This is a genomic window from Rhodococcus shunpengi (assembly GCF_048381395.1).
In the GTDB taxonomy this organism is placed as follows: Bacteria; Actinomycetota; Actinomycetes; order Mycobacteriales; family Mycobacteriaceae; genus Rhodococcus.
The window spans coordinates 453,917-569,259 of record NZ_JBLWIU010000008.1 but is presented as its reverse complement, the minus strand read 5'-3'; the positions used below and the strand labels follow the sequence as shown (position 1 = coordinate 569,259).

Sequence of the window (115,343 nt, the reverse complement as noted above, 5' to 3'; positions counted from 1 at the left end):
ACCTGACGTCCAACCCCCTAATCTCATATCCGTATTCGTTGTGCCGGTGTCGGGCAGTGCACGCGAAGCAGGGGGAAGCTGGACGTGTTTGGAGGAACTGCCCGATGTCGTTTCAAATCGTGGAGCGCCACGAAACCCTCGTTGCCGGCATTCCGGTTCGTAGTCCCCGCCGAGCTCTCGGCCGACTCCGAGATCCGCACCTCGAAGAGGCATGGGCTGCTCTGCTGAAAGGGGAGACGTACGGTCCGTTCGCTGCCGCCTACACCGATCACGCGGAAGACATAGATTCGTACTACACGCAGACCGTGGGGTTCTGCTGCTCGTCGGTCGACGACGTCCCCGAGGGGTATGTCGTATCCCGTGTTCCGGCCGGCACCTACGCGAAGTTCTCCGCGGTGGGAAGCCGATTCACGGACGTCTTCGACGACCTGTGGCGCCAGATCTGGGACGCCGAAGCGGAGGGTGAGATCACCCGCGCCTTCACCGGTGATTTCGAGACCTACCCGCACGCCTTCGGAATCGAACTCTATGTCGCGATTGTCGACCCGAGGCAGGAGGCGGACCGATGACGTTCACGGTCGTGAAGGCGGAGTCCTGCCTCGTCGGCGGACTCGTGGTCCCGGGAGCGGAGCCGGGAGTTTTCGGAGAATCGGGCGATTTGACCGATTTCACATTGGAGCGGTTGCGGCTGAGGAAGATTCGCGATCTCGTGGCCGTGTTCACCTGCCATCCGCGAGTGGGATGGTCCGCGGTCTTCGGATACCGGCTGGACGATCCGGACGATCTGGAGACGGGCGACTCGATGATCCGGGTCGGCGAGCGGTACGCGGCGCGGTTCGTGCCCGACGGGCCGTCCCCCGACCTCTACAAGGATCTGTGGCGGCAGGTCGAGATGGCAGAGAAGGAAGGTGTGATCAACCGCGCCTACACCCAGGAGGTGGCGGTCATACCGGAGCGGGGCGAACCCGTGTTGTACATATCCGTGGTCTGAGCATGTCCCGGTTCGTCGAGCGCACAACCTCGTCGGGGGGCGCTCGGCGGGCCGCGGGAGGAAGGTCGTCCGTGGATCCCCAGCCGCTCTTTACGCGCCGCACGCTCGACTTCTGGGACGAGGACTCGGGATATCACTTCGTCGCCGCCACACCCCAGGGCGAACCGGAACTGTGGGCGCAGTTCCTGGACGGCGCCCGCGCCGCCTACCGACGTTTCGGTGCCGAGGGCGCCCTCGAATACGACTCGATCCGTGACGGAAGGTCCACCGCGTTGTTCTTCGCCGCCGTGACAACGGAGGGTGTCGTCCAGGGAGGTTCCCGTGCGCTGGGGCCGTACGGGAGCGGACGTCAGTCCCACGCCGTCCTGGAATGGACCGACCCCGACATCAGGGCGAGGATCGCGGGGATCCTCGACGCCTACGTCCCCCACGGTCTCATCGAGGTGAAGAGCACGTGGGTGGGCTCGGGCGCGGTGCGCCGATCCGCGCTCAGTGCGGGAGTGGCGCGCACGCTGACCTATTCGATGGAGCTGCTCGGCACGCGGTATCTCGTCGCCACCTCGGCGAGCACGGCGGTGGCCCGCTGGCAGGAGGCGGGAGCGGAGATCGTCGACGAGATCCCGCCCTGCCCCTATCCGGACGACCGCTACCGGACGTACCTGATCGTGTGGGACGTCGAACGGTGCAGGTCGGAACGACGGAGCCGGGAGCTCGAGAAACTCCTCGCATCCGATCGGGCGCCCGGTTTCCCGTATATGTCCTCCCTGCTTCCCCTACGCTCGCTGGAAAGCGGTGACCTGGAGGAATCGAATGGGGAGATGTGATGGCCTCGGAGGACATACCGTGCGCGGCGTTGCTGCTCGCCGAGGACCTCGAAGCGGACATGGCCGTTCTGGAGCAGCTGCGTCGCGACGGCGTGGACCTACGGGATCGACTGGACGACCAACGAGCAGGCCTCGCCGCTCTCGGTGACGACCTCCCTGACGAGGCCCCGCGCTGGGCCTACTATCCCTGGAACCGCATCGCGGTCAGGATCCTGGGCCCTGCCGGATTCGACCGACTCCGGCTCGACCGTAATCGCAACAAGATCACCGCCGACGAGCAGGCGCGCCTGCGTTCCGCGAAGGTGGGCGTCGTCGGACTGAGCGTCGGCCACGCCGTCGCCTACACCCTCGCCCTCGAGGGTGCCTGCGGCGCACTGCGTCTCGCCGATTTCGACACGCTCGAGTTGTCCAACATGAACCGATTGCCCGTATCGATCACGGACCTCGGGGTGAACAAGGCCGTGATCGCGGCGCGGCGTATCGCCGAACTCGACCCCTACCTGCCGGTCGAGGTATGGACCGAGGGCGTCACCCCCGAGACGGTGGGGGCGTTCTGCCGGGACCTCGACGTCGTGGTCGACGAGTGCGATTCGCTCGACGTGAAGCTGCTGATCCGGACGGAAGCGGCGCGGCAACGACTCCCCGTGGTGATGCACACCAGCGATCGAGGACTGCTCGACGTCGAACGATTCGACCTCGACGGCGACCTGCTGCCCTTCCACGGCCTGCTCGGCGACATCGACCCCGAGACACTGCAGACGCTGTCCACCCGCGACAAGGTCCCGTACGTGCTGCGTCTGCTCGACCCGGAGGAGATCTCCGCGCGCATGGCGGCCTCCATGCTCGAGGTCGGTGAATCCCTGGAGACCTGGCCGCAACTCGGAGCCGACGTCGGGCTCGGCGGCGTGACCGTGTCCGCCGCGGTGCGCGGGATCGTCCTCGATCGCCCCGTCGCATCAGGGCGGTGCCGGGTCGACCTCGACCCGCACCTCGACGCCCTCGACGTGCCCTCCGGGGCTTCCGATGTGCCGGACGAGGCCGACGAGCCGGCAGACACCGAACCGGAGGCGACGGTGCCGGAGACCCCGCCGGACGGAGTGCGGCAGGATCCAATGGAAGCCGTGATCGACGCCGCGATCCGGGCACCCTCCGGTGGCAACGCCCAGCCGTGGTCGATCGTCGTCGAACCGGACCGTCTGACGTTCGCGCTGGCACCCGAACCGGAACCCGTCCTGATGGACCTGCACCGGCGCGGGAGTCTCGTCGCGCTCGGCGCAGCCCTGCACAACGCGCGGGTGGCCGCGGCGAATCACAAGATCCTGGGGCCGGACACGGTGCTCGATCGTCCCGGCGAACCGGAGCCGGGTGTCCCGCTGGCCCACCTGGAGCTGGGAAGCGACACCGATCCGGATCTCGCGGCGTACCACGCAGGCATGCTCGCGCGCGCGACCAACCGGTCACCCGGTGATCCCCACACCGTCACGGACGACGAACTCGAGGCGATGCACGCGGCCGCCCGTCTCGTCGGCGGACGTATCGGGGTCGTCACCGAGAGCGCCGACATCGCCCGCCTCGCGGAGATCCTCGCGGAATCGGATCGCGTGCGGTATCTCGACAATCGGCTCCGCAGCGAGATGGTCGCCGAGCTGCGGTGGCCGGGCGACCCCGATCCCGACAGCGGAATCGAGGTGGACTCCCTCGGACTCGACACCGCGGAGGCGGCGATGCTCGACGTCGTCCTGCGCGACGACGCCCTCGACCGGCTCGCGGAGTGGGGACTCGGGAGGGGCCTCGGCAAGATGACCCGCGACCGCGTGCTCGGTAGTGCCGGACTCGTCGCGGTGTTCACCGAAGGCCGTTCGCCTGCCGACTACATCCGGGGCGGTGCGGCGGTCGAGAGCGTCTGGATCGCGGCGCAGGAGATCGGTCTGGCCGTCCAGCCCGTGTCGCCGGTCTTCCTGTACGCCGATACGCGAAGCGATCTCGAGCGTCTGAGCCCGAGGCATGTCGACGATCTCGACGCGCTCCGGCAGGATCTGCACGCCGTCCTGAACGTTCCCGAGAGTGAAGGCCTCGCCCTGCTGTTGCGCTTCGGTCGTGCCTCGGCTGCCACGATGCGCAGCCGGCGCCGGAACGACCGCGTGCGACATGTCGGCGATGTCGACGGACTCATCCCTGCTCCTGGCTGACGACGGAGGTGTCATGCCCGGTACGAGAAGAACACTCGAAAGCCTGGTGACGAGGATCGCCGCACGGCTGATGCCCGCGGACGCGGCCTCGCACGTGGAGGTAGTGCGTCTCGTACTCCGGGATCTCGTCGAGCAACTCGGCGTCGACACCTGCTTCCTGAGGTACAACGACCACGAGATCGGGGCGACGATCCTGGTCGCCGAGTGGCCGCCGCGGGAGAACGTGCCCGACCCCGATCCCATCGGTGTGGTCTATTTCCGCGATGCGGACCCCGTCTTCGCGGCCGTGGAGCATCTGAAGGAACCGCTGCTGGCGGGTGCCGGCGGGACGTCGTATCCGGCTGTCGAGTCCCCCGACTACACCGAACGGGTGTTCGCCGCATCGGGATGGTCGGAGGTCTCCATGGTGGCCGTGCCGCTCGTGTCCGGGCAGGTCACGACCGGCGTGCTGGGCTTCGTGAACGAAGGGGGGCGGCCGTGGACCGAGGACGAGGTCAACGCGTTGACGTTGATCGCGGTCCTGCTCGCACAGGTGCAGGCACGCGTCCGGGCGGAGGAAGATCTGCGTAGGGCTGCCTACGAGGACGCCCTCACCGGACTCGCGAGCCGACGCGCTCTGTTCGAATATCTCGACAAGCGGCTCGAACCGGGCGCGGAGGGCCCGGTCGGGTTGCTGTTCCTCGACCTCGATCGTCTCAAGGCGTTGAACGACTTCCTCGGGCACGACGCGGCCGACTCGTATCTCTGCCGGATCGCGGACCGTCTTGCGAAGGGCAGCAGGCGCGACGACCTCGTCGCGCGGCTCGGCGGCGACGAATTCGTCGTGGTGCTGGACGGTCCGTCCACGATGGAGGAGGCGATGGAACGGGCGGAGGTGTATCAGGACGCGGTGGGAGCGTCCGTTGCACTCGGCAACCGGACCGTCGGACGGGGCGTCAGCGTGGGTGTCGCGCTCGGAACGCCGGGGGAGCTGAGTTCGGCGAACCTGCTCAGTCGTGCCGATCAGGCGATGATGGTGGCCAAGCGGCATGGTGGCAACGGCGTGGGTGTGTTCACCGAGGACATGAACGAGAAGGGCAAGCGCCGCACCATCATCGAGATGAACCTCCGCTCCTCGATCGACGACGAGCACCTGACGCTGGAGTACCAGCCCGAGATCGACCTGCGGACCGGGACGATCCTCGGCGTCGAAGCGCTCGTGCGATGGAACCGTTCACCGCTGGGCGTGCTCCAGCCGGGAGAATTCGTCGAGGTCGCCGAGGCCACCAATCTCGCCGGTGAACTGGGGGAGTGGGTCGTCACGCGGGCCTGTGCGCAACTCGCGGAGTGGAAACGAGAGATTCCCGACCTGCGGATCATCATGAGTGTCAATGTTTCTCCCGTCCAGCTGGTGTCGATGGATTTCGACTCCACAGTGAGATCGGTGCTGCACCACCACGGCCTCGTGGGGTCGGAACTGTGCCTCGAGATCACCGAGAACGTGGTCGTGGGCGATCTTCAGCGCACGAAGGACACCCTCCGCCGGCTCGAGCGGCTGGGGGTGTGGGTCGCGATCGACGATTTCGGGACCGGGTACAGCTCGCTCGGGCATCTCAAGGCTCTTCCCGTCGACACGCTCAAGATCGACAAGGGTTTCGTGCAGAACCTCGAGCACAGCGAGGAAGATCGGGTCATCGTCGATTCCATCGTGGGTCTGGCCTCGTCGTTCGGCCTGCAGGTGGTCGCGGAGGGTGTCGAGACCGTCGGCGCCGTGAAGCAGTTACTGGATCTGGGTTGCGTACGAGCGCAGGGTTTTCTGCTGAGCAGGCCCACCACGCCCGACCGGCTCCGATGGATGCTCCAGGCCGGGAGTGTGCGGTTGCCGTGGAACACGGACACGTGGGCGGCGACGAAGAGTGTGAAGGGTCGGCTGCCTCACTGAAGATGCTAGAAGTCTGTTATTGCGTGAAAAACAATCTCAAGGTACGGTTTGGGAGTCGGGGTAACCGTGACTCCGGACTGGGGTGACCTTGAATGTACAAGCGTGAGAACGACTTCGCGACGGTTCTCGACACGGATTCCGACCGTGAAGCACCGACGACGAAGGCCGGGTCAGGACCGAACGGGGCACGGAAGATCGGCTCGACCATCGTGCTCCCCGTCGGCTCGCAGGTCGCGTCCGCTCCTCCACCGGTGCGCCGGCCGAGAACCGAACGGCGCTACAGAGCGGCGGTCATCGGCTTCGACCTGTTCGCGCTCGTGGTCGCCCACGTGGTCGTCACGGTCGGATACCACTCCTTCGACCAGATCGACTCCTGGCGCACCCCTGTCCTCATCGGGGCCGCGCTGACGGCGGCGATCGTCTCCCTCGGAATCCAGAAAGCCTGGGACGAAAGAATTCTCGGCACCGGTCCCGAGGAATACCGGAGGGTCGTCCGCGGATATGTCTTCGCCGTCGCCGCACTCGCCGTCGCCGGATACGGATGGGGTACCTCGGCAGGTCAGTCCTGGACATTCGGCTCGCTGCTGATCGCTCTCGTGCTCACCCTGCTGGGACGGACGGTGCTCCGCCGCCACCTCTCGAAGGCCCGCGCCGAGGGCCGATGTCTGCGCTCGGTGCTCGTGGCCGGAGACGTGGAGGAGGTGCACGAACTGGTCTCCCGGGCCGACTGCCTCCGGCGCGCCGGATGGCAGGTCGACGGCATCTGTCTCGCCGTCGACCGCGGCGCCGACTCCCTACCGGTGGCCATCGACGACATCCCCGTGCTCGGCACCGACGAGACCGTTCTGTCCGTCGCCGAGCAGCACAACTTCGAGGCCGTCGCGCTCCTGCCCTCCGGTCGATGGCCGCACGCACGGACGCGCAAACTCAGCTGGGACCTCGAGAAGATCGGTGCCGAACTCCTCATCGCCCCCGTGCTCATGGACGTCGTCGGCCCACGCCTGCACATCTCCCCGCTCGAGGGGCTACCCCTGTTGCAGATGAGTGCCCCCAGTTACAGCGGCCCGGCCTGGATCGTGAAGAACGTCTTCGACAGGGTCCTCGCGGTGCTGATCCTGATGGTGATCGCGCCGGCACTGCTCGCCGTCGCGATCGCGATCAAGGCCGGCAGCAGAGGGCCGATCCTCTTCCGTCAACAACGGGTGGGACGCGGCGGAACCCCGTTCACGATGTACAAGTTCCGCAGCATGGTCGTCGGCGCCGACGAGCACAAGGACGACATCGCCGATCACGACATCGGTGCCGGGGTGCTGTTCAAGGTCCGCGAGGACCCGCGGGTCACCAGGGTCGGCCGCTTCATCCGGCGGTACTCGCTCGACGAGCTGCCGCAACTGTTCAACGTGGTCAAGGGCGACATGTCGCTCGTCGGCCCGCGCCCACCGCTCGAATGCGAGGTCGCCCGGTACGGAGAGGACGGCGCGGCGCGGCGGCTGTTCGTCAAACCAGGTGTGACGGGACTGTGGCAGGTCAGCGGACGCAGCAATCTGTCCTGGGACGAGTCGGTACGGGCCGATCTGCGGTACGTCGAGAACTGGACCTTCATGCTCGACCTGTCGATCCTGCGCCGCACCATCCGGGCGGTTCTCAGCGGGGACGGCGCGTATTGAGGGACATCGCTGTCGAGACAACGGTGGAGTCCGACCCCTCGCGGATTCCACCCTCCGAGGCCGGCGCCGACGATCAGGCGGGATCGTCGGCGCCGGTGCGTCTACATGGGGTTTTCGTCCCGTATGGAATATGGAGGGGTGCCGTCCGATCGAGAACCCCGACGCTGGCTGTGGCCGGTGGTCCTGCTCAGTGCGCTCGTCGCCGTCGTCTTCGTGGCGGTCGAGTCCGCTCTGCACTCACCCCGGCGACCGTCCGTCGAGATCCCCGACGGCGTCCCGCCGGCACCCGGTCTGCCCGTTCCGCCCATCGACGTGAACGGTCCCGGCCGCACAGCAGCACAGCTCGCCGACTGGGCCGAATCACAGTCCCGCGAACTGGGCATCCCCACCACGGCCCTCGAGGCATACGGGCACGCGGCGGCCGTCCTGGCCGTCGGCACCCCCGACTGCGGCCTGTCGTGGACGACCCTCGCCGGCATCGGCAACGTGGAGAGCAGCCACGGACGGTTCGGCGGCGCGTCCGTCGGATCCGACGGCAGAGTCTCGCCGCCCATCCGGGGTGTCCCGCTCGACGGCACCCAGGGCAACGCCGAGATCCGCGACACCGACGGTGGCCGCCTCGACGGCGACCCGGTGCTCGACCGCGCGGTCGGGCCGATGCAGTTCATCCCCGAGACCTGGGACCGGTGGGGTGTCGACGCGAACGGCGACGGCATCGCCGACCCCGACAACATCGACGACGCGGCCCTGACCGCGGGTCGTTATCTGTGCGCCCGCGGGGGCGACCTGACCACCGCGGAGGGCTGGACGAACGCCCTGATGGCCTACAACCGGTCCACCGAATACCTGATGCTCGTCCGCGACCGCGCCGCCGCCTACGGCGTGGGAGTGCGCCCGTAGACGGCACCGCGCCGGGCCTCGAGCGCGCCTGTGCCTCACACGCAGGTCGCGACCGTTAGGCTGTCTCCAGCGTGCAGACACCGCAGCGTGACAGTCCATCGAAGGAGAATCAGCCAGTGGCCATCATTGAGCAGGTAGGAGCCCGCGAAATCCTCGACTCCCGTGGCAACCCCACGGTCGAGGTCGAGGTGCTGCTCGAGGACGGAAGTTTCGCCCGCGCTGCAGTGCCGTCGGGCGCCTCCACCGGCGAGCACGAGGCCGTCGAGCTGCGTGACGGCGGCGAGCGTTACCTCGGCAAGGGTGTCGAGAAGGCCGTCGAGGCCGTCCTCGCCGAGATCGGCCCGGCCATCATCGGCCTCGACGCCACCGAGCAGCGCACCGTCGACCAGGCCCTCCTCGACGCCGACGGCACCCCCGACAAGGGCCGCCTCGGCGCGAACGCCCTGCTCGGCGCGTCGCTCGCCGTCGCGAAGGCCGGTGCGGAGTCGTCCGGACTCGAGCTGTTCCGCTACGTCGGCGGCCCGAACGCCCACATCCTTCCCGTTCCGATGATGAACATCCTCAACGGTGGCGCCCACGCCGACACGGGCGTCGACGTCCAGGAGTTCATGGTCGCCCCGATCGGCGCCCCGACCTTCAAGGAATCCCTCCGCTGGGGTGCCGAGGTCTACCACTCCCTCAAGTCCGTGCTCAAGAGCAAGGGCCTGGCCACCGGCCTCGGCGACGAGGGCGGCTTCGCCCCCGACGTCGCAGGCACCAAGGCCGCGCTCGACCTGATCAGCGAGGCCATCGGTAAGACCGGCCTGAAGCTGGGCAGTGATGTCGCGCTCGCGCTGGACGTCGCGGCCACCGAGTTCTACACCGAGGGCACCGGCTACAAGTTCGAAGGCCAGAACCGCACGGCCGCCGAGATGGGCGCCTTCTACGCCGAGCTGCTCGGCCAGTACCCGCTGGTCTCCATCGAGGATCCGCTCAGCGAGGACGACTGGGAGGGCTGGGTCTCGCTCACCGAGGAGATCGGCGACAGGATCCAGCTCGTCGGCGACGACCTGTTCGTCACCAACCCCGAGCGCCTCGAGGACGGCATCGTCAAGGGCGCCGCGAACGCGCTGCTCGTGAAGGTCAACCAGATCGGCACCCTCACCGAGACCCTCGACGCCGTCGACCTCGCGCACCGCAACGGCTACAAGACGATGATGAGCCACCGCTCCGGCGAGACCGAGGACACCACCATCGCCGATCTCGCCGTCGCCGTCGGCAGCGGACAGATCAAGACCGGCGCGCCCGCCCGCTCCGAGCGTGTCGCGAAGTACAACCAGCTGCTGCGCATCGAGGAGTCCCTCGGTGACGTCGCTCGCTACGCCGGCGAGCTCGCCTTCCCGCGGTTCTCCGTCGAGGGCTGATCGCCGGCATGAATCAGCGCGGTAGATCCCGTCCCGGAGCGAGGCGCACCCGCACCGAGGGTGTGTCGGGCGTCCGGCGTCCGGGCCGGGCCCGGCCCACGGGATCTACCGCCCCGGCCGAACACTCGGCCGAGAACGCGGGTGCGCGGCCGGCCGGCCGCGAGGACCCCGTTCATTCGTCGCCCGGTCGCGGCCGGCCCGGTGGTTCGGGACGAGCCCGCCCCACCCGGGTCGGCGCGCCCCGCGACTCCGGCCGCCCCCGCACCGAACGCACCGTCCTGGGCCTGTCCACCGGCCGCGCAGTGGTGCTCGCCCTCGTCGTGTGCGGTCTCGCCCTCACCCTCGCGGTGCCGCTGCGCACCTACGTGAGCCAGCGTTCCGAAGCCGAGCAGCTCGCCGCCGAACGCGTGCAGCTCGAACAGGAGATCGCGGCCCTCGAAGAGCAGAAGGCCCGCATGGAGGACCCGGCCTGGGTCCGCGCCCAGGCCCGCGAGCGACTGCGGTTCGTCGTCCCCGGCGATATTCCCTACCAGGTGCAACTCCCTGGCGACGCCCCGCCCGAACGCGAGGAGCGCGAACCCGAGCGGCCGACGACCGGCGCCTGGTACAGCGACCTGTGGTTGTCGGTCTCAGAACCGGCACCCGAACCCGAGCCCGAACCCGTGCCGCAGCAGATGCCTGTGGCACCCCCAGAACCAGGAGATGTACCCGGGTGACCGATCACGTCACGCAAGAAGACCTCGACGCCGTCGCCGCCCAGCTCGGGCGCGAACCCCGCGGCGTCCTGGCCATCGCCTACCGTTGCCCCGACGGTGCGCCCGGAGTGGTGAAGACCGCGCCCAAGCTGCCCGACGGCACGCCCTTCCCGACGCTGTACTACCTCACCGACCCGCGCCTCACAGCCGAAGCGAGCCGGCAGGAATCGGCCGGGGTCATGAAGGAGATGACCGAGCGTCTCGGCACCGACGAGGAACTGGCTGCGGGCTACCGGCGCGCCCACGAGTCGTACCTGGCCGAACGCGACGCGATCGAGTCGCTCGGTACCGACTTCACCGGCGGCGGCATGCCCGAGCGCGTCAAGTGCCTGCACGTGCTGATTGCCCATTCGCTCGCGAAGGGACCGGGCGTCAACCCGCTCGGCGACGAATCCGTCGCACTCGCCGCCGACGCCGGTCTGCGTGGCACGGCGATCCCCGCCGACTGGCCCACCTACGCCGAGCTGCGTGGAGAAGAACAGTGAGGGTCGCGGGAATCGACTGCGGTACCAACTCCATCCGTCTTCTGATCGCCGACATCGCGGAGGACGGCACGCTCACCGACGTCACCCGCCTCATGAAGGTCGTGCGGCTCGGGCAGGGCGTCGACGCCACCGGTCGTCTCGCACCCGAGGCGATCGAACGCACGCGGGTCGCGCTGGTGGAGTATGCCGACCTGATCCGCGAGACCGGCGCCACCGCGGTCCGCATGGTCGCCACCTCGGCCACGCGCGACGCGAGCAACCGTGAGGACTTCTTCGCGATGACCCGTGAGGTGCTCGGTGCCGTGATTCCCGGCGCCGAGGCGGAGGTCATCACCGGCGACGAGGAGGCGCGTCTGTCCTTCGCCGGCGCTGTCGGCGAACTCGACTCCGCGCGTGGTCCTTTCGTCGTCGTCGATCTCGGTGGCGGATCCACCGAGGTAGTTCTCGGCGACGCCGACGGTGTGCACGCCGCCTACTCCACCGACATCGGCTGCGTCCGGCTGACCGAGCGGTGCCTGCACGACGACCCACCGACCGCCGAGCAGGTCGCTGCGGCACGGGAGGTCGCGGCGGGCAAGATCCGCGAAGCGCTCGAGCGGGTGCCGGTCGAGCAAGCCCACACCTGGGTGGGTGTCGCGGGCACCATGACCACCCTTGCGGCGCTCGCTCTCGAACTGGACGAGTACGACTCGGAGAAGATCCACCTGTCGTCGGTGCCGTTCGACCGTCTGCGCGAGGTGTGCGACGGTCTCGTCGCCGCGACCCGCGAGAAGCGCGCGGCGCTCGGCCCCATGCATCCCGGCCGCGTCGACGTCATCGGCGGTGGCTCGATCATCACCACCGTCCTCGCCGAGGAGCTGGGGAGTCGGGCGGGCATCACCGAGCTGGTCGTGAGCGAGCACGACATCCTCGACGGTATCGCTCTCTCCGTCGCCCGCTAGTTCTCCGATCCGTGTGGGTTCGACCCCGGTTTCCGGGGCTCGGTCCACACGAATCGGCGAATGTGTGGTTGACTGTGTCTCGGTCGAAGTTTTTGTTCGCGTCTTGTCCACGCTCGCAAATCCTTGTTGCGGGCGGTTGGTTCTCCTTTCGGAAGTCACCGCATGTGATGGCGGCCTCGCTCCACCGAACTCTCGGCGGAGCTCGAGTAACACGACAGAAGGAGACAGACATGGCAGAGGGAATCGTGAAGTGGTTCAACGCCGACAAGGGATTCGGCTTCATCGCCCCCGAGGACGGCAGCGCTGACGTGTTCGCGCACTACTCGGAGATCCAGTCGGGCGGCTACCGCAGCCTCGACGAGAACCAGCGCGTGAGCTTCGAGATCGGCCAGGGAGCCAAGGGCCCCCAGGCCACCGGTATCACCGTGATCTGATTCGATCTCCCGTCCCCGCAGGGGATATGAGACGACATCGGGCCCGCCTCGTCATTCGAGGCGGGCCCGATGCATATCCACAGATCGGTCAGAGTGCTCCGCAATCCGACGACGGCGCAACGCCTGCGAAGCGGCCGTCGAGGAAGTCCAGCGCACCCGGCAGGCCGATCACGGCGGCGGTGATGTGATCCGGGCTCGGCACGAGTTCGGTCCGCACCGGCACCCCGGTGTCGCAGTACCTGCGAAGGGTCGTGGAGATCGCATCGAGGGGGATCAGCACGTCGGTCGGTGAATGCCACTCGTACACCGGGGCATTCGGCACCGTCGGGACCTGCTCGACGCTGTTCTCCATCAGCACCTCCTGCACGGTGGGGCTGTCGAGCAGAGCGAGACCCACCGCGGCGTCGGCGACGTCGGCCATGCTGCGACCCGCACCGGCGAGCAGGATCTCGTTGGTGCACGCGTTGGCGATGCGGTCGCGCAGTTCCCGGCCTGCGCCGTTGAGCTGCTTGCTGACCGGCATTCGGTCCGGGTACTCACGTTCGAGGCCGAGGGCGGCAGCCATCGCCAGACCGAAGGCCGGATGGGCGGATTCGCCGAGCTCCCGGGCCATCTCGCCGATGTCCATCGGGACGCCACCGTAGGCGGAGCCGACGATCGGGATCTCGGGTGCGTAGGTCGGGGCGAGTGCTGCCGCCATCGCCGTCGCCATCCCGCCGCCGGAGTAGCCGGCGATGCCGACCGGGCTGTCGGCGAGTTCGAGCGGGGCGTAGCGTTGCGCGGCCCGGATGCCGTCGAGGGTGATCTGCCCGCCGACCTTCGCGGCACCGTAGGCGCTGTTCGGTCCCAGATGGTCGGGAACGGCCAGCGACCAGCCGCGCTGGATCGCGATGAGCAGGCCGGGGGACTCCCGGATTCCTCGCAGCGGGTTCGGCGCGTACAGGGCGGTGGACGGGGCGCACTCGAGCCCGAGCGCGTTGATGATCGCCTGGTACGAGACGAGCGGACGACCTGGCGCTCCACCCTGAGGGGACAGCACGGTCGTCACGGCGGAGATCGGTTCGCCGGCGGAGTTCGTCGACCGGAACTTCAGCTGGACGGCGTCGGTGCCGGGGAATCCGAGCGGCGGCGGAACGACGCGTGCGTCGAGGACGTCACCGGGCTGCCGTTCGGCGATGTCGTCGGGGGTGCTGTAGAAGGAGTCGTTCACGGACGCGGGGTAGACGATGCCCTCGGCCTGTGCGGAGGGTGCGGCCACCAGACTCGGCGTCGCTGCCAGGGCTACGACGGCCACCGCGGTGGCGAGTCGCCCGATCAGTGGTCGTGCGGTCGTGAAGCGCATCCATGATCCTTCTCTTCGAGCCCAGGTCCACCACCCGGCTGTCCGCTGTGTACTTGTCTCCCCGCAGGATGTCGGCCCGAAATCGAGGTGCGTTACAGCCCGGGCGAGGAGCACACTCGAAGTCGGATCCGAGGAGGTCGAGGAGCAATGAGGATCGAACCTTACACCGCCGAACGGCGAAGCGACATCCTCGATCTCTCGATCCGGGCGTGGCGTCCCGTCTTCGAGCTGTACCGACCCGCCGTCCCGGCCTTCGTCTTCGACTCCTTCTATCCGAACGGCTGGGAGGCGAGGCAGATCGACGACCTCGGCAGGGTCCTCGACGACGAACCCGAGTCGGTCCATCTGGCCGTCGACGGCGACGAGCTGCTCGGCTGGGTGTCGGTGCGCGTGCACCCGGAGGACAGCATGGGGGAGATCCACGTGCTCGCCGTCGACCCACGTCATCAGCGCAAAGGCGTCGCGTCGGCGTTGATGAACCACGCCGACGACCTCGTCCGCGCCGCCGGGATGACGATGATGATGGTCGAGACGGGCGGTGACCCCGGCCATGCCGGCGCGCGAGCCGTCTACGAGGGTGCCGGATACGAACGCTGGCCCGTCGCACGGTACTTCAAGAATCTCGCGCCCCGGCGCGGCGGTGGACAGGCGTGAACGCTAATGTGATCCCCACGCCCCTATAGCCCAATTGGCAGAGGCAGCGGACTTAAAATCCGCCAAGTGTGGGTTCGAGTCCCACTGGGGGCACAGGTCCGGGATCGCCCCGATGCATTCGCTACATCGCTTGCCATCCGCTACAGCAATTTGCCATAGCAGATGGCGATTCGTGTAGCGGATGGATGACCACAGCTCGGAGGTGCGCTACGCCTCCACAGGCATGGCGGTCTCGCCGACCTTGAACATCGCCTCGCGTTCGAGCGCATCGGCTTCCGAGTCCCCGCCGGCCCGCTCGAAGATCCTGCTGACCACCGGGCCGGGCAGAACCGCGGCGACGGTGATGTCGTATCCCGCCGCCTCGACCTCCGGCTTCAGGCACTCGGTCAGGCCGAACTGCTCGACGCCCGAACCACCGCCGGTGACAGCCAGGCTCCGCCTTGGCGGACACATCCGCTACCGTTCTCGCTATCCGCTACGGCAAATTGCTGTAGCGGACGACGAATTTGGTAGCGGATGCACCGCCGGTGAGCAGAGCGAGCGGCGACTATCTCGAGGTCATCCTCCGCTGATCCCCGTGACGTGACCGGTGCAGGAGGTCCACCAGGTTCTGCTCGAGCGCCACGAACTCGCTCGACGCGCACATCTCCAGGGTTCGAGGTCGGGGCAGGTGCACACGCACCTCGTGCTCCACCCGCGTCGGTCGCGGACCGAGGACGACGACCCGATCGGACAGCAACACAGCCTCGCGGACGTCGTGCGTCACCATCAGCACCGTCCACCGATGCTGCTGCCACACCTGCTGCAACCACAATTGCATCTCGGTGCGGGTCAGCGAATCGAGTGCGCCGAACGGCTCGTCGAGCAGGAGCACGTCGCGCCCCTGCAGCACCGTGCGTGCTAGCGACGCGCGTTGACGCATACCGCCCGACAGTTGGTGCGGGGCAGCGTCCTCGAAGCCGGCCAGGCCGAAGGTCGGCAGCAGGTCGCGGGCGCGGGCACGAGCGTCCGATCGCTGTACACCCTGCACCTCGAGCCCGAGTGTGCAGTTGTCGAGCACCGTCCGCCACGGGAACAGCAGGTCCTTCTGCGGCATCAGCGCGACCCGCCCGGGAGCTGCGGGGGAGTCGCCGACGAGAACCTCTCCGGTGTCGGGTTGTTCGAGCCCCGCGACGATCGAGAACAGCGTCGACTTGCCGCACCCGCTCGGCCCGATGAGGGACACGAACTCACCGGGTTCGACGGAACAGTCGACGCCGTCGATCACCGCCCGGTCGCCGTACGCCTTGTGGACCGAGGTCACCCTCACCGCACTCATTTCGCACCCTTCGTGAGTGCCCACGGCGCGACCACCCGTTCGACGACGTAGGTCAGCGCGTACAACGTGAGCGACAGAACGGCCGTCACCACCACGGCTGCGAGCACGAGATCGGTGCGGAACGAATTCTTCTGGGTACTCATGTAGATGCCCAGACCGGATGTCGCGCCGACGTATTCGGCGAACACCGCCCCCACTACGGCGTAGGTGATCCCGATCCGCAGGGCGGTGAAGAAGCGGGGAAGCGCGGACGGCAGGCGCACGTAACGGAACTGCTGCCACCGCGACGCGCCCATGCTGCGCAGCAACGCGCCCGCCTCGCGGTCGGCCGCCGCGAACCCTTCGAGCAGTCCGATCGCGACGGGGAAGAACGTCACGAGCGCGATGACGAGAATCTTCGGCAGTAGTCCGAATCCGAACCAGATGATCATCAAGGGTGCGAGCGCGATGATCGGCAGGGTCTGCGACACCACGAACAGCGGCACGAAGGCCCGTCGCAGCCACGGCGAGAAGTCCACGGCGATCGCGAGGGTCCACGCGAGGGCCAGCGACACGGCGAACCCGACGAGCGTGACCTGCAGAGTGGACCACGCGTGCCCGGCGATGTCGACGCGATGCGCCCATCCCTGCGTGAGAACGCGTGCGGGGGAGGGCAACACCTGCGGGCGGATACCGCTCACCACGACGTACGTCTGCCAGATCGCGACCAGCGCCCCGGCGACGAGCAGGGCAGGAAGGAGTCGACGTGCGCGGCCGGTGCTATCGGTCTTCGAGGTAGTCATCGGTAACATAGGTCGACCAGTCGGGCTCGGTCGTCAACGGGCTGCCGTCGGGTCCGGACAACAGGCCGTTCTCGTAGAGGAATCGGGCATAGCCCGACCATTTCCCGGCGTCGAGGACCCCGACGGCGCCGGAGGCGTCGCGCATGTACTCGGCGGCGAGCATGCGCTGGCTCTCGTAGACGAGTTCCTCATCGGGGAAGGCCCCGGGGTTCGCCTCGATCAGGGCCCGGGCCCCGCGATCGGGATCGTCGGCGGCGATCCGGTAACCCTGGTGCAGCGCCTGCACGAAAGCGCGGGCCTGCTCCGGGTTCTCCGTCATCCAGTCCTCGTTGCCGTCGACGACGATCGCGTACGCGTCGGGGAAGCCGTAGTCGGTGAAACCGAAGTACCGCATGGGCAGGCCGCGGTGCTCGGCCTCGAGGCCCTCCCATGCCAGGTACGACACGGTGAAGTCGGCAGTCGACGAGTAGACGGCCTCGTACGACGACGTCCCGAGCGTCACGTTCTCGAACTCACCGCGACCACCGTCGTTGCGGATCACTTCGGCGAGCATCTCGTCCTCACCGGGGTTCGCGAAGCCCGCGAAGGTCTTGCCGTCGAGATCCGCCGGCCGCGTGATCTCGGCGTTGTCGGCCCGCACGGCGATCCCCGTCGCCCAGTGCTGCAGCGGTGCGAGGACCGCGACGGTCCGGGAACCCGCAGCTCTGGCGATGGTCGATGTGGCGTGTGTGGAGATCCCGAACTCGGCGCTACCGGCGTCGACGAGGGTGTCGGGGGTCGCGTTGTTGTACGGCAGGATCTCGACGTCGAGACCCGCATCGGCGAACAGACCCTCCTGCTGCGCCACGTACAGGCCGGTGTGATTGGTGTTGGGCGTCCAGTCCAACGCGAATCGGATGGTGTCGCTCCCGGAATCGGACGAGCACCCGACGACCGCGGAGAGTGCGGCGACGAGGGTGAGCAGTCCGGCGAGAGTCCGCCGCGCCTTCACTGCGCGGGCAGGGGACGGATCGATGTGGGTACAGACATGGTCATGTCGGGACATCCCTTCGTCAGCATTACCTGATCAGGTTCGACGGGTGTGATCTCAGCCCCGCTCGTGCGGAGCACCCCGTGTCACGGGCGACCTTAGCACCATGCCCTCCAGGGACCACCGGGACGGGAGCAGAACGGAAGATGTGACCCGAAGTTACGCAAAAGCCCAGGTCAGGGTGTCACCCTCACATTTCACCCGTAACGGAAGGGTCGAAGGTCCCGACTCTTCGAGTGATGGTCCCTGTCACCTCCCCCAAACGGCAGGCCATCGGTCTGCGCACGCCTCCCCCTTGCGTGGACGATGAAGGGCCCGTCGGTGAACTCCGACGGGCCCTTTCTTCTGTCGTTTCCGTAGACCCGACTCCCGCAACGGTGTTCAATACGCACGAACCGATCGGGGGATGGGATGCGCGCAAGGATGGGCGCCGCACTGGCTGCGGCGGTGATGGGAAGTGTGCTCACGGCATCGGTGGTGTCGGCAGAGCCGATCGGACACATCGCGTCGGAGCCGATCGGACGCACCGCGTCGGAGCCGACCGGACGCACCGCGTCGGAGCCGACCGGACGCACCGAAATGCCGTACACCTCGTCGGCGCCACTGGCCGGCGAGGTGCTCGGGTCCGTAGTGTCGATACCCGCGCCGCTGCCGGCGGAAGCGGGACCGCGACCCGCCGCGTGCGACCGGTTGTCGTATCTGCGGTGGCGGTCGGCCGACGGACCGGAGAGTTCGGCCGACGCCGACCGGATCCTCGTCGCCCAGCCCGGGATCTTCGAGGGAGCGGGCGCGTTCGAGAGCGTCGCGCGCAACACCGTCATCGCGGCCGCGGCTCGTGGTGCCCATGTCGAGTTCTGGGCACTCGACCGGCGATCGAACTGCCTCGAGGACCACACCGGTACCCGGGCGGCACTGCGGACGGGTTCGCTCGACACCGCGACCGACTACTACTTCCGCGGTGCCGAAGTGGACGGGCGACGATTCGCCGGCCACGCGAGCGGCGCCGACGTCGCGTGGCTTTCGCAGGTCGGACTCGAGCAGACGCTGCGCGACCAGTACGACCTGTTGCGTCACGAACTTCCCGACCCGGAACTGCGGAAACGGAAAGTGTTGTGCGGCGGACATTCTCTCGGTGGTTTCATCACCGGCTACTTCGCGGAATGGGACTTCGACGGAGATCCCGCCACCATCGACGACGCCGGTTACAACCAGTGCGGCGGGTACTTCGCGCTCGATACGGTGATCAGAGCCAGAGCGCCCTTCCCGGGCCGGGGCGCGCTCCCGGATCTGCCCGACACGGTGTCCGCTCCGCTCGATGCGCTGTCCGGATCGATCTCCACTGCGTCGCCGGTGCTGGCACTTCCCGCGGTCATCAACCCGGAGACGACGAATCTGCTCGCACTCACCGGGCTCGCGGCACGGCTCGACCCGGACGGCATCGACGGCATCGTCCCGCGCATGCCCGACAACCCGAACATCGACTGGACGTTGCGCACTCTGCTGGCGGGGGATTACGCGATGTTCGCGACGGGCGACCCGGACGTGCGGACGTTGAACGCGACCAACGAGGCGGTGCTCGGCGCGATCCTCGACGACAATTCGCAACCGCTGGGGTTCCTGCAGGCGAGCGTCGGATTCATCACCGGGGCACCCGTGCGCGACAAGCTGTTTCCTGTTCCCGCCACGCCGGAGGTGCTCGGGTCGGGATTCTTCGGCGATGCGTTCAAGGCGTCGCCGGCGGTCTTCGCGGATCCGGGAGTCGTCTACCGGTGGCTCGACTACGACGAGGTGAGCACTGAAGCGTCGTCACCCGACGAGGCGCGGTACACCGATCGGGGGAGCGAGGTGACGTCGATCGCGGAGCTGGCGCGGAATCTGTCGGAGCCACCACTGGATTTCACCGAGTGGTACTTCCCGTCGAGGCTTCCGTTCGACCTCGCATCGGCGACCCGCTTCGAAGGTCATCTCCACCGCGACGGTGTCACGCGCAATCCTGTGGTGACGCTGGTGGCGAACGGAGGTATCTCGTTGCCCGAGACGGATCATCCGAACGAACGCCGGTGGATTCTGCCCGGATACAACCACCTCGATGTGCTCACGGCGGCCGCCGATCAGAACGACGGGCGGCCCGAGCAGGTGTCGCAGGCGCTGGCCGACTTTGCAGCCGACCGAGGCGGAAGCTTCACAGTCGGATGAGGCGGGATCAGGCGCCGCGCGCGGAGAAGATCGAGGTGTAGTCGTGGGGGCCGCTCACTTCGGCGACAGCGGTGACGGGTTCGGTCTCGGCGTCGGCCTCCGGAGTGGTGGGCGCGAGGAAGAGAGGATTGTCGAATTCTTTGTTCTGGCTCATGGCCGTCCTTTCGGGTGCGGCCGGGTAGACCCCGGCCGTCGGGCAGTGCGAAGAAGAGGGGCCGCGGTACACGCGGCGGGGAACTCTCACGTCCGGTTCGGAACCTTCGGGCACTGTGGTGCGAGGTTGCTCATCATGTGCGAGCCGAACGATGACTCCACCCTACACCAGAAGGTTCGCGCGACGTTTGACCGGCGAGTCGCGTGGGAAGACACTCGGCATGGCTACCTACAGAGTGATCGACCCGACCGGGAACGTCGTGGATACCAAGGAAATCGAGAGCGCGGACGACGCGCACGCCTGGTTCGTCGACCAGCGCGCCGACAACAGCGAACTCGGCTGGCGCATGGAGGCTCAGAACGAGCAGGACGGCACCTGGCACTTCTTCGACGACACCGAAGGCACTTCCTCGAAGTAGTCCCGGCAGCACCCCGTGAGAGCGGGGTGCTACACGCACCGGCACAGCTCGGTGCGGTACCCGAACGAACGACGCGGTGTCGAGCACCTCAACAGCGCGGTGCCGGTAGTCGCAACTACCGGCACCGCGCAGTTCAGGGGCTACTTCTTGAAAGCGTCCTTGACGTTCTCGACGGCATCCGAGACCTTGTCGCCTGCCTGCTTCAGACCGCTGGAGGTCTGATCGCCGCGACCCTCGGCTTCGAGATCACGATCGCCGGTCGCCTGACCGGTGTTCTCCTTGATCTTGCCGCCCGCTTCTTCTGCCTTGTGCTTTGCCTTGTCGACGAAGTCGGCCATGGGGTCCTCCTGTGTCATCGAACGTTGCTCTGACGGAGTACCCGGCCCGAACAGCCTGAAACCGAACACGACCGACTCGTCCGTGTCAGACTTCGACACAGACAGCCAGGAGGAGACCGATGTCGCATCCCACCAACTCCGGTCCCGAGAACAACGACCCGATCGGGGACGCGCCCGACGCCGATCCCGAACTCGTCCGCGACGGGCCGGTGCAGCGCCGGCGTTCGGCGGGTGCGGTGATCGCTGCCGTCGCGGTGGTCGTCGTGATCGTCGTGCTGCTCGTGGTCTTCCTCTGAACAGAGCCGTTCACCGAGCAACGCGGGTTCACAACCAGTCGCGGCGCTTGAACAGCACGTACAGCACGATCGCCGACACGACCATGATCCCGACCCCACTCATCAGTCCCCACGCCTCGCCTACTCCGGGATAGGGCACATTCATGCCGTACCAGCCGGTGACGGCCGTGGGGACGGCGATGATCGCGGCCCATCCCGTCAGTTTCTTCATGACGATGTTCAGGCGCGCGTCCTGCAGCGACAGGTTCGTCTCGAAGACGGTGTTCACCATCTCGCGCAGCGAGTCGGTCCACTCCGCAGCACGCATCACGTGGTCGTAGAGGTCGTTGTAGGAGCTGTCGAGCTCGGGGTGGTGGTTGCTCTCGGCGCGGGTGCGCAGGACGGCGTTGACGACCTCGCGCATCGGCAGCACGACCCGCCGGAGCTGCACGAGTTCCTTGCGGAGCCGGTAGACGCGGCGCTGGATCTGCCGGGTGGAGGCACCGTCCTCGAACAGGCAGTCCTCGAGATCCTCGGCGGCGTCGTCGAGTTCCTGGATGGTCTCGAACTGCCCGTCGACGACCGTGTCGAGAAGGCCGTGGATCAGCGCACCCGGCCCGTACTGCAGCAGGTCGGTGTTCTCGTCCCACCGGCGCACCACTTCGTCGATGTCGAAGGGAGTGCCGCGACGAACGGTGACGACGCCGCGGGGCAGGACGAAGGCGGAGATCCGCGTGGTGCGGAGCCGGGACTCGTGCGCCTGATCCTCGTCCTCGGAATCCGGAAACAGGTGCGTCGCGTAGATCGTGAGAAAGGTATGGGTGGCGTAGCGGGTGGCCTTCGTGCGCTCGCCGTGTGCGAGCGAATCCTCGACGGCGTGCGGGTCGAGGTTCCATTCCTCGGCGAGTTCGAGCAGAGCGGCGTGCTCGGGATTCCACAGGTCCACCCAGACGAGGGCCTCGGGATCGGCGAGATGCTCCGAGACAGTGGAGAGCGGGAAACCTTCGTCGACGAGTTTCCCGTGGGCCCACCGCCGGGTCCGGATGGAGTTGTCGTATCGGTCCGTCACCTCGGCAGGATCCCCGCAATACGAGAGGTTCACACCACGTCCCCCGTAGGAGGTTCACACGACAGGACGATGCTCGGTGTCTACCAATCGCAGCACCTCGTCGACGAACCCGAGGTCGATCCGTGGCCGATCGTCAGGCCACAGGCCCTGCTCGATCCGCCCTTGCATCGAGGTGAGCGTGGCGATCACGTGTGGCCCGCCGTCGGTCAGATAGCGCACCATCCCGCGCGCCGCGCACGCGTCGACCACGACGGCCAGGGTCTCCTCGGCCTCCTCGATGCGCCCGGCCGCGTGCAGGCAGGAGGCGAGCAGACGGTGGGCCTGCAGGTGGGCGCGGGGACGCGAGGCGGTGCGCTGCACCCACATCCGCGCCCAATCGACGGCCTGCTCCGCTGCCTCGGGCTCCCCGCTCTCGCTGAGCAGCCGGATCGCGGTGGAGTCCTCGATCTGGAGGGTGATCTCGACGGTTCCGTCCGGGTGGGGTGTGGTGTTCTCCGGCATCGTGCGCGTCGAAGGGCCGGGGGTGGTGATCCCGAGCCGGACCCGTTCGTTCTCGATGCGTGCCCGCAGGCGTGGCAGGTCGTGCAGCGCCGCCACCCGCAGTCCTTCGGCGAGCAGGGCGACGGCTGCCTCCCGGTTGCCCTGCAACATCTTCAGGCGCGCAGCGGTACCGAAGCGAGCGATGAGGAAATCCGTTCCACCGCCTTCTATTCCGAGCAGGTTGCTCTCGTCGAGCAGTGCTTCGGCCTCGGCGATCCGTCCCTGTTCGTAGAGCAGCTCTCCGAGCATGGCAGCGGCGAGACGCCCTCCGTGGGTGTGGATCCCGCCGTTGCGTCGCGCTCGGCGCAGCGCTGTGCGGAAGTACTTCTCGGCCGCGGCGACGTCGAGTCGTTCGTTCGCCGCGATGCCGCACAGGCACTGACCGTAGATCGACGCGAACGGTCCGCGGGTCTCGCGGTGGTAGGGCTCCGCCCATTCCTGCCGCCCGATCGCGGAGGCGAAGTCGAAGCGGAAGATGTCGGCGTACGAGGCGAAGTCGGCTGCGGCCGCCACCACCCACGGGTGCACGGAGGTCGGATTCTCCAGGCACGGCGCGATGAGCTCGTAGATGCCGTCGATGCGGTCGGAGTTCATCAGGATCGACGCCTCGACGGCATCCGCCTCGATGCGCAGTGCTTCGACGTCGTAGCTGTCCGTCACCCCCCGGTCGAGCAGTTCCCGTACCGCCGCGAGGGTTCTGCGACACCGGTCCAACCGCAGCAGCGCACTGTTCGCCCAGGCCTGCGTGAGCAGCAGGCGCGGATCGTTCGCGACGGCCCGCGGCGGCAGTTTGTCGATCAGGGCGAGCAGCGTGGCGATGTGACCGTGCTCCATCAGGTACATGCCGTCGTCGGCGAGCAGGTCGACGGCGAAGTCGGTGTCGTTGGCGGCGAGGGCGTGGTCGACGGCCTCCTGCAGCATGCGGTTGCGGGCGAACCAGTCGGCGGCGGTGCGATGCAGATCCGCGACCTTGTCGGGATGGTCGCGTTCGAGACGTCGCCGCAGGAAGTCGAGGAACAGGTGGTGATAGCGGAACCACACGCGTTCGTCGTCGACGTGCCGCAGGAACAGGTCGCGTTCCTCCGCCTCCTCGAGCATCGCCTGGCTGCGCGGATCGCCCGTGAGTGCCGCGGCGAGGCCGCCGCTGATCGATTCGGTGATGCTGGTCGCGAGGAGGAATTCGTACATCCGGGGTTCGAGACCGGCCAGCACGTTGTCGGCGAGGAACTCACCGATCGCGTGGTGCCGGCCGGTGATGTTCTCGATGAGCCATGACGGATCGTCGCTGTCGCGCAACGACAACGACGCGAGCTGCAGGGCTGCGGCCCACCCCTCCGTGGTGCGGGTGAGATCCTCCACGTCCTCGGGGTCGAGGTCTATCCCGCCGATGTCGCGCAGGAAGGCGTTCGATTCGTCCACCCCGAACCGCAGTGCCGTCGAATCGATCTCGACCAGCTCGTCGCGAACGCGCATGCGGCTGAGCGGAAGTCCGGATCGGTTGCGGCTCGTCACCACGAGCTGCAGGTGATGGCATCCGCGGTCGAGCAGGAACTCGAGAGCGGCGACGGTCTCCGTCGACGTGACGCGGTGCCAGTCGTCGATCACCAGCGTCGCCGCGGTGTCGGTGCGGTGCAGCTCGTCGATGAGCGTGCACAGCACGTACCGTTCGGCCTCGTCGCCGTGCGCGTCGAGGATCTGGCCGAGCTCGCGCGCAAGCACGGGCCGGATCTGTTTCATGGCCTCGACGAGGTGCGCGAGGAACCACAGCACGTTGTTGTCGTCACTGTCCACCGTCAACCACGCGACCGGCACTCCCTCGGCGGCGAGAACGGTGCGCCACTGCGCCGCGAGGGTGGACTTGCCGAAGCCGGTGGGGGCGTGGATGGCGATGAGACGGCGCCGTCCGCCGGCCCGCAGGAACGAGATCAGACGACTGCGTTCGATCAGGGGACGGGACGTCGAGGGCGGCCGGAACCTGGTCGACGGTGCGGTGGACGGACCGGTGCGTCCCGAGACCGTGGACGACCGGCCGGAGACCGTCGAGGCCGGCCCGGTGAGCGGTGGCGCCGAGCGCGGCGGGAACGGGCCGGACGGCGGTGACCCGGGCAGCGCCATCTCGTCGATCGGCAGGTTGTGGGCGCGCTGGACGTCGCGGAGCAGATCGCCGAACTCGGCGGCCGTCTGCGGCCGGTCCTCGGCATCGGTCGCCATGCCGCGCTCGAGGGCCTCGCACACGTCGTCGGGGATGCCCTCGCCGCGCAGGTCGGGGACGGGCTCGGAAGTGATGCGCACGAACTGCGCGACGATCTTCTCGCCCTCCTTCCGCTCGAAGGCGGCGTGACCGGTGATCGCCGCGAACAGGGTCGCGGAGAGGCCGTAGACGTCGGCGGCCGGAGTCGGGGCATGACCGCGCAGCACCTCCGGTGCCGTGAACGCGGGGGAACCGGTGATCTCACCGGCAGTGGTGCGGAAGCCGCCGCCGACGCGGGCGATACCGAAATCCGTCAGCTGCGGTTCGCCGTACTCGGTGAGCAGGATGTTGCCGGGCTTGATGTCGCGGTGCAGGACGTCGGAACGATGCGCCGTCTCGAGTGCACCGGCGACCTTCACCCCGATCCGGACCGCCTCCGGCCAGGTGATCGGCCCGTGCCGCCGGATGCGAGTGTCGAGAGAGTCGTGCGGGTGATAGTGCATCACCAGATAGGGCAGGCCCGTGCCCGTCGCCCCGGCCTGCAGCACGGTGACGATGTTGGGGTGGCCGGAGAGCCGCCCCATCGCGCGTTGCTCGCGCAGGAAGCGTTCGAGATCGGCGGGTTCGGGGGAGCGGCGCAGCACCTTCACCGCGACGTCACGGTCGAGTTCGGCCTGCCGGCAGCGGTAGACCACACCGAAGCCGCCGCGGCCGATCTCCACGGCGTCGGTGAAACCGGCATCGTGCAGCGCGCGCACGATGTCGGTCTCTGCGACGTCGACAATCGGCGCGCGCTGAGTGGCGGCCGGATCGTTCTCGGTCATCGGCGCAATCACCTCGGGAAGCCGTTTCCCCAGGATAGTCTCGAAATGTGCACGCCCGCTGCAGATCGTGCGTCGCCCCTGGTCTAACGTGGTCCGGCCGGACCACGGTGCCTCACCGGGAACGGACGAAACGACACTGCGACCAGAAGTGGGACATAGATGAAGAAGACTCTCGCGGCGCTGTTCGGTGCAGGTGTGGTCCTGCTTGCGGCGGCGTGTGGATCCTCGGACGGATCCGACTCGGCCGAGGAGACCACCACCACGACGAGCACCTCGGCTTCGGCGGAGGCCGGCACCTCGGGCACCAGCGTCGAACTCGGCAAGAGCTACGAGGAGAACTGCGAGGCTCTGCTGCCCTACCTCGACGAGCTCGAGGGGTGGGGCCAGGACCGCGCGGCAGCGGCCCAGGCCGTCGCCGACGCCCAGCAGCAGCTCCCGGCCTGGCAGGATCTCAGCGAAGAGGAGCAGGCCGACACCCTGCGTGCCATCGAGAACGCCGGAAAGGGCGAGTGCTGACGGTCGAGTGTTGATCGACGAGTTGTACGACAGGTTGAGGCGCTTCCCGGATGTGGAAGCGCCCAACCTGTTCGCCGTCGACGGGGCCGATCGCCTGCTCCTCGACGAAGCCGCCCCCGCCCTGGAATCCGCAACGCCGGGCACGATCGTGGTCGTCGACGACCAGTACGGTGCCCTGACCCTGGGTGCGGCCGTCCGGTTCGGCGCGGAGCGGATCCGGGTGCATCAGGACTCGGTGGTGGCCGAACGCGCGCTGGCTGCGAACGCCGAACGTGAGGATCTCACCGACCGCTATCGTTCCTGCGGACTCGACGCGGACCTGCTCGCCGGTGCCCGAGTGGTACTGCTGCGTCTTCCCCGTTCGCTCTCGGCGCTCACCGAGATCGCCGAGACCGTGGCCCGCCACGCCGACCCCGAGGTCGTCGTGTTCGCCGGTGGCCGCGACAAGCACATCAGCCTTGCGATGAACGACGTCCTCGGTGCGTCCTTCGCCGAGGTCCGCGCGTCGCGGGGACGGCAGAAGTCGCGGGTGCTCACCGCGCGCGGAGCAACACCCGGACCGGCCTCCTATCCCGTCCGTGAGCGGCTCGCCGAACTCGACCTCGCCGTCGTCGCGCACGGGGCCGCCTTCGCCGGCCCGCGTCTCGACATCGGCACCCGTTTCCTCCTCGACCACTTCCCGAACCTCGACCTGCCTCGTAGCGACACGGACGAGCAGCTCGCGGTGGACCTCGGCTGCGGCACCGGCATCCTCGCCGCGATGCTCGCCCGGCAACTGCCCGACGTTCGCGTGATCGCGACCGATCACTCCGCCGCCGCCGTCGCCTCCGCTGCGGAGACTGCCGCCGCGAACGGACTCGCCGACCGGATCGACACGCTCCGCGACGATGCCGCGAGCTCGATCGCCGCCGGGTCGGTCGACCTGGTGGTGTGCAATCCGCCCTTCCACATCGGCGCCACCGTGCACACCGGCGCGGCCCACAAGATGTTCGACGCCGCAGCCCGGATCCTCCGCCCGGGAGGACAGATGTGGACGGTCTACAACCGCCACCTCGACTACCGCCCCGCGCTGTCGGGCATCGTCGGGCCGACCCGCGTCGAGGGCCGCAACCGCAAGTTCACGGTGACCAGGTCGGTACGGAGCCGGTAGAGTCCGATTAGTCCGAGCTTTCTCGACGAAACGGGAACTCGTGAGGTCACTGCCTCGTTGAACGGACAGAAGCGACCACGAGAAGGGAAGTGCACGGTGCGCACCACCAGTAACCCGGTGTTCCGCAACCTGCCCAAGCAAGAGGGCGGCGGATACGCCACGTTCGGCTCTGCGACGGCAGGCGCCGCGCAGGCCACCCAGCAATTCGGTCAGCCGCAGACGGATCCGTGGGCACGCCCCACCGACCAGCGGACGATGACCATCGACGACGTCGTCACCAAGACCGGCATCACGCTCGGTGTGCTCGCCGTCTCGGCACTCATCTCCTACGTGCTGGTCAACTCCAACGTCGGCCTGGCAGCTCCGTTCGTCATCGGCGGCGGTCTGATCGGTCTCGTCCTCGTGCTGGTCGCGACGTTCGGCCGCAAGATGGACAACCCGGCGATCGTCCTCGCCTACGCGGTCGCGGAAGGCTTCTTCCTCGGCGCGCTGTCGTTCATGTTCACCGACATCACGTTCGGTGGCGCCGGCGGCGCGACCCTGATCGCGCAGGCCGTCCTCGGCACCTTCGGCGTGTTCTTCGGCATGCTCGTCGTGTACCGCACCGGCGCCATCCGCGTCACGCCGCGCCTGACCCGCATGATCGTCGGCGCCCTCGTCGGTGTCCTGGTCCTGGCGCTGGGCAACCTCATCGCCGGCTTCTTCATCGACGGTGGCCTGGGCCTGCGCGACGGCGGCCCGATCGCCATCATCTTCAGCCTCGTGTGCATCGGCATCGCGGCGTTCAGCTTCCTGCTGGACTTCGACTCCGCCGACCAGCTGATCCGCGCACAGGCCCCCGAGAAGGCCGCTTGGGGCGTCGCCCTCGGCCTGACCGTCACCCTGGTGTGGCTGTACGTCGAGATCCTGCGACTGCTCAGCTACTTCCAGAACGACTAGCAGTACGCCACGAAGACCCCGGACCACGGTCCGGGGTCTTCGTCGTTTCGCAGGGGTCGTTTCGCAGGGGTGTTTTCCCGGGGGGTGTACACCGTCCCCCTGCCGGAAAGCCACGACGTGGGAACATGGAGTCATGCGCATTGCGGATTCCGTCATCGACCTCATCGGAAACACCCCCCTCGTCAAGCTCAACACGGTGGTGAAACCCGGATCGGGGCTCGTAGCGGCGAAGATCGAATACCTCAATCCCGGCGGCAGCTCCAAGGACCGCATCGCGGTGAAGATGATCGATGCGGCCGAAGCGTCGGGCGAACTGAAGCCGGGCGGGACGATCGTCGAGCCCACCTCCGGCAACACCGGCATCGGCCTGGCCCTGGTCGCGCAGCAGCGCGGCTACAAGTGCGTGTTCGTGTGTCCCGACAAGGTCGGCGAGGACAAGCGCAACGTGCTGCGGGCCTACGGTGCCGAGGTGGTCGTGTGCCCGACCGCGGTCCCGCCGGAGCACCCCGACAGCTACTACAGCGTCTCCGACCGTCTCGCCCGTGAGCTCCCCGGTGGCTGGAAGCCGAACCAGTACTCCAACCCGGGTGGCCCGGCGAGCCACTACGAGACCACCGGCCCGGAGATCTGGAACGACACCGACGGCAAGATCACGCACTTCGTCGCGGGCGTCGGCACCGGCGGCACCATCTCGGGCACCGGCCGGTACCTCAAGGAAGTCTCCAACGGTGCAGTGAAGGTCGTCGGCGTCGACCCCGAGGGCTCGGTGTACTCGGGCGGCACCGGCCGGCCGTACCTCGTCGAGGGTGTCGGTGAGGACTTCTGGCCCTCCGCCTACGACCCGTCGATCCCCGACGAGATCATCGCCGTCTCCGACGCCGACTCGTTCGAGATGACCCGTCGCCTCGCCCGCGAGGAAGGCCTGCTCGTCGGTGGCTCGTGCGGCATGGCTGTCGTCGCCGCACTGCAGGTCGCCGAGCGTGAGGGCCCCGACGCGGTCGTCGTCGTGCTGCTGCCCGACGGTGGCCGCGGCTACATGTCGAAGATCTTCAACGACAAGTGGATGGCCAGCTACGGCTTCCTGCGCGCGCCGCTCGACGGCAAGCCCGACGACTCCACCGTCGGCGACGTGTTGCGCGGCAAGAGCGGCGACCTGCCCGACCTCGTGCACACCCACCCGTCCGAGACGGTGCGCGACGCCATCGAGATCCTCCGTGAGTACGGCGTCTCGCAGATGCCGGTCGTGGGTGCCGAACCGCCCGTCACCGCAGGTGAGGTGGCCGGTTCGGTCAGCGAGCGCGAACTGCTCAGCGCCGTCTTCGAGGGTCGCGCGAATCTCGCCGATCCGGTCGAGAAGCACATGAGCCCGCCGCTGCCGAACATCGGCGTGGGCGAGTCGATCGACTCCGCCACGAAGGCGTTCGGCGACACCGACGCGCTCATGGTGATCGACGACGGCAAGCCCGTCGGCGTCATCACCCGCCACGACCTGCTCGGATTCATCTCTCAAGGCCGATAGGACACAGATCTTCATGACAGACCAGAACCAGCACGGTTTCGCGACCCGCGCCATCCACGCCGGGTACGAGCCCGATCCCCAGACCGGTGCCGTCAACGTGCCGATCTACGCGTCGTCGACCTTCGCCCAGGACGGCGTGGGCGAGATGCGCAACGGCTTCGAGTACGCCCGTACCGGCAACCCCACCCGTCGTCCCCTCGAGGCGAACCTCGCCGCGCTCGAGAACGGCACCTACGGCCGGGCGTTCGGCTCGGGCATGGCCGCCACCGACTGCCTGCTCCGTTCGGTGCTGCGTCCGGGCGACCACCTCGTCATCCCCAACGACGCCTACGGCGGCACCTTCCGTCTCATCGACAAGGTGTTCACGCAGTGGGGGATCGAGTACACCCCGGCCGCGATCAACGACGCGGACGAGGTGCGCGCGGCCGTGCGCCCGAACACCAAGCTCGTGTGGGTGGAGACGCCCACCAACCCGCTGCTCAACATCGGCGACATCTCGGCGCTCGCCGACATCGCGCACGAGGGTGGTGCCAAGATCGTCGTCGACAACACCTTCGCGTCGCCCTACCTGCAGCAGCCGCTCACCTTCGGCGCCGACGTCGTGCTGCATTCGACCACCAAGTACATCGGTGGTCACTCCGACGTCGTCGGTGGCGCGCTGGTGACGAACGACGAGGAGCTCGACGCCGCCTTCGCGTTCCTGCAGAACGGTGCGGGCGCCGTGCCGGGCCCGTTCGACGCCTTCCTCACGCTGCGCGGCATCAAGACGCTCGCGGTGCGGATGGAGAAGCACTCCGACAACGCCGAGAAGCTCGTCGACTTCCTGTCGGGACACTCCGCCGTGACCAAGGTGCTGTACCCGGGTCTCGAATCGCATCCGGGCCACGAGTACGCGGCCAAGCAGATGCGTCGCTTCGGTGGCATGATCTCCGTGCGCCTCGCCGGTGGCCGCCAGGCCGCGCTGGACTTCTGCAAGCGCACCGAGATCTTCACCCTCGCCGAGTCGCTCGGTGGCGTGGAGTCGCTCATCGAGCACCCGGGTGCGATGACCCACGCCTCCACCGCCGGGTCGCTGCTCGAGGTCCCCGAGGATCTCGTCCGGTTGTCGGTGGGCATCGAGGATGCCGCCGACCTGCTCGCCGACGTCGAACAGGCGCTCGGCTGACACCCCGGTCGTAGAAGACACGAGAAGAAGGCGTCCCGAAGGGCGCCTTCTTCTCGTCAGGGACGGATTCGTGCCGCCAGAGAACCTCCGCGATGGCACACCACCACACCGATCACACCGGCCGTCCGGGCCCGCGCCCGGCTGAAGGCCGCCTGCGATGCGTGACGCGTGACGGCGACGTGCGGAAGGAACCGCATAGCCCCCGGAAGCACGGCCGGGCGCCGTACGATCGCGTGGTGACGGACAGCGAACATCCCGAATCCGCCCTGTGGGACACCGTGCTCGACACGGTACGGCGCCACGGACCCATGACGATCGACGAGGTGGCCGATGATCTCGAGGAGCACGGATTCGGCTCCGCCGAGCAGGTGATGATCGATCTCGAACAGTCGGAACCGCATCCGCTGCTGATGTGGTTGTCCGCCGACCGTGTTGCAGCGACGGATGTGCTGTTCGAGGGCAGGACGCTCACACACCGCCTCACCGCGGACGAACTCGACCGGCACGCGATCCCCGTCGACGACATCGAACCACTCCTGCTGCTCGTCTCCGAGGACGACGAGTTCGATCTCGTGCAACCCGGTGGCTCCGAAGATCCTGCCGCGCAGAACGATCCGGATTCGGGTGGATTCCTCCGCAAGGAGACGATCGTCTTTCCCGAAGAGGACCTGTCGGGTTGCGAGCCGGGAGATCTGCTCGCGCTCACCGCGCGGGACGGTCGTCTGTCGTTCGCTCCGGTCGACGTCGAAGTCCGGAGCAGTGAGAGTGAATTCGTGCACGCGCTCGAACAGACCATCGCCCGCGAGCAGGTGGCGAGCCTCGAGGGCACCTTCCTCGATGTGCTCGCCGAAACGCCGGACGCGTTCTCCGCGCCGTCCCTACCCCTCGGGGAACTGCTCGCCGAGGCCGGACTGGTCCGCAGCGGAGACCTGGTGGCACCGAACGGTTTCGACTTCGACGGATACTCCGACCGGGCGATGTTCGAGATCTACGCCGAACAGCTCGGGATCCCCGTCGACGCCGTGCCCGGCGTGGCCCTGTTCGCGTCGCTGGTCGAAGCCCTCGAACGCGGCGACGACGCCGAACTCGACGAGCGTTTCGCCGCGGGGAAATCCGGTCTGTACTCGGTGCTGTCCGATCCCGAGATCGCCGAGACCGTCTACGACGAACTGGTGGGGGAGAAGCTCGCGCCCGAGGCGATCGAACAGGCCGCGCTGTGGCTGCTCGACCATGCGCCGCGACGTGCGGCGGGGGCAGCGCACTGGATCGCCGGTCGCGCGGCCGAATCGACCGGACGCATCACCGAAGCCGAACGGCACTACGAACGTTCGGCCGACCTCGACTCCGCCTTCGACCTACCGTTGTTCGACCTCGCGCGCTTCGCCTCCGATCGCGGGGACGCGATCCGGGGGCTGTCCCTGCTCGCCCGGGTGCCGGGTGGCGACGAACATCCCCTCCACGAACTGCTCGAACGGTACCGGCCGAAGGAGGTCCCGGGGCTCGGCCGCAACGACCGCTGCTGGTGCGGGTCGGGCCGCAAGTACAAGGCGTGCCATCTCGGGCGCGCCGAACACTCGCTCGAGGAGCGGTCCGACTGGCTGTACATGAAGGCGGCCATGCATGCCCTGGAACCCGGATGGGCGGAACAGCGGGTCGCGCTGGCGGAGGCCCGCTCGGGCTACGGGGACGACGATGCTGTGGCCGAGGCCGTCGCCGATCCGCTCGTCGAGGACGTCCTGCTCTTCGATGCCGGCGCGTTCGCGGATTTCGTCGAGCGTCGCGGGGAGTTGCTGCCCGAGGACGAGGTGGAGCTCGCCCGCTCGTGGCTGGCGGTCGAGCGTTCGGTCTTCGAGGTCGAGGCGAGTGCGCCGGAGGAGTCGCTCACGCTGCGTGACGTGCGCAGCGATCGGGTGGTGGAGGTGTTCGCGCCCTGGCTGGCAGGTGAGGTGCCCGCCGGCACGTTGCTGTGCGCTCGCGTGATGCCGGTGGGTGAGGACCGATGGGTGATGCCCGGCGGCTGCGAACCGGTGACGGAGGACCAGCGGGACACGCTCGTGGCGCTGCTCGCCGAGGGCACGGTCGATCCGGTGGACATCATGGACGTCCTGACCCATCCCGATGCTGCGGACTTTTATCCGGAACCGTAACTCTGGTCACTCGGGAAACACGGATCCCACTGGTCCCAATACTAGAACGTGTTCCTGAATATATGTGATAAGAACATCCGGAAGCCGTACTGGTGATCGACCTCACAGCTACGGTGAGAGCGGTTGATGGATGGATGTGGGGGTAGCGGATGTCGGTGGACCCGTCTGCGGTCATCGTGGCAGTGGCTACGGCAGCAAGTGCGCTCGTTCAGGGCGTGGACTTACCAGCAGAGATCAAGGATCAGATCAACGGGGCGATCGAGTCGTTCGAGGCAACTGCGGAGAACGCCGACACGGACGTGGCGAATTTCGTCGCGTCGTTGCCGGAGCCGATGCAGCAGGGAGCCCAACAGGCGGTCGCGGATGCGACGACGGCGGTCGCGGGGGCGATCGAGCCGCATCTGCCCGAGGAGGCGGCTGCAGCGCTGCACCCCGCCGATCCGGAAGCGGCTCCGCCTGCGCTGGCGCCCGAACCGCCGGCCGCCCGGCCCGGGCCCTTCGGGATACCGGCCCGACCGCCGGCGACCGGCGCGGTCGGGAACCCGCAACCGGGTCCCACGATCCCCGGCACCGGGATCGCACTGCCGTCGATCCCGGCGATCCTTCCCGGAACGCGACTCGCACCCATCGGTGCGATCGCCGTGTTCGCGCCGTGGCTGAAGAAGGCAGGGGAACTGTGCGACGGGATCTCCGCGCCGGTCCTCGCGGCCCTCTACTCCGCCGAGAACGGTTTCCGGTACGGCCCGACCGCGCCGGTCTCGCCGGTCGGCGCCCGCGGCCCGGGACAGTTCATGCCCGGCACCTGGGACCAGTACGGCAAGGACGCCGACGGTGACGGTAAGGCCGACGTCCTCGGTATCGCCGACCCGGTCATGGCGTCGGGCAACCTCCTGTGCGACAACTACAAGCTCATCGACGACTGGAAGAAGCGCGGACTGGTCGAGGGCGACACCCTCGATCTGACCCTCGCGGCCTACAACGCCGGCGTCGGCGCGGTGAAACGTTCGGGTGGCATGCCGTCCGGTCATCCCGACTACGAGAACCAGACGAAGCCCTACGTCGCGAAGATCCGAGCGACCGAGCACGTCTTCGCTCGCATGCTCTCGCCGTTCCTGGGTCTGGGCATCGGAGGCGGGGCCGGTGACATCGGCAATCGCATCGTCGACCTGGCCTTCAAGTACCTCGGCCTGCCGTACGTCTGGGGTGGCGGCAATATCAACGGGCCGTCCGGCGGCGGTTTCGACTGCTCCGGCCTGACGTCGTACGCGGTGTTCGCCGCGACAGGCATCACGCTGCCGCGCACGTCCGAGACGCAGTGGCACATCGGCACCGAGGTGCCGCTGTACGCGGCGCGCCCCGGCGACCTGCTGTTCGGCAACTGGCAGGCCGGGGGACCGGGTCACGTCGCCATCTACATCGGCGGCGGGCAGATGGTGCACGCACCCACCACCGGCGACGTCGTGCGGGTGGGGCCGGTCTTCCCCGACATGAAGGCGCGGCGCATCTTCTGATACCTGCCGTGAACACGCGAAAGGCCCGACCGGATTCTCCGGTCGGGCCTTTCGGCTGCAGAGGCGATCAGCCGCGGTAGGGTTCCGCGCTCACCAGGGTCACCTTCATGGTGTTGCCGTTGGGCAGCGTGTACTCGCGGGTCTCGCCGACCTTCGCGTCGATCAGGGCGCCACCGAGGGGCGAGCTGGGGGAGTAGGTCTCGAGCTCGCTGTTGCGGGCGCCTTCCTCGCGGGTCGCGATCAAGAACGTCTCCGTGTCGGTCTCGTCGCCGGCGTAGTAGACGGTGACGACGGAACCGGGGAGGGCGACACCCGACTCGGTCGGAGCGACGCCGACCTTGGCGGTGCCCAGCAGCTCCTGGAGCTGACGGATACGGGCTTCCTGCTGGCCCTGTTCCTCACGGGCTGCGTGGTAGCCACCGTTCTCCTTGAGGTCGCCTTCCTCGCGACGCTCGTTGATCTCGGCGGCGATGACAGGACGATTCGCGATGAGCTGGTCCAGCTCGGCCTTGAGCCGGTCGTACGACTCCTGCGTCAGCCAGGTCACCTGGGTCTCGGTCATCCTCGATCACTTCCTTCGGGTTGGAGCCCCGGCTCCGTGGACAAGTCGTGCACATGCAACGACCGCGACAGCACGACCCCCGTCGTCCCCCCTTGTTGTCAGGCTGAACGGAAGTCGTACTGTCTGTTGATGCTCTTATGCAGCAATACACGGCCCCAAAGGGTGGAACCGTGTATCCGGCTATTTTAGCATCACTCCCGTCGCTGCTCCGGGAAAGCGCAGGAAGACGCTGGTCGCGGCAGGTTCCTAGGGTGCGCGGAGGTACTCGGGGGCCTCGGTGGCGCAGCCGTAGGTGTCGCCCATTCCGGGGCGTTGTGACGTCTTGACCGTGGAGGTCAGCACGACCGTCTGCGAATCGGATGCCGGGATGAGCACCTCGCGCCGTCCGGTCTCGCTGCCGTCCTTCGACCGGGCCCGGATGATGCAGACGGCGTCCTCGGACGGATCGTCGCGCGTGACCTTGAGCTGGATGTCGATGGTGCTGTCGTCGATGATCTCGAAGGCGACGACCTCCGACTCGATCGGAGCGGAGTTGTTCTGGAACAGAACGAACGCCACGACGAGCCCCGCGAGCAGACCGGCGAGGGTGAAACCCCAGCGCTTGCCGCGTGTCGACACGCGGGGTCCGGGGTACCGGGAGGAGGGGTACCGGTCGGTGGGCACGGTGTTGCTCATCACTTTGCTTTCGCAGCGGAACGATGGATCGGGCGTCGCCGCAGGGTCACGGCTGACGTCGGAATTATCAGGTGGAACTATAGAGGACGGATCCGAAGCGACCGCGACGCGGGCGCAGGGTCGGTTCCGGCGAAGCAGACGACGTGAGGTGGAGGAATACACGTGAGCGGACTACGGCTCATGGCCGTGCACGCCCATCCCGACGACGAGTCGAGCAAGGGCGCGGCCACGATGGCCCGGTACTCGGCCGAGGGGCACGAGGTCCTGGTGGTCACGCTCACGGGCGGAGAGCGCGGCGACATCCTGAATCCCGCCATGGACGTGCCCGGCATCCGTGAGCGCATGAGCGAGGTGCGCCAGGAGGAGATGGCCGAGGCGGCCCGCATCCTCGGGGTGCGGCAGCAATGGCTCGGCTTCGTCGACTCCGGACTGCCCGAGGGCGACCCCAAGCCCCCGCTGCCGGAGGGCTGCTTCGCAGCGATCCCGCTCGACGAACCGGTCCGCCGGCTCGTGCAGTCGGTGCGCGAGTTCCGCCCCCATGTCATGACCACCTACGACGAGAACGGCGGCTACCCGCACCCCGACCACATCCGGTGCCACGAGGTGTCGGTCGCGGCCTACGACGCGGCCGCGGATCCGGATTTCCATCCCGAGCTGGGCGAGCCCTGGGCGGTGAGAAAGCTCTACTACTCGCACGGTTTCATCCGTAAGCGGCTCGAACTGTTCCGCGAGGAGTACGAGCGTCGCGGGGAGCCCTTCCCGATGGAGCAGTGGCTCAGCAAGTGGCGCACCGAGCAGGGCGACATCATGGGGCGCGTGACCACCCAGATCACCTGTGGCGACTACTTCCCGAAGCGCGACGACGCGCTGCGGGCCCACGCCACCCAGATCGACCCCAACGGATCGTTCTTCGCGGTGCCGTTGGACATTCAGCAGAAGGTGTGGCCGACCGAGGAGTTCGAGTTGGCCAAGACCCGCGTGAGCACGGAGCTTCCCGAGACGGATCTGTTCGCGGGCATCGAGGACGGACAGGGCAAATGACGATAGGCACGCTCGCGGTCGATGTTCTGGCCGTCGAGATTCTGGCTCAGGAGCCGACCGGCCCCGAGTTCGGCAAGGCGTCCCCGCTCGGACTGGCCATCGTGGTGGTCCTGCTGGTCGCAACGGCTCTGCTGATCTGGAACATGAACAAGCGGCTGAAGAAGCTGCCCGAGAACTTCCAGCCGGAGCACCCCGAGCCCGACCAGGCCGTGGACGACGGCACGCTGCCGGGTGCGATCCCCGGCGGTGCCGAGGAGGAGAAGGCCGGCGGCACGAAGGCCACCGGTCCGGAACGTCCGGAACCCACCAAGGGAAGCTGACGACCGGCCGTCACCGACGATGCTCCTTCCGTAGCGTGGGGGCATGGCGAACCGACTGGCCGACGCCCTGAGCCCTTATCTGAGGCAGCACGCCGACAATCCGGTCCACTGGCAGGAATGGGGCGACGTCGCGCTCGCGGAGGCGCGCGAGCGCGACGTGCCGATCCTGCTGTCGATCGGGTACGCGGCCTGCCACTGGTGTCATGTCATGGCACACGAGTCGTTCGAGGACGAGGCCACCGCCGCCGTCATGAACGAGAACTTCGTGTGCATCAAGGTCGACCGCGAGGAACGGCCGGACATCGACGCGGTCTACATGAACGCGACCGTCGCCATGGCCGGTCAGGGCGGGTGGCCGATGACCTGCTTCCTCACCCCGGACGGTTCCCCTTTCTACTGCGGCACGTACTACCCGAACACGCCGCGCGGCGGCATGCCGTCCTTCGTCCAACTGCTCGAGGCCATCACCGAGACCTGGCGCAACCGTCGCGACGAGGTCACGCAGGCCGCAGACGCCGTGGCCACCGAGCTCCGTCGCAGCAGCGGGGGACTGCCCGTCGGGGAGGCCGCCGTCGAGGTGCGCCTGCTCGACGCGGCAGCCGCTGCGATCGCCACCGACGAGGACCGCGAACACGGCGGCTTCGGGGGTGCACCCAAGTTCCCGCCGTCCAACCTGCTCGAGGGTCTGCTGCGCGGATACGAGCGCACGCGCTCCGCCGACACGCTCGGTCTCGTCGAGCGCACGACCGACGCGATGGCGCGAGGTGGGATCTACGACCAGCTCGGTGGCGGTTTCGCCCGCTACAGCGTCGACGTCGCCTGGACGGTGCCGCACTTCGAGAAGATGCTCTACGACAACGCGCTGCTCCTGCGGCTGTACGCGCACCTCGCGCGGGTGACCGGCGCGGAACTGCCGACGCGGGTCACCCGGGAGACCGCCGAGTTCCTGCTACGCGACCTGCTCACCACGGACGGCGGATTCGCCTCGGCGCTCGACGCCGACACCGACGGGGTCGAGGGCCTGACCTACGTGTGGACTCCCGACCAGCTCGTCGAGGTGCTCGGCGCGGAGGACGGCCGGTGGGCCGCGGAGGCCTTCACCGTCACTCCCGGCGGCACCTTCGAACACGGCACCTCGGTGTTGCAGCTGCTCGACCAGCCCGACGATCCGGCCCGTCTCGCCGACGTGCGGGCCCGCCTGTTCGCGGCCCGGCAGGATCGCGCGCAACCCGGGCGCGACGACAAGGTCGTCACCGCCTGGAACGGCTTCGCCATCACCGCACTGGCCGAGGCCGGCGTCGCACTGGGCGAACCCGCCTGGATCGACGCCGCGGCGAGGTGCGCGCGGTTTCTGCTCGACCGGCACCTCGTCGACGGACGACTGCGCCGCGCGTCGCTCGGAGGTGTCGTCGGATCTCCCGCGGGCGTGCTCGAGGACTACGGAGCGCTCGTCACCGCACTGCTCGCCGTCCATCAGGGGACCGGGGACAGGAGCTGGGTCGAGCGCGCGCGAGAACTCGCCGACGTCGCGCTCACGCAGTTCGCGGATCCGGAACGTCCAGGGAGCTGGTTCGACACCGCGCACGACGCCGAATCGCTGGTCGCCCGGCCGCGCGATCCGGTCGACGGGGCGACGCCGTCGGGGGCCTCGCTGATCGCCGAGGCGCTGCTCGGTCTGTCCGCGCTCGTGCACGACGACCCCCGCTACGCCGACGCAGCCGCGCTGTCGCTGTCGGCGGCGTCGATCCTGCTCGAGAAGGCGCCGCGTGCCGGAGGGCACTGGCTGACGGTGGCCGAGGCGTCGGTGCGCGGTCCGCTGCAGGTCGCCGTCGCGGGTGGCGGTGAACTCCTCGACCTCGCGCGCCGGATCGCGCCCGGGGGAGCCATCGTGGTGGGCGGCGAACCCGACTCGTCGCCGCTGCTCGACGGTCGGCCGCTCGTCGACGGAGCGTCCGCGGCCTATGTGTGCCGGGGCTTCGTGTGCGATCGGCCGGTGACGACGGCGACGGAACTGCGCGAGGTCCTCACCGCGGTCTGACCTGTCACGGCCACGCGGAGACGGTGCGCGAGCCGAGGAAATCGCCCGTGCTCGTCACCGGTGCTTCGAGCATTCCGGCGATCGCGTCGACGAGGAACAGGGCGAAACCCGTCCAGTCGGGTTCCACCCGTTCCCGTTCCAGGCGTGCTTCGTAGTCGGCGCATGCGTCCACGACGAGTTTCCCCAGCAGCCACGACCGGCCGGTGATCACCACGTCGGGGATGTCGGCGACGCACGCCCTGGCCCGTTCGATCAGAGCGTCGAGATAGGGATCCTCGACGACGTTCCGGGCCGCGATGTCGACCATCGAGGGGACCGTCCGCAGCTGTCGGAGGAACCGGGCGCGCCAACCGGGGACGGGCATCGACGCGAGCTGATCGGTGAACGGGACGACGAGGCAGCTCAGGTAGTCGCGCAGTCCCGGTTCGGGGCCGAGCAGCCCGACGAGTTCGGCTCGTCGTCGGCGGGTGTCCTCGGCGTAGCGGGTGACCATGGCACGGACGAGTTCTTCCCTGCTCCCGAAGTGATAGTTGACGGCCGAGTGGTTCGCGTTGCCCGCGTGCTCGGCGATGCGCCGGTTCGAGACACCGTCGACGCCGTGGGTCGCGAACAGCTCCTCTGCGGAGTCGAGTAGTGCTCGCCGTGCCTGGTCGCCGTAGGTGCTCACGCTGGAACCCGCTGCTCTCTCGTTCTGCCGTACGGCTCATCGGTAGGTGGGACGAACGTCACCAGTGTCTCAGGTTGTCCACTTTAAGACACGCGGCGTAGATTTTTAAGTCAGTCAGCGTATTTCCGAGTTGCCGGTACCGGCCGGGAAGCGTTCAGTCCGTGACCGGATATCGAGGAGTTCGTCAGTGACCGACACCGCCACGACCGAGAAGAACGATCCACCGGGAGGTGACGGCGCGACCGAGGCCGAGCTCGCCCGCGTCCGTAAGGAACAGATCGGGCGCTACGTCGCGATCTTCGTGATGCCGCTGTTGATGGTCGGCATGATGATCACCGGCTACCTGTACGCGATGCATGCGCCTGCTCCGCACGACATGCCGATCGCCGTCGCCGGATCGTCGCAGCAGGCCTACGACTTCGCCCGCGCGCTCGAGGGCGCCGATCCGGAGGCGGTCGACGTCCGCGTCGTCGGAACCGACGAGCAGGCACGCGACCTCGTGCTCTCGCGAGAGGTGGCGGGCGCGGTCTCGTTGTCCGACGCGGGCACCGCCACCGTGTACACCGCCGGCGCCGCCGGGGCCTCGCAGTCGAACATGGTCACCGGTCTGGTGGCCCCGCCGATCATCGGATCGGGCCTCGACCTCACCGTCGAGGACCTGGCTCCGCTGCCGGACCACGACATGGCCGGTCTGGGCGTGATGTTCATGGCGCAGGCATTGATGCTCGCGGGCTACATGCCGCTGAGCATCATGCTGTCCAACTCGCCCGAGCTGCTGCGCTTCCGTCGCATCGTGCCCCTGCTCGCAGGCTGGTCGGTGCTGATCGGCACCCTCGTGTGGGTCGTCGCAGGCCCGATCCTCGGCGCGGTCGAGGGCCCCACCGCGACGCTGCTGGGAATCAGTTGGCTGTCCATCTTCGCCGTGGGCTCGGTGCAGTTGTTCCTCACCCGGATCCTCGGACCGATGGCGGTCCTGGTGGGCATGCTCTTCGTGATGGTCCTCGGCGTCCCCGCGTCGAACCTCGGCATGTCGATCTACGCGTTGCCGTCGATCTACGTCCCGCTCCACGGTTTCCTGCCCACCGCGGCCGCAGGAGAAGCCCTGAGGTCGGTCGTCTACTTCGGTGGTGACGGACTCGGCGGCCACATCACGGTCCTGGTGATCGGCGCGCTGCTCGCCCTCGCCGCGACGCTCGGTGTCGATGCCCTCAAGCGTCGCCGCAACCCCGACGCGGGCGATCCCGAGATCACGATGCCCTCGCTCACCTCCGGCCCGCGTCCGAAGAGCGACCGCGTCCGGTACCTGACGCTGGCGTTCTTCCCGTTCGCCATGGTCGTGCTGATGCTCTCGATCATGCTCGGCGCGATGTACCAGCCGACGCCGCGCGAGATGCCCGTCACCGTCGTCGCCGCGAGCACCGAACAGGCCGAGCAGACGGTCGCCGGGCTCGAGCAGAACATGTCGGGCCTGTTCGACCTGCGTACGTCCGACTCCATCGACGACGCCCGCGCCGCCGTTCAGGACCGTGAGATCGTCGCCGCCTTCGTCCTGCCGTCCGCCACCTCGCCCACCGCGACCATCATCACCAACGAGGCCGCAGGGATGAGCCAGCAGCAGGTCGTGCGGCAGACCTTCGAGCAGGTCGCCGCGGGTATGCAGCTGCCGCTCGTCGTCGAGAACATCGCGCCGCTGCCGGGCTCCGACACGATGGGCACCGTGACGCTCTACGTCGCCATGGGCTGGATCATGTCCGGTTTCATGGTGATCGTCGTAGCCGGCGGTGCGCAGCCCGCCGCGATGGTCCTGCGACAGATCGTGCCCATCTCCGCCGGGTGGGCGCTGTTCATGCCGGCCCTGCTCTGGGTGATCGCCGACCCGATCACCGGAGCCGTCGACGGGCATTTCCTCCCGCTGTGGGGTGTCGGCATCGTCGCGACGTTCACGACATCGATGTTCACTTTGGCGCTGCACCGCCTGTTCGGTCTGCTCTCCGTCATCCCCGCCGTCGGCATCTTGATGTTCATCGGCGTACCCGCCTCGAACGGTGCGATGTCGGTCTACATGACGCCGGAGATCTTCAAGTTCCTGCACGGCGTGCTGCCGATGCCGGCGGCTGTGGAATCGGTGCGGTCGATCCTCTACTTCGGGGGCGATGCCGTCGGAACGCACCTGATCACGTTCGTGATCTGGGGTGCGGTCTCGTTGCTGTTCGTGGTTGCCTTCGACCGGTTCCGCGGAGACCCGCAGACCGCCGAGGAACCGGCGCAGGAGCGCGCGACCGAGAAGGTCTAACCGGTCGCAGGGGCTGCGACCGCGAGATTCGGCGACTCGATGCCGTGCTGATCGAACGCCTCGAGCACCGCGCGGGTGAGGCTGCGGCGGATCGCCCACTGCTTGCCGGCCCGCACGCGCACGGTCAGCCGCAGCGTCACCGCACCCGCCGTCACGGAGTTGACCCCGAGCAATTCGGGCTTCTCCAGGACGTCGGGTGCGATGTCGTCGCGTTCGACGCCGTCGAGCACGGCCCGCAGCGCGATCTGGCAGGCGCGGTCGACATTGGAGGTCGGCGCGATCGGCACGTCGATCACGGAGACGGCGTGGCCCTGGCTCATGTTGCCGACGCGCAGGATCTCGCCGTTACGGCAGAACCACAGGGTGCCGTCGATGTCGCGGACGGTCGTCACGCGCAGGCCGACCGACTCGACGGTGCCCACCGCGTCGCCGAGGTCCACCACGTCGCCCACGCCGTACTGGTCCTCGAGCAACATGAACATGCCCGAGATGAAATCCCGCACGAGGTTCTGCGCACCGAAACCGAGCGCGACACCGGCGATACCGGCCGAGGCGATGAACGGCGCGACATTGAAGCCGAGGGTGTCGAGCGTCTGCAGCACCACCCAGACGAGCACGACGACCGACACGCCGGACTTGAACACCGAGCCGATCGTCTGGGCACGCTGGATCCGACGTTCGCGCGCGTAGGGATCACCGATGGCGCGTTCGGCGCGTTCCTGAAGCGGCGCGAGGAACGATCGGCGCGGCTTGCCGGATCTCTCGCGCGGCTTCGTCATGCGGTCGATCAACCGGTGGAGGACGAAGCGAAGCGCGATCGCGACGGCGATGTAACTCACGATCGCCAGCGGCCGGTGGATCAGCCAGTCCCGGTTGGTCTCGGTCAGTTCGAAGGCGAGCAACGGAATAGACATCCCTCGCGAGTCTACAAACGGGTGCCGGTTGCTTCAGGTGGTGTGAGAAGTTGCACGAAGCAGCTCGTGAGGTTTCAACCGAGAATCACGAGCCACACCGCTACCGCATGACACAGGGCTGCGATCACCGTGGCGGCGTGGAAGAACTCGTGGTGTCCGAAGGTCGCGGGCCACGGATCGGGCCAGCGGGTCGCGTAGAGGATCGCTCCGCCGCTGTAGAACAACCCGCCGACCAGCAGGAGCAGCATGGGGGCCAGACCGACCTCGGCGACCAGCTGTCCGGCGACGGGCACGATCGCCCATCCGAGCAACAGATACAGCGGCACACCGACCCAGCGCGGCGCCGTCGGCCACAGCATCTTCAGGGCCACGCCCGCCAGCGCGCCCGCCCATACGACGATCAACAGCGGCCGCCCGGACTCCGGAGGCAGGGCGAGCGTCGCGAACGGCGTGTAGCTGCCGGCGATGAACACGAAGATCATCGAGTGGTCGGCGCGCTTCATCCACACGCGGGCCCGGGGACCCCAGTTCAGGCGGTGGTAGAGGGCGCTGACTCCGAACACTCCGCACACGGTGAGGCTGTAGATCGTCGCGGGGAGTACGGCGTCCGGACGGTCGGCGAGGAAAGCCGCGGCCGCGACGAGCGCGGCACCGGCGACGACGGCCACGCCGAACGCCCACGCGTGGATCCATCCGCGCATCCGCGGTTTGACGGGCAGTTCCTCGAGGCCGAAGGCCGTCATGCGTGCGCTCCTTCCGGTACCGAGGGGTAACCTACGCACCCGTAGGTTTGTTCCGTCGCCACGTTACCGCCTGCGAGGGCGCTCCGGGAGACTCTGTGACCACCGCCGCGACCGTCCGTACGCCTGGGCGTAATGTGACTCGCGTGGTGATGACGGGGTGAGCGTCCGCGGACTGCTGTACCGGCTCTACGAGCGCCGGCTGCTGAAGGAACTCGACGGAGCACGGCATCCGCGACACGTCGCGGTCATGTGCGACGGTAATCGGCGTTGGGCGCGCGAGAACGGTTTCACCGACGTCAGTCACGGCCACCGCGAAGGTGCCAAGAAGATCGCCGAGCTGCTGAGCTGGTGCGATGCGGCCGGCATCGAGACGGCGACGATCTACCTGCTGTCCACCGAGAACCTCCGGCGCGATCCGGAGGAGCTCGATGCGCTGCTCGAGATCATCTCCGACGTGGTGGAGGAGATCTCCGCGCCCGGCCAGAACTGGGGCGTGAAGATCGTCGGCACCACCGACCTGCTCCCGGCCGACCACGCCAAGCGACTGCACGAGGCCGCCGCCGGCACTGCGGGCCGGACGGGCACGCACGTCAACGTGGCCGTCGGGTACGGCGGTCGCCAGGAGATCGTCGATGCGGTGCAGTCGCTTCTGCGGGTGCGCTACGCGCAGGGGCTGCGTGGCGAGGAGCTCGTCGAGTCGGTGACGGTCGACGGCGTCGACAGTCACCTCTACACCTCCGGTCAGCCCGATCCGGACCTCGTGATCCGTACCTCCGGTGAGCAGCGACTGTCCGGATTCCTGCTCTGGCAGTCCGCCTACTCGGAGATCTGGTTCACCGAGGCGTACTGGCCCGAGTTCCGCCGGGTCGACTTCCTGCGCGCGCTGCGCGACTACGCCGCACGGCACCGCCGGTTCGGCGCCTGACGGCACCGCCGGTTCGGCGCCTGACGGCACCGCCGGTTCGGCGCCTGAGGCAGGGCCGGGCGGCGGGCCGCGTCAGAGCTTGCGCAACCGGAGCCGGTTGATGGCGTGATCCGAGTCCTTGCGCAGGACCAGGGTCGCGCGCGGTCGTGTGGGCAGGATGTTCTCCACCAGGTTCGGCAGATTGATCGAGTGCCAGATCTCCTTCGCGGCACTCATCGCGTCCCGGTCCGACAGGTTCGCGTAGTGGTGGAAGTGCGCCTCGGGATCGGCGAAGGACGTCTTGCGCAGCGCGAGAAAGCGCTCCACGTACCACTTCTCGATGTCCTCGATGCGTGCGTCGACGTAGATGGAGAAGTCGAACAGGTCGGAGACCATCAGACGCGGACCGGTCTGCAGCACGTTGAGGCCCTCGATGATGAGGATGTCCGGCTGCCGCACGATGTGGTACTGACCCGGGATGATGTCGTACGAGATGTGGGAGTAGATCGGCGCCGCAACCTCTTTCGCTCCCGACTTGACCTCGGTGACGAACCGCAGCAGTTTGCGCCGGTCGTAGCTCTCGGGAAAACCCTTGCGGTGCATGATGTTGCGCCGCACCAGCTCCTTGGTGGGGTGGAGGAACCCGTCGGTGGTCACGAGATCCACCCGCGGGTGGTGGTCCCAGCGTGCCAGCAACGCCTGCAGCACACGGGCCGTGGTGGACTTGCCGACCGCCACCGAACCGGCCACACCGATCACGAACGGCACCTGCTGGTCGGGATGCTTCTCCCCGAGGAAGGTCGCGGTCGCGGCGAACAGTCGCTGCTTCGCTGCGACCTGCAGGTGGATCAACCGGGCGAGGGGGAGGTACACCTCCGCGACCTCCGCGAGGTCGATCTGCTCGCCCAGGCCCCGAAGCCCGATCAGTTCGTCCTCGGTGAGGACGAGGGGAGTCGACTTCCGCAGCGTCCGCCACTGCTTGCGGTCGAACTCGACATACGGGCTCGGTTCGTTCAGACGAGCCATCGGCACGGCTTCCCGGTGGCGCGGCGGATGCGGCGTTGCATGTCCATGTAACGGATTGTGCTCGCTGACACAGGCGGATGCCTCCTCGGGGTCCCCACTCCGGCGGGTTCTCCCGTGTCGGGTCGCCGACGAGCGACTAGGCTCGGCCGGTATGGGAGCCGACGACTTCGTGAACGAATATCTGCTGCTGGGCCTGGCTTTCGACCGGCTCGAGGAAGGGTTCGTCGACGCCTACACCGGCGATCCCGCCCTGCGGCGGAAGGTCGAGAACGCCCCGACTCCCGATCCCCGTGATCTATCACACACCGCGCGACGGCTGCGGGACGAACTGCCCGGTGTGGCACTGTCCGACGAGCGCACCCGTTTCCTCGAGGTGCATCTGCGTGCCCTCGACTGCTCGGCCCGCAAGTTCGCGGGGGAGGAGATCGGGTTCGTCGACGAGGTCGAGGCGTACTTCGACGTCCGCATCGCGCCCGGCGACGAGGACGCCTATCGCGACGCGCACCGTCGCCTCGACGCGTTGCTGCCCGGCACCGGATCGCTCACCGAACGGATGCAGGCCCATCGCAAGTCCGAGGTGATCCCCGCCGATCGTCTCGCCGAATGCGTCGAAGCGTTCTCGAGCGCGCTGCGGGAGAAGGTGCGGGCGGTCTACCCGCTGCCCGACACCGAGCGCGTCGAGTACGAGGTTGTCGGCGACAAGCCGTGGTCGGGCTTCAACTACTACCTCGGCGACTACCGTTCGCGGGTCGCGATCAACTCCGATCTCGAACAGACGATGGCGCACCTGCCGCGGCTGATCGCGCACGAGGCGTATCCCGGTCACCACACCGAGCACTGCCGCAAGGAGGCCGGTCTCGTCGCCGGCGGACAGGCCGAGCAGACGCTGTTCCTCGTCAACACCCCGCAGTGCCTCATGGCCGAAGGACTCGCCGATCTCGCGCTCGAAGCGATCGTCGGCCCGGGCTGGGGAACGTGGGCACAGGGGATCTACGCCGATCTCGGGCTGCGGTTCGACGGCGAACTCGCCGAACAACTGTCCGAGGCGTCCGAGCAGTTGCTGTCGGTGCGGCAGGACGCCGCGCTGCTGCTCCACGACCGCGGGCGCAGCCACGACGAGGTCGTCGAATTCCTGCAGCGCTGGTCGCTGTCGAGCCCCGAACGTGCCCGGCAGTCGCTGCGGTTCCTGTCGTCGCCGTTGTGGCGCGCCTACATCAGCACCTATGTCGAGGGCTACCGGCTCCTCGGCGGCTGGCTCGAGCAGGTTCCGGCCGGAGCCGAGCGCGCCGACCGTTTCCGGCGCCTGCTCGACGAACCCCTGGTGCCCAGCAGCCTGCGGTGAACCGCAGGTCGCTCGGGGACCGGCTTCCGCAGCGGTGGACGGCCTTCGTAGACTGGAGGCCGTATCCCTGACGCCCTCTGCTTGGAGAAACCTCGATGACCGCTGCGCCCGGCGCCGACGTGAACACTGCCGCACTGAACGACCTCGACCCCGAGGTCGCCGAGGCCATGGCCGGCGAGCTGTCGCGTCAGCGCGACACGCTCGAGATGATCGCGTCGGAGAACTTCGTGCCGCGCGCCGTCCTCCAGGCCCAGGGCAGCGTCCTGACCAACAAGTACGCCGAGGGTTACCCCGGCCGTCGCTACTACGGCGGCTGCGAGAACGTCGACGTCGTCGAGGACCTCGCCCGTAACCGCGCCAAGGAGCTTTTCGGCGCCGATTTCGCGAACGTCCAGCCGCACTCGGGTGCGCAGGCGAACGCGGCGGTGCTCATGGCGCTGATGACTCCCGGCGAGAAGCTGCTCGGTCTCGACCTCGCGCACGGCGGCCACCTCACGCACGGCATGAAGCTCAACTTCTCCGGCAAGCTGTACGACGTCGCGTCCTACGGGGTCAGCAAGGACGACCACCGCATCGACATGGACGAGGTCCGCGACATCGCGCTGCGCGAGAAGCCGAAGGTCATCGTCGCCGGCTGGTCCGCTTACCCGCGCCACGAGGACTTCGCCGCCTTCCGCTCCATCGCCGACGAGGTCGGTGCCTACCTGTGGGTCGACATGGCGCACTTCGCCGGTCTGGTCGCCGCGGGCCTGCACCCGTCGCCCGTGCCCTACGCCGACATCGTCTCCACCACCGTGCACAAGACCCTCGGTGGACCGCGTTCCGGTCTGATCCTCGCCAAGCAGGAATGGGCGAAGAAGATCAACTCGGCCGTCTTCCCCGGCCAGCAGGGTGGCCCGCTCATGCACGCGATCGCCGCGAAGGCCGTCGCGCTGAAGATCGCCGCGAGCGACGAGTTCAAGGACCGTCAGCAGCGCACCCTCTCCGGTGCCCGGATCATCGCCGACCGCCTGTCGCAGTCCGACGTCACCGACAAGGGCATCTCGGTGCTCACCGGCGGCACCGACGTGCACCTGGTGCTCGTCGACCTGCGCAATTCGCAGCTCGACGGCCAGCAGGGTGAGGACGCCCTCCACGAGGTCGGCATCACCGTCAACCGCAACGCCGTGCCGTTCGACCCGCGTCCCCCGATGGTCACCTCGGGTCTGCGCATCGGCACCCCGGCGCTCGCGACGCGCGGTTTCGGCGACGAGCAGTTCACCGAGGTCGCCGAGATCATCGCGCAGACGCTCATCGGTGGCGCCGACGCCGAGTCGCTGCGCACCCGCGTGAGCGCTCTGGCGCAGTCCGTGCCGCTGTACGAGGGCCTCGAGGACTGGCGTCTGATCTGACGGTTTTCCGCTGACGGTTTCCGCTGTCGCCGACCGGCCCGCACCGATCTCCGGTGCGGGCCGGTCGCGTATCGGGGGGCGAGACCTCCCACCGCAGGGTTGGTTAGGGTAGCCTACGCATGCCGACACGGTCGGTGACCGCACGCGTACCCCGAACAGTAGAAGGAAGTCGCATGGCCATCCCGAGCATCGATCCGTACGAGTTGCCCACCGGCGACGAGATTCCCGCTGCTCGGGTGGACTGGACGCTCGATGCGTCCCGCTGCGCACTGCTGATCCACGACATGCAGAAGTACTTCATCGACGCGTACCAGCGCGACGCCGAACCCCTCGCGACCGTGGTCCCCAACATCGTCCGCCTCCGCGAGGCGTGCCTGGCCGCCGGTATCCCCGTCGTCTACACGATGCAGCCCGGCGACCAGCATCCGTCGCGTCGCGGCATCCTCGCCGACTTCTGGGGCGTCGGACTGAGCACCGGCAGCGACACCGAGGTCATCGACGAGCTGACCCCCGGCCCGGACGACATCCAGGTCACCAAGTGGCGGTACTCGGCGTTCCAGCGCACCGACTTCCGTCAGCTGCTCGCGCACAACGGCCGCGACCAGCTCATCGTCACCGGCGTCTACGCACACATGGGCTGCATGCTCAGCGCCGCCGACGCCTTCATGAGCGACGTCGCGCCGTTCATGGCCCTCGATGCCACCGCCGACTTCTCCCGCGACGAGCACCTCATGGCACTGCAGTACGTCGCCAAGCGGGTCGGCCGGGTCGAGACCACGGACGCACTGATCGAGTCGATCACCGCGTCAGCGCGTCGCCGCGACCGCGAGACCGAAGAACTCACCGCGTCGCTGCGCTGATCGACACGGTCCGAGAATCGGGACCTTCAGCACATGCAGCGAATTCTTGTGTCCGGCAAGATCCATTGCGCGATCGTCACCCACGCCGATCTGCACTACGTCGGATCGGTGACGATCGACCGCGACCAACTCTCACCGCGCTGACGCGAGAAGCGATTTCGGTGTTCTCGACGTCGCCGGGCGCTGTCGAGAACACCGAAATCGTCCGGATCGTCTAGGTGGTGCCGCGACGACGCGCCTCGAGCGTCTCGACGGCCTGCTCGCGCAGCAGCCGCAGGCGGGCCAGCGGACGATCGGACTCGGGGCTGCGCCAGTAGCCCGAGGCGTCGAGCATCGGCTTGGCGATGCCGAGTCGCTTCGACACGGCGCGCAGTTCCTTCACGATCGACGCCTCACCGGCGATCCACATCCACCCCTCGCCGCCGCGCGGCGCACCCGACTCGACGGCCTCGGCGAGCACGGTGGCGTCGGAGACGCCGGGGCGGCGGTGCACCCACGTCACGCCCGCGAGATCGGACTGTTCCTCCTGCGGACCGTCGACCAGCGCGAAGACGTGCATCGGCACCGTGCCGCCGTAGGTCTCGACGAAGCGACCCAGCGCGGGAAGCGCGGTCTCGTCGCCGGCGAGCAGCCACCAGTCGGCGCCCTGCGGCGGGATGATCGCGACCTTGGGTCCCGCGAGATGGAGCACACTGCCGGGTTCGGCGGTGCGGGCCCAATTGCCGGCCGGGCCGTGGCCGTGCAGGACGAAGTCCAGATCGAGTTCCCCGGCCACGGGATCGAAGCGACGCACCGTGTAGGCGCGGGCCACGGGTGCGGGTTTGCGAGGCCAGTGCAGGTGCCCGTCGTGCTGTTCGGGCAGGGCCGGGGTGTCGCTGCCGGGTTCGGGCAGGAAGATCTTGACGTAGTCGTCGGCACCCTCGGTGGTGAACGCCGGGGCGTCGTAGTCGCCGCTGCGGAAGGCACCGAGCTGCTCGCCGCCCAGGGTGATCCGACGCATCCGCGGTGTCACGTCCACCGCGCGGAGCACGGTCAGGCGCCGCAGGACGATGGGCAGAGAGACGCGGGTCGGGGGCGTCGTCACCGGCATGGTGAGCTCCTTCCGGACGGGACCGGCCGGACAGTTCGGGCGGGCGCGTCGCTGCTGGTATGGTTAGGCGGCCCTAACTATATCCGGACGGAGGGGCGGATCCGAGGGGGCGGGTCCAGGAATGTCGAGGAGTACCCGTGGAATCGATCGTGCCTCTGCCCTTGACTGCTGCCCAGTCGGGAATGTGGTTCGCGCAGACGATCGACCCATCCAACGCGACACTCGTCACCGGGCATTTCCTCGAGATCGACGGCGACATCGATCCGGCGGTTCTCGCCCGCGCCGTCCACACGGTCTTCGCCGAGTCCGCCGAACTGCGCGCTCGGATCGCCGTCGTCGACGAGGCGCCCGTCCAGTTCCCCGGTGCCCATCCGGCACCGGACGTCGAGGTCACCGACCTCACGGCGGATGCCGATCCGCGGCGGACGGCCGTCGACACGATGCGTGCGATCCTGCGCGTGCCGATGGATCCCACTACCGAAGCCGGCATCGGCGCCCGGGTCTTCGTCCTCGGATCGGACCGTGTGCTGCTGTTCCTGCGCGCCCATCACTCGTTGCTCGATGTCTACGGCTACAGCCTGATCGAACGTCGCATCGTCGCCGTGTACACCGCACTGGTGCGCGGCGAGGAGATCTCGCCCGCGACCTTCGGTTCCGTCGAGCAGGTCGTCGCCGAGGACAGCGAGTATCGCAGCGGCGATCGCATCACCGCCGACCGCGACTTCTGGACCGAGACGCTGCGCGGCGCCCCCGATGCACTCGGACTCGCAGAGACCGCGGTACCCGCCGCGTCCTCGCTCGCCCGCGCGGTGGTCACCGAATCGGTGCAGGTCCCCGGGGACGTCGCCGAGGCGCTCGACGCAGCGGCACGCCGCGCCGGGGTGGGTTGGCCCGACTTCGTCGCCGCTGCGACGGCCGCCTATCTCACCCGGGTCACCGGGGTCCGCGACGTGGTACTGGGCTTCCCGGCCATGAACCGGATGGGCAGCGTCGCCGCGAAGGTGCTCACCACCGCCGTCAATGTCGTGCCCCTCCGCCTCGAGGTTGCCCCGGCGGCAAGTCTCGCGGCGCTCGCCGCCGACGTGCGCGCCACTGTCGCTGCGCAGGGACGCCACACGCGCTACCGGGGCGAGGACATCCACCGCGACCTGTGTCTGCCCGCGACCAGCCCCGGTCCGGTGGGACCCACCGTCAACATCAAGCCGTTCGGCGACACCGTGCGGTTCGGCGACGCGACCGCCACCGTCCACTCGCTCGCGCGCGGTCCCGTCCACGACCTCGCGGTGGTCGCCCGTCGCGTCGACAGCACCCGCGCACTCGAACTGACCCTCGACGCCGACGCCGACCGGTACACCGCTGAGGAGGTCGCCGGTCACGCCGCGGCCATCACGCGACTGCTCACCTTCGCCGCTCGGGAGGACGCGGACGAACGCCCGCTCGCCCACGCGGACCTGCTGGATTCGAATTTCCGAGACCAACTCGAAACCCGTTGGCACGGAACCATATCCGAGTCCGTCGCGCCCGACCCGATGGATCTGTTCGACAAGCAGGTGGCCGCCGCCGGTGCCGCGCCCGCGCTCGTCGCCGGCGCCGAACGTCTCACCTACGCCGAACTCGACGCGCGCATCGATGCCGTCGCAGACGAACTCGCGCGCGCCGGGGCGGGACGTGAGGTGACGGTCGCGCTCGCCCTGCCGCGCACCGCCGATATGGTGGTCGCGCTCCTCGCCGTGCTGCGGACGGGCGCGGCGTACCTGCCGCTCGATCCCGCCTTCCCCGCCGAGCGACTCGAGTACATGCTCGACGACGCGCGACCGGCGATCCTGCTCACCACCGACGACTTCGCCGACCGTCTCCGCGCGTCGACCCCGGCCGCCACTGCGAGCTTCCGCGACGACCGCCTGCACTGGCGCGGCGACGCCCCCGTCGGCGACGCTCCTTCGGAGCGGGTGGTGCCCGACCAGTCCGCTTACGTCATCTACACCTCGGGATCGACCGGCCGGCCGAAGGGTGTCGTCCTCTCGCGCGGCGCACTTGCCCGGTTCGTCGACGCCGCGACCGGTCTCGCCGGAATCGATACGCACACCCGGCTTCTCGCCCTGACCACCCTGTCGTTCGACATCTCGGTGCTCGAACTGATCGTGCCGCTGTGCCGCGGCGGAACCGTCGTGCTCGCGGGCGACGACGAGGCGCGCGATCCGGCGGCCCTCGCCACACTCGCCGCGACCGAGTCGGTGAACTGCATCCAGGCCACTCCGTCGCTGTGGGGCGCGATCGTCGAGCACGACGCTCTGGATCTCGCCGGTGCGGACGTGCTCGTCGGCGGCGAGTCCCTGCCCGCTTCCCTGGCCGGAACCCTCGCTGCGCGAGCACGTTCGGCCGTCAACATGTACGGACCCACCGAGGCGACGGTGTGGTGCACCTCCGCGCCGGTCGCGCCGGGTCTGCCGTGGACCGGATCGGTGGGGCGCCCCTATCCGGGAACCGGTGTGCGCGTGCTCGACCGGCAGTTGCAGCCCGTGCCGGTCGGCGCGGCCGGCGAACTGTACGTCGTGGGGCAGCAGCTCGCGCGCGGCTACCGCGGCCGCCCCGACTTCACCGCCACCCGCTTCGTCGCCGATCCCTTCGGCGCCGGCCGGATGTACCGCACGGGCGATCTCGTGCGCTGGACTGCCGACGGTACCCTGCAGTATCTCGGACGCGGAGACGACCAGGTCAAGGTCCGCGGACACCGCATCGAGCTCGGTGAGATCGAAACCGCCGCAGCGCACTTCCCCGGCGTGACGCAGGCCGTCGTGGTCGCCCGGCCCGACGCCACCGGTGCGGCCCGTCTCGTGGGTTACGTGACCGGCACCGACGTCGACACCGCGGCGCTGCACGACTTCCTCCGCACGCGTCTGCCCGAGTACATGGTGCCGTCCGTGACGGTCGCGCTCGACGAGTTCCCGCTCACCGCGAACCTCAAGGTCGACCGCAAGGCACTGCCCACCCCGGAGATCGGTGCCCCCGACACCGGGCGCGATCCCGAGACCGCCACCGAACACACCCTCGCCGGTGTCTTTGCCGACCTGCTCGGACTCCCGGCCGTCGGTGTCGACGCCGACTTCTTCACCCTCGGCGGAACGTCGCTGTCCGCCACCCGTCTCGTCGCGCGGATCCGCTCGGCGCTGGACGTCGAGGTGTCGTTGCGCGACGTCTTCGACGCTCCCACCGTGGCCGAGTTGGCGGTGGTGGTCGACGGCGCGAGTCCGGCACGTCCCCGCTTCGTCGCAGGACCGCGACCGGCGCGGATCCCGCTGTCGTCGGCCCAGCAACGCCTGTGGTTCCTCGACCGCGCCCAAGGGGCGTCGCCGACCTACAACATCCCCTTCGCCCTCGAACTGCGCGGCCGGCTCGACGCCGACCTGCTCGACCGTGCCCTGGTGCACGTCGCTGCCCGGCACGAGGTGCTGCGCACCGTCGTCGACGTCGTCGAGGGTGAGCCCGTGCAGGTCGTCACCGACACGCCGTCGACGATCCTGCAGGTCGCCCAGGCGCGCGACGGGAACGCCGGGACGCTTCTCGACGCGGCCGCGCGGGCACCCTTCGATCTCGGACAGGATCGTCCGTTCCGTGCACATCTCGTGCGGCGCGCACCGGACGATGCCGTGCTGCTGCTCGTCGTGCACCACATCGCGGGCGACGAGTGGTCGGCCGAGACGGTCTTCGCCGACCTCGCCGCCGCCTGTGCGGATCTCTCGGCGGGTCGTGTGCCCGACGACGCTCCGCGTCCCCAGTACGCGGACTTCGCGGTGTGGCAGCGCGGACTCGCCGACGACCCGGCCGCCGCCGCACTCCGCGACCGCGACCTCGCGTTCTGGCGCTCCACCCTCGCCGGGGCACCCGAGGAACTCGTCCTGCCGCACGACCGTCCGCGACCCGCGGTGCCGAGTCACCGCGGTGGCGAGGTGCACGTGCAGGTGGGTTCGGAACTGACTGCGGCCCTGCGGGATACGTGCACCCGTTCCGGGACGAGCATGTTCATGCTCACCCACGCCGCGGTGGCCGCTCTGTTCACCGCCCTCGGGGCGGGCGACGACATCGTGCTCGGCGCGCCCGTCGCGGGTCGCGCCGACAGTGGGCTCGAGGACATCGTCGGCTTCTTCGTCGACACCGTCGCCCTGCGCACCGATCTGTCCGGCGATCCCGACACCGCCGAGATCCTGACGCGCGTACGGCGCGCCGACCTCGCCGCCCTCGCCCATCAGGAGGTGCCCTTCGACGAGGTGGTCGACGCCGTCGGTGTCACCCCGTCGCTCGCGCGGCACCCGCTCTTCCAGACGATGGTGCAGTACCGCACCGAACCGGTCGTCCCGCAGATCGGCGACACCACCGCGACCGTGTCGTATCTGTCCACCGGCACGTCGAAGTTCGATCTCACCGTCGACTTCGTCGACGCGACCGACGGTCTGTCGATCCGCTTCGAGTACGCCGAGGACCTCTACGACCGTACGAGCGTACGGACCCTCGGGCAGCGTCTGCTGTCGGTGCTCGCGGCCTTCGCCGAACCCGAACCGCGACACCTCTCGACGATCGACGTGCGCACCGACGAGGAGCGCGCCGCCGACACCGCCGAGGCGGTGCCCGCCACCACGCAGCTGCTGCCGGATCTGCTCGCGGCGGCCTTCACCGCCCACCCGGATCACCCGGCGCTCGTGTTCGGTCCAGAGACCCTGAGCTATCGGGAATTCGGGACGCGCGTGCATCGTTCGGTTCGCGCGCTCGCCGAGCGGGGCATCGGACCCGGCAGTGTCGTCGCGGTCGCGGCGGCACGTTCCGACGCCGCCGTGGTGGCCCTGGCCGCCGTCGTGCTCTCCGGTGCCGCCTACCTGCCCGTCGACCTGTCGTACCCGCCCGCGCGCATCGAGTTCATGCTCACCGACGCCGAACCCGATCTCGTGCTCGTCGATACGGAAGGCGCCGTGCCCGGAGACGCGCCGCAGCTGACCCTTGCCGCACTGGCCGAGGCGGCACAGGGCCACTCCGACGCGCCGGTGACCGACCTCGACCGCACCCGGCCGCTGCATCCGGCGGACGGGTCGTACGTCGTCTACACCTCCGGCTCGACGGGTGTGCCCAAGGGCGTCGTGGGAACCGCTGCGGCGCTGGCGAACCGGCTGGCCTGGCAGGCGGCACGCGTCCGCCCGGCCGGCAACGACGTGCGGCTGGCCAAGAGCTCGCTGAGCTTCATCGACGGAACCACCGAACTGTTCGCCGGCCTGCTCTCCGGCGCGACCATGGTTCTCGCGGACGATACGGCCTCCCGCGACGCCGGGGCCCTCGCCGATCTCGTCGCCCGGCACCGCGTCCGGATGCTCACCGCCGTGCCGAGCCTCGCCGAGGCCCTCGTGGCCCTGAGCCCCGAGGCCGCGGAACTCGTCGACACGTGGTTCCTCAGCGGAGAACCGCTCGGCACGAGCGTGATCGCGGCGTTGCCGGGTGCGCGGGTGATCAACTCGTACGGTTCGTCGGAGGTCGCCGGCGACGTCACGATCTGGACGGCGCCGGATCCCGGCGTCGACCGCGTCCGCATCGGTGCCCCCCTCGACGGCGTGACCGCGCGCATCCTCGACCGGCATCTGCGTCCCGTCCCGGACGGGGTGACCGGCGAACTCTATGTCGGGGGAGTGCAGTCAGCCCGCGGCTATCTCGGCCGCCCGGACCTGACCGCGGCGCGGTTCGTTGCCGACCCCACCGGAAGCGGCGCCCGGTTGTTCCGCACCGGAGACCTGGTGCGGCGCAGTTCCTCCGGAGAGCTCGACTTCGTCTCGCGCGCCGACCACCAGTTGAGCCTGCGCGGCTTCCGCATCGAACCGGGCGAGGTCGAGGCCGCGCTGCTGCGCCACCGGGCGGTGACCGCGGCCCTCGTCACCGTGCGCCCGTCGGCGTCCGGAACCGATCTGCTCGTCGGTTACGTCGTCGCCGATCCGGCCGCGCCGCGCCCGGCGGCCACCGACCTGCAGGACCATCTGCGGACCGTGGTGCCGGACTACATGATTCCCGCGGTCTTCCTCGTGCTCGACGCCATGCCGACCCTGCCCAACGGCAAGGTCGACCGCGCGTCCCTGCCCGATCCCGCCCAGAGTCACAGCACACGCGAGGCCACCGACGACGAACGCGCCGTGTGCGAGGTGCTCGCCGAACTCCTCGGTGTCCCGCAGGTCAGCCCCGACGACGACTTCTTCGCCCTCGGCGGCAATTCGCTCCTCGCGACACGTCTGTCGGCGGCGCTGCGCGTGCGCACCGGCCGGAACCCGTCGATCCGCGACATCTTCGACCTGCGCACCCCCGCGCGACTCGCGGCAACGGTCCCGGCCACCGTCACCGGCCCGGAACTCGTGCGCCGCGACCACGCCGAACTCGTCCCCATGTCGGCCGCGCAGCGCCGGCTGTGGTTCCTCTTCCGCCTCGAGGGCGCGTCGGCGACCTACAACATCCCGTACACGATGCGGCTGCGCGGCGCTCTCGACGTCGATGCCCTGCGCGGAGCCCTGCAGCACCTGATCGCTGAGCACGACACGCTGCGCACGGTGTTCACCGAGCCGGACGAGGACGACGTCGAGCAGATCGGCTACCAGCGGGTGCTGCCCGCCGAGGACTGCACCGTCGACCTGCGGATCGTCGACGCGGCCCGGGCGGATCTCGACGCGCTGCTCGCCGAGGAAGCGGGACGCCCGTTCGATCTCACCCACGACCTGCCGATCCGCGCGACCCTCGTGCGCACCGCGCCCGACGACGCGCACCTGATGGTGCTCGTGCACCACATCGCCGCCGACGAGTGGTCCGCCACACCGCTCGTCGCCGATCTGTCGGCCTGGTACGCGTACCTGACCACCGGGGCGCCCGCTCCGGCGCCGCTGCCGGTGCAGTACCGGGACTTCACCCTCTGGCAGGACGAACGTCTCGGTACCGGAGACGAGTCGCTGCGTGAGATCCAGACCGAGTACTGGGCACGCGTCCTCGACGGAGCACCCGAGGAGCTCGCCGTCCCGCACGACCGGCCGCGCGGCGCTGTCAGCAGCTACCGCGGCGGCGCGGTCCCGTTCACCGTCGACCCGCGGACCCGCGAAGCACTCGCCGACATCGCCGCCGAATCCGGCGCGACGATGTTCATGCTCACCCACGCCGTCGTCGCGACATTGCTGCGCGCGCACGGCGCCGGGGACGACATCGTCCTCGGCACTCCCGTCGCGGGGCGTCCCGACGCTGCCCTCGACCGGATCGTCGGCTTCTTCGTCAACACGCTCGTGCTGCGCACCGACCTGTCCGGCGACCCCACCGTCCGCGACCTGCTCACACGGGTCCGGGAGGTGGACCTCGACGCCTACGCGCACCAGGACCTGCCGTTCGAGGTGCTCGTCGAACGACTCGCCCCGGCACGGTCGCTCGCGCGCCAACCGTTGTTCCAGATCATGGTGCAGTACCGCGACCGTCTCGACGAGATCCGCATGCCCGGGCTCGACTCCGAACCGGTCTTCGTCGAGACCGGCACGTCGAAGTTCGACCTGACCTTCGACCTCGCCGAGACCGACGACGGCGGGATCCGCGGCCGCATCGAGTACGCGACCGATCTGTTCGACCACGACACCGTCGACGGATTCGCGCAGCGACTCACGGTCCTGCTCGCGGAGATCGCGGCGGATCCCGACACCTCGCTGTCGCAGCTGAGCGTGCTCACCGCCGACGACCGAAAGGCATTGGCTGCAGCGGAGATCGGCACGGTCCGCGACAACGGTCCCGATCACACGGTCCCCGAGCTGTTCTCGCAGCAGGTCGCTGCGACACCGGACGCCCTCGCGCTCGTCGACGACGCCACCGGACGGCGGTGGAGCTACGCCGAACTCGACCGTGCCGTCGCCGCTCTGGCCGGACACCTGCGTTCCGTTCCCGGAGTAGGAATGGATGCCGTCGTGGCCGTGGCGATCCCACGCAGCACCACACTCGTGGTTGCCCTCCTCGCGATCCACCGCGTCGGTGCGGCCTATCTGCCGCTCGATGAGAACTATCCCGCCGAGCGGCTCGCGTACATGCTCTCCGACGCGCAGCCCGTCGCGGTCGTGGCGGCCGCCGGTGTGGCGATGTCCTTCGACTCCGTCGTGCCGGTGCTCGAGGTCGACGAATCCGGCTGCGTCGGTACCGATCCCGCAGAGCCGGTCGCAGCACCGACCGCGATGCCCCTCGACCGCGCGGCGTACGTGCTCTACACCTCCGGATCCACCGGAACCCCGAAGGGCGTCCTCGTCGGCCATCGCGCCGTGGCCAACCGGTTGCGGTGGATGCAGGACGAATACGGTCTCACGGCCGACGATCGGGTGTTGCAGAAGACCCCGTCCGGATTCGACGTGTCGGTGTGGGAGTTCTTCTGGCCGCTGATCGCCGGTGCCACGCTCGTCGTCGCGACCGCCGACGGCCACCGCGACCCGCACTATCTGCGCGACGTGATCGCCCGGCAGTCGATCACCACGGCGCACTTCGTCCCGTCGATGCTCGCGGCGCTGCTCGACGTGCTCGCCGCCGAGCAGGACCGGGCACTGCGCCTGACCCGGGTGATCTGCAGTGGTGAGGCGCTGACCGCCGACCACCGCGATCGCTTCCACACCCTCGTCGACGCCGAACTGCACAATCTCTACGGCCCGACCGAGGCGGCCGTCGACGTCACCGCGGCATCGATTCCGGCGCAGGACATCCCGTGGGTCCCGATCGGACGACCGATCGACAACACCCGCACCCTCGTCCTCGACGAACGGCTCCGGCCCGTGGCACCGGGCGTCGTCGGCGAGTTGTATCTCGGTGGTGTCCAGCTCGCCCGCGGCTACCACCGGCGCGCAGGTCTGACGGCGGGTCGGTTCGTCGCCGACCCCTACAGCGACGCGGGGGAGCGGCTCTACCGCACCGGCGACCTCGTGCGGTGGCGCGACCGGGGCGCGGGCCTCGAACTCGACTACATCGGCCGCGCCGACGGCCAGGTCAAGCTCCGCGGCCTGCGCATCGAACTCGGGGAGATCGAGGCGACGCTGGTCGCGCATCCGGACGTCGCGCAGAGTGCCGTCGTCGTGCGCGACGGCATGCTCGCCGGTTATGTGGTGCCCCTGTCCGCGCGCACCGTCGAACCTGCGGATCTGCTCGCGCACGCCGCGACGACCCTGCCCGACCACATGGTCCCGGTGACCGTGACCGTGCTCGAGGCGCTGCCGCTCGGACCGAACGGCAAACTCGACCGCAGGGCACTTCCCGACCCGCAACCGGCCGCGACGACGCGCCGCGACCCGGAGACCGCCGCCGAGGCCGCACTGTGCGAATTGTTCGCGGAGGCACTGCGTCTCGACGTCGTCGGGCCGGACGACGACTTCTTCGCGCTCGGTGGTGACAGCATCGTCTCGATGCAGGTCGTCACGGCCGCGCGTCGCAAGGGCATCGAATTCGGCCCGCGCGAGATCTTCCGGTGGCGCACACCGGCCGGTCTCGCCGCCGTCGCACAGTTCGCCGAGACGGCCGAACAGCCGGCCGGTCCCGTGGACGATCGGGAGCCGGGCCCGGTGCCCGTCCCGCCGGCCGTGCACGCGCTGCGGGAGACCGGCACCGAACCGGCCGGTGCGGCGATCGTGTTCGCCGTCGACACCCCGGCGGACGAGGAACAGGTCACAGCCGCCGTGCGCGCGGTGGTCGCCGCGCACGACGCGCTGCGCATGCGGCTGACCCGCGTGGCGTCGGTGCTGTGGTCGCTCGACACCCATCCCGCCGACGAGGTGCCGGTGCGGGTCGTCGAGACCACCGATCTCGCAGCCGCCGAGCAGCAGGCCCACATCGAGGCCGCCGCGACTGTCGACCCCGAAGCCGGACCGGTGCTCTCGACCGTCCTGCTGACCACCGGACAGGCGGGTCGCCTCGTGGTGGCTCTCCACCCGATCGTCGCCGACGGTGTCTCCGTCGGCGTGCTCGCCGCCGACCTGACGGCGGCGGTGACCGGGGGAGCGGTCGCCGTTCCCGCCGCTACCGCGCGGGGACTCGCGACCCGGATCAACGAGCGGGCGCAGGACCCGGCGCTGTTCGGTGAACTGGCGCACTGGGCGCAGGTCCTCGCCCCGGGCGCCGCGCTGAGCACCGCGGTGCTCCCCGTCGGCGATCCGGTCGAGATCGCCGCAGTCGAGGTCACCGCCGGTCCGTCCGGTGAACAGGACCCCGCTGTCGCGGCGGTGACCGCGCTGGCAGTCGCCGTCGCACGCGTCCGCGAGGCCGCGCCGGCACAGTTGCTGGTCGAGATCGAACGCGACGCACGTGGATTCTCCGACGGCGAGCCGGACTGCACCCGGACCCTCGGGCCGTTCGCCGTCGGTGTGCCCGTGCGGGTTCCCGTCGCCGACGATCCGGACGCGGTGTCGGCCGGCGTGTCCGCCGCGTTGGGCGCCGTGCCCGGTGACGGTTCGGGATATGCGCTGCTGCGGCACCTCAACGCCCAGGCCGCACCGGCCTTCATGGCGCTGGCCCGGCCCGACGTCCTCGTCCGGGTCGACATGGTGCCGACCGACCGGCGGACCCCGTCCGGGCACGCCCTCGAGCTGTCGGTGCGATTCGAGGACAAGGCGGACGGTCGTATATTCACGGCCACGATGCGGTCGGACGGACGAATTCCTTCGGAAGAAATCCGAGCGCTTTCCGAGGCCTGGACGACGGCGATGAACGCGCCGGTGGGAGCAGGTTTCAGCACCCCCTCGGGCGCCTAGTATGGTTAGCCTAACCATCAGCTAGTCGGTATGCGCCCGCGGCTCGTCGCGGCATCCGTGGGAGAGAGAAATTCGATGCAGTCGGTGTATCCCGTCACGCGCGCGCAGCGGACCATCTATTTCGGTCATCAGCTCGACGCCACCGGGCACCTCTACAACACTGGCATGTACACCGAGACCATCGGCGACGACATCGACATCGACCGGATGATCACGGCGATCCACTCGGTGCTCGACGTCGCGGAGACCCTGCACGTCAACTTCCACATCGACGCCGACGGCAACGTCGTCCAGGTCCCGCGCGCGACCCGCGAATGGGACCTGCCCGTCATCGACTTCCGCGGCGAGGACGACCCGGCGGCGGCGTCCGACCGCTGGATGCGCGAGACGATGAGCGAACCGCAGGATCTCGCCCGCGACCTGCTGTTCCGATTCGCCATCCACCGCCTGGCCGACGACACGGTGCGGCTGTACCAGCAGTACCACCACATCGTGAACGACGGCTACGGCATCGGCCTGGCGACCACCGCGATGACCAAGGCGTACGTCGAGGGAAAGGGACCCGACCGCGCCACGGAGTGGACCCTCGAACGATACGTGCACGTCGACGAGGAGTACGTCGCGAGCGAACAGCGCGAACTCGACCGCCGCTACTGGCTCGACGAACTCGCCGACCTCCCGCAGGTGACGCGCCTGCTCGGCTCGGGTCGCCTGTCGAGTCCCGGCGAACTCGTCGCCTGGTCGCACATCGACGCCGACGGACGCGGCCGGCTCGAGCGGTACGCCAAGGCCCACGGCACCCGGCCCGCCACTGTGCTCATCGCCCTCCTCGGTGCCTATCTGGCCCGGGCCACCCGCCGTCGCGACGTGGTGATCAGCCTGCCCACGACCGCGCGTGGCACCCGCGAACTGCGCACCGTACCCGCGATGGTCGCCAGCGTCCTGCCTCTGCGTTTCGACGTCCCCGACGACGCGCGTCTGGCCGACGTCGCCGAGGTGATCGACGGCAAACTGCTCGGCCTGCTCAAGCACGGCCGGTACCGCGGTGAGGATCTCGGTCGCGAACTCGCCGAGATCGACCCGGACTGGCGGCCCCCGACCGTCGGCGTGAACATCATGCCCGCAGCTGCCTCGCGGTACTCGGTCGGCCGGGAATCGCAGGCGCACATGCTGTCCTCCGGGCCGGTCGGCGAACTCGAATTCATCCTCGTGCTCGAGAAGGCCGGGCACCCGATCGAGATCGGACTGCGCGGTCACGCCGACGACGCACCGCTCGCACAGCGCTGCGCCGCCGATCTCGACGACTTCCTCGCCGCGATCCTCGACGACCTCGACGCGCCGCTCGGCACCTTCGACGTCGCCCCGGCACCGTCGCTCGCCGAGAGCTCCGAGGCCGATCGGATCGACGTTGCCGCCGGGCACGAAGACACCATTGCGGGGCCGCTCGCGCTCATGCCGGCCACCGCGCGACGCCGCGACGCCGGAGTCTCAGTGGATGCCGACCTGCGCGAATACCGCATCCCGGCAGCGGAGGATCTCACCGAGAACGCCGTGGTCGCCGCCGTCGCCGCCGTGGTCGCGCACCACCCGGCGCTGCGGACGACCCTCACCGCACCGGCCCCGGTGCTGTGGCTGCTGTCGGTGAACGACACCGCCGCCGTCGACGCCCGGACCCTCGTCGCGGACACCGCGCTGCCCGCGGGGACCGCGACCGCCGACCTGCCCCTGCGCCCCGACGCCACCGCCGGCCGGATCCTGACCGCGGTGCGGCTCACCGGTGCGGACGAGACTGCCGGGGAACTGGTGTTCCTCGCCCCTGCCGGACTCGTCGACGAGACGTCCTGGGCGATCGTCACCGCCGACCTGCACCGTGCCCTGCGCGCCGCCCGGCGTGGCACGCAGATCGCACTGCCGCCCGTGCCCACCTCACCGGCCACCCACGCCCGCGTCTTCACCGAGCAGGCGGCCTCGCCGCAGCGACTCGCAGAACTATCCGACTGGATGACCACCGTCGCACCCGGCGCCGAGTTCGCCGCAGCGGCGGCCACCGGCCGCACACGGACCCCCGTGACCGTCACGCTGACCGACGACGAATACGCTGCGGCGACAACCGCGATGGCCGGACTCGTCTCGGGTGACGCAACGGATGTGTGGACCGCGGTGACCGCAGCCGCGGTCGCGAGCACCCGCGAGAGCGCCGAGGGTGAACTGCTCGTCGACATCGTCCGCGACGGCCGCGTCGCCCTGACCCCCGACGCCGATCTCACCCGCACCGTCGGCGCGCTGGACTGGACGACGCCGGTACGACTGGCGCTCGCCCCCGATCCGCTCGACGCCCTGCGCACCGCGAAGGAACGCCTGCGCGCCGCCCCCGACCGGGGCATCGGCTGGCCGATGCTGCGCTACGCCAACGTCCAGGCCGGGCCGGCCCTCGCGCCGCTCGGGCAGCCGCAGGTGCTCGTGCGGAGCGGCGGAGACCGCATCGGCGACTACCTGCTCGACATCCACGTCGAACGGGGAATCGACGGCGCCGCGGTGCATCTCACCGCCGACGAGGCGCTCGACCCCGATCTCGTGGTCCGGCTTGCCGAGGCATGGCGCGCGGCGTTCGACGACCTGCTCGGCCGCGCCGACGCAGCCGCGGGAAGAACCTCTCTCACCCCGTCCGATCTCGGACACGTCACGCTCACGCAGAACGAGATCGACCGCGTCGCACGGATCGCGCCGGCGCGGATCGAGGACATCTGGCCCCTGTCGCCGCTGCAGCGCGGCCTGTATTTCCAGTCGGTCTTCGACTCGTCGAAGGACATCTACACCGCCCAGTTCTCGCTCGACTTCGGCCACCGCCTCGACGTCGCGCGCCTGCGCCGCGCCGCCGCACGCCTGCTCGCCGAGAATCCCACCGTGCGTGCCGGTTTCACCGACGACGGCCTGATCGATCCGGTGCAGTTCATTGCCGCCGCGGATCTCGAGGTGCCGTTCACCGAGGTCGACCTCACCGACCTCGCCCCCGCTGAACAGCAGGCCCGCGCCGAGAAACTGATCGAGGAGGATCGGCTGCAGCCGTTCGACCTCGCGTCCCCGCCGCTGTGGCGCATGCTGCTGCTGCATCTCGACGGCATCGACCGTCTCGTCGTCAACCGCGAATTCATCCTCTGGGACGGCTGGTCCGGCGCGCTGTTCGTCGACGAACTCCTCGCCCGCTACGCCGGTGACGAGATCGCCGCGCCCGAAGCAGGTTTCACCGACTACCTGCAGTGGCTCGCCGCCCGCGACCGTGCCGCCGCCGAGCAGGCCTGGCGCGACGAGTTCGCCGATTTCGACAAGCCCACCCTGCTCGCCGGATCCACCCGCGACCGCGCCGCCATCGTGCCGCTGCGCATCGAGTCGTACATCGACGAGACGCTCACCGCGGCACTGCGTGACCGGGCCCGCAGTACGGGCGTCACCCTCAACGCGTTGATGAACGCCGTCGTCGGCCTGCTCCTCGCCGCCGAATCCGGCAGCACCGACGTCGTGTTCGGCTCCACCGTCGCCGGGCGGCCCACCGAGATCGTCGGACTCGACCGCGTGATCGGCATGTTCCTCAACACCGTCCCGGTGCGGGTGCGTCTGTCGGGTGCCGAGACCGTCGCGGAGCTGCTGCGCCGCATGCAGGACGAGTACGCCGACCGCATGGAGTTCGAATATCTCGGGCTCGGCGACATCCTCCGCGCCGTCGGCCATTCCGAACTGTTCGACACCCTGTTCGTGTTGCAGAATTTCAAGGACGCCGACGAGATGGCCCGGCAGTCCGCGCGGCACGACATCGTCGCCGAGGACAGCCTCGACCACACCCACTACCCCCTCGCGATCGTCGTGTCGCCGGGGCAGACCATGCACGTCAAGATCGACTACCGGCCCGACGTCGTCGACGGAGCGCGTGCCCGGGCCCTGCACGACCGCTTCGTGGCGCTGCTCGGCTTCGTCGCCCGCGGCGTCGATCTGCCGGTCACGTCCGTGCCGGCACTGACGGCCGCCGAGCATGCTGTCACCGAAGCCCGGCTGCGCGCCGAGATCCCCGAGGTCGAGGACGCCACCGTCGCCGAGATGCTCATCGCGCGCGCCGCGACCGACGCCGACCGCATCGCCCTCGTCTCCGGTGAGCAGAGCTGCACCTACGGCGAACTCTCCGGACGCGTCGAAGCGCTCGCCCGCACCCTCATCGACGGGGGAGCGGGACCCGAGACCATCGTGTGCCTCGGCCTGCCCCGCAGCATCGACACCGTCGTCGCGCTCTTCGCGATCCTGCGCACCGGTGCCGCCTATCTGCCGCTCGAACTCGACCAGCCCGACGAACGGTTGCGTACCGTCATCGACGACGCGCAACCGGCGCTGTTCCTCACCACCACCGCAGTGCAGGATCGTCTCGGCCTGCCCGCCGACCGCAGCATCCGCCTCGACGAGCCCCTCACGGCGGATACCGCGCCGCTGACCGACGCCGAACTCGGCGCGTTCGCCCCGGGCCGCCCGGGCCGGCTCGAGCACCCCGCCTACGTCATCTACACCTCCGGGTCCACCGGCAAGCCGAAGGGTGTGGTCACCCCCTATCGGGGCCTGACCAACATGCAGCGCAACCACCAGGACGAGATCTTCGATCCGGTGGTCTCGTCGGTGGACGGACGCCGGATGCGGGTCGCGCACACCGTGTCGTTCGCCTTCGACATGTCGTGGGAGGAACTGCTCTGGCTCGTCGAGGGCCACGAGGTGCACGTCTGCGACGAGGACCTGCGACGCGACGCCACCGCGCTCGTCGAGTACTGCAACACCCACGCCATCGACGTCGTCAACGTCACCCCCACCTACGCGACGCAGCTGATCGCGGACGGCATGCTCGACGAGGGGCCGGGACAGCACCGCCCGCCGCTCGTCCTGCTCGGCGGTGAGGCCGTGTCGGATTCGGTGTGGACGCGCCTGCGCGAGACCGGCGGCACCCTCGGGTACAACCTCTACGGCCCCACCGAGTACACGATCAACACCCTCGGCGGTGGCACCGACGACAGCGCGACCCCCACGGTCGGCGTCCCGATCCGCGCGACCCGCGCCTACATCCTCGACCCGTGGCTGCGACCCGTCGTCGACGGTGTCGTCGGCGAGTTGTACATCGCCGGTGTCGGTCTCGCCCGCGGCTATCTGAACCGCTTCGGCCTCACCGCCGACCGGTTCGTCGCCGACCCGTGGTCGGCCGGTGGTCGCATGTACCGCACGGGCGACCTCATGCGCCGACGGTCCGACGGCAACCTCGACTATCTCGGCCGCGTCGACGACCAGGTCAAGATCCGCGGCTACCGCGTCGAACTGCACGAGATCGCGGCCGTGCTCGAGGAGCATCCCGAGGTCGGCACCGCCGCGGTGATCGCCGTCGACGACCCGCTCGTGCCGGGCACGAAACGACTTGCCGCGTACGCGGTTCCGGTGGGAGATGGTGATCCGTCCGATCTGTCCTCGCGGCTCGTCGCCCACCTGCGTGCCCAGCTGCCCGACTACATGGTCCCGGCCGGAGTGCAGCTCATCGACTCCGTGCCGATGACCGTCAACGGCAAGCTCGACACCCGCGCCCTGCCCGAACCGCAGGCCGCGACCGGCCTCGGTGGACGCGCCCCGCGCACCGAGACCGAGAAGGTCCTGTGCGAGATCTTCGCCGACGTCCTCGGCATCGACGAGGTCGGCGCCGACGACGACTTCTTCGAACTCGGCGGGCACTCGATGATCGCCATGCGGATCATCGGCCGCATCCGCTCCGAACTCGGCGTGGACGTCACCATCCGCGACCTGTTCGAGGCCCGCAGCGTCGAGGAACTCGCCCGCCGCATCCCCGGCGCCGCAGCGGCGCTCCCGCCGGTCACCGCGCGGACGCGCCCCGACCGGGTGCCGCTGTCGGCCGCCCAGGAACGCCTGTGGCTGCTCCAGCAGTTGCAGGACGACAGCCTCGCCTACCACTACGCGCACGTCGCCCGTCTCGACGGTGCGGTGGACGCCGATGCCCTCGCTGTTGCGGTCGCCGACGTCGTGGAACGTCACGAGAGCCTGCGCACCGTCGTCGAGTCCGAGGACGGCACGCCCTACCAGCGAATCCTGTCCACAGCCGAGGCCGTGCGCTTCGACCTGCACGAGACGGAGTCCGAGGACGCCGTCCGGGCGCTGCTCACCGAGCGGCTCACCGCGTCGTTCGATCTGCGCACCGACCCGCCGCTGCGTGTCGTGCTGGTGCGCGTCGCGCCCGACCGGCACGTCCTCGCGGTGGTGCTGCACCACATCGCGACCGACGAATGGTCGGACGCGCCGCTGCTCGGCGACCTCACCCGCGCCTACCTCGCGCGGTCGGCCGGTGCGGCACCAGAGTGGTCGCCGCTGCCCGTCCAGTACGCCGACTACACGCTGTGGCAGCGCGAACTGATCGAGGCCGGCCGGATCGACACCCAGATCGACTACTGGACCGACACTCTCGCGCAGTTGCCCGACGAGATCGTCCTGCCCACCGACCGGCTCCGCCCCGCGCGGCCGACGGGCGCGGCGGGCAACACCACCGCGACGGTCCCCGCCGACATCGCCGTCCGCCTGCGAGCGGTCGCGGATGCCCTCGGCGGCACGATGTTCATGGCGCTGCACGCGGCCGTCGCGGCACTGCTCTCGCGGCTCGGCGCGGGCGACGACATCGTCGTCGGTACCCCGGTCTCGGGCCGGTCCGACACCGTCCTCGACGAACTCGTCGGCTTCTTCGTCAACACCCTCGTGCTGCGCACCGACCTGTCCGGCGAACCCACCTTCGCCGAACTCCTCGACCGGGTGCGCGAGACCGACCTCGCGGCGATGGCGCACCAGGAGGTGCCCTTCCAGCAGCTCGTCGAGCGACTCGCACCGCCGCGCGTCGAGGGACGGAACCCGCTGTTCCAGGTGATGATGAGCTACCTGCAGCGCCCCGCGCAGCTGCCCGACCTGCTCGGTGTGCCCACCCGCTGGGAGCCACTGAGCAACGTCCGCGCCAAGTTCGACCTCAACCTCACCTTCGTCGACGCCCCGGACACCGGCGAGGTCGCCGTGTCGGTGGAGTACGCGACCGACCTGTTCGACGCCACCACGGCCGACACGTTGCTCGCTGCGCTGCTCACGCTGCTCGAGCGGGTCGCGAGCGCACCCGAGGCCCGGATCGGCGACGTCGCGATCCTCGACGCCGACGAGACCGCGGGACAGCTCGCCGTGGGCACCGGCGAGCGCGTCGACTTCGCTCTCGTCCCGCTGAGCGAGGTGCTCGCGCGCAGCGCCGCCGAGTACGCCGAACGGCCGGCTCTCGTCGCAGCCGACCACACCCTCACCCATGCTGCGCTCGACGCCGCCTCGAACCGCCTCGCGCGTGAACTCGTCGCGCTCGGTGCCGGCCCGGACGCGATCGTCGCGGTCGCGGTGCCCCGCTCCGTGGAGCAGGTCGTCGCGATCCACGCCGTCGTGAAGTCCGGTGCGGCCTACCAGCCGATCGACACCACGCTGCCCGACGCGCGCATCGAGTACCTGCTCGGTGACGCACGTCCGCGAGTCGTGCTGACGTGCAGCGATATCGCCTTGCCCGGTGACCCTCCGCGACTCGACCTCGACGACGCCGAGGTCCGTGCCCGCATCGACGCCCATAGCCCGGAGTCGATTACAGACACCGACCGGATCGCGCCGCTGATCCTCGACCACCCGCTCTACGTCATCTACACCTCGGGGTCGACGGGTCTGCCCAAGGGCGTCACCGTGTCGCACCGCGCCGTGGCGAACCGGTTGGAATGGGTGCGCCGCGAACTGCCCGTCTCGCCCGACGACCGGGTCCTGCTGCGCACGCCCGCGACCTTCGACGTGTCGGTGTGGGAGTTGTTCGCGCCGTTCGTCGACGGTGCGAGCGTCGTCGTCGGCGGACCCGACGCGCACCGCGATCCCGTCGAATCGGCGACCCTGCTGCGCGACGGGAACATCACCGTCGCCCATTTCGTGCCGTCGATGCTCGAGGAGACCCTCGCCGTGCCCGCCACCGCGGACGCCGCGAACCTGCGGCGCATCGTGTGCAGCGGTGAAGCACTGTCGCCGCGCACCGTCGAACGCGCGGCGAAGGTGCTGCCGCAGGTGAAGGTCCACAACCTGTACGGCCCGACCGAAGCCGCGGTCGAGGTGACCCTCGACGCCGACCCGGAGGTCCGGATCGGTTCGCCCACCCGCGGTTCCGTCATCGGACGGCCGGGCGCGAACGTGTGCCTGTACGTGCTCGACCGGTATCTGCGTCCCGTGCCGGCCGGCACCCCGGGCGAGCTGTACATCGGGGGAGTGCAGGTCGCGCAGGGCTACCTGCGACGCCCGGCGCTCACCGCCCAGCGGTTCGTCGCCGACCCCTACGGTGATCCCGGCGACCGGCTCTACCGCACCGGCGACCTCGCGCGGTGGGACGCCCGCGATGACCTCGAATATCTCGGCCGCGGCGACGACCAGATCAAGCTGCGCGGTCTGCGCATCGAACTCGGCGAACTCGAAGCGGCTCTCGACGCCGTCGACGGTGTCGCCCGTGCCGTAGCGGCGGTCAAGCCCGGTCCCGCCGGCTCTGCCGGTTCGACCGGCACAGGCGATTCGGTGCTCGTCGGATATGTCGTTCCTGCAGCGGGTGTCGCGGTGGATCCGGTGGCGGTCCGTGAGGCACTCGTCGGACGTGTGCCCGATTACCTGCTGCCCGCACGGGTTCTCGTGATCGACGCGGTTCCGACGAGTTTCAATGGCAAACTCGATCGCAGTGCCCTGCCGGCACCGGAGTTCGACACCGGATCCGAACGGCAGCCGCGCACCGAACTCGAAGCGACGATCGCGACACTGTTCGCCGATGCGCTGGGACTCGACGAGGTCGGCATCGACGGCGACTTCTTCGCGCTCGGTGGGCATTCGCTGGCCGCGATCCGGCTCGTCAACGCGATCCGCTCGGAGCTCGGCGTGGATCTGGCCCTGCGCACGGTCTTCGACGCCCCGACCGTGGAGTCGCTCGCGCAGCGGTGCGCGGCCGCCGGGCAGGCGTCGCCCCGACCCGCGCTGGTCGCGACCGACCCGCGACCGGCGATGGTGCCGCTGTCGTACGCGCAGCAACGCCTGTGGATCCTCGACCAGCTCGGAGCCCGCGGCGGCGTGTACAACGTGCCCGTCACGTGGCGGGTGCACGGGCGCGTCGACGTCCCGGCACTCGAAGCCGCCGTGCGCGACGTCGTCCTGCGCCACGAGGCGCTGCGCACGGTCTTCCCGAGCTCGGACGGGCAGGCCCACCAGCTGGTGCTCACGCCCGACGAGGTCCGCGTGGTCGCCGACCACCGTTCGGTCGACGCGGCCGATGTCCGCGATGCGCTGGCCGAGGCGATCGGTCACCGCTTCGATCTGTCGGCAGAGCTGCCGGTGCGGTTGTCGGTCCTCGACGCCGGGGACGACACCGTGGTGGCACTGGTGATCCACCACATCGCCGTCGACGAGTGGTCGACCAAGGCACTGCTCACGGACCTCGCCACGGCCTACGCGCTGCGGCAGGCGGGGCAGGCACCCGAGTGGACGCAACCCACCGTACAGTACGCCGATTTCACGCTGTGGCAGCGCGAACTGCTCGGCGACCCGGCGGATGCGGAGTCGCTCGCCGCGCGTGAGCGCGCCTACTGGCGCGACGCCCTCGCCGGCCTGCCCGAGGAACTGCCGCTGTCGACCGACCGGACCCGTCCGGCCCGCACCTCCTATCGCGGTGGCGCCGTGCCGTTCGCGCTCGACCCGGAGGTCGTGCGCGCACTGCGGGAACTCGCACGCGCACAGGACGTCTCGATGTTCATGGTCGTCCAGGCCGCGGTGGCGGTGCTGCTCGCGGCCTACGGTGGCGGCGAGGACATCCCGCTCGGCACCCCGGTCTCCGGCCGCGGCGACGCACAGCTCGAGGATCTCGTCGGCTTCTTCCTCAACACCCTCGTGCTGCGCACCGACCTGTCCGGCGACCCCACCGTCGCCGAACTGCTCGACCGGATCCGCCGCACCGACCTCGAGGCGTTCGACCACCAGGACCTGCCGTTCGAGCAGGTCGTCGACGCGGTGCTCGGCTCCGACCGATCCGTCTCGCGCGCCCTGCACCCGCTGTTCCAGGTGATGATCGTCTATCTCGTCGAACCCGATCCGCGCAGCGCGGGTGGGCTCACCGCGGGTGTCACCCCCGAACCACACCCGATGGAGACCTCGAAGTTCGACCTGTCCTTCGACCTCGTCGAATATGCGGGCACCGACACCGTCGTCGGCGTCGTCGAGTACAGCTCCGACCTGTACGACCGCGGCACCGTCGAACGTCTCGCCGCCGGACTCGACCGGGTGCTACGCACGCTGGCCGGCGGAGAGGCACACCGGCGCCTGTCCGCCATCGACGTGCTGCCGGCCGACGAACGCGCCCGGCTCGAGCAGTGGCGGACCACACCGGCACAGGCCACCGAAGCCGCTACCGTCGCGGACCTGTTCGACGACGCGGCCACCCGCCACCCGCACGAGACGGCGCTCGTGGCAGGCGATCTCGAATGGACCTTCGCCGACCTCGCGTCCCGGGTCCGCCGGTGGGCGCGCCTGCTCGTCGACCACGGTGTCGCTCCCGAGACCCGCGTGGCGCTCGTGCTGCCCCGCACGGCCGACACGATCGCGGCGATGCTCGCGGTGCTCGTCTCCGGCGGCGCCTACGTCGCGCTCGAACCGCGCACTCCCACCGATCGTCTCGCGACGATCCTCGGCACTGCGGAGCCCGTCGTCGTGCTCACCACCGGAGAACTCGTGTCGTCGCTGCCCGCAGGGGACGCGCCGGTGCTCGCGCTCGACGACGAGACGCTCGCCGAGCGGGTCGCCGGTTACGACGACGCGCCGATGACCGACGCGGACCGGCTCGCACCGTTGCGCGCAGACCACCCGGCCTACGTCGTGTACACCTCCGGTTCCACCGGCACACCCAAGGCGGTCCTCGCCCTGCACCGCGGCCTGACCGCGCTGTTCCACAGCCACCGCGCCGATCTGTACGAACCGACGCAGGCACGGACCGGACGCGACCGGCTCCGGGTCGGCCACGCATGGTCGTTCGCCTTCGACGCGTCGTGGCAGCCGCAGCTGTGGCTCTTCGACGGGCACGCGGTGCACGTCGTCGACGAGAAGGTCCAGCGCGACCCGGCCGAGATGGTCCGCGTCGCCCACGAATCCCGCTGGGACTTCGTCGAGGTCACCCCGTCACACCTCGCGCAGCTGCTCGATCACGGACTCGCGGACGACGGACGGTGCCCGGCCTCGCTCGGTTTCGGCGGCGAGGCAGTCTCCCAACCGATGTGGGACCGGCTGCGCGGGTTGGACGGCGTGAGCGCCTACAACCTCTACGGGCCGAGCGAGAGCACCGTCGACGCGCTCGTCGCACGGGCCTCGGACGCGGACGCGCCCGTCGCGGGCCGACCGGTGGTCGGCACCCGGGCCTACATCCTCGACCGGTGGATGCGCCCCGCGCCGATCGGCGTGGAGGGCGAGCTCTACCTCGCCGGTCGTGGACTGGCCCGCGGTTATCTCGCCGACCCGGGTCGCACCGCCGACCGTTTCGTCGCGGACACGATCGATCCGGAGTTCCCCGGTGATCGCATGTACCGCACGGGTGACCGGGCCCTGTGGACGTCCGACGGACACATCCGATACCGCGGACGCGGCGACGACCAGGTCAAAATCCGCGGTTACCGGATCGAGCCGGCCGAGATCGAGACCGTGCTCTCGTCGCGACCGGACGTCGCGACCGCCGTGGTGCTCGCCCGCACCGATCTCGGCGCGACGGCGCGTCTCGTCGCATACGTCGTCCCGGTCGCCGGGTACACCCTCGACGCCGAGACGCTGCGGCGGGCGGTGGCGCGGGTGCTGCCCGACTACATGGTGCCGTCGGCGACGGTCGTCCTGGACGCCCTGCCCACGCTCGCCAACGGCAAGATCGACCGCGCCGCACTGCCGCGACCGGAACTCGCCCCTCGAGCGCACCGGGCACCGTCCACACCGGCCGAAGAACTGCTGTGCGCCCTCGCCTCCGAGGTCACCGGCATCGAGCAGGTCGGCGTCGACGACGATCTGCTCGACCTCGGATGCGACAGCATCTCGGTGATGCGGATCCTCGGCGGACTGCGCGCGGCCGGATACGTGATCGACGCCGAGTCGATCCTCACCGCCGGGTCGATCGGCGAACTCGCCGCAACCCTCCACGAACCGACTGATCGTTCCACAACAGAGCCGATTGGTTGTTCCACAACAGAGTCGATTGGTTGTTCCCCAACAGAGGAGAATCGATGAGGATCCACACGCGACTGCGCCGGATCGGCGTCGCCCTCGCCGCCACCGCCATGCTGGTCGGTGTCACGGCGTGCGGCTCGGACACCGACAGCGGTAGCTCGTCCGGCAGCGCGACGGCTGCGAACGGCGAGTTCCCGGTCACCGTCTCCGGCAAGTTCGGCGACACGACCGTCGAGTCCGCCCCGACCCGGGCCCTGCCGCTGTCGCCGCAGGACGCCGACATCCTGCTGTCGCTGGGCGTCACCCCGCTCGCGCTCCCCGTCGATGCCCAGAACCTCGCCGCGACCGGCGGCACCGGCGTCTGGCCGTGGGAGGCCGAAGCGCTCGGCGCCGACGTCCCGCCGCTGCTGAACATGGACGGCGGTGCCACGGTGATCGCCGAGCAGATCGCCGCGCTGCAGCCCGACATCATCGTCTCCACCGGCTTCTGGGGACTCGAGCAGAACACCTACGATCAGCTCGCCGAGCAGTTCCCCGTCGTCCACTTCGACTACCGCGCCAACGGTGAGCCGTGGCAGGACTCCACCCGCAAGATCGCATCGGCCCTCGGCATCCCCGAGAAGGCCGAGGAGGTCATCGAGCAGGCCGAGGCCGATCTCGACGCCGCCAAGGAGCAGTACCCCGCACTCGAGGGCACGACCTACAACGCGATCATCGGCGACACCGGTGGCCAGCTGTCGGTGCTCGCCGCCGACGACCGCGGCATCGGACAGTTCCTGAACTCCCTCGGCCTCGAGCTCAGCGAATACGCGAACACACTCCAGGTCGATGCCGACGGACGCGGTGTGCTGTCCTACGAGGAGATCTCGCAGCTCGATGCCGACCTGCTCGTCGTCGTCTCGCCCACCGGCGATCTCGGATACCTGACCAAGTTCGAGGCCTGGAACCGTCTTCCGGCCGTCGAGCGTGGCGCGGTCGTCTCGCTCGCCCGCAACACCGGCATGCCGAACGCCGTGGGCTTCCCGTCGGCGCTGTCGCTGAAGTGGGCCACCGCCGAGATCGCCCCGATGCTCGCCGACGCCGCCGCGAAGTCCGAGTGACGGACCGGCAATGAGCAACGGCGCCCTCTTCGATCTGCGGCCGCTGCGCGAGAGCGCGGCCTTCCGCCGGATCTTCATCGCTCGCACCATCTCGATCTTCGGTATCGGGATGCTCATGGTCGGCGTGCCGATCCAGGTCTACGACCTGACCGGATCGTCGCCGATGGTGGGTCTGGTCTCCGCGCTCGAAGGGGGCGCTGCGATCGGTGGCATGCTGCTCGGCGGCATGCTCGCCGACCGCTACAACCGCAAGTTCCTGATCCTGTTCGCCCGCACCGTCTCAGGCCTCACCTTCGTAGGACTGGCCGTCAACGCCGGTCTGTCGTCGCCCTCGGTGCCGGCGATCATCGCCCTGACGGTCGTCAACGGCCTGATCGGGTCGATCAGCATCGCGGCTCTGCTGGCGGTCGTGCCCACGCTCGTCCCCAAGGACCAGCTCGTCGCCGTCGGCGCGCTCAACGTCCTCAGCGCCCGCGCCGGAGCCGTCCTGTCCCCGGCGCTCGGCGGTCTCGTGATCGCGACGTTCTCGGTCGCGTGGAACTACTGGGTGGCCGCGATCGGCACCGCCGTGACCGTCACCCTGCTCTCGGGCCTGCCTGCGCTGAACCCGCCGAACTCGGATGCCGGGCACGACGCCGACACACCCTCGGAGACGGTGACCGGCTTCCTGCGCCGCGAACGCGTCGTCGGTGGCGTGATGATCGCCGGTGTCGTCGCGATGCTCGGTGGCGGTGTGCTCGTGCTCGTCCCGGCCTTCGCCGACGCGCGTTTCGAGGGCAACGCCGTCGCCATCGGCGTCATGTATGCGGCGATCGCGCTCGGTGCCGCCGCAGCCACGGTCACCAGCGGGTGGCTCGGCCGGTCGGTGCGGCCCGGTCGCGTGCTGCTCACCGCACTGATCCTCGGATTCGTCGTCCAGGCACTGGTCGGCTTCACGTCCGTCCTGGCGCTCACCGCCGTGCTGCTCGTGATCGTCGGTGTGTTCGGGGCCGTCCAGGAGGTGCTGCGCTACTCGCTGATCCAGACGCACACGCCCCACACGCTGCTCGGCCGGGTGAACGGCCTGTGGTCCGCCCAGGAGGTCGCGGGCATGTCGGTCGGTGCGCTCGTCGCGGGCCTGTTCGGCGGCATCTTCGACGCCCCGGACGCGGTCGTCTGGTACAGCGCCGCGATGGCGGTCCTCGCGCTGCTCGTGACCCTGGTGCTGCGGCGCCTGCGCGGCGCGGCGATGGAACCGAGCGCGTATCCGGTCACGGTCGAGTGACCGTACGCCGCGCGATCCACGGGTTCGCGCGCTCCTGACGCAGCGGAGTCGACTGTGTTTGCTGGGGTTCAGGGGTACTTACGAGGTGTCGTTAACGCAATCTTCACCGACACGCTTCCCCCTGCCGAGCGAATCGTCCGTATCGGGGTTAGCGTCGGGGGTGTAGGCGGCGCAGGTGCCGTCTACACGGGAGGTCCCTGATCGTGTGGCTGACACAGTCCGAGCGAGGGGGCCGGCACCGGGCCTCCGTGGTCGTGACGACACCGGGGACCCACCGGCCCACCGAATACGTCCGGGCGGTGCCGTCCGGGCCGAGGAGCCCCACGTGAACGCAACACGCTCCGTCCCCACCCGCTCCGGCCACGCCTCCGGTACCGCCGCTGCGAAAGAATCCGCTGTACGCACCTACGTGCTGGACACTTCAGTGTTGCTCTCCGACCCTTGGGCGGTCACCAGGTTCGCCGAGCACGAAGTCGTCCTCCCGCTGGTCGTGATCGGCGAACTCGAAGGGAAACGGCACCACCACGAACTCGGCTGGTTCGCCCGCGAATCGTTGCGCCTGCTCGACGACCTGCGGCAGCGGCACGGACGCCTCGACCAGCCTATCCCCATCGGGGACGAGGGTGGCACCCTCCACGTGGAGCTCAATCACACCGACCCCATGGTCCTGCCCGCGGGATTCCGCACCGACACCAACGACTCCCGCATCCTCGCGTGCGCCCTGAACCTGGCCACCGAGGGTCGCGACGTGGTGCTCGTCAGCAAGGACATCCCGTTGCGCGTCAAGGCCGGTGCCGTCGGCCTCGACGCCGACGAGTACCACGCCCAGGACGTGGTGATCTCGGGATGGACGGGCATGACCGAACTCGAAGTCGACCGGGCCCTCATCGACGAGATGTTCACCGAGGGCATCGTCGACATCGACGACGCGCGGGATCTGCCGTGCCACACGGGGATCAGACTTCTCGGTGGTTCGTCCAGCGCACTCGGCCGGGTCACCGCCGACAAGCGGGTGCAGCTCGTCCGCGGCGACCGGGAGGCGTTCGGACTGCACGGACGCTCCGCCGAACAGCGCGTCGCCCTCGACCTGCTGCTCGACGAATCCGTCGGCATCGTCTCCCTCGGCGGCAAGGCCGGAACGGGAAAGTCCGCCCTGGCACTGACGGCCGGACTCGAGGCCGTCCTGGAAAGACGCACCCACCGCAAGGTGGTCGTCTTCCGGCCGCTCTACGCGGTGGGTGGGCAGGAACTCGGCTACCTGCCGGGTACCGAGGCCGAGAAGATGAATCCGTGGGGCCAGGCGGTCTTCGACACCCTCGAAGGACTTGCCAGCCCGGCGGTGCTCGAGGAGGTGCTCAGCCGCGGAATGCTGGAAGTGCTGCCGCTCACGCACATTCGCGGCCGGTCGTTGCACGATTCGTTCGTTGTCGTCGACGAGGCCCAGTCGCTCGAACGCAACGTGCTGCTCACCGTCCTGTCGCGGCTCGGTGCGGGATCACGCGTCGTGCTCACCCACGACGTCGCCCAGCGCGACAACCTGCGTGTCGGCCGGCACGACGGTGTCGCGGCGGTCATCGAGAAGCTCAAGGGGCATCCGTTGTTCGCGCACGTGACGCTCACCCGCAGTGAGCGGTCGCCGATCGCGGCCCTCGTGACGGAGATGCTCGAGGAGTTCGCTCCGGGCGCCTGACGCCCGAGCACGGTCGACGCGGCGCGTCCGGCATCCGCCGGGCGCGCCGTCGTCGTCAGGCCTCGTCGGAGGCGTCGGTGTCCTCGGAGAGGGGGCCGAGTTCGGCCTCGAGCACTTCCTGGACCACGCGCATCGCAGCGAGTCCGGCGGGGGCGCCGCAGTACGCCGAGCAGTGGATGACGGATTCGACGATCTCTGTGCGGCCGAGCCCGTTGCGCAGGGCTCCGCGGACGTGTCCGCGCAGCTCGTTCTCAGCGCGCAGCGCGATGAGCATGCCGAGGTTGAGCAGGCTGCGGCTGCGCCGGTCCAGGCCGGGACGCGACCACACGGCACCCCAGGCGTGCTCGGTCACGAACTCCTGCATCGCCTCGGAGTCGGTGCCGCGGGAACGCTCGAATGCCCGCTCGACGAAGTCGTCACCCATCACTTCGCGCCGGATCTCCAGACCCGTCGTGAATCCAGGAGTGTGCTCGGCGTCGGACATGTCATCGCTCCCTGCTGATCCGTCGCCGAACGGTTCGGCGACGAACGGATTCTATGCGGGCGCCCTCAGGGGAGCGGTGGGGTGAGGAGCGTCAGGAGCGACGCAGCACGGCGCGCAGGACGCCCACGACGGTTCCCCGGAGGAAGGTGAGGACGTCGAAGTGGTCGTCCCACACGGCGATCCGTCCGTCACGCACTTCGAAGGTGCCGCACACCCAGAACTCGATGCGCACCGGCCCGAAGCGCAGGATGTCGGTGCGTTCGGTGAGCACGATGTCGCCGTCGGCCGCGATGTGGTGGACGACGACGCCGAAGCCCACCGAAGGTCGCGCGAGACCTGCGAGGATCTTCCGGACCCGGGCGCCGCCGCGGATGGTGGGGAGCCAGGTGTTGTGCCACGCGATGTCGTCGGTGATCAGCGAGGCGGCGCGGTCGATGTCCTCGGCGGCCGTTGCCTCCAGGAAATCGGTCACCGTGGCGACGGCGTCCTGCGCGGTGGCGGTCTGTGTGCTCATCGTTCTCCTCGGCGTCGGCTGCGTCGCATGGTAACGGCAGGATGCCGGGGATGGGGTGGATTCGTGCACGTCACGGAATCACCGGAAACCGGGTTGTGTCGCGGAGGAGTCGGGCACCCTGAGATCAGGTACCCGTCCTCTCGAGTGACAGGAGCGAACCGATGAACCGAATTCCCCGACGCAGAGCAGCGTTGGTGGCGGCCGCAGCGGCGGTCGGGCTGGTGGTCGCGGGCTGCAGCGACGACCAGTCGGCGGAGGAAACGGTGGGCAGCGCGACCAGCGCGGTCCAGTCCGCCGCGGAGAGCGTGGCGTCCGAGGCGGAGAGCGCCGTCGAATCGATCACGCAGGGCGACGATTCGCCCGAAGCCGAGGAGCCCGCGGCGGATCAGTCCAGTGCGGTGCCGGGACCGGACGGCGAGCAGGTCGAACTCAGCGGGCCGATCCTGCAGAAGTACGACGAGGTCGGCGGTGCGTCCAGCCCGCTCGGTGCCGCGACCGGCCAGCAGGAGGAGGTCGGCGACGGCTACGTCGCGGAGTTCGAGGGCGGCATCATCGCGTGGAGCCCCGACACCGATTCCCACATCGTGTGGGGTGAGATCCGCACGGCCTGGGAGGCCGCGGGCGGTGCCGGTGGCGATCTGGGCTTCCCGATCACCGACGAGGAACAGACCCCCGACGGTGCGCGGAGCAACTTCCAGTTCGGTTACATCACCTGGGCGCCCGGCGCCGGGACCGAGGTGGTCCAGGAGTGAGGTGACTCCCAGCTCGCTGAGTCCTCGCTATCCGCTCGCGTTTTCGCCATCCTCTACAGCAAATTGCCGTAGAGGATGGCCGAACATGTAGCGGATGCAGGCGGGGTCGGTCGGGGCCCTGCGTGTCAGGACTCCTCGTCCACCCGCGTCATCGCCAGGACGTCGAGGCGGCGGTCCAGTTCCTCCTCGCTCAGGCGATCGCCGACGAGGCCGCGGTCCACGACGGCCTGACGGATCGTCTTCTTCTCCTTCAGCGCCTCCTTGGCGACAGCGGCCGCCTCCTCGTATCCGATCGCGGAGTTGAGGGGAGTGACGATCGACGGCGACGACTCCGCCAGCGTGCGCAGATGTTCGACGTTCGCCACCAGTCCGGTGATGCAGCGATCGGCGAACAGCCGGGAGACGTTGGCGAGCAGACGAATCGACTCGAGGACGTTGCGGGCCATCACCGGGATGTAGACGTTGAGTTCGAACGCCCCGGCGGCGCCGCTCCACGCCACGGTGGCGTCGTTGCCCACCACCTGTGCGGCGACCTGCGTAACCGCTTCGGGAAGAACGGGATTGACCTTGCCCGGCATGATCGAGCTACCGGGCTGCAGATCGGGGAGCTGGATCTCGGCCAGACCCGTGAGCGGGCCGGATCCCATCCAGCGGATGTCGTTGGCGATCTTCGTCAGCGACACGGCGACGGTTCGCAGCGCGCCGGACACCTCGACCAACGCGTCACGCGCGGCCTGCGCCTCGAAGCTGTCGCGGGCCCGCTGCAGGTCGTCGAGCCCCGTGGTCTCGACGAGCACGGCCACGACGCGCGGACCGAAATCCGCCGGTGCGTTGAGGCCCGTGCCCACCGCGGTACCGCCGATCGGCAGTTCGCCGAGGCGGGGGAGGGTTGCGCGGAGGCGTTCGATCCCGGCCTCGATCTGTCGGGCGTAACCACCGAACTCCTGGCCCAGGGTCACCGGGACCGCATCCATCAAGTGGGTGCGGCCCGACTTGACGACCGTGCGCCACTCCTTCGCCTTCTCGTCGAGGGCACCGTGCAGATGCTCGAGGGCGGGGATCAGATCCTTGACCGTCGCCTCGGTCGCGGCGACATGCGTCGCGGTGGGGAAGGTGTCGTTCGACGACTGCGACATGTTGACGTCGTCGTTGGGGTGGACCGTGACGCCGGCCTTCGCGGCGATCGACGCGATGACCTCGTTGGTGTTCATGTTCGAGCTCGTGCCCGAACCGGTCTGGAAGACGTCGATCGGGAACTGGTCGTCGTACTCACCCGCGGCGATGGCATCGGCGGCCGCGACGATCGCGTCGGCCTTGTCGGGGTCGAGCAGACCCAGGTCCTTGTTCACGCGGGCACACGCGCTCTTGAGCAGACCCAGCGCGCGGATCTGTGCGCGTTCGAGTCCACGGCCCGAGATCGGGAAGTTCTCCACGGCGCGCTGCGTCTGGGCACGCCACAAGGCGTCGACCGGAACCTGGACCTCGCCCATCGTGTCGCGTTCGATACGGAACTGCTGAGAAGACTGTTCGGTGTCGGTCATGTCCTCCACGTTATGCCGCCGGAACGAACGAGGAGGGGCACTGCACCAGAACTCGGTGCAGTGCCCCTCCTCGGAACGATCACTTGGATCAGGGCGGTGAGGATCAGGGCATGGGCGGCGGCGAGCCGGCGACACCGTGGAAGTCGATGGACGAGAACTCGCTCAGCTTCTGCAGGCGGTGGTACGCCTCGATCATGCGGACCGTGCCGGACTTGCTGCGCATCACGATCGACTGCGTCTCCGCGCCACCGGCGGAGTAGCGGACGCCGCGGAGCAGCTCACCGTCGGTGACGCCGGTCGCGCAGAAGAAGATGTTCTCGCCGGTGACGAGATCGGTGGTGGTGAGGACGCGGTCGAGATCGTGTCCGGCGTCGATGGCCTTCTGGCGCTCGGCGTCGTCCTTCGGTGCCAGGCGGCCCTGCAGCGCGCCGCCCATGCAGCGCATCGCGGCCGCGGCGATGATGCCCTCGGGGGTACCGCCGATGCCGAGCAGCATGTCGACACCCGAACCCGGACGTGCAGCGGCGATCGCGCCGGCGACGTCGCCGTCGGAGATCAGACGGATGCGGGCACCCGCCTCGCGCACCTCCTTGATGATCTGCGCGTGGCGCGGACGGTCGAGGATCGTCACGGTCAGGTCGGCGTGCGCGATGTTCTTCGCCTTCGCGACGCGTCGGATGTTCTCCGCGATCGGGGCGGTGATGTCGATGACGTCGGCGGCCTCGGGGCCGACGGCGATCTTCTCCATGTAGAACACGGCGGACGGGTCGAACATCGCGCCCCGCTCGGCCACGGCGAGCACCGCGATCGCGCCGGGAGCGCCCTTCGACATGAGGGTCGTGCCGTCGATCGGGTCGACCGCGACGTCGCACAGCGGACCGTCGCCGTTGCCGACCTCCTCGCCGTTGTACAGCATGGGCGCTTCGTCCTTCTCGCCCTCACCGATCACGACGACACCCTGCATCGACACGGAGCTGACCATGTGCCGCATCGCGTCGACCGCGGCGCCGTCGCCACCTTCCTTGTCGCCGCGTCCGACCCACCGGCCGGCCGCCATCGCCGCGGCCTCGGTGACGCGGACCAGTTCGAGCGCGAGGTTGCGGTCCGGAGCTTCGCGGCGTGGGGTGCTGGCCGTCATGGGCTACTGCCTCCTGGAGACTTTTCGGTCGACGCGGGTTGCGCCGGCAGAGGGAGCGGGCGCCGAGGGCGCCCGCACGATCCGTGTGTGTCGCGTGGCTATTGTCTCATCACGGCCGATGATGTGGGCTGTCGGACCCGCCCGGCCTGAACCTGCCCGTTTCGTAGCTGTCAGACTGGACGGGTGGCATCCAAGAAACCTCGCATCCTGCAAGACGGTCGAGATATGGCGTGGTCGCTCATCCCGCTGCTCGTGCTGATTCTCTTCATCGCGGCGATCGCCAGCCAGTGCGAGTTCAAGCCCGGTGGACCCACGGCGGGTCCGGTGCCGAGCTTCGACATCGATGCCGGCCTGAAGTACGACGCGGCGGAGCTCGGATTCCCGATCCGCCAACCCGAGGTGCCCGAGGACTGGCAGCCCAACTCCGGTAGCCGCAGCATCGTCTCCGGTAACCAGGGCGGTGATTCGAGCACCGTCGGTTTCATCACCCCCGCAGGTCGCTACGTGCGCTTCACCCAATCGGATGCCGGTGAGGACGAACTGGTGCGATTCGTCGCCGGAGGTGCCCGCACCGCCACCGACACCCGCTCCGTCGAGGGCCACGACTGGGTGGTCTACGGAGGCGAGGGCGTCGAAGCACTCTGGGTGTCCGACTTCGGCGACGTGCGGATCCTGATCGGTGGCTCCGGCGACGAGGCCGAGTTCACCACCCTGGCGACCGCCGCGGGCAGGGCCGAACCGCTCGAACCCTGATCCGGGTCGGATCGGTCGAACGCTGATCCGGGTCGGATCGGTCGAACGCTGATCCGGGTCGGATCGGTCGAACGCTGATCCGGGTCGGATCGGTCGAACGCTGATCTCGGGCTCGAGCGAGGTCAGTCCTCGTCGTCCTCGTACTCGTCGTCGTCCTCGTCGTCCGCGAGGGAGAGCGCCTGCTCGACGCGTTCGCGGGCACCGGCGAGGTGTTCCTCGCAGCGCTTCGCGAGCGCCTCGCCGCGCTCCCACAGCTGCAACGAGTCGTCGAGGTCGAGTCCGCCCTGCTCGAGCATCTTCACGACGTTGACGAGTTCGTCCCGAGCTCGCTCGTAGCCGAACTCCCGCACATCGGCGTTGGCGTCGTCGGTTCCCGCGTTCGTCACTGTCCTGATCTTCCTTGTCGTTCGTGTCCCATGACGGCGGCGCGGGCCGCGCCGTCCGCCACGCGCACCCGCAGCTGGGTGCCGATGGGCATCTCGTCGAGTGTGCGTACCACTTCGGGGGCGCTGCCCGGCACGATCCGCTGGACCACGGCGTAGCCACGCGCCAGGGTCGCCGCGGGTCCGAGAGTCGCCAGCCGTGCCCGCAGGTGTTCGAGCGTCGACGACTGCGACGAGATCAGTCGCGTGACGTCGCGTCGTGCCGCGTGCTGCAGCCGCTCGATCTCCTCGTGCCGCCGGTCGAGATCGCGGAACGGATCGGCCAGGACGGGACGGTCGCGCAACTGTGCGATCACGTGTTCCTCGCGCCGGACCCAGTTGCGCAGTGCCGCCGCCGACCGTGCCCTCAGCTCGTCGACGAGATCGAGTTCGGCGACCGCATCGGGTACGACGCGCTTCGCGGCGTCGGTCGGGGTCGCAGCCCGCAGGTCGGCGACGTGATCGCAGAGCGGACTGTCGGGCTCGTGGCCGATCGCGCTGACCACGGGGGTCGTGCACGCGGCGATCGCGCGGCACAGCGCCTCGTCGGAGAAGGGCAGCAGATCCTCGACGCTGCCGCCGCCGCGGGCGAGGACGATCACGTCGACATCCGGGTCCTTGTCGAGCGCTTCGAGGGCGTCGATGAGCTGCGTGACCGCGGTCGGGCCCTGCACGGTCGCGTGGCGGACGTCGAACTGCACGGCCGGCCAGCGACGCTGCGCGACCGACAACACGTCGCGTTCGGCCGCGCTGCCGCGGCTGGTGACCAGGCCGACGCGGCGCGGCAGGAAGGGAAGGGGGCGCTTCAACCGCGGGTCGAACAAACCTTCGGCCGCGAGCAACGCGCGCAGTCGTTCGAGCCGCGCGAGCAGTTCACCGATACCGACGGCTCGGATCTCGGTGACCCGCAGCGCGAGACTGCCGCGTCCGGGCCAGAAGGTCATCTTCCCGAACATGATCACGCGGCTGCCCTCGGTGAGCGGAATCCCCGACTGCTGCAACAACTGTGGTGAGCAGGTCACCTGCAGGGACATGTCCACCGACGGGTCGCGCAGGGTCAAGAACGCCGTCCGCGTCCCGGGGCGGGCGTTGATCTGGGTGATCTGCCCTTCGACCCAGATGGTGCCGAGCTTGTCGATCCACCCGGCGACCTTCTGCGCCACGGTGCGGACGGGCCAGGGCTGCTCCGCGGAGTTCGGGCGTGCCGCGTTCTGTCCGGCCGTCACTTGTTACGCGCGCTCGTGATCCGGTTCGACAACATCGTCACGAACGGAGTACGCGCGGCGTGAGCATTCTCGTATTCGAGCAAGGCTGTGAGCTCGTCCACCGACAGTGCGCGCAGGCGGGCACGCAGCTGAGCGAGGGTCAACGAGTCGTAGTCGAGGTACTCGACGATCTCGGAACGGTTGCCGGTGGCGACCTTCGTGTCCGTGGTCTCGCCGATCTTCGTGCCCTCGGCGTCGGCGGCCTTCTTCGGAGCGGTCTTCTTCGCTGCCGCCTTCTTCGCGGGGCCCTTCGTGGTCGCGGTACCGGTCTTCACCGGTGCGGCCTGCTCGGCCAGGGGTGCATCGGCCTCGGTCGCCGGTGGGATCGAGTACAGGGCGAACCGGCCGGGAGCGCCGTTCGAGGCGCTGTTCGTCGAGGTCGCCGCCTCGTCCGAGGGGGTCGAGCCGTCGTCGTCGAAGGTCGCCCATTGTGCGGTCTCGGCGGGCTCTGCTCCGAAGATCTCGAAGAACTGGTCGCCCTTGATGGCGAGCGAGGTCATGACCTGCTGCACTCGCATCGTCGTCTGCAGGATCTGGCTCACCGTCGTCATCGGCAACGAAACGGCTGTGCTCGGCAGCTTGAGGGTCTCTTCGTACGCGGTGACAGCAACGCCGGCAGCCACCCGTGCCAGGAACGGTGGACGGATCATGCCCCAAGACTGCCCGATGATCGGCGTGATTGGTAGCCGGGGGAGCACGTCGGCTGCGAGCTGGAAAGCCCTACTCTCGCGCGCCCCGTACTCTGGAGGTATGTCTGCGCCTGTTCCTCTCGAAGTCGGGATCACACGGTCCGCCGGTCCCTCCACCTCCGGAAAGCGCGTCCTGCTCGCCGAGCCGCGCGGCTACTGCGCCGGCGTCGACCGCGCCGTCGAGACCGTCGAGAAGGCGCTCGACAAGTACGGTGCGCCGATCTACGTCCGCAAGGAGATCGTGCACAACCGCCACGTCGTCGACACCCTCGCCGACCGCGGTGTGGTGTTCGTCGACGAGACCGACGAGGTGCCCGAGGGTGCCGTGCTCGTGTTCTCGGCGCACGGTGTGTCGCCCGCGGTCCACGAATCGGCCGCTGCCCGGCAGCTGCGCACCATCGACGCGACCTGTCCGCTGGTGACGAAGGTCCACCAGGAGGCCAAGCGCTTCGCCCGCGACGACTTCGACATCCTGCTCATCGGTCACGAGGGCCACGAGGAGGTCGAGGGCACCGCAGGTGAGGCCCCCGATCACGTGCAGCTCGTCGACGGCCCCGACGCCGTCGATTCGGTGACCGTGCGCGATCCGTCGAAGGTCATCTGGCTGTCCCAGACCACCCTCAGCGTCGACGAGACGATGCAGACCGTGCAGCGCCTGCGCCAGAAGTTCCCTCAGCTGCAGGATCCGCCGAGCGACGACATCTGCTACGCCACCCAGAACCGCCAGGTCGCGGTGAAGGCGATGGCGCCCGAGTGCGATCTGGTGATCGTCGTGGGGTCGAGGAACTCGTCGAACTCCGTGCGGCTCGTCGAGGTGGCCCTCGGTGCGGGTGCCCGGGCAGCGCACCTGGTCGACTACGCCAAGGAGATCGATCCGGCCTGGCTCGAGGATGTCGAGACCGTCGGTATCACCTCCGGTGCGTCGGTCCCCGAGATCCTCGTGCAGGGCGTCGTCCAGTTCCTCGACGAGCGCGGCTTCCACGACGTGCAGTCGGTGACGACCGCCAACGAGACCCTGGTGTTCGCCCTGCCGCGCGAACTGCGCGCGTCGCGTCGCTGAGACGGTGGTTCCGTAGGTCCGTAGAGCGAAGACGACCGGTCACCGCCGTGAATCGGCAGGTGACCGGTCGTCTTCGTCGTATGGGTCAGTCCTCGTAGCGGTCGCGGTACCGCACGCGCGGCGGCTCGTAGCCCTGCGTGGGTGCGGGGGAGGGCGCCGGTCGACCGGTCTCCGGGTCGGGTGCCGGACGGCGCCGCGGTTCGCGGACCTCCGGCTGCACCGGCTCCGCAGGCCGGGGAGCGCGGGCACGCCGGGGAGCGGGCTGCTCGGCGGCCGGGGATTCGGGACGGACGCGGCGACGGGGGCGGGTGTCGGCGACCTCCCGGACCGACGCCTTCGCAGCCGGCGTCCCGCGGCCCGCGGCGGTGCGAGGTGCGTCCGCAGGGGTGGCCGCCGCCGGTCGTCCCCGGGCCGCACGTCTGGTCGGACGGTCGTTCACAGCGCGGTTCGGCCGGTCGCCGGCGGCGCGGGCCGGGCGCTCCTTCGCGGTTCCGGCCTTCGCTGCCCGCGGCTTCGCCCGCTCGCGCGGCGCCCGGGCCCGTACCCCCGTGTTCTGTCGGGTCACGAAGATCCGGAAACCGCCGATGGCCAGTGCCAGGAGTGTCGCCACCAGCATCGCCGGAAAACGGTTCACCAGCGGATAGGCGACGTTGAGCGCGAGATCCTTCAATCCGCCGGTGCTGTCGGAGGAGACGATCTCCTGACCGATCGGCACCGCGAGGAGCAGCAGCAGTGGCGGCTGGGCCATGGCCGTGAACAGTCCGCGATAGCGCACCGCCACCGCGGCCGCGACGCAGCCGAGCACGTAGAAGACAGTGAACGCAGAGGTCAGTTCGTTCCCGCGTGCGCTGTCGAGCAGCACCCCGAGAAGCGTCGTTCCGGCTGCGATCGCCACGGCACCCCACCAGGGCACACCGGGCACCGTAGGCACCAACGACCGCATGTCGAGCGGCACCGCCGAACGTGCACGTTGGGTTGCAGACACAACGTAGACATTAGCGTGGCGATGTCAGCTCGCTTCGTCGACAGGACCGTCCGCCACTGCTCTTTCTGCCAGAGTGCTGCGCCGCGGCCACGCGTCGACACGCTGCACCTCGGGCACCGCACCGTCGAATATTTCCAGGTCGTGGAGCTTGCGGGCCGTCACGCCCACCCGGGTGTCCATCGACGAGACCGTCATGTTGAACGAATCGACGGCCTTGCCGAGCTGGTTGCCGAGCCGATCGAGGTGGGAACCGACCACACCGAGCCGTTGGTACAGCTCACGGCCCAATCGGTGGATGGTCGCGGCGTCGCGGGAGAGCGCCTCCTGCCGCCAGGTGTGCGCGATCGTGCGCAGCAACGCGACGAGCGTGGTCGGTGTGGCAAGGATGACGTTCCGGGCGAAGGCGTGCTCGAGCAGATCGGGATCGGCACCCAGCGCGGCGTCGAGGAACGGATCGCCCGGCACGAACAGCACGACGAACTCGGGCGTCGGGTCGAACGACTCCCAGTAGGCCTTGGCCGCCAGTTGATCGATATGGGTACGCAACTGACGTGCGTGGCGCGTGAGGTGCCGATCGCGCTCGTCGGGCTCCTCGGCCTCGGCGGCATCCAGATAGGCGGCGAAAGGCACCTTGGCGTCGACGACGATCTGTTTGCCGCCGGCGAGGTAGACGAGCAGGTCGGGCCGTACTCCGTCCTTGCTCACCTGGGTGTCGAAGTCGCAGTGCCGGACCATCCCGGCGAGTTCGACGACGCGTTCGAGCTGGATCTCACCCCATCGTCCGCGGATCTGCGGCGCACGCAGCGCGGTGACCAGCTGCTGGGTACGCGTGGACAGCAGCTGCGACGCGCGGTGCATGCCCTCGACCTGCTCACTCAGCCCGGCGTAGGCGTGCACGCGGTTGCGTTCGACGTGCTCGACCTGCTGGGCCAGCGCCCCCACGGCCTCGTTCAACGGGCCGACGAGCCGCGACACCTGGTCGCCGATGGCACCGGACTGCCGACGCGCGGCGTCCTCGCTCACCGCGGCCAGCGACTGACGCAGCTGCTCCTCGTTGTCGCGCAGGGCTGCCAGCTGCGCCTCGGCACGGGCTGCGCGTTCGCCGTCGCGGGAGGCCCGCAACAGCCAGCCGAGCACCACCCCCAGACCGAGCGCGACGAGCAGGCCGAGTGCCGTGAGTGCTGTCATGTGGCGGATGATGCCTCATCGATACGACATCCACCCGACACCCGGGGATGTCGGTCCCCTCCTCTACCGTCTGTCCCATGCGGATCCTGCACACCTCCGACTGGCACATCGGCCGCACCTTCCACGGGGTCGACCTGCTCGCCGACCAGGCGCGTGCGCTGCGGACCATCGCCGATCTGGTGGCCGAACGCGGGATCGACGTGGTGGTCGTGCCGGGCGACGTGTACGACCGGTCGATCCCGAGTTCCGACGCGGTGGCCGTGTGCAACGCCGGTCTCGAGGCCATCCGTGAGGCAGGGGCGATCATCGTCGCCACCTCCGGCAACCACGACTCGCCGGTCCGTCTCGGCGCCGGTGCCGCCTTCGCCGCGCACGGTGGTCTGCACCTGATCACCCGCGTGTCGCAGATCGACAGCCCCGTCGTCCTGCACGACGAGCACGGCCCGGTCTGCTTCTACGGCATCCCGTATCTCGAGCCCGAGATCACCCGCGCCGAGCTCGGCGTCCCCGAGGCCCGCTCGCACCAGCAGATCCTCGACGCGGCGATGGAACGCGTGCGCGCCGATGCCGCGGGTCGCGACGGCCGCACCGTCGTCCTGGCCCACGCCTTCGTCGTCGGTGGCGAGCCCAGCGACTCCGAGCGGTCCATCTCCGTCGGCGGAGTCGAAACGGTGGCCGCGTCGTCGTTCGACGGTGCCGACTACGTCGCGCTGGGTCACCTGCACTCCCCGCAGACGGTGAGCGAGACGGTCCGGTACTCGGGATCGCCGTTGCCGTACTCCTTCGGCGAGCGCTCGCACCGCAAGGCGGTCTTCGTCGTCGACCTCGACGCCGCGGGTGCGGCGTCCGTCGAGCGCGTCGATCTCCCGGTGATCCGCGAATTGACCCGTCTCGAAGGCGAACTCGACGACCTGCTCGCCGATCCGGCCCATGCCGCCGTCGAGGAGCACTACGTCTCCGCGGTGCTGACCGACGCGACCCGCCCGCTCGACGCCATGCGTCGCCTGCAGGAGCGGTTCCCGTACGCCGTGCACGTCGAATGGCAGCGACCGGCCGGGTCCACGGAGGGCAGTTATCGCGACAAGGTGCGCGGTCGCAGCGATCGCGATGTCGCCGCGTCGTTCCTCACCGACGTGCGTTCCGAACCGTCCGAGCGCGAGCGCGGCTGGATCGACGAAGCGTTGAGGGAGGTCGACCGTCGTCGCGGTATCGGCGACGAGACCGACACACAGTGGCGGACGGACGTGCCCGCATGAGACTGCACCACCTCGAGATCACGGCCTTCGGTCCGTTCGCCGACACCGTCGAGATCGACTTCGACGAGCTCGGCGCCGACGGGCTGTTCCTGCTGCACGGCCAGACGGGCGCGGGCAAGACGTCGATCCTCGACGCGGTCGCGTTCGCGCTCTACGGCACCGTCCCCGGGGCTCGCTCCGAAGGGCGCCGGTTGCTGTCCGACCACGCGCGGGTGGGTGCCGTGCCGACGGTCCGGCTCGAGGCGACCATCGCGGGGCGCCGCCTGTCCATCGAACGCAGCCCCGAGTTCGAACGCCCGAAGAAGCGCGGCACCGGCACGATCAAACAGAATGCCAAGGCGAATCTCACGTGGCTCGACGGGTCGGGGGAGAACCTGTCGCGCGCCCAGGAGATCGGCGACGTCGTCAAGTCGCTGCTCGGGATGAGCGCCGAACAGTTCTTCCAGGTGGTACTCCTTCCACAGGGCGACTTCGCCCGGTTCCTGCGCGCGAACAGCGAAGAGCGCGGCAGGCTGCTCGAGCGTCTGTTCGACACCACCCGTTTCGGCGACCTCGAGCAGTGGTTCCGCGACCGCCGCGGTGCCGGAACGAAACTGCTTGCCGAGCAACAGAAGAAGGTCGAAGTCCTCGCGGCGAAGGTGGCTGCGTCCGCCGGGATCGAAGCGGGCGCCGATGCCGACCCGGTGGAGTGGGCGGGCCGCCTGCTCGCCGAGGCCGCGGAGAACCGCGACGACGCCGCCGCGGCCCTGTCGCGCGTCCGCGCCGTCGACGAGTCCAACCGGCGCAGGCTCGACGAGACCGTCGCTCTCGCCGACCGACTCCGCCGTCGCCGCGACGCCCTGAACGTCCTCGCCGAACTCGAGCAGACGCAGTCGCAGCGCGTCGCCCTGACGGCAGAACGTGACGCCGCGCATCGCGCGGTGAGCGTCGCGGTCGTCGATCGGGAGGCCGACCGTCTCGCACGCGAGGCCGATGCCGCCGCAGCGCGCGCCGAGACAGCCGCCGCGCCGCTTCGGAGCGACGACGAAGGACGCGATCTCCTCGACGCTGTCGGGCCGACGCCGTCCACCACCGACCGCGACGTCATCCGTCCTCGATGCGAGGAATGGTCCTCGGAGGCAGCGCGTCTCGACGTGCTGCTCGATCGCCGACGTCGTCTCGCCGAGCTCGAGGCAGACCGCGAGAAGTTCGTCGGGCGCCACCGCGCTCTCACCGACGAGCGTCAGCAGGTGATCGACGAACGTGCCGCGCTGCCCGAGCGGTCGACCGCCGCCGCCGATGCGGTCGCCGAGGCCGAGCGCGCAGCCGCGATGCTCCCGGGCCTGTCCACCGCGCGCGACCGTGCCGCCGACGCACTTGACGCCGCCACCGAACTCGCTTCGCGCCGAACCGAACTCGAACGACTCGAAACCCGGGTGCTGCAACTGCACTCCGAATTCAACGACGCGCGCGACGCGCACCTCGACATCCGGCAGCGCCGGATCGACGGGATGGCCGCCGAACTCGCGGCACGTCTCACCGACGGCGAACCGTGCGCGGTCTGCGGGTCCACCGAGCATCCCGAGCCTGCCCGCCCGACGCCCGACACCGCGACGAAGGCCGACGAGGAACGCGCCCACGCCGCCGAGCAACGCGCCGCCGCCGCGCTGAGCGAAGCACGCGAGGCCGTCACCGAACTCTCCGGGATCGTGGCCGTCCTCCGGCAGCGTTGCGGCGATGCCGAACTCGCGGAGCTCACCACCGCCCACGCCGAGGCGGTCCGCGCCCACGACGAGGCCGCCACCGTCGCCGGTCGGCTCGACCACCTGCGCGCGGCGGTCGAGGATCTGCGCAAGCTCGACACGGTGCTGGCCGAACAGGAGAAGCGGCTCGACGCCGAACTGTCCGAGCTCGCCCGCGAGGACGCGGTCCGCGCAGCCGAGATCACGGAGATCCGCGAGCGCATCGTCGAGGCCGTCGGCGACCTCGACCTGCTCGCCCCGCGACGGAAGACGGTCGCGGCACTGTCCGCCGCGGCCACTGCACTGCTCGATGCTCGTACCGCAGCCCTCCAGGCGCGCACGGCCGCCGATGAACGCGCCGCCGACGCCCGCACCACAGCCGCCGAGGCAGGCTTCACCGACCTCGACAGTGCCCGCGCGGCCGTCCGGACGCCCGAGCGACTCGCCGAGATCGACCGCGTCCTGCGCGCCGCCGACGACGAACGCGCGGTGGCCACCTCCACGCTGAACGACCCGGCGATCGCGGCGCTCACCGGCGACGAGGTCGCCGACGTGACGGTCGCGCGCGCGGTGGTGGACGACGGTGCCGCCGCGGTCGAGGCGGCCCTGAGTGAGGCCACTGAGGCCGAGCGCCGGCACCTCGACATCGAGAACTACACCCGCCGACTCGAGCGTGCCTGCGCCGAACTGGCCCCGCTGCTCGACGAACACGCCGAACTCGCCGCGCTCGCCGACGTCGTCGCGGGGATGGGGTCGAACGCCAAGAAGATGTCGTTGCGCTCGTACGTGCTCGCGGCGCGACTCGAGGAGGTTGCCGACGCCGCCTCCGAACGCCTGCGCAGAATGTCCGGCGGTCGCTACGAGTTCGTGCACTCCGACGCGGCCGAGAGCCGGGGTCGTCGTGGCGGTCTCGGTCTCGACATCCACGACGAGTACACCGGGGCTGTGCGATCGACGAAGACGCTGTCGGGCGGCGAGTCCTTCCAGGCGTCCCTCGCGCTCGCCCTCGGCCTCGCCGACGTCGTCGCCGCAGAGGCCGGTGGGCTCGTACTCGACACGATGTTCATCGACGAAGGGTTCGGTTCACTCGACGCCGACTCCCTCGAAGCCGTCATGGGTGTGCTCGACGAACTGCGCGCGGGAGGCCGTGTGGTGGGCGTGGTCAGTCACGTCGACGAGATGCGGCAGCGGATCCCGAGCAGGCTGCACGTCATCCGTGGCCGCTCGGGATCCACCGTCCGCGTCGCGAGCTGACCGCCCCTCAGTCCTCGGAGGCGGCGGGTGCCGGAGAGGCCGGCTTCGGATCGGGCACGGAGGTGTCGCCCGGAGCCGGGAGTGCCTTCGTCTCGTCGTCGTCGCCATCACTGGCGCGTTCGTCGATCTGTTCGCCGATGTAGCGGATGACCACCGCGGCCACCGCCGCGACCGGCACCGCCAGGAACGCACCGATGATCCCGAACAGTGACGATCCGGCCGTCACCGCGAGCAGCACCACGGCTGCGTGCAGGTTCATCGACCGCGACTGCAGCACCGGCTGCAGCACGTTCCCCTCGATCTGCTGCACCGCGATGATGAGGACCAGCACGATGATCGCGGTCGTGAAACCGTTGGCGACGAGTGCGACCAGCACCGCCAGCGCACCGGCGACGAACGCACCGACGATGGGAATGAATCCGCCGATGAAGGTCAGGATCGCCAGCACGGGTGCGAGCGGGACTCCGAGGATCAGCAGGCCGATACCGATGAACAGGGCGTCGATGAAGCTCACCAAGGCCTGCGTGCGGATGAACCCGCCCAGCGTGTCCCACATGCGGCCGAGTACCGCTTCGAGGTGACGTCCGGCGCGGCCACCGCTCACACGGTGTAGCCACGGCACGAAGCGCGGGCCGTCCTTGATGAAGAAGAAGGTCAGCACGAGGACCAGAGCGAGCGTGACGAGCAGCGAGCCCGCCGTGCTCACACCGGAGAAGACACCGCCCGCGATGGTGGCGGCACTGCCCTGCACCCGCTCGACCACCGCGTGGACGGCGTTGTCGAGTTGTTCGTCGCGCAGGTTGATCGGGGGTCCCTTCACCCATTCCTGCACGGTGTTGATGCCTTCGGTGGCCTTGTTGGCCAGGTCCGGCATCTGGGAGACCACCGACGGGACGATGCCGGCGATGATGCCGCCGACGATCGCGAAGAACATCACGAGGGTCAGGCCGGCCGCAGCAGCCGGAGGAACGCCGCGTTTGGTCATGAAGCGGGTGGGCGGCCACAGGATCGTGGAGACGACGATCGCGAGGGCGACCGGCAGCACGATCACCCACATCTTCTCGATGATCCAGCCGATCACCACCGCACCGGCGGCGATGACGACCAGGCAGGCCGACCACTTGGCGAGCCAGATTCCGCCCGTGCCCAGCAGGCTTCCGCGGTCGGGCTTCGCCGACGGCTTCCCACTGCTGTTTCCGCTGGGCGCGGTCTTCGATTCGGTCAACGACGGTCCTTCCGACATGTATCGAGCTCGATACCGATCGACAGTCGCCAATCTACGGTCACCGAGCGCCGCGCGTGGTCCGGACGACACGCCGGAAACGGCGCTGAAGGGTCCCCGGCCGTGGCATCCTCGAAACGTGACGAACCGAACGAGCCCGACCCGACGCCTGCGTGTACCTGCGGCGGCCGTGGCGGTCGCAGCCACTTTCGCGCTCACCGCGTGCAGCTCCGACGACACTTCCAGCAACGAGGACGTGCGGTCGTCGGCGGATGTCGCCGTTACGAGCGTTCAAGAGCAGGCCGAGGGTGCCATCTCGTCGGTGCAGAGCATCGCGTCCAGCGCGGCCGAGCGGGCGGGCGACGTCTTCGACGAGGCGAAGCTCGACGTCTTCGTCGCGGCCTTCCGTACCGGTTATCCGCAGCTGTCGGCCGACCGGGAGACACAGGACATCGAGTCCATCGTCACCGAGACCTGTCCGCTCATCGACGAGGGTGCGTCCGACCAGGAAGTGAACGCGAAGGTCCAGGAGGTCGCGACCAACGGATCGACCGTGCCCGACGAGGACCAGGCCGCGCGCATCGCGCAACTGGTGCGGGTGGCGTGCGGGTGAAGTGAGCCGTGCGGGTGAAATGAGCGGCGGGCGGCCGCGTAGAATACCGATTCCGTGAGCCTTACCCTCGGAATCGTCGGTCTTCCCAACGTCGGCAAGTCGACGCTGTTCAATGCGCTGACCAAGAACGATGTGCTGGCAGCGAACTATCCGTTCGCCACCATCGAGCCCAATGTCGGCGTCGTCGAACTGCCCGATCCGCGGCTGAACCGGCTCGCCGAGATCTTCGGTTCCGAGCGCATCCTTCCGGCCACGGTGTCGTTCGTCGACATCGCCGGCATCGTCAAGGGCGCCTCCGCCGGTGAGGGCATGGGCAACAAGTTCCTCGCCAACATCCGCGAGGCCGACGCCATCTGCCAGGTCGTGCGAGTGTTCGACGATCCCGACGTGGTCCACGTCGAGGGCAAGGTCGACCCGATGGCCGACATCGAGGTCATCGCGACCGAGCTGATCCTCGCCGACCTGGAGACGATCGAGCGGGCACTGCCGCGGCTCGAGAAGGAGTCCCGGAAGAACAAGGAACTCGTCGCTCAGCTGGAGGAGACGAAGAAGGCGCAGGCGATCCTCGAGGACGGCCGCACCATCTTCTCCGCCCAGGCCGAGGTGAAGGGCGAGCTGCTGCGCGACCTGCACCTGCTCACCGCCAAGCCGTTCCTGTACGTCTTCAACGCCGACGAGGCCGTCCTCACCAACGAGGAGCGCAAGGAGGAGCTGCGCAAGGCCGTCGCACCGGCAGACGCCGTCTTCCTCGACGCCAAGGTCGAGTCCGAGCTCCTCGAGCTCGACGAGGACGAGGCGATGGAGCTGCTCGAGTCCATCGGCCAGACCGAGGCCGGTCTGAAGCAGCTCGCACGCGCCGGTTTCCACACCCTCGGTCTGCAGACCTACCTGACGGCGGGTCCGAAGGAATCGCGTGCCTGGACCATCCGCAAGGGTGACACCGCTCCCAAGGCGGCCGGCGTGATCCACACCGACTTCGAGCGCGGCTTCATCAAGGCCGAGATCGTCTCCTTCGTCGACCTCGACGCGGCCGGTTCGATGGCCGAGGCGAAGGCCAAGGGCAAGGTCCGCATGGAGGGCAAGGACTACGTCATGGCCGACGGCGACGTGGTGGAGTTCCGCTTCAACGTCTGACGAACGCCATCGAGGCGTTCCTCCGTAGTCATCCGCATTTCGGTGTTCTCGACCCCGTATATCGAGGTCGGGAACACCGAAATCGATATGCCGACGGAATCAACCGTGCCGGGCGACGTCCTCGCAGAGAATGCTCGGCCACTGCGCGAGATCGGCCGGGGTGTACGCGATCTCCAGCTTCGCGTGGGGGAGCAGACCCACCAGGGCTTCCGCCGTGGACACCGGGTGCGCGGGATCGTCGATCCACGCCAGCACCGTCACCGGAACGTCGATGCCGGACACGGCCTCCGGATCGGGCAGGTCGCTCAGCGCGGCGCCCCGGAACAGCGACGGCAGCAGGTCCTCGGTGACGTCGGGGGCGGTCTCCGGCGCGTCGACGGTGGCCGGTGGACGTGGTGCATTCAGATCGCGCATGAGGAACGCCGCCAGTCCCTGCTGCTCGATGAGATCGGCGGCGGCCCGGTACTCGGCGGCCTTCGCGGCGCGGGTGGCCCAGGCGGTCGCCGGCACCAACAGCGTGAGGCTGCTGAACCGCTCCGGATCCTTCACCGCCGCGTGCAACAGGGTCCCGGTGCCCATCGACGGCCCGACCCCGTGCACCCGCTCTCCGGGAAAGTAGTGATCGAGCAGCCGCAGCAGGTCGTCGGCGAGCACCGGCCAGCGGTAGTCCTCCGGCACCGCACGCCCCGTCGAGTGGCCGTGCCCCCGCGCGTCGTAGCGCAACAGTCGAGTGCCGCTGAGACCGCGGCCCAGGTCGAGGTCCATGAGACGGTCGCGGTGGCGGCTCGAGGTCAGGCCGTGGAGCTGGACGATCGGGTGCCCACCCTCGTCGCTCAGCTCCACGTCGAGTTCGGCCCCCGGCACACTGAAGGTCGGCACGTCGTCTCCCGATGTCGGAAAGCAGTTGCTGGAGAAGGCGCCTAGGATACCCGGCATGCGGCTGACAAATGTGGCGCACCTGCGCCTGCCGTTCGGCCGACTGCTCGGTTACGACGTCACCGTCGCGGGGCTCGGCCGGGCGCTTCCCGTGTCGTTCGACCAGCGGCGGCACGTCGGCGCAGGCGATCGTCCCGGCTCCTGGATGGCTCTGTCCTTCCGTCTGTTCGAGCCGGTCTCGCTCGACGACCTCGCGGCCGCGTGGCTGGCGGTGATCGCGCGGCACGGCACCCTGCGCTCGGTGTTCACCCACGGCGACGACGGTGAGCCGCGCCTGCACGAGGCCGAGATCCGCCCGGGCGGCTGGGTCGAACATCCGATCGGTCCCGGTCAGGCCGTCAACGACGCCCTCCGGGACGTCCTCGACAGCGCATGTTCGCCCTACAATCGGCCGTCGCACCGACTATGCGTGCTCGAGACCGCCACGGAACCGACCGTCGTGGTCGCCGCCGATCACTCGCACGTCGACATGTGGTCGATGCTGGTGATGGCCCGCGACCTGCTCGCTGCCCTCGCCGCCGTGCGCGCGGGACGGGAACCGTCCCTGTCGCCGACACCGGCCTTCGCGGAACACACCCGGGCACTGCAGGACCGTCCGGCCGCACCCGCCGAAGTCCACGAGCGCTGGGCCGAGGTGCTCGCCGCCAGCGGTGACGTGATGCCGCGCTTCCCGCTCTCCCTCGGAGTGGCGAGTCTCCAACGCGAACGCGTGGAGGTGCGCGACGTGCTCGACGTCGACGACAGCGCCGCCTTCTCCTCCCAGGCCAAGGACGACAGGGTGTCCACCCTCGCGCTGGTGGTCGCGGCCATGACCGAGGTGACCCTCGAACTGGCCGGAGTCCCGTTGCGGGCGGTGTTCCCGGTGCACAGCCGGTACGACGCCACCTGGCACGACTCCGTCGGCTGGTTCATCACCAATTCGGTGCTCGAATCGTCCGTCCCCGAACCTCGCGCGGCCGCGGACGCCGTCAAGGAGGCGGTCCGGCTCGGATCCTGGCCCCTCGAGGACATCCTGCGCCCGTGGGGCGGTATGCCGGAGGTCCCGGGCATGTTCGCGATCTCCTGGCTGGACCTGCGCAGGCTTCCCGTCCGGGTCGACGCCACCGGCCTCGAGGCGCAGTACGTCGGCGCGACCATCCGCACCGACGGGGTGATGCTGTGGTTCATCCTCGACGACTCGGGTCTGCACCTGCGGTGCCGCTATCCCGATACCGTCGAGGCTCGGCGGCACGTCGGTGGCTGGCTGGACCTGCTCATCGCCCGGTTGCAGGCCCGCGCCCGCGAATCGGTCGGCGGGCAGATCCGGTTGGGCGACAGTAGCTATCGGGTTCAACGTGCCGGTCGATCCGACGTACCGGCGATCGTCGCATTGCTCTCCGACGACGAGCAGACCCCCTGCGAGGGTGCGGAACTCGCCCGATACGAAGAGGCCTACGACGCCGTCGCCCGCGACCCCTCGCACTACCTCGCGGTGGTGCGCGACGAGGTCGGCCGGATCGTCGGCACGATGCAGTTGACGATCGTGCCGGGTCTGTTCCGTGGCGGTGCCACCCGCCTGCTCGTCGAAGGAATCCGGGTCGCCTCGTCCGAACGTTCCCGCGGCATCGGCACAGCCATGCTCGAGTGGGCCCACGATCACGGCCGGAACCGGGGTGCCACGCTCGCGCAGATCGCCGTGGACGCGTCCGACGAGCGGGCTCGGATGTTCGGGGCGCGGCTCGGCTACGGCTGCACCCAGGTTGGACTCGAACGGGCGCTCTGACGTCGGCCGACTCGATGGCCGAGGACTACGTCGTAGCCGACGGCGACGCGGTGGATCTCCGCTTCGTCGTGTAGCGCGTCCTGTGCCGATCCGGATCCGTTCCGGTGGACGTGGGTGCGCCGCGTGCGACGAGGTGACGGACGACGTACTCCGCGTCCGCGCCGGCCCCGCCGACGAGCATCGACCGGAACGACGACTGGAAGCACAGACCGGTGAAGTACAAGCCGGGCACCGAGGGAACCACGCCGTGTTCCTCGCGCGGCCAGCCATCCGTGTCGAGCACCGGTAGGTCGATCCAGTCGTAGTACTGGCGGAATCCGGTGCACCACACAATATTCGTCACGTCGAGAATCCGGCCGTCGGACAGTGCGGGGCGGAGTTCGGCCACGCCGGTCACCCGCTCGGTGATCCGGGTGACGCCGCGCGCGGCCAGCTCCCGTCGGCGGATTCGCAGCAGCGGCGCGCCGTGACGCCGTTCGTCCTCGCGAGCACGTCGTCCCATCGGGGTACGCACGGACAGCACATGTCCCCACACGAACCACAGGACCGGGAACAACACGCGCATCGCGGGACTGTCCACACGCACCGGCAACTGCCCGGTGTCGCGTCCGCACAGAATCGTCGGATGGGACGCCGCCAGCTCGTAGGCGATCTCACTGCCGGAATGAGAGGCCCCCACCACGAGTACCGGACCGTCACGCAACTGCGACGGATCGTGATATTCACTCGAATGCAACTGCACGATTTCGGGATCCAGTTCGGAAGCGAAGTCGGGGACGCGTGGGGTTCGACCGAACGTGCCCGTGGCCACGATGACGTTGTTCGCCTCGATCCGCGTGTCGCCGCAGTCGAGGGCGAACCGGTCACCGTCGTGGGAGAGTCGGCGCACCCGGGTGTTACCGAGTACGGGCAGATCGAATCGGGAGGCGTAGGACTCGAGGTAGTCGGCGAGCTCGTCCTTGGTGGGGGAGCGGTGCGGGTCGCCCGGGAACGACATGCCGGGCAGTCCGTCGTAGCCGGCGGGACTGTACAGGCGTAACGAGTCCCAATGGCAGCGCCAGTTGTCGCCGATGCGTCTGTACGTGTCGACGATGAGGAACGGACGGTCACGGCGGGCCAGATGGTAACCGGCGGACAGGCCTGCCTGACCTGCGCCGACGACGACGGTGTCGATCTGTTGGGGTGCGCTGTGGACGGTCATGACGACTCCCCGAGGTGAGGGAACTACACCGACGACGTTAGGCACTGCCGCCCCTCGGCCGCGTCGGGAGGAGTGTGCAATCGAAGGTGGCAGCGTATGGGCAGTTCTACCCAGTCAGAGCAGGCGATGCTCGTACGCGTAGGCCGTCGCCGCCGCTCGTGAGGACACCTCGAGCTTGGTGAATATGTTGCTCAGGTGCCGAGCCACCGTCTTCTCGCTGATGACGAACTCGTGGGCGATGGCTCGATTCGTCTTGCCCGTGGCAACGGCGCGCAGCACCTGGACCTCCCGGGGCGTCAGCCCGTTCGGTGCGTCGGCGAGTTCGGGACCGCGGAGCTCACGCAGATCCGGCAACGCGTGCAGATCATGGAAAACCGATGCTGCCGAGTCGAATTCGAGCCGGGCGTCATCGTCGTCGCCGAGTGCGGCGCAGCATCGACCCTGCAGCACTCGTACCCGGGCACGTTCGTAGGGTGCACCGAGGTCACGCCAGCGCCTGCCGGATCGCCGCAGCCGTTCGAGGGCGCCGCAGGGGTCACCTTCGGCGAGCAGGACCGAGCCCTGCGCGTGGTCGGCCATCGCTGCCAGTGCAGGGGCGTCCTGCGTCCGGGTCAGCGCCTCGAGTTCGTCGGTGCTGCGCCGGGCCGCGGCCACATCTCCGGTGGCGAGCGCGATCTCCGTGTGGGCGGCGAGCATCCGCGGCCGGTCGAGATTCGAGGCTTCGCCGAGACCCCGGAGGATTCCGGCGACCGCTGCGGTGGTGTCGCCCTGCCTCAGACGCAGCAGAGCAAGACCCGGCTGCACCTCCTGCCCGTACATGCCCGCTGACCTGTAGGCGGCTTCCGCCTCGGCGAACTCACCGCGTAGACGATGCAGTTCGCCCTGCTCGTACAGGGCCATTCCCATCGCGGGTTGACCGGGCGGATCCGACAGCCGCTGCAGTGCGAGGCGGGCGAGGTCCATCGCCTGCGACCAGTCGCCCTCGAGTTGCAGCATCTGGGCGCGATGGACCAGGCACTGTCCCCGGAAGGGCACGAGTCCGGACTGATCGTCGCACCAGCGGCCGAGGGCCTGAGTCCACTCCTTCGCCCGTTGCAGATGATATGTGCCGTAACAGGTCTCGATGACAGCGCAGTACACCAGTCCGGAGACGACGGGCGAGACCTCGCCCAATCCGACAGCGACGAGTACCTCGTCGAGTGTCCGCAGCCCGCCGTCGACGTCGCCGAGCAGGACTCGGCACTGTCCGATGCCCAGCGAACCGAGAGCGAGAAGGTCGGCGTCGTGACAGGCCCGTCCGATGCGCTGAGCTGCGGTGAAGATCGGCAGTGCCTCGGTCGGCCGGTTCGCGTACATCTGCTGTACTGCTCCGGGGATCATCAGGAAGCCGCTGGTCGCGCAGTCCGGTCGGTCCGGGACACCCGACTGTCGGGCTCGCTCCAGCCAACCTCCGGCCCGTGCTACTTCACCGCGTCCCATCAACAGGAAGCACAACCAGAAGGCGCTGATACCCGCGCTCTCGGTTTCGCCGGCTTCGAGATGTGCGGCGAAGGCGCGCTCGTACAGTGCGACGCTGGCGTCGTCGTGACCAGCGAGGTACGCGGCTCGGGCGAACAGATCGAGGTCGTCCGCGGACAGGACGGCGAGTGTGTCGGCGCTGCGGAATCCGTCCAGGGCACGCGGCCACTCGCGCGCGCGGTACGCTGCCCGCGCGTGGTCCAGGACCGCCGACCTGCCCATGTTCGCTCCCGCGATCGAGCGCCGCCGACACCGGCTGATTGCGATCCTACGCCCGCGGATACGCAGGGTCGTCGGTGTGCGCGCGGCTCACGACGGTCGCATGCCCGCCAGAACGATCGACACCAATCGTGGAACGAGATCCGGGGTCACCGCACGGATCGCGTCGGGTAAGGGACGGGTGATCAGGCCGATCGCCAGGACCAGTTCCAGCGCGTCGAGGTCGGGGCGCACGATGCCGGCGGATCGCACCGCGTCGAGCAGCTCCTCGACCCCGGCGAGCGTCTGCGCCTGGGCGTCGCGCACCGATTCGGAGATCTCGTCGGTCACGAATTCGGCGAGGGTGGCCGAGAGTGCACCCAGGTCGAGTTCGACCAGCCGTTGCACGTAGCCCACCCAGGCGTCCTCGGGTGAGCAGCCGACGCGCTCCAGGGCCTCGGTGCCCGCTGCGCGCATGTCGGCGAGGATCGTCAGCGCGACCTCGTCGGCCAGCGCGGCCCGGGACTCGAAGTTCCGGTAGAGGGTAGCGATGCCGACTCCGGCGGCCTCCGCGACCGCCTCGAGCGCGACGTCGCTGCCGTGGACGGCGAACAGCCGGCGCGCCTCCTGGACGATCAGCTGACGACGCTTCGCGGCATCGGCACGCATCGGTTGCCTTCCTTCCGGAGTGGGCTGTGAGGAACTTCGCTTGACATGTCCATCCTAACCGGAGGATTATTCTCCGATAGAAGTGGAGGAAAATCATCCACTTAGCGATGGTTCGGACAAGGAAGACGCGATGGCAGACGCCGCTACGACGACAGTTCCCGACGCGGGTGACTCCACCGCGCGCAAGCCGCATCCCGCGCTGACGGTGCTGGGAATGACGTGCGGGCTCGGGGTGATCCTCGTGCTCATGCTCTTGGTCTTCATCATGCCGTCACTGAAGAGCGGACCGCACGACCTGCAGGTCGGCATCGTCGGAACCTCTGCAGCGGCAGAAGAATTCGAGACGTCGCTCGCGACGGCCGCCCCCGACGCCTACACCTCGCAGCGATTCGCCTCCGAGCAGGAACTGCGCGACGCCATCCACGACCGCGACGTCATCGGAGGGTTCGTCGTCGACGAGTCGGGCGTCCGCACGCTGGTCGCCGGCGCGGGCTCGACCGCCATCTCCGGTTCGCTCGCCGGAACCTCGCAGGCGGTCGGCGGAGCACTCGGGGCCGACGTGACCGTCGAGGACGTCGTTCCGTTGCCGGAATCCGACCCCACCGGTATCGGCATCGGTGGTCTCGCCTTCCCGCTCGTCTTCGGTGGCATCGTCCCGGTCGTCGCATTCCGGAAGATCCTGCCGCGCAGCGACGGCTGGTACCTGACCGGCCTGCTCGTCTTCGCTGCCGTCGGTGGCATCGTCGTCGCGTCCATCCTCACCTTCGCGTTCGGAAGCATCGAATCGACCTTCTGGCCGGTCGCGGGATCCATGGCCCTCGGTATCGCCGCCCTTGCACTCCCGTTGGCCGGACTCCAGAAGGCCTTCGGCGCCAAAGGGTTCACCATCGGTGCGATGGCCATGATGTTCCTCGGCAATCCGCTGGCCGGTATCGCGACGACGTCGGCATGGCTGCCGTCCGGACTCGGTACCTTCGGTCAGATCCTTCCCCCGGGTGCTGCCGGAACCCTCGTGCGCTCCGCGGCATACTTCGACGGTGCCGGCGGATTCGTCGCGCTGTCGACCCTCGCCACGTGGATCGTCGTGGGACTCGTGCTCTACGCGGTGGGCATGCGACATGCGGTGGGTGAGGAAGCGACAGAGCGTCCTTCGGCGCAGGTCACGGCCTAGCGGACTACTTCGAGCGGTCCTTCCTCGGGCGTCGGCGGCTCGAACCGCTCGAAGTACTCCGTCGCCGTCCGCTCGGTCAGCGGCCAATCGTCCGCCCACCTCCCGTGCCGGTCGCCGACCCGGCTCAGGATGGTCTCGAGCTCCGTCGCGATGTACACGGTCTCCGGCACGATGCCCTGCGGTGCGAGCAGTGCGCGGAACTCGTCACGTTGTCGCCGGAACCAGAATCCGAAGTCGAGCACGACATCGTTCCCGGCTGCCACATGGCGCAGCAAGCGCGCCTTCAGGTCTGCTGATACCTCGGCCACCACGTCGGCGGAGGGCATGGTCGTGATCCCGCGATCCCAGAACTCCACCTCGTACGACAGACGCGTCCAACCCTCGCGCTCCAGGCGCTTGGCATAGGTGGTCTTACCGGCACCGGCCGGGCCGCACATCATCACGACGCGAGACACTCGGGTCCTGTTCGCTGCCATCGGGCCGACGGTACGCACCGCCACCGACATCGAGACCGATAACGCTCATCGCTGATCCGAATCGATCGGGCCTGATCCGCACCCCTGGGCGCCAGGGCACCGCGTCACGTGGAGGCCTTCTCGATCTTCGGTGAGAGTCTGCCGATCACGGCGCTGCCGATGATGCCGACGACGATCATGCCGATCCCGACCGCGTCCGGTATCGAGTCGGTGACCCACCCGAAGATCCCCGCGACCAGCACGAACGTCGGCAACCAGTCGATCAGCTTCAGGAGCGACGGGGCGGGTTCGGACTCGCCCTGCGACGCCGCGAACTTCGCACCGGCGTAGTCCGGATAGAACTCGGTGAAGGAGACCGCGAAGAAGATCGCCGCGAGCTGGAGCACCCAACCGGTCCAGAAGTTGCCCGGGTCGCGCATCACGGCGTCGCCGATGAATCCGACGATGGCGGAGAAGGTGAACGCACCGGCCCAGACCGCGGAGATCACGTAATTGATCTTCATGAACAGGGGAGACGTCCAGTATTCCTGGGGCGTGTCCTCTTTCGCGTAGGGGAGTGTGAACGGTCTGCGCGCGATCAGGGTGGCGACGACGAACACCGCGAGTGCGATGTTGGTGAGTTCACCCGCCCAGATCTCCATCCAGTCGATGACACCGTCCGACGCGATGAGGCCCACCGCCGCCAGGACGGCGAAGAACGCCGCACCGAACGTGTCGAGGGCGTGTATCTTGATGCCGCGTCGCGCGCCCACCCACATCGTCAGCAGGACGAGGCCGAGAGCGAAACACACCGCTTCCTCGAACCGTCCCGGGGCCGACAGGACGGACATGAGGATCCACGGTGCGATGCCCGACAGTGGCGACCGGAGGTAACCGTCGACGACCTTGGTCATGCCTACCAGCGTATTTCGTGAAGCCGGGCATGTCGGAGTTTTCGGAGGATCGAGCAGGATCCGTTCGGGCGCCCTCAGTCCTGCGTGGTCGGTGCTTCGGCCAGGCTGCGCCGGGTGGAAAAGTGACGCTCGATCCCTGACAAGGGGTCGACGAATTCGAGTTCGCGCGCGAGCAATTGGAGGGGGAGCGAATGGTCGTCCGGTGTCTCGGGCAGCAGCACGGGATACCAGTGGTCGCCGAGGATCCCGATACCGAGCGCCGCCAGATGTACTCGCAGCTGATGCATCCGACCCGTGTGCGGGCGCAGCAGGGTGTGCAGGACGGCCCGTCCGGACCTGCTCATCCCGGATCCGAGCACCTCGATCAGCGTCTCCGAGTTGGGTTCGCGGGTGTCGTCGACGACGACGCGCAACTCACCGCGCCGCGCCTCTATGTGGTTGCGGTACAGCACGGGGACCGGACGTCCGGCGATCTCCGGCGCTCCCGGATCCCATTCCGCCGGCAGTGCGGACACCGCCTCGTACACCTTGGTGACCCGACGCTTCTCGAACAGGGACTGGTAGGCGCCGCGCGTCTCCGGCCGGGCCGAGAACATCACGAGCCCGGCGGTCGCCCGGTCGAGCCGGTGGATCGGTGTCAGGTCCGGGTTGTCGAGGCGGGTCCGCAGTCGGACCAGTGCCGATTCGCGCAGGTAGCGCCCACCCGGGGTGGTGGGCAGGAAATGCGGTTTGTCGACCACGACGAGGTCGTCGTCGATATGCAGGATCTCCTCGTGGAACGGCACCGGTTCCTCGACGGGCAGATCGCGGTAGTACCAGACGAACCGGTGCGCTCCGAGTTCGGTGCCGCGACCGATGGGTTCTCCGTCGATCCCCACGATCTCGCCGGCGTCGAAGCGACGGTAGAGATCGTCGGCGTCGAGATGGTCGAAACGCGCGACGACGTACTCGGCGACCGTCGACCACGGACCGGAGGTCGGAACACGCAGTCGCGTGGGCCCGACCCCGTTCCTGACGGGCAACGGTGAGGGCATCGGCACGGGCACCATCCTCCCATCGGCCGCGACGTGAGCTGCACCTCGGGTGATCGGCGACGGCGCGATCAGGACTTGTCGAGATCCACGGGCACACCGTTCTGACACCATGTCCGCATGACTGCACCGGCCCGGCTCGGCATCCCGACCGGCACGCTCGCGCTGCTGGCCGCCCTGTACTTCGCGCAGGGTCTGCCGTACGGGTTCTTCACGCAGGCGCTTCCGGTGGTGCTCCGCGAGTCCGGCTTCTCGTTGATCGCGATCAGCGCGACGGGTGTGCTCTTCGCGCCGTGGGCGCTGAAGTTCCTGTGGGCGCCGTACGTCGACCACTACGGGACGCGGCGGCAGTGGCTGCTCTCGCTCCAGCTCGCGGCGTCGGCGGTGTCGTTGATCCTGGCGTGCCTCGACCTGTCGTCGACGCTGCGGTGGCTGCTCGTCGGCATCGCGGTGGTCAACGCCCTCTCGGCCACGCAGGACGTCGCGACCGACGGTCTGGCCGTGCAACTGCTCGGACCGAAACAACGCGGGTTGGGGAACGGCATCCAGGTCGGCGCGTACCGCATCGGGATGATCGTCGGCGGGGGAGCACTGCTGTGGGTCTTCTCCCTCGCGGGTTGGCGCAGCCTGTTTCTCGCGATGGCGTTCCTGCTGGTGCTGACGACGATCCCGGTGTGGCGACTGCCGCGCACAAAGCGACCGGCCACGCCGGATCGGGAACCGAGAGGCGCGACCCGCATGACGGTCGCGTGGTGGGCGCGGCTGCGCCGCCCCGGCATGCTCGCGTTCATCCTGCTCATCGGCGGCTTCAAGTTCGGCGACTCGATGGGTTCGGCGATGGTGGGACCGTTCATGTCCGACTCCGGACTCACCCTCGGGCAGATCGCGCTGGTCAAGGGAGTGCTGTCCTCGGCAGGCGCCCTCGGCGGCGCCGCACTCGGTGGGTGGCTGTGCTTCCGTCGCGGTCGCCGGCAGGCCCTGCTGATCGGCGGCGTCACCCAGACGGCGAGCCTCGCGCTGTACGTCGTCGCGTCGCTCGGCTACGGCGGGTTCGGGCTCATCGTCTCCGCGAGCCTGGCCGAACATGTCCTCGGTGGTGCCGCGACGGTCGCGGTGTTCACGCTCATGATGGACGCCGCGGACAGGGACCACGCCGGCAGCGACTACACCCTGCTCGCGTGCGCGATCGTCGTCGTGCAGGGCATCGCGGGATTCACCGCCGGTGTGGTCGGAGACGTCTTCGGCTATCCCGCGCTGTTCGGCACCAGCCTGGTGTTGTCGGGAATCGGATGCGCCGTCCTGCTGCTCGCCCTCGATCGGGGCATCGGACCGAGCGGGGTGCACGGGGTGTGGCGGAGCGGCGCGGGGCAGGCGGTCTCGCGACCCCGGTGATCACCGGTACTGCTGATCACCGCGACCAGTACTGCAGCATCGGCTCCTCGGCGAGCACCGTCGACCCCTCGGAGATGACGAGAGCACTCGACGAGATGCTGTACTGCACACCGGCGTTCGTGGCGGTGAAACCGTCGCCCGAGGGCACGGGATCGTCGATCTCGATCGCTGCCCCGTCGTTCGTACGGACGCCCTTGTAGTAGTACCGCCCGGCGCCGGTCTCGCACACCACGACGAGCGAGTCGGCTGTCTGCCCGATGGCGACGGCGGGATTCGTGTGGTTGCACCGTGCCTCGGGGATGCCGACGAAACCCTGGGGGTCGGTGTCCTCGGAGGCGGACACGGGCGGTAGCGGACGTGCGGGTCCGGGCGCGGGTGCGGGATTGCCGGTCGCCGTGAGTTCGAGGTCCTCGATCCGCAGGGCCACGTCGCCCGGAAGCACGGTGACGTAGCTGTTGCCCTGCACGATGCTGTTTGCCGTGATGCACTCGAAGTCGCCGGTCAGGCACGACAGCCGCTCCCAGTAACCCCCGAGCGAATCCGTCGGGCGTAGCGCGTATTCACCGGGAGCGATGTCCACCCCGACCTTCAGGGTGCCGTTGGTCGGGAAGCCGCTCGGGGCGGACCGGCTCGCCTGTGTTCGCGGGGCGGGCGGATCCGTCTCCGTCGGCGGGGCCGCGGACGGCGACACGGTGACCGTCACGGTCGACGGGGACGGACTCGCGGCGACAGCGCCCTCCGATCCCGGATCGGACGAGCGGGTCAGGACGACGACCAGAGCGGCGACCGCGGCGACGACGGCGACGAGCAGGGCACCGCCCACCAGCCACGGCCACTTCGGTCGTCGCGGCGGGGTCGGGGTAGGCCAGGGTGGCGGGGGAGCGCCGTAGCCGTAGCCGTATCCGTCCGGCGGAGGCTGCATGGACATACGGGTCCCTTCGCTGTCGCGGTGGTGTGCCTCCTGATATCGCTGCCGATGTCTCCCGCTGTTACGTCACGCGGGTCGGGGCTAACCGGTGCGCCGCAGGTCGGTGCAGGAAAGGGTCAGTTCGGCGAGATCGTCCAGGGAGACGGGCAGCACCCGTGCGAGGGCGGCGATCGTCGCGAAGGCCGGCGTCGCCAGTCGTCCGGTCTCGATCTTCCGAAGGGTCTCCGGTGAGATGTCGGCGGCCCGGGCCACCTCGGTGAGCGTCCTGCTGCCTCGGGCTTCGCGCAGCCGCCCGCCCAGGCGTTTGCCGGCGGCCAGCTGTTCCGGGGTCAGGGGGAGTCGCACCATGACCCGCAGTCTAACCGCGTCGGTATGAAAATACCGACCGTCGCGTTAGGGTGGTATTTAAATACCGTCTTGTGATCCTGAGGAGTACACCCGTGTTGGAACTGAAGACCCCCGGTGAGATCGCGGCAATGGACGTGACCGGCACGTTCATCGCCGAGTTGCTCGACGACCTGACGGGCCGCGCCCGACCCGGCGTGAACCTGCTCGACCTCGAACAACGCGCACGGGACATGATCGAGGAACGCGGCGCGGTCTCGTGCTACTGGGACTACGCACCGTCGTTCGGAAGTGGACCGTTCCGCAATGTCATCTGCCTGTCCGTCAACGACGCAGTGCTGCACGGGCTCCCGCACGACTACGTGCTCCGGGACGGCGACCTGCTCAGCATGGACATCGCCGTCTCGATCGACGGCTGGGTCGCTGATTCGGCGCGCAGCATCATCGTCGGCGCGGAGCGTCCCGAGGACCGACGTCTCGTCGAGGCGACCGAGGTGGCGCTGGCCGCGGGTATCGCCGCCGCGCTCCCCGGCAACCGCCTGGGCGACATCTCCGCGGCGATCGGTGCCGTCGCGGCCGAGTATGGCTATCCCGTCAACACCGAATTCGGTGGTCATGGTCTCGGTCGCACCATGCACGAGGATCCGCATGTGGCGAACGCCGGACGCAAGGGTCGCGGGCTCGTGCTGCGTCCCGGCCTCACGCTCGCCCTCGAACCGTGGTTCGCGGCGGGGACGGACAAGATCGTCTACGACCCCGACGGCTGGACCATCCGCTCCGCCGACGGTTCGCGCACCGCGCACAGCGAACACACGATCGCGATCACCGAGGGTGAACCGCTGGTGCTGACGAAGCGAGAGCGTGTCACCGAATAGGGGTGTCACCGAACAGTTCCGGACAACAGGAACATTCGGAGTAGACGCGCGGGTTTCCGTTCGGTCCGTTATGGTCGGTGCACCGACGGGCGAAAGGCGATGCCGATGCCGCTGTACGAGTTCCGATGCGCCGACTGCGGGCCGTTCGACGTCTCCCTTCCGATGAGCGAGGTCTCCTCGTCGACGCCGTGCCCGCAGTGCGCTCGGCAGGCTCGTCGTTCGCTCACCGCGCCCCGTCTCGGCCGGGGCGGTTCGTCGGCGATGCGCCTGCACGACGCCACGGCACGGACCGCGTCCGAACCCGACGTCGTCTCGGGCGCCCTGCCGGGTGCGCCGAGACGTCCGTCGCGGCCGGTCACCACCGATCCCCGGCACCGATCGTTACCCCGACCCTGATCCGTCACCGCTGCAGGAGGTCCCGTGCCCGACGTCGTGTTCCCCCTCGATTCGACCCGCCGGTTCACCGATCAGGAGAAGATCGGCCACAACCGCTGGCATCCGGACATCCCGCCCGTCGCGACGCTGAAACCGGGGGACTCCTTCCGCGTGCACTGCCGCGAATGGTTCGACGGCGAGATCCACAACGACGACTCCGCCGACGACATCCGCAATGCCCCGCTGCACATCGTGCACGCGTTGTCGGGACCGTTCGCGGTGGAGGGTGCCAAGCCCGGCGACCTGCTGATCGTCGACATCCTCGACCTCGGTCCGATCCCGCAGGAGGACTCGGGTCCGCTCGCCGGGCAGGGTTGGGGGTACACCGGCATCTTTGCGAAGACGAATGGCGGAGGATTCCTCACGGATCAGTTCCCCGACGCCTACAAGGCGGTCTGGGATTTCTCCGGGCAGAAGGCGACGAGCCGCCACGTGCCCCACGTGTCGTTCACCGGCATCGTGCACCCCGGCCTGATGGGGACGGCGCCGTCGCACGAACTGCTGTCGACGTGGAACACCCGGGAAGCGGCGCTGATCGCGACGGATCCCGACCGTGAGCCGGCACTGGCGCTGCCACCCGAGCCGAACGGAGCGATTCTCGGCAGCCTGTCGGGCGCCGATTTCGACCGGGCCGCGGCCGAAGCGGCACGCACCGCTCCACCGCGGGAGAACGGCGGCAACCAGGACATCAAGAACCTCACGAAGGGAAGCCGGATCTTCTATCCGGTCTTCGTCGACGGTGCGAATCTGTCGGTCGGCGACCTGCACTTCTCGCAGGGTGACGGCGAGATCACCTTCTGCGGTGCCATCGAGATGGGCGGGTTCATCGACCTGCGCGTCGACCTGATCCCCGGTGGCATGGAGACCTACGGGGTGAGCGAGAACGCCATCTTCATGCCGGGCAACACCGACCCGCAGTACTCCGAGTGGCTCGCGTTTTCCGGCACGTCCGTGACGCTCGACGGCGAACAGCGGTATCTGGATTCGCAATTGGCGTACCAGCGAGCGTGTCTGCACGCCATCGACTACCTGACGAAATTCGGCTACAGCCCCGAGCAGGCGTATCTCCTACTCGGGGCCGCGCCCATCGAGGGGCGCTTGTCGGGTGTCGTGGACATACCGAATTCGTGTGCCACGGTGTATCTTCCGACGGCGATCTTCGACTTCCCGGTCGCGCCCACCGCATCCGGTCCGGTGACGATCGATCCGGGTATCGGCGCGCCGCGTTCGTCGGCGTGAGGGCCGCGAAAATCGTTTGTCCGGTGTGAGCGGTGCGCGTACCGTCCTCGGGTCGGTATATACGCGAACGAAAGGTGGTCCCGGCCATGGACCCGCTCACCGAACGGGACATTCGAACATCCTTCGTCAATTGCTCCAAGGGTGATGCGAAGCGGCTTCCGGTGCCGCGCGATCTCGACGACCGGCCGTGGGACGAACTCGACTTCCTCGGCTGGACCGATCCGTCGTTCCCCGGACGCGGCTACATCGTCGTCCCCCGCGACGGCGAACTCGTGGGTGTCGCCATGCGGTTCGAACAGCAGGGCTCGGGCAAGACGCAGATGTGCACGATCTGCCTCACCACCCACACCCGGGGTGGCATCGCGCTGATGACGGCGAACAAGGTCGGCGATGCGGGTCGAGCGGGCAACGCGGTCGGAACGTACATGTGCATCGACCTGCAGTGCTCGCTGTATGCGCGCGGCAAGAAGAAGCCCGCACTGGGCAGCCGGTACCGCGAGGATCTCGAGCCGGAGGAGAAGGCCGAACGCGTCCGCGAGAATCTCGGGGCGTTCGTCGATCGCCTGTACGCCTGACGGGCGAACCCGGTCCTTTCAGTGCGATGCGGGGTTGCGCAGGTGCGCACGCTCCCCGTTCTGATCGAGGATCGTGAGGATCTCCACCGGTCCGTCGTGCGCGCTGATGGCGTGTGGCGTCATCGTCGAGAACTCGGCGGCGTTGCCCTCCTGGATGAGGATCGTCCGCTCGCCGAGTTGGAGCCGGGCAGTGCCGGTCAGGACGGTGAACCATTCGTGCCCCGGGTGCACGGGGAGTGTGTCGGCCGGCACCGGCTCCTGCTTCGTGATCCGCATCTTGGCGATGGTGACGCCGCCCAGTGATCGTTCCCGCGACAACAGCCAGGTCGTGTACCCCGGGGTGTCGCAGGGCTGAGGTCTGATCACCACGTCCTGGTCCTCGCCGGATTCGACGAGCTGGTCGATCGTGGTGTCGAGTGCCCGCGCGATGGGGACGAGCTGGTCGAGTGCGATCCTGCGACGGCCCGTCTCGATGCGGCTCAGGTTCGACGGGCTGATGTGGCACCGGGCTGCGAGAGCGTCGAGGGTCCACCCCCGCGCGAGCCGCAGGCTGCGGATGCGCTGGCGGATGAGTTGGTCCAGATCGGACGTTTCTTGCTCCATAGGCAAGAGTGTATGCCGAAACTGGATGACGCGTCCTAACGTGGAGTCATGCACCACCACGCCCACCACGCACCGCACGACCACGCTCACGACGAGTCGATGGCCGAGGTGCTCGACCTCGACGCCGCGATGAACCGGCCCTACTTCGAGTCGTTGCTCGACCGGGTCGCCGGACAGCTCGAGCGCGAACCGCGCACCGTCGTCGACATCGGCGCCGGCACAGGAACGGGCACCCTCGCCCTGGCGCGCCGCTTCCCCCACGCGCAGCTCGTCGCTCTCGACCGGTCCGCCGGGATGCTCGAGCGAATCCGGAAGACCGCCGAGCACAACGGGTTCGGTGATCGGATCCGGACCGTCGAGGTCGACCTCGATGCAGGACTTCCGGCCGTCGGCGCGATCGACCTCGCCTGGGCGGCACTGTCCCTACACCACATCGAGGATCCGGATGCGACGCTCCGGCAACTCGCCGAGGCGATGGCACCCGGGGGGACGGTGGTCGTCACCGAGATGGAGTCGCAACCACGATTCCTGCCCGACGACATCGGTATCGGTACGCCGGGACTCGAAGCGAGATGCCACGAGGCCGCGGCGTCCCGAGGGTGGAACAGGTGGCCCGACTGGAGCGACACTCTGCGTCGCGCAGGCTTCGAGATGGTCGAGATGCGCCGCGACGAACTCGGTGCCGACGTCGACGACACCGCACGTCGATACGCCCACGCGGTGCTGAACCGGATGCGGACCGGCCTCGGCAACGCCGTGTCCGACGAGGATCTCGACACGCTCGATCGACTCGTCGGCGACGGTCCCGATTCGGTGCTGCACCGGGCAGATCTGGTGGTGCGTGGGTCTCGAACCGTGTGGATCGCACAGGCAATCAAGGAGGAGAACCGATGAACACCCAGGAGAACCCCACACAGGACGGTTACGACGTCGTCGTGATCGGCGGCGGCTCGGCCGGACTGAGTGCCGCCACCGCGCTGGCACGCTCGCGCCGCTCGGTGCTCGTCGTCGACGCCGGTGAACCGCGCAACGCCCCAGCGGTGGCCGCGCACAACGTGATCGGACACGAAGGCATCGCGCCGACCGAACTTCTGGCTCTCGGCCGGAAGGAGGCCGCCGGATACGGCGCCGAGATCCTGTCCGCACGAGCAGAATCCGCTCGTCGCAGCGACACGGGATTCGAGATCGGTCTCTCCGGCGGCACCACTGTGCAGGCACGTCGGCTCATCCTCGCGACGGGACTGGTCGACGAGCTGCCCGACCTGCCCGGAGTCCGCGAACTGTGGGGCAAGAGTGTCCTGCACTGCCCGTACTGCCACGGCTGGGAGGTTCGGGACCGGCGCATCGGCGTGATCTCCTCGGGGCCGATGAGCGTGCACCAGACCCTGTTGTTCCGTCAGCTCAGCGACGACGTCACCTTCTTCACCCACTCGGCGCCCGCCCTGGAAGCCGAGGCCCGCGACCAGCTCGAGGCACGCGACGTGCGGATCGTCGACGGCGCCGTCGCGGAACTGCGAGCGGACGGCGAGGAGGTCCGTGCCGTGGTGCTCGAGGACGGCACCGAGATCGAGGTCGACGCCGTGGTGGTCGCACCGCGTTTCGTCGCCCGCGCCGATCTGTACGAGCAGCTCGGCGGAGCGGTCACCGACCATCCCGTGGGCACCCTCATCGAGACCGATCCGACGGGGAAGACCGCTCTGCCCGGCGTGTGGGCGGCGGGCAACTCCGCCGACCTCTCCGCGGTGGTCGTGGTCGCTGCAGGCGCCGGCGTGATGACCGGGGCGGCGGTGAACGCCGACCTGATCGCGGAGGAGACGGCTGCGGCGGTGGAGGAACGAGCCGCCCGCGGACTCACTTTCGCCGAATAGCCTTGTCAGGCATACGAGAACGGCCGGGCGAGCACACGCTCGCCCGGCCGATTCGCGACCTACGTCAGAACGGGTAGGGCGCGATGTCGGGACGTACCGTGACCCACTGGGTCTCGGTGAACGCCTCGATGTTCGCGGCCGGACCGCCGAAGCGGGAACCGGTACCGGATGCTCCGACCCCGCCGAAGGGAGCGTTGGCCTCGTCGGCGACGGTCATCTCGTTGATGTGGATCTTGCCCGAGTGGATCCGGTCGGCGATCTTCATCGCCTGTCCCACATCGCCGACGATGCTCACCGACAGGCCGTACTCGGACGCATTGGCCAGCTCGACGGCCTCGTCGGCGTCGGAGAACTTCAGCACCGGAGCGACGGGACCGAAGATCTCCTGGCCCCAGGCGGGCATCTCGGTGGTCAGATCGGTCAGGACGGTGGGCCGGTAGAACAACCCCTCGTGCGTGCCGCCGGCGGCGAGAGTGCCGCCTGCGGCCACGGTCTCCTGCACGATCGTGTCGATGTTCGCCAGCTGACGCTCGTCGATGATCGGGCCCAGGTGCACCGGGCCGCCCGCGGGATCGCCGACGACGAGCGCATCCGCCTTCGCGACGAGGGCGCGCACGTAGTCGTCGTAGACGGACTCGTGCACCAGGTGCCGGCCGGTGGTCATGCAGATCTGGCCCTGGTGGAAGAACGATCCCATCGCGCCGACACCGGCAGCGAGATCGACGTCGGCGCCGGGGAGCACGATCATCGCGTTGTTGCCGCCGAGTTCGAGGTGGGTGCGCTTGAGATGCTCCGCGCCGGCCTTGCCGACGTGGCGTCCGGCGGCGGTGGATCCGGTGAACGACACCACCCGCACCTCGGGAGCATCGACGGTCGCGGCGCCGACGTCACCACCACCGGGCAGCACCTGCAGCACACCGGCGGGCAGTCCGGCCTCCTCGAAGATCCGGGCCACGACGACACCACCGATGACGGTGGTACGCGGATCCGGCTTGAGCAGCACCGCATTGCCGAGGGCGAGGGCCGGGGCGACCGAGCGCATCGCGAGCAGCAACGGGAAGTTGAACGGCGCGATCACCGAGACGACGCCGGCGGGCAGTCGGCGCGCGATGGACCAGTGACCGTTGTCCGACGGCAGGTACTCACCGTGCGGATGGGTGGGCAGCGCCGACGCCTCGAAGCACTCGGTGGCGGAACCGAACACCTCCATGGCGGCCTTGTCCGGGATTGATCCGGCCTCGCGGAGACCCCAGCCGATGAGTTCGTCGGCGTGTTCGCGGAACTTCTCACCGGCGCGACGGAGGATCTCCGCACGCTCGGACGGCGCGGTGGCGGCCCAGGACTTCTGCGCGGCGGCGGCAGCGCGGGCGGCGGCGTAGACGTCCTCGGGGTCGGCCAGGCCGATCTCGGCGATCTGTTCCCCGGTCGAGGGGTTGGTGACCTTCGTGGTGCCACCGTTGCCGGGGCGCCAGCCGTCGAGATGGATCTTTCCCGTCCACAGGGCTTCGTCGAGCAAGGCCATAGGGTTCTCCTCAGCGTGGTCGTCGCCGTCCCGCGCGCGTGGGACACGATGTGTTCCACGAGTGTGGGAGCGATGACGGCTCGCAGGATCGACTCTTCTCATTCAACGAGAAAGCCTGCGACAGTTCTGGCGGACGAGCGCGCCACGCGGACG

Annotated in this window: 89 protein-coding genes, 1 tRNA gene, 1 pseudogene and 1 riboswitch; of the genes and pseudogenes, 54 read left to right on the top strand and 37 right to left on the bottom strand. The window is 69.0% G+C overall.

What is annotated here, in order from left to right; translation table 11 throughout:
- Positions 1-104 precede the first annotated feature (104 nt).
- From ACNJ7K_RS03400 to ACNJ7K_RS03345, 12 genes are all read left to right on the top strand, one after another.
- Positions 105-569 (top strand): GyrI-like domain-containing protein, encoded by a 465-nt coding sequence (locus tag ACNJ7K_RS03400; protein ID WP_120281723.1) that lies wholly within the window; start codon positions 105-107, stop codon positions 567-569.
- On the top strand, positions 566-991 hold the full coding sequence (locus ACNJ7K_RS03395) for a hypothetical protein (RefSeq protein ID WP_487041190.1): 426 nt from the start codon (positions 566-568) through the stop codon (positions 989-991). Before ACNJ7K_RS03400 ends, ACNJ7K_RS03395 begins: the two co-directional genes overlap by 4 nt.
- A 71-nt stretch (positions 992-1,062) precedes the next feature.
- Positions 1,063-1,815, top strand: coding sequence for a hypothetical protein (locus tag ACNJ7K_RS03390; RefSeq protein WP_487041189.1), 753 nt, complete (start codon positions 1,063-1,065; stop codon positions 1,813-1,815).
- Positions 1,815-4,004, top strand: a complete 2,190-nt coding sequence (locus ACNJ7K_RS03385) for an Rv1355c family protein (protein ID WP_487041188.1) — start codon at positions 1,815-1,817, stop codon at positions 4,002-4,004. The genes ACNJ7K_RS03390 and ACNJ7K_RS03385 overlap by 1 nt, the downstream gene beginning before the upstream one ends.
- Before the next feature lie 13 nt (positions 4,005-4,017).
- Positions 4,018-5,925, top strand: coding sequence for a putative bifunctional diguanylate cyclase/phosphodiesterase (locus ACNJ7K_RS03380; protein WP_120284017.1), 1,908 nt, complete (start codon positions 4,018-4,020; stop codon positions 5,923-5,925).
- A gap of 92 nt (positions 5,926-6,017) precedes the next feature.
- Complete coding sequence (locus ACNJ7K_RS03375; protein WP_120281727.1) at positions 6,018-7,592, top strand: sugar transferase; 1,575 nt, start codon at positions 6,018-6,020, stop codon at positions 7,590-7,592.
- A 177-nt stretch (positions 7,593-7,769) separates the two neighbouring features.
- Positions 7,770-8,492, top strand: coding sequence for a lytic transglycosylase domain-containing protein (locus ACNJ7K_RS03370; RefSeq protein ID WP_120284019.1), 723 nt, complete (start codon positions 7,770-7,772; stop codon positions 8,490-8,492).
- Positions 8,493-8,608: 116 nt separating this feature from the next.
- On the top strand, positions 8,609-9,895 hold the full coding sequence (eno, locus tag ACNJ7K_RS03365) for a phosphopyruvate hydratase (protein WP_120281728.1): 1,287 nt from the start codon (positions 8,609-8,611) through the stop codon (positions 9,893-9,895).
- 8 nt (positions 9,896-9,903) lie between these two features.
- Positions 9,904-10,611 carry an FtsB family cell division protein gene (locus tag ACNJ7K_RS03360; protein WP_487041187.1) on the top strand — a complete coding sequence of 236 codons (708 nt, stop codon included), beginning with the start codon at positions 9,904-9,906 and terminating at the stop codon, positions 10,609-10,611.
- Positions 10,608-11,135, top strand: coding sequence for a DUF501 domain-containing protein (locus ACNJ7K_RS03355; RefSeq protein ID WP_268655289.1), 528 nt, complete (start codon positions 10,608-10,610; stop codon positions 11,133-11,135). The genes ACNJ7K_RS03360 and ACNJ7K_RS03355 overlap by 4 nt, the downstream gene beginning before the upstream one ends.
- Positions 11,132-12,076 (top strand): Ppx/GppA phosphatase family protein, encoded by a 945-nt coding sequence (locus ACNJ7K_RS03350; protein WP_268655290.1) that lies wholly within the window; start codon positions 11,132-11,134, stop codon positions 12,074-12,076. Before ACNJ7K_RS03355 ends, ACNJ7K_RS03350 begins: the two co-directional genes overlap by 4 nt.
- A 230-nt stretch (positions 12,077-12,306) precedes the next feature.
- Positions 12,307-12,510 (top strand): cold-shock protein, encoded by a 204-nt coding sequence (locus ACNJ7K_RS03345; protein WP_064852142.1) that lies wholly within the window; start codon positions 12,307-12,309, stop codon positions 12,508-12,510.
- 88 nt (positions 12,511-12,598) lie between these two features.
- Here ACNJ7K_RS03345 and ACNJ7K_RS03340 read toward each other — a convergent pair whose 3' ends face one another.
- Complete coding sequence (locus tag ACNJ7K_RS03340; RefSeq protein WP_487041186.1) at positions 12,599-13,852, bottom strand: lipase family protein; 1,254 nt, start codon at positions 13,850-13,852, stop codon at positions 12,599-12,601.
- 147 nt (positions 13,853-13,999) lie between these two features.
- Here ACNJ7K_RS03340 and ACNJ7K_RS03335 point away from each other — a divergent pair, with 147 nt between their 5' ends.
- Both ACNJ7K_RS03335 and ACNJ7K_RS03330 read left to right on the top strand, forming a co-directional pair.
- On the top strand, positions 14,000-14,506 hold the full coding sequence (locus tag ACNJ7K_RS03335) for a GNAT family N-acetyltransferase (RefSeq protein ID WP_088896584.1): 507 nt from the start codon (positions 14,000-14,002) through the stop codon (positions 14,504-14,506).
- A gap of 19 nt (positions 14,507-14,525) precedes the next feature.
- Positions 14,526-14,599 (top strand) — tRNA-Leu (locus tag ACNJ7K_RS03330).
- Between the two features lie 114 nt (positions 14,600-14,713).
- Here the strand turns inward: ACNJ7K_RS03330 and ACNJ7K_RS03325 are convergent.
- The 4 genes from ACNJ7K_RS03325 to ACNJ7K_RS03310 all read right to left on the bottom strand — a co-directional run bounded on the left by ACNJ7K_RS03325 (position 14,714) and on the right by ACNJ7K_RS03310 (position 17,651).
- Positions 14,714-14,959, bottom strand: coding sequence for a hypothetical protein (locus ACNJ7K_RS03325; protein WP_308257005.1), 246 nt, complete (start codon positions 14,957-14,959; stop codon positions 14,714-14,716).
- A 94-nt stretch (positions 14,960-15,053) separates the two neighbouring features.
- Entirely contained in the window at positions 15,054-15,824 is a 771-nt protein-coding gene (locus tag ACNJ7K_RS03320) for an ABC transporter ATP-binding protein (RefSeq protein WP_487041185.1), read from the bottom strand.
- Complete coding sequence (locus ACNJ7K_RS03315; RefSeq protein ID WP_268655294.1) at positions 15,821-16,606, bottom strand: ABC transporter permease; 786 nt, start codon at positions 16,604-16,606, stop codon at positions 15,821-15,823. The genes ACNJ7K_RS03320 and ACNJ7K_RS03315 overlap by 4 nt, the downstream gene beginning before the upstream one ends.
- Positions 16,584-17,651 (bottom strand): ABC transporter substrate-binding protein, encoded by a 1,068-nt coding sequence (locus ACNJ7K_RS03310; protein ID WP_419150179.1) that lies wholly within the window; start codon positions 17,649-17,651, stop codon positions 16,584-16,586. Before ACNJ7K_RS03310 ends, ACNJ7K_RS03315 begins: the two co-directional genes overlap by 23 nt.
- A riboswitch (TPP riboswitch) is annotated at positions 17,634-17,730 on the bottom strand. It overlaps the preceding gene by 18 nt.
- Positions 17,731-18,047: 317 nt before the next feature.
- Between ACNJ7K_RS03310 and ACNJ7K_RS03305 the strand changes: the two genes are divergently transcribed.
- Positions 18,048-19,832 (top strand): hypothetical protein, encoded by a 1,785-nt coding sequence (locus tag ACNJ7K_RS03305; RefSeq protein ID WP_487041184.1) that lies wholly within the window; start codon positions 18,048-18,050, stop codon positions 19,830-19,832.
- 7 nt (positions 19,833-19,839) lie between these two features.
- Here ACNJ7K_RS03305 and ACNJ7K_RS03300 read toward each other — a convergent pair whose 3' ends face one another.
- Positions 19,840-19,986: a hypothetical protein gene (locus ACNJ7K_RS03300; RefSeq protein WP_174247080.1), complete on the bottom strand. Its 147-nt coding sequence runs from the start codon at positions 19,984-19,986 to the stop codon at positions 19,840-19,842.
- Between the two features lie 220 nt (positions 19,987-20,206).
- On the opposite strand from ACNJ7K_RS03300, the gene ACNJ7K_RS03295 reads away from it, so the two are divergent.
- On the top strand, positions 20,207-20,404 hold the full coding sequence (locus ACNJ7K_RS03295; RefSeq protein ID WP_006553868.1) for a hypothetical protein: 198 nt from the start codon (positions 20,207-20,209) through the stop codon (positions 20,402-20,404).
- 140 nt (positions 20,405-20,544) lie between these two features.
- Here ACNJ7K_RS03295 and ACNJ7K_RS03290 read toward each other — a convergent pair whose 3' ends face one another.
- A complete protein-coding gene (locus ACNJ7K_RS03290) occupies positions 20,545-20,742 on the bottom strand; it encodes a CsbD family protein (protein ID WP_026060957.1) in 198 nt (65 codons plus the stop codon).
- Between the two features lie 119 nt (positions 20,743-20,861).
- On the opposite strand from ACNJ7K_RS03290, the gene ACNJ7K_RS03285 reads away from it, so the two are divergent.
- The gene (locus tag ACNJ7K_RS03285; RefSeq protein WP_162836410.1) at positions 20,862-21,038 is read left to right on the top strand and encodes a hypothetical protein; all 177 of its coding nucleotides are present in this window, start codon (positions 20,862-20,864) and stop codon (positions 21,036-21,038) included.
- A 28-nt stretch (positions 21,039-21,066) separates the two neighbouring features.
- On the opposite strand, the gene ACNJ7K_RS03280 is transcribed toward ACNJ7K_RS03285, so the two are convergent.
- Together ACNJ7K_RS03280 and ACNJ7K_RS03275 are read right to left on the bottom strand one after the other, a co-directional pair.
- Complete coding sequence (locus ACNJ7K_RS03280; protein ID WP_268655297.1) at positions 21,067-22,086, bottom strand: magnesium transporter CorA family protein; 1,020 nt, start codon at positions 22,084-22,086, stop codon at positions 21,067-21,069.
- Positions 22,087-22,140: 54 nt separating this feature from the next.
- Positions 22,141-25,641 (bottom strand): protein kinase domain-containing protein, encoded by a 3,501-nt coding sequence (locus ACNJ7K_RS03275; protein ID WP_487041183.1) that lies wholly within the window; start codon positions 25,639-25,641, stop codon positions 22,141-22,143.
- A gap of 159 nt (positions 25,642-25,800) precedes the next feature.
- Between ACNJ7K_RS03275 and ACNJ7K_RS03270 the strand changes: the two genes are divergently transcribed.
- The 7 genes from ACNJ7K_RS03270 (at position 25,801) to ACNJ7K_RS03240 (ending at position 34,588) form a co-directional block, all read left to right on the top strand.
- Positions 25,801-26,157, top strand: a complete 357-nt coding sequence (locus ACNJ7K_RS03270; protein WP_120281737.1) for a hypothetical protein — start codon at positions 25,801-25,803, stop codon at positions 26,155-26,157.
- Between the two features lie 7 nt (positions 26,158-26,164).
- Positions 26,165-27,307, top strand: coding sequence for a class I SAM-dependent methyltransferase (locus ACNJ7K_RS03265; protein WP_487041182.1), 1,143 nt, complete (start codon positions 26,165-26,167; stop codon positions 27,305-27,307).
- A 96-nt stretch (positions 27,308-27,403) separates the two neighbouring features.
- Positions 27,404-28,246, top strand: a complete 843-nt coding sequence (locus ACNJ7K_RS03260; RefSeq protein ID WP_071934511.1) for a Bax inhibitor-1/YccA family protein — start codon at positions 27,404-27,406, stop codon at positions 28,244-28,246.
- Between the two features lie 133 nt (positions 28,247-28,379).
- Positions 28,380-29,765, top strand: coding sequence for a cystathionine beta-synthase (locus ACNJ7K_RS03255; protein ID WP_006553874.1), 1,386 nt, complete (start codon positions 28,380-28,382; stop codon positions 29,763-29,765).
- 13 nt (positions 29,766-29,778) lie between these two features.
- Positions 29,779-30,930: a cystathionine gamma-synthase gene (locus ACNJ7K_RS03250; protein WP_060651828.1), complete on the top strand. Its 1,152-nt coding sequence runs from the start codon at positions 29,779-29,781 to the stop codon at positions 30,928-30,930.
- 236 nt (positions 30,931-31,166) lie between these two features.
- Entirely contained in the window at positions 31,167-33,077 is a 1,911-nt protein-coding gene (locus tag ACNJ7K_RS03245; RefSeq protein ID WP_487041181.1) for an SEC-C domain-containing protein, read from the top strand.
- A 149-nt stretch (positions 33,078-33,226) separates the two neighbouring features.
- Positions 33,227-34,588: a C40 family peptidase gene (locus ACNJ7K_RS03240; RefSeq protein WP_183070658.1), complete on the top strand. Its 1,362-nt coding sequence runs from the start codon at positions 33,227-33,229 to the stop codon at positions 34,586-34,588.
- A gap of 67 nt (positions 34,589-34,655) precedes the next feature.
- Here ACNJ7K_RS03240 and greA read toward each other — a convergent pair whose 3' ends face one another.
- Both greA and ACNJ7K_RS03230 read right to left on the bottom strand, forming a co-directional pair.
- A complete protein-coding gene (gene greA / locus ACNJ7K_RS03235) occupies positions 34,656-35,150 on the bottom strand; it encodes a transcription elongation factor GreA (RefSeq protein ID WP_006553878.1) in 495 nt (164 codons plus the stop codon).
- Positions 35,151-35,396: 246 nt separating this feature from the next.
- A complete protein-coding gene (locus ACNJ7K_RS03230) occupies positions 35,397-35,825 on the bottom strand; it encodes a DUF4307 domain-containing protein (protein ID WP_060651826.1) in 429 nt (142 codons plus the stop codon).
- A gap of 180 nt (positions 35,826-36,005) precedes the next feature.
- On the opposite strand from ACNJ7K_RS03230, the gene mca reads away from it, so the two are divergent.
- Genes mca through ACNJ7K_RS03215 form a run of 3 tightly spaced genes read left to right on the top strand, consistent with a single transcriptional unit; the run spans position 36,006 to position 39,224 of the window.
- Positions 36,006-36,866, top strand: a complete 861-nt coding sequence (mca, locus tag ACNJ7K_RS03225; RefSeq protein ID WP_159419306.1) for a mycothiol conjugate amidase Mca — start codon at positions 36,006-36,008, stop codon at positions 36,864-36,866.
- The gene (locus ACNJ7K_RS03220) at positions 36,863-37,186 is read left to right on the top strand and encodes a hypothetical protein (protein ID WP_060651825.1); all 324 of its coding nucleotides are present in this window, start codon (positions 36,863-36,865) and stop codon (positions 37,184-37,186) included. The genes mca and ACNJ7K_RS03220 overlap by 4 nt, the downstream gene beginning before the upstream one ends.
- A 43-nt stretch (positions 37,187-37,229) precedes the next feature.
- Positions 37,230-39,224: a thioredoxin domain-containing protein gene (locus tag ACNJ7K_RS03215; RefSeq protein ID WP_230790923.1), complete on the top strand. Its 1,995-nt coding sequence runs from the start codon at positions 37,230-37,232 to the stop codon at positions 39,222-39,224.
- Between the two features lie 4 nt (positions 39,225-39,228).
- On the opposite strand, the gene ACNJ7K_RS03210 is transcribed toward ACNJ7K_RS03215, so the two are convergent.
- Positions 39,229-39,891, bottom strand: a complete 663-nt coding sequence (locus ACNJ7K_RS03210) for a TetR/AcrR family transcriptional regulator (RefSeq protein WP_085468926.1) — start codon at positions 39,889-39,891, stop codon at positions 39,229-39,231.
- Positions 39,892-40,078: 187 nt separating this feature from the next.
- Here ACNJ7K_RS03210 and ACNJ7K_RS03205 point away from each other — a divergent pair, with 187 nt between their 5' ends.
- Entirely contained in the window at positions 40,079-42,184 is a 2,106-nt protein-coding gene (locus ACNJ7K_RS03205; protein WP_487041180.1) for an ABC transporter permease, read from the top strand.
- Here ACNJ7K_RS03205 and ACNJ7K_RS03200 read toward each other — a convergent pair.
- Positions 42,181-43,098, bottom strand: a complete 918-nt coding sequence (locus tag ACNJ7K_RS03200) for a mechanosensitive ion channel family protein (protein ID WP_159418977.1) — start codon at positions 43,096-43,098, stop codon at positions 42,181-42,183. The genes ACNJ7K_RS03205 and ACNJ7K_RS03200 overlap by 4 nt on opposite strands.
- A 74-nt stretch (positions 43,099-43,172) precedes the next feature.
- On the bottom strand, positions 43,173-43,841 hold the full coding sequence (trhA, locus tag ACNJ7K_RS03195; protein ID WP_159418976.1) for a PAQR family membrane homeostasis protein TrhA: 669 nt from the start codon (positions 43,839-43,841) through the stop codon (positions 43,173-43,175).
- A gap of 157 nt (positions 43,842-43,998) precedes the next feature.
- Between trhA and ACNJ7K_RS03190 the strand changes: the two genes are divergently transcribed.
- Entirely contained in the window at positions 43,999-44,766 is a 768-nt protein-coding gene (locus ACNJ7K_RS03190) for an isoprenyl transferase (protein ID WP_006553884.1), read from the top strand.
- A 72-nt stretch (positions 44,767-44,838) separates the two neighbouring features.
- On the opposite strand, the gene coaA is transcribed toward ACNJ7K_RS03190, so the two are convergent.
- Positions 44,839-45,771, bottom strand: coding sequence for a type I pantothenate kinase (gene coaA, locus ACNJ7K_RS03185; RefSeq protein ID WP_120281748.1), 933 nt, complete (start codon positions 45,769-45,771; stop codon positions 44,839-44,841).
- A gap of 151 nt (positions 45,772-45,922) precedes the next feature.
- Between coaA and ACNJ7K_RS03180 the strand changes: the two genes are divergently transcribed.
- The 4 genes and pseudogenes from ACNJ7K_RS03180 to ACNJ7K_RS03165 form a co-directional block, all read left to right on the top strand.
- On the top strand, positions 45,923-47,113 hold the full coding sequence (locus ACNJ7K_RS03180; RefSeq protein WP_159418975.1) for a DUF885 domain-containing protein: 1,191 nt from the start codon (positions 45,923-45,925) through the stop codon (positions 47,111-47,113).
- Positions 47,114-47,208: 95 nt separating this feature from the next.
- A complete protein-coding gene (gene glyA / locus ACNJ7K_RS03175) occupies positions 47,209-48,504 on the top strand; it encodes a serine hydroxymethyltransferase (RefSeq protein ID WP_159418974.1) in 1,296 nt (431 codons plus the stop codon).
- A 173-nt stretch (positions 48,505-48,677) separates the two neighbouring features.
- Positions 48,678-49,364 carry an isochorismatase family protein gene (locus ACNJ7K_RS03170; protein WP_159418973.1) on the top strand — a complete coding sequence of 229 codons (687 nt, stop codon included), beginning with the start codon at positions 48,678-48,680 and terminating at the stop codon, positions 49,362-49,364.
- A 33-nt stretch (positions 49,365-49,397) separates the two neighbouring features.
- Positions 49,398-49,499, top strand: a pseudogene (locus tag ACNJ7K_RS03165) (aspartate 1-decarboxylase); the annotation flags it as partial.
- Positions 49,500-49,578: 79 nt separating this feature from the next.
- Here ACNJ7K_RS03165 and ACNJ7K_RS03160 read toward each other — a convergent pair.
- Positions 49,579-50,454, bottom strand: coding sequence for a siderophore-interacting protein (locus ACNJ7K_RS03160; RefSeq protein ID WP_064060075.1), 876 nt, complete (start codon positions 50,452-50,454; stop codon positions 49,579-49,581).
- 137 nt (positions 50,455-50,591) lie between these two features.
- Between ACNJ7K_RS03160 and ACNJ7K_RS03155 the strand changes: the two genes are divergently transcribed.
- The 5 genes from ACNJ7K_RS03155 (at position 50,592) to phoH2 (ending at position 77,562) form a co-directional block, all read left to right on the top strand.
- The gene (locus ACNJ7K_RS03155) at positions 50,592-61,214 is read left to right on the top strand and encodes an amino acid adenylation domain-containing protein (protein WP_487041179.1); all 10,623 of its coding nucleotides are present in this window, start codon (positions 50,592-50,594) and stop codon (positions 61,212-61,214) included.
- A gap of 75 nt (positions 61,215-61,289) precedes the next feature.
- Positions 61,290-73,568 (top strand): amino acid adenylation domain-containing protein, encoded by a 12,279-nt coding sequence (locus tag ACNJ7K_RS03150; protein WP_487041178.1) that lies wholly within the window; start codon positions 61,290-61,292, stop codon positions 73,566-73,568.
- Complete coding sequence (locus tag ACNJ7K_RS03145) at positions 73,565-74,608, top strand: ABC transporter substrate-binding protein (protein ID WP_120281754.1); 1,044 nt, start codon at positions 73,565-73,567, stop codon at positions 74,606-74,608. Before ACNJ7K_RS03150 ends, ACNJ7K_RS03145 begins: the two co-directional genes overlap by 4 nt.
- A 10-nt stretch (positions 74,609-74,618) precedes the next feature.
- Positions 74,619-75,872, top strand: a complete 1,254-nt coding sequence (gene entS / locus ACNJ7K_RS03140; RefSeq protein WP_487041177.1) for an enterobactin transporter EntS — start codon at positions 74,619-74,621, stop codon at positions 75,870-75,872.
- A 325-nt stretch (positions 75,873-76,197) separates the two neighbouring features.
- On the top strand, positions 76,198-77,562 hold the full coding sequence (phoH2, locus tag ACNJ7K_RS03135; protein ID WP_172414824.1) for an RNA 5'-3' helicase PhoH2: 1,365 nt from the start codon (positions 76,198-76,200) through the stop codon (positions 77,560-77,562).
- 55 nt (positions 77,563-77,617) lie between these two features.
- Here the strand turns inward: phoH2 and ACNJ7K_RS03130 are convergent, their stop codons facing one another.
- Both ACNJ7K_RS03130 and ACNJ7K_RS03125 read right to left on the bottom strand, forming a co-directional pair.
- A complete protein-coding gene (locus ACNJ7K_RS03130) occupies positions 77,618-78,046 on the bottom strand; it encodes a carboxymuconolactone decarboxylase family protein (RefSeq protein WP_120281767.1) in 429 nt (142 codons plus the stop codon).
- 91 nt (positions 78,047-78,137) lie between these two features.
- A complete protein-coding gene (locus ACNJ7K_RS03125; protein ID WP_487041176.1) occupies positions 78,138-78,560 on the bottom strand; it encodes a limonene-1,2-epoxide hydrolase family protein in 423 nt (140 codons plus the stop codon).
- A 161-nt stretch (positions 78,561-78,721) separates the two neighbouring features.
- On the opposite strand from ACNJ7K_RS03125, the gene ACNJ7K_RS03120 reads away from it, so the two are divergent.
- Entirely contained in the window at positions 78,722-79,312 is a 591-nt protein-coding gene (locus ACNJ7K_RS03120; RefSeq protein ID WP_202400337.1) for an LGFP repeat-containing protein, read from the top strand.
- 125 nt (positions 79,313-79,437) lie between these two features.
- Here the strand turns inward: ACNJ7K_RS03120 and ACNJ7K_RS03115 are convergent, their stop codons facing one another.
- Positions 79,438-80,853 carry a class II fumarate hydratase gene (locus ACNJ7K_RS03115; RefSeq protein WP_487041175.1) on the bottom strand — a complete coding sequence of 472 codons (1,416 nt, stop codon included), beginning with the start codon at positions 80,851-80,853 and terminating at the stop codon, positions 79,438-79,440.
- A 103-nt stretch (positions 80,854-80,956) separates the two neighbouring features.
- A complete protein-coding gene (glpX, locus tag ACNJ7K_RS03110) occupies positions 80,957-81,991 on the bottom strand; it encodes a class II fructose-bisphosphatase (protein WP_016693944.1) in 1,035 nt (344 codons plus the stop codon).
- 183 nt (positions 81,992-82,174) lie between these two features.
- On the opposite strand from glpX, the gene ACNJ7K_RS03105 reads away from it, so the two are divergent.
- A complete protein-coding gene (locus tag ACNJ7K_RS03105) occupies positions 82,175-82,744 on the top strand; it encodes a DUF4245 domain-containing protein (RefSeq protein WP_120281771.1) in 570 nt (189 codons plus the stop codon).
- 122 nt (positions 82,745-82,866) lie between these two features.
- Here the strand turns inward: ACNJ7K_RS03105 and ACNJ7K_RS03100 are convergent, their stop codons facing one another.
- Genes ACNJ7K_RS03100 through ACNJ7K_RS03090 form a run of 3 tightly spaced genes read right to left on the bottom strand, consistent with a single transcriptional unit; the run spans position 82,867 to position 85,081 of the window.
- On the bottom strand, positions 82,867-83,130 hold the full coding sequence (locus ACNJ7K_RS03100) for an exodeoxyribonuclease VII small subunit (RefSeq protein ID WP_413767745.1): 264 nt from the start codon (positions 83,128-83,130) through the stop codon (positions 82,867-82,869).
- Positions 83,127-84,392: an exodeoxyribonuclease VII large subunit gene (gene xseA / locus ACNJ7K_RS03095; protein ID WP_487041174.1), complete on the bottom strand. Its 1,266-nt coding sequence runs from the start codon at positions 84,390-84,392 to the stop codon at positions 83,127-83,129. Before xseA ends, ACNJ7K_RS03100 begins: the two co-directional genes overlap by 4 nt.
- Complete coding sequence (locus tag ACNJ7K_RS03090) at positions 84,389-85,081, bottom strand: lipid droplet-associated protein (RefSeq protein ID WP_487041173.1); 693 nt, start codon at positions 85,079-85,081, stop codon at positions 84,389-84,391. Before ACNJ7K_RS03090 ends, xseA begins: the two co-directional genes overlap by 4 nt.
- A gap of 100 nt (positions 85,082-85,181) precedes the next feature.
- On the opposite strand from ACNJ7K_RS03090, the gene ACNJ7K_RS03085 reads away from it, so the two are divergent.
- On the top strand, positions 85,182-86,180 hold the full coding sequence (locus tag ACNJ7K_RS03085; RefSeq protein ID WP_159418964.1) for a 4-hydroxy-3-methylbut-2-enyl diphosphate reductase: 999 nt from the start codon (positions 85,182-85,184) through the stop codon (positions 86,178-86,180).
- Positions 86,181-86,265: 85 nt separating this feature from the next.
- On the opposite strand, the gene ACNJ7K_RS03080 is transcribed toward ACNJ7K_RS03085, so the two are convergent.
- Complete coding sequence (locus tag ACNJ7K_RS03080; RefSeq protein WP_225623735.1) at positions 86,266-87,165, bottom strand: DUF6542 domain-containing protein; 900 nt, start codon at positions 87,163-87,165, stop codon at positions 86,266-86,268.
- A 24-nt stretch (positions 87,166-87,189) separates the two neighbouring features.
- Complete coding sequence (locus ACNJ7K_RS03075) at positions 87,190-88,353, bottom strand: DNA recombination protein RmuC (protein WP_120281776.1); 1,164 nt, start codon at positions 88,351-88,353, stop codon at positions 87,190-87,192.
- A gap of 77 nt (positions 88,354-88,430) precedes the next feature.
- Between ACNJ7K_RS03075 and ACNJ7K_RS03070 the strand changes: the two genes are divergently transcribed.
- Both ACNJ7K_RS03070 and ACNJ7K_RS03065 read left to right on the top strand, forming a co-directional pair.
- On the top strand, positions 88,431-89,609 hold the full coding sequence (locus tag ACNJ7K_RS03070) for an exonuclease SbcCD subunit D (protein ID WP_159418962.1): 1,179 nt from the start codon (positions 88,431-88,433) through the stop codon (positions 89,607-89,609).
- Positions 89,606-92,584: an AAA family ATPase gene (locus ACNJ7K_RS03065; protein WP_487041172.1), complete on the top strand. Its 2,979-nt coding sequence runs from the start codon at positions 89,606-89,608 to the stop codon at positions 92,582-92,584. Before ACNJ7K_RS03070 ends, ACNJ7K_RS03065 begins: the two co-directional genes overlap by 4 nt.
- Positions 92,585-92,591: 7 nt before the next feature.
- Here the strand turns inward: ACNJ7K_RS03065 and ACNJ7K_RS03060 are convergent, their stop codons facing one another.
- On the bottom strand, positions 92,592-93,809 hold the full coding sequence (locus tag ACNJ7K_RS03060) for an AI-2E family transporter (protein ID WP_225623736.1): 1,218 nt from the start codon (positions 93,807-93,809) through the stop codon (positions 92,592-92,594).
- Between the two features lie 136 nt (positions 93,810-93,945).
- Here ACNJ7K_RS03060 and ACNJ7K_RS03055 point away from each other — a divergent pair, with 136 nt between their 5' ends.
- A complete protein-coding gene (locus tag ACNJ7K_RS03055) occupies positions 93,946-94,419 on the top strand; it encodes a hypothetical protein (protein ID WP_404817786.1) in 474 nt (157 codons plus the stop codon).
- Between the two features lie 54 nt (positions 94,420-94,473).
- The gene (gene ychF, locus ACNJ7K_RS03050) at positions 94,474-95,553 is read left to right on the top strand and encodes a redox-regulated ATPase YchF (protein ID WP_159418960.1); all 1,080 of its coding nucleotides are present in this window, start codon (positions 94,474-94,476) and stop codon (positions 95,551-95,553) included.
- A gap of 99 nt (positions 95,554-95,652) precedes the next feature.
- On the opposite strand, the gene ACNJ7K_RS03045 is transcribed toward ychF, so the two are convergent.
- On the bottom strand, positions 95,653-96,432 hold the full coding sequence (locus tag ACNJ7K_RS03045; RefSeq protein WP_159418959.1) for an alpha/beta fold hydrolase: 780 nt from the start codon (positions 96,430-96,432) through the stop codon (positions 95,653-95,655).
- Positions 96,433-96,487: 55 nt separating this feature from the next.
- Here ACNJ7K_RS03045 and ACNJ7K_RS03040 point away from each other — a divergent pair, with 55 nt between their 5' ends.
- Complete coding sequence (locus ACNJ7K_RS03040) at positions 96,488-98,251, top strand: GNAT family N-acetyltransferase (protein WP_159418958.1); 1,764 nt, start codon at positions 96,488-96,490, stop codon at positions 98,249-98,251.
- A gap of 25 nt (positions 98,252-98,276) precedes the next feature.
- Here ACNJ7K_RS03040 and ACNJ7K_RS03035 read toward each other — a convergent pair whose 3' ends face one another.
- The 3 genes from ACNJ7K_RS03035 to ACNJ7K_RS03025 all read right to left on the bottom strand — a co-directional run bounded on the left by ACNJ7K_RS03035 (position 98,277) and on the right by ACNJ7K_RS03025 (position 101,837).
- Positions 98,277-99,452 carry a flavin-containing monooxygenase gene (locus ACNJ7K_RS03035; RefSeq protein WP_159418957.1) on the bottom strand — a complete coding sequence of 392 codons (1,176 nt, stop codon included), beginning with the start codon at positions 99,450-99,452 and terminating at the stop codon, positions 98,277-98,279.
- Positions 99,453-99,566: 114 nt separating this feature from the next.
- Positions 99,567-101,192: a LuxR family transcriptional regulator gene (locus ACNJ7K_RS03030; protein ID WP_159418956.1), complete on the bottom strand. Its 1,626-nt coding sequence runs from the start codon at positions 101,190-101,192 to the stop codon at positions 99,567-99,569.
- 87 nt (positions 101,193-101,279) lie between these two features.
- Positions 101,280-101,837, bottom strand: a complete 558-nt coding sequence (locus ACNJ7K_RS03025) for a TetR/AcrR family transcriptional regulator (RefSeq protein WP_159418955.1) — start codon at positions 101,835-101,837, stop codon at positions 101,280-101,282.
- Between the two features lie 130 nt (positions 101,838-101,967).
- Here ACNJ7K_RS03025 and ACNJ7K_RS03020 point away from each other — a divergent pair, with 130 nt between their 5' ends.
- Positions 101,968-103,008 (top strand): ABC transporter permease, encoded by a 1,041-nt coding sequence (locus ACNJ7K_RS03020; protein WP_159418954.1) that lies wholly within the window; start codon positions 101,968-101,970, stop codon positions 103,006-103,008.
- Here the strand turns inward: ACNJ7K_RS03020 and ACNJ7K_RS03015 are convergent.
- From ACNJ7K_RS03015 to ACNJ7K_RS03005, 3 genes are all read right to left on the bottom strand, one after another.
- Entirely contained in the window at positions 103,005-103,484 is a 480-nt protein-coding gene (locus ACNJ7K_RS03015; protein WP_225623737.1) for a P-loop nucleotide/nucleoside kinase family protein, read from the bottom strand. The genes ACNJ7K_RS03020 and ACNJ7K_RS03015 overlap by 4 nt on opposite strands.
- A gap of 104 nt (positions 103,485-103,588) precedes the next feature.
- Positions 103,589-104,377, bottom strand: a complete 789-nt coding sequence (locus ACNJ7K_RS03010; RefSeq protein WP_159418953.1) for an MFS transporter — start codon at positions 104,375-104,377, stop codon at positions 103,589-103,591.
- A gap of 74 nt (positions 104,378-104,451) precedes the next feature.
- Positions 104,452-105,426 (bottom strand): pseudouridine synthase, encoded by a 975-nt coding sequence (locus ACNJ7K_RS03005; RefSeq protein WP_159418952.1) that lies wholly within the window; start codon positions 105,424-105,426, stop codon positions 104,452-104,454.
- 102 nt (positions 105,427-105,528) lie between these two features.
- Here ACNJ7K_RS03005 and ACNJ7K_RS03000 point away from each other — a divergent pair, with 102 nt between their 5' ends.
- On the top strand, positions 105,529-106,800 hold the full coding sequence (locus ACNJ7K_RS03000) for an MFS transporter (RefSeq protein WP_159418951.1): 1,272 nt from the start codon (positions 105,529-105,531) through the stop codon (positions 106,798-106,800).
- A gap of 16 nt (positions 106,801-106,816) precedes the next feature.
- Here ACNJ7K_RS03000 and ACNJ7K_RS02995 read toward each other — a convergent pair whose 3' ends face one another.
- Both ACNJ7K_RS02995 and ACNJ7K_RS02990 read right to left on the bottom strand, forming a co-directional pair.
- Positions 106,817-107,728, bottom strand: a complete 912-nt coding sequence (locus ACNJ7K_RS02995) for an Rv1352/Rv1906c domain-containing protein (protein ID WP_487041171.1) — start codon at positions 107,726-107,728, stop codon at positions 106,817-106,819.
- Between the two features lie 81 nt (positions 107,729-107,809).
- Complete coding sequence (locus tag ACNJ7K_RS02990; protein WP_487041170.1) at positions 107,810-108,076, bottom strand: helix-turn-helix domain-containing protein; 267 nt, start codon at positions 108,074-108,076, stop codon at positions 107,810-107,812.
- A 92-nt stretch (positions 108,077-108,168) separates the two neighbouring features.
- Here ACNJ7K_RS02990 and map point away from each other — a divergent pair, with 92 nt between their 5' ends.
- The 4 genes from map to ACNJ7K_RS02970 all read left to right on the top strand — a co-directional run bounded on the left by map (position 108,169) and on the right by ACNJ7K_RS02970 (position 111,197).
- Entirely contained in the window at positions 108,169-108,948 is a 780-nt protein-coding gene (map, locus tag ACNJ7K_RS02985; RefSeq protein WP_159418949.1) for a type I methionyl aminopeptidase, read from the top strand.
- A gap of 105 nt (positions 108,949-109,053) precedes the next feature.
- Positions 109,054-109,344, top strand: coding sequence for an FmdB family zinc ribbon protein (locus ACNJ7K_RS02980; RefSeq protein ID WP_174247076.1), 291 nt, complete (start codon positions 109,054-109,056; stop codon positions 109,342-109,344).
- 24 nt (positions 109,345-109,368) lie between these two features.
- The gene (fmdA, locus tag ACNJ7K_RS02975; RefSeq protein WP_192378731.1) at positions 109,369-110,622 is read left to right on the top strand and encodes a formamidase; all 1,254 of its coding nucleotides are present in this window, start codon (positions 109,369-109,371) and stop codon (positions 110,620-110,622) included.
- 86 nt (positions 110,623-110,708) lie between these two features.
- Entirely contained in the window at positions 110,709-111,197 is a 489-nt protein-coding gene (locus ACNJ7K_RS02970; RefSeq protein WP_006550660.1) for an FBP domain-containing protein, read from the top strand.
- Positions 111,198-111,215: 18 nt separating this feature from the next.
- On the opposite strand, the gene ACNJ7K_RS02965 is transcribed toward ACNJ7K_RS02970, so the two are convergent.
- Positions 111,216-111,800, bottom strand: a complete 585-nt coding sequence (locus ACNJ7K_RS02965) for a helix-turn-helix domain-containing protein (RefSeq protein WP_159418946.1) — start codon at positions 111,798-111,800, stop codon at positions 111,216-111,218.
- A 48-nt stretch (positions 111,801-111,848) separates the two neighbouring features.
- Here ACNJ7K_RS02965 and ACNJ7K_RS02960 point away from each other — a divergent pair, with 48 nt between their 5' ends.
- Both ACNJ7K_RS02960 and ACNJ7K_RS02955 read left to right on the top strand, forming a co-directional pair.
- Positions 111,849-112,694 (top strand): class I SAM-dependent methyltransferase, encoded by an 846-nt coding sequence (locus ACNJ7K_RS02960; RefSeq protein WP_159418945.1) that lies wholly within the window; start codon positions 111,849-111,851, stop codon positions 112,692-112,694.
- Positions 112,691-113,668, top strand: coding sequence for an NAD(P)/FAD-dependent oxidoreductase (locus ACNJ7K_RS02955; RefSeq protein ID WP_159418944.1), 978 nt, complete (start codon positions 112,691-112,693; stop codon positions 113,666-113,668). Before ACNJ7K_RS02960 ends, ACNJ7K_RS02955 begins: the two co-directional genes overlap by 4 nt.
- 64 nt (positions 113,669-113,732) lie before the next feature.
- On the opposite strand, the gene ACNJ7K_RS02950 is transcribed toward ACNJ7K_RS02955, so the two are convergent.
- Positions 113,733-115,190, bottom strand: a complete 1,458-nt coding sequence (locus tag ACNJ7K_RS02950) for a benzaldehyde dehydrogenase (protein WP_159418943.1) — start codon at positions 115,188-115,190, stop codon at positions 113,733-113,735.
- Positions 115,191-115,343: the final 153 nt, after the last annotated feature.

Coding starts and splice junctions, on each gene's coding strand:
- ACNJ7K_RS03400 (WP_120281723.1), top strand. CDS start 105: ATGTCGTTTCAAATCGTGGAGCGCCACGAAACCCTCGTTGCCGGCATT.
- ACNJ7K_RS03395 (WP_487041190.1), top strand. CDS start 566: ATGACGTTCACGGTCGTGAAGGCGGAGTCCTGCCTCGTCGGCGGACTC.
- ACNJ7K_RS03385 (WP_487041188.1), top strand. CDS start 1,815: ATGGCCTCGGAGGACATACCGTGCGCGGCGTTGCTGCTCGCCGAGGAC.
- ACNJ7K_RS03380 (WP_120284017.1), top strand. CDS start 4,018: ATGCCCGGTACGAGAAGAACACTCGAAAGCCTGGTGACGAGGATCGCC.
- ACNJ7K_RS03375 (WP_120281727.1), top strand. CDS start 6,018: ATGTACAAGCGTGAGAACGACTTCGCGACGGTTCTCGACACGGATTCC.
- ACNJ7K_RS03360 (WP_487041187.1), top strand. CDS start 9,904: ATGAATCAGCGCGGTAGATCCCGTCCCGGAGCGAGGCGCACCCGCACC.
- ACNJ7K_RS03345 (WP_064852142.1), top strand. CDS start 12,307: ATGGCAGAGGGAATCGTGAAGTGGTTCAACGCCGACAAGGGATTCGGC.
- ACNJ7K_RS03340 (WP_487041186.1), bottom strand. CDS start 13,852: ATGCGCTTCACGACCGCACGACCACTGATCGGGCGACTCGCCACCGCG.
- ACNJ7K_RS03335 (WP_088896584.1), top strand. CDS start 14,000: ATGAGGATCGAACCTTACACCGCCGAACGGCGAAGCGACATCCTCGAT.
- ACNJ7K_RS03325 (WP_308257005.1), bottom strand. CDS start 14,959: ATGTGTCCGCCAAGGCGGAGCCTGGCTGTCACCGGCGGTGGTTCGGGC.
- ACNJ7K_RS03320 (WP_487041185.1), bottom strand. CDS start 15,824: ATGAGTGCGGTGAGGGTGACCTCGGTCCACAAGGCGTACGGCGACCGG.
- ACNJ7K_RS03315 (WP_268655294.1), bottom strand. CDS start 16,606: ATGACTACCTCGAAGACCGATAGCACCGGCCGCGCACGTCGACTCCTT.
- ACNJ7K_RS03310 (WP_419150179.1), bottom strand. CDS start 17,651: ATGTCCCGACATGACCATGTCTGTACCCACATCGATCCGTCCCCTGCC.
- ACNJ7K_RS03305 (WP_487041184.1), top strand. CDS start 18,048: ATGCGCGCAAGGATGGGCGCCGCACTGGCTGCGGCGGTGATGGGAAGT.
- ACNJ7K_RS03300 (WP_174247080.1), bottom strand. CDS start 19,986: ATGAGCCAGAACAAAGAATTCGACAATCCTCTCTTCCTCGCGCCCACC.
- ACNJ7K_RS03295 (WP_006553868.1), top strand. CDS start 20,207: ATGGCTACCTACAGAGTGATCGACCCGACCGGGAACGTCGTGGATACC.
- ACNJ7K_RS03290 (WP_026060957.1), bottom strand. CDS start 20,742: ATGGCCGACTTCGTCGACAAGGCAAAGCACAAGGCAGAAGAAGCGGGC.
- ACNJ7K_RS03285 (WP_162836410.1), top strand. CDS start 20,862: ATGTCGCATCCCACCAACTCCGGTCCCGAGAACAACGACCCGATCGGG.
- ACNJ7K_RS03275 (WP_487041183.1), bottom strand. CDS start 25,641: ATGACCGAGAACGATCCGGCCGCCACTCAGCGCGCGCCGATTGTCGAC.
- ACNJ7K_RS03270 (WP_120281737.1), top strand. CDS start 25,801: ATGAAGAAGACTCTCGCGGCGCTGTTCGGTGCAGGTGTGGTCCTGCTT.
- ACNJ7K_RS03255 (WP_006553874.1), top strand. CDS start 28,380: ATGCGCATTGCGGATTCCGTCATCGACCTCATCGGAAACACCCCCCTC.
- ACNJ7K_RS03250 (WP_060651828.1), top strand. CDS start 29,779: ATGACAGACCAGAACCAGCACGGTTTCGCGACCCGCGCCATCCACGCC.
- ACNJ7K_RS03240 (WP_183070658.1), top strand. CDS start 33,227: ATGTCGGTGGACCCGTCTGCGGTCATCGTGGCAGTGGCTACGGCAGCA.
- greA (WP_006553878.1), bottom strand. CDS start 35,150: ATGACCGAGACCCAGGTGACCTGGCTGACGCAGGAGTCGTACGACCGG.
- ACNJ7K_RS03230 (WP_060651826.1), bottom strand. CDS start 35,825: ATGAGCAACACCGTGCCCACCGACCGGTACCCCTCCTCCCGGTACCCC.
- mca (WP_159419306.1), top strand. CDS start 36,006: ATGGCCGTGCACGCCCATCCCGACGACGAGTCGAGCAAGGGCGCGGCC.
- ACNJ7K_RS03220 (WP_060651825.1), top strand. CDS start 36,863: ATGACGATAGGCACGCTCGCGGTCGATGTTCTGGCCGTCGAGATTCTG.
- ACNJ7K_RS03215 (WP_230790923.1), top strand. CDS start 37,230: ATGGCGAACCGACTGGCCGACGCCCTGAGCCCTTATCTGAGGCAGCAC.
- ACNJ7K_RS03200 (WP_159418977.1), bottom strand. CDS start 43,098: ATGTCTATTCCGTTGCTCGCCTTCGAACTGACCGAGACCAACCGGGAC.
- trhA (WP_159418976.1), bottom strand. CDS start 43,841: ATGACGGCCTTCGGCCTCGAGGAACTGCCCGTCAAACCGCGGATGCGC.
- coaA (WP_120281748.1), bottom strand. CDS start 45,771: ATGGCTCGTCTGAACGAACCGAGCCCGTATGTCGAGTTCGACCGCAAG.
- ACNJ7K_RS03180 (WP_159418975.1), top strand. CDS start 45,923: ATGGGAGCCGACGACTTCGTGAACGAATATCTGCTGCTGGGCCTGGCT.
- glyA (WP_159418974.1), top strand. CDS start 47,209: ATGACCGCTGCGCCCGGCGCCGACGTGAACACTGCCGCACTGAACGAC.
- ACNJ7K_RS03170 (WP_159418973.1), top strand. CDS start 48,678: ATGGCCATCCCGAGCATCGATCCGTACGAGTTGCCCACCGGCGACGAG.
- ACNJ7K_RS03160 (WP_064060075.1), bottom strand. CDS start 50,454: ATGCCGGTGACGACGCCCCCGACCCGCGTCTCTCTGCCCATCGTCCTG.
- ACNJ7K_RS03150 (WP_487041178.1), top strand. CDS start 61,290: ATGCAGTCGGTGTATCCCGTCACGCGCGCGCAGCGGACCATCTATTTC.
- ACNJ7K_RS03145 (WP_120281754.1), top strand. CDS start 73,565: ATGAGGATCCACACGCGACTGCGCCGGATCGGCGTCGCCCTCGCCGCC.
- entS (WP_487041177.1), top strand. CDS start 74,619: ATGAGCAACGGCGCCCTCTTCGATCTGCGGCCGCTGCGCGAGAGCGCG.
- ACNJ7K_RS03130 (WP_120281767.1), bottom strand. CDS start 78,046: ATGTCCGACGCCGAGCACACTCCTGGATTCACGACGGGTCTGGAGATC.
- ACNJ7K_RS03125 (WP_487041176.1), bottom strand. CDS start 78,560: ATGAGCACACAGACCGCCACCGCGCAGGACGCCGTCGCCACGGTGACC.
- ACNJ7K_RS03120 (WP_202400337.1), top strand. CDS start 78,722: ATGAACCGAATTCCCCGACGCAGAGCAGCGTTGGTGGCGGCCGCAGCG.
- ACNJ7K_RS03115 (WP_487041175.1), bottom strand. CDS start 80,853: ATGACCGACACCGAACAGTCTTCTCAGCAGTTCCGTATCGAACGCGAC.
- glpX (WP_016693944.1), bottom strand. CDS start 81,991: ATGACGGCCAGCACCCCACGCCGCGAAGCTCCGGACCGCAACCTCGCG.
- ACNJ7K_RS03090 (WP_487041173.1), bottom strand. CDS start 85,081: ATGATCCGTCCACCGTTCCTGGCACGGGTGGCTGCCGGCGTTGCTGTC.
- ACNJ7K_RS03085 (WP_159418964.1), top strand. CDS start 85,182: ATGTCTGCGCCTGTTCCTCTCGAAGTCGGGATCACACGGTCCGCCGGT.
- ACNJ7K_RS03075 (WP_120281776.1), bottom strand. CDS start 88,353: ATGACAGCACTCACGGCACTCGGCCTGCTCGTCGCGCTCGGTCTGGGG.
- ACNJ7K_RS03070 (WP_159418962.1), top strand. CDS start 88,431: ATGCGGATCCTGCACACCTCCGACTGGCACATCGGCCGCACCTTCCAC.
- ACNJ7K_RS03065 (WP_487041172.1), top strand. CDS start 89,606: ATGAGACTGCACCACCTCGAGATCACGGCCTTCGGTCCGTTCGCCGAC.
- ACNJ7K_RS03040 (WP_159418958.1), top strand. CDS start 96,488: ATGCGGCTGACAAATGTGGCGCACCTGCGCCTGCCGTTCGGCCGACTG.
- ACNJ7K_RS03035 (WP_159418957.1), bottom strand. CDS start 99,452: ATGACCGTCCACAGCGCACCCCAACAGATCGACACCGTCGTCGTCGGC.
- ACNJ7K_RS03030 (WP_159418956.1), bottom strand. CDS start 101,192: ATGGGCAGGTCGGCGGTCCTGGACCACGCGCGGGCAGCGTACCGCGCG.
- ACNJ7K_RS03025 (WP_159418955.1), bottom strand. CDS start 101,837: ATGCGTGCCGATGCCGCGAAGCGTCGTCAGCTGATCGTCCAGGAGGCG.
- ACNJ7K_RS03020 (WP_159418954.1), top strand. CDS start 101,968: ATGGCAGACGCCGCTACGACGACAGTTCCCGACGCGGGTGACTCCACC.
- ACNJ7K_RS03015 (WP_225623737.1), bottom strand. CDS start 103,484: ATGGCAGCGAACAGGACCCGAGTGTCTCGCGTCGTGATGATGTGCGGC.
- ACNJ7K_RS03010 (WP_159418953.1), bottom strand. CDS start 104,377: ATGACCAAGGTCGTCGACGGTTACCTCCGGTCGCCACTGTCGGGCATC.
- ACNJ7K_RS03005 (WP_159418952.1), bottom strand. CDS start 105,426: ATGGTGCCCGTGCCGATGCCCTCACCGTTGCCCGTCAGGAACGGGGTC.
- ACNJ7K_RS03000 (WP_159418951.1), top strand. CDS start 105,529: ATGACTGCACCGGCCCGGCTCGGCATCCCGACCGGCACGCTCGCGCTG.
- ACNJ7K_RS02995 (WP_487041171.1), bottom strand. CDS start 107,728: ATGTCCATGCAGCCTCCGCCGGACGGATACGGCTACGGCTACGGCGCT.
- ACNJ7K_RS02990 (WP_487041170.1), bottom strand. CDS start 108,076: ATGGTGCGACTCCCCCTGACCCCGGAACAGCTGGCCGCCGGCAAACGC.
- ACNJ7K_RS02980 (WP_174247076.1), top strand. CDS start 109,054: ATGCCGCTGTACGAGTTCCGATGCGCCGACTGCGGGCCGTTCGACGTC.
- ACNJ7K_RS02970 (WP_006550660.1), top strand. CDS start 110,709: ATGGACCCGCTCACCGAACGGGACATTCGAACATCCTTCGTCAATTGC.
- ACNJ7K_RS02965 (WP_159418946.1), bottom strand. CDS start 111,800: ATGGAGCAAGAAACGTCCGATCTGGACCAACTCATCCGCCAGCGCATC.
- ACNJ7K_RS02960 (WP_159418945.1), top strand. CDS start 111,849: ATGCACCACCACGCCCACCACGCACCGCACGACCACGCTCACGACGAG.
- ACNJ7K_RS02955 (WP_159418944.1), top strand. CDS start 112,691: ATGAACACCCAGGAGAACCCCACACAGGACGGTTACGACGTCGTCGTG.
- ACNJ7K_RS02950 (WP_159418943.1), bottom strand. CDS start 115,190: ATGGCCTTGCTCGACGAAGCCCTGTGGACGGGAAAGATCCATCTCGAC.